This window comes from Microbacterium sp. 77mftsu3.1, assembly GCF_900100525.1.
Classification (GTDB): Bacteria; Actinomycetota; Actinomycetes; order Actinomycetales; family Microbacteriaceae; genus Microbacterium; species Microbacterium aquilitoris.
The window spans coordinates 332473-444957 of record NZ_FNCR01000002.1 but is presented as its reverse complement, the minus strand read 5'-3'; the positions used below and the strand labels follow the sequence as shown (position 1 = coordinate 444957).

Annotated in this window: 104 protein-coding genes and 1 tRNA gene (2 of these 105 cut by a window edge); 57 read left to right on the top strand and 48 right to left on the bottom strand. The window is 71.0% G+C overall.

What is annotated here, in order from left to right:
* The 3 genes from BLR68_RS07125 to BLR68_RS07115 all read right to left on the bottom strand — a co-directional run.
* Positions 1-248, bottom strand: partial view of an HNH endonuclease signature motif containing protein gene (locus BLR68_RS07125; RefSeq protein ID WP_018187522.1) — the start only. The gene continues 1069 nt to the left of window position 1, outside the view; 248 of the gene's 1317 nt are visible here — the first part of the coding sequence; the start codon lies at positions 246-248; its stop codon lies beyond the left edge, outside the window.
* A 111-nt stretch (positions 249-359) separates the two neighbouring features.
* A complete protein-coding gene (locus tag BLR68_RS07120) occupies positions 360-671 on the bottom strand; it encodes a hypothetical protein (RefSeq protein WP_143015732.1) in 312 nt (103 codons plus the stop codon).
* Between the two features lie 331 nt (positions 672-1002).
* The gene (locus BLR68_RS07115) at positions 1003-1959 is read right to left on the bottom strand and encodes a M24 family metallopeptidase (protein ID WP_018187524.1); all 957 of its coding nucleotides are present in this window, start codon (positions 1957-1959) and stop codon (positions 1003-1005) included.
* Between the two features lie 177 nt (positions 1960-2136).
* On the opposite strand from BLR68_RS07115, the gene BLR68_RS07110 reads away from it, so the two are divergent.
* The 7 genes from BLR68_RS07110 to BLR68_RS07080 all read left to right on the top strand — a co-directional run bounded on the left by BLR68_RS07110 (position 2137) and on the right by BLR68_RS07080 (position 9929).
* Positions 2137-3129, top strand: a complete 993-nt coding sequence (locus BLR68_RS07110) for a LacI family DNA-binding transcriptional regulator (RefSeq protein ID WP_018187525.1) — start codon at positions 2137-2139, stop codon at positions 3127-3129.
* A gap of 133 nt (positions 3130-3262) precedes the next feature.
* The gene (locus tag BLR68_RS07105) at positions 3263-4609 is read left to right on the top strand and encodes a Gfo/Idh/MocA family protein (protein ID WP_018187526.1); all 1347 of its coding nucleotides are present in this window, start codon (positions 3263-3265) and stop codon (positions 4607-4609) included.
* On the top strand, positions 4606-5544 hold the full coding sequence (locus BLR68_RS07100; protein ID WP_018187527.1) for an NAD-dependent epimerase/dehydratase family protein: 939 nt from the start codon (positions 4606-4608) through the stop codon (positions 5542-5544). Before BLR68_RS07105 ends, BLR68_RS07100 begins: the two co-directional genes overlap by 4 nt.
* Positions 5541-6440 (top strand): 5-dehydro-4-deoxyglucarate dehydratase, encoded by a 900-nt coding sequence (locus BLR68_RS07095; protein WP_018187528.1) that lies wholly within the window; start codon positions 5541-5543, stop codon positions 6438-6440. The genes BLR68_RS07100 and BLR68_RS07095 overlap by 4 nt, the downstream gene beginning before the upstream one ends.
* Positions 6437-7528: a mandelate racemase/muconate lactonizing enzyme family protein gene (locus tag BLR68_RS07090; protein ID WP_018187529.1), complete on the top strand. Its 1092-nt coding sequence runs from the start codon at positions 6437-6439 to the stop codon at positions 7526-7528. The genes BLR68_RS07095 and BLR68_RS07090 overlap by 4 nt, the downstream gene beginning before the upstream one ends.
* Positions 7525-8973 carry an aldehyde dehydrogenase (NADP(+)) gene (locus BLR68_RS07085; RefSeq protein WP_018187530.1) on the top strand — a complete coding sequence of 483 codons (1449 nt, stop codon included), beginning with the start codon at positions 7525-7527 and terminating at the stop codon, positions 8971-8973. The genes BLR68_RS07090 and BLR68_RS07085 overlap by 4 nt, the downstream gene beginning before the upstream one ends.
* The gene (locus tag BLR68_RS07080) at positions 8970-9929 is read left to right on the top strand and encodes a serine hydrolase domain-containing protein (RefSeq protein WP_018187531.1); all 960 of its coding nucleotides are present in this window, start codon (positions 8970-8972) and stop codon (positions 9927-9929) included. The genes BLR68_RS07085 and BLR68_RS07080 overlap by 4 nt, the downstream gene beginning before the upstream one ends.
* Positions 9930-10199: 270 nt before the next feature.
* Here BLR68_RS07080 and BLR68_RS07075 read toward each other — a convergent pair whose 3' ends face one another.
* Positions 10200-12332 carry a beta-galactosidase gene (locus BLR68_RS07075; protein WP_018187532.1) on the bottom strand — a complete coding sequence of 711 codons (2133 nt, stop codon included), beginning with the start codon at positions 12330-12332 and terminating at the stop codon, positions 10200-10202.
* A 256-nt stretch (positions 12333-12588) separates the two neighbouring features.
* Between BLR68_RS07075 and BLR68_RS07070 the strand changes: the two genes are divergently transcribed.
* A complete protein-coding gene (locus tag BLR68_RS07070) occupies positions 12589-13371 on the top strand; it encodes an alpha/beta fold hydrolase (protein WP_018187533.1) in 783 nt (260 codons plus the stop codon).
* Positions 13372-13718: 347 nt separating this feature from the next.
* On the opposite strand, the gene BLR68_RS07065 is transcribed toward BLR68_RS07070, so the two are convergent.
* Entirely contained in the window at positions 13719-14582 is an 864-nt protein-coding gene (locus tag BLR68_RS07065; protein WP_018187535.1) for an AraC family transcriptional regulator, read from the bottom strand.
* A gap of 93 nt (positions 14583-14675) precedes the next feature.
* On the opposite strand from BLR68_RS07065, the gene BLR68_RS07060 reads away from it, so the two are divergent.
* The gene (locus BLR68_RS07060) at positions 14676-17906 is read left to right on the top strand and encodes a DUF5107 domain-containing protein (protein WP_018187536.1); all 3231 of its coding nucleotides are present in this window, start codon (positions 14676-14678) and stop codon (positions 17904-17906) included.
* A complete protein-coding gene (locus BLR68_RS07055; RefSeq protein ID WP_018187537.1) occupies positions 17903-19207 on the top strand; it encodes a cellulase-like family protein in 1305 nt (434 codons plus the stop codon). Before BLR68_RS07060 ends, BLR68_RS07055 begins: the two co-directional genes overlap by 4 nt.
* 10 nt (positions 19208-19217) lie before the next feature.
* On the opposite strand, the gene BLR68_RS07050 is transcribed toward BLR68_RS07055, so the two are convergent.
* On the bottom strand, positions 19218-20159 hold the full coding sequence (locus BLR68_RS07050; protein ID WP_018187538.1) for an NADP-dependent oxidoreductase: 942 nt from the start codon (positions 20157-20159) through the stop codon (positions 19218-19220).
* Positions 20160-20261: 102 nt separating this feature from the next.
* Here BLR68_RS07050 and BLR68_RS07045 point away from each other — a divergent pair, with 102 nt between their 5' ends.
* Entirely contained in the window at positions 20262-20750 is a 489-nt protein-coding gene (locus tag BLR68_RS07045) for a MarR family winged helix-turn-helix transcriptional regulator (RefSeq protein ID WP_018187539.1), read from the top strand.
* A 63-nt stretch (positions 20751-20813) separates the two neighbouring features.
* On the opposite strand, the gene BLR68_RS07040 is transcribed toward BLR68_RS07045, so the two are convergent.
* Complete coding sequence (locus tag BLR68_RS07040) at positions 20814-23108, bottom strand: rhamnogalacturonan lyase (RefSeq protein ID WP_371129992.1); 2295 nt, start codon at positions 23106-23108, stop codon at positions 20814-20816.
* A 175-nt stretch (positions 23109-23283) separates the two neighbouring features.
* Between BLR68_RS07040 and BLR68_RS07035 the strand changes: the two genes are divergently transcribed.
* Positions 23284-24228, top strand: coding sequence for a hypothetical protein (locus tag BLR68_RS07035; protein ID WP_018187541.1), 945 nt, complete (start codon positions 23284-23286; stop codon positions 24226-24228).
* Positions 24229-24246: 18 nt separating this feature from the next.
* On the opposite strand, the gene BLR68_RS07030 is transcribed toward BLR68_RS07035, so the two are convergent.
* Positions 24247-25248: a LacI family DNA-binding transcriptional regulator gene (locus tag BLR68_RS07030; protein WP_026302923.1), complete on the bottom strand. Its 1002-nt coding sequence runs from the start codon at positions 25246-25248 to the stop codon at positions 24247-24249.
* A gap of 105 nt (positions 25249-25353) precedes the next feature.
* Here BLR68_RS07030 and BLR68_RS07025 point away from each other — a divergent pair, with 105 nt between their 5' ends.
* The 6 genes from BLR68_RS07025 to BLR68_RS07000 all read left to right on the top strand — a co-directional run bounded on the left by BLR68_RS07025 (position 25354) and on the right by BLR68_RS07000 (position 32119).
* A complete protein-coding gene (locus BLR68_RS07025) occupies positions 25354-25719 on the top strand; it encodes an L-rhamnose mutarotase (protein ID WP_018187543.1) in 366 nt (121 codons plus the stop codon).
* Complete coding sequence (rhaI, locus tag BLR68_RS07020; protein WP_018187544.1) at positions 25716-26882, top strand: L-rhamnose isomerase; 1167 nt, start codon at positions 25716-25718, stop codon at positions 26880-26882. The genes BLR68_RS07025 and rhaI overlap by 4 nt, the downstream gene beginning before the upstream one ends.
* 7 nt (positions 26883-26889) lie before the next feature.
* Complete coding sequence (locus BLR68_RS07015; RefSeq protein ID WP_018187545.1) at positions 26890-27747, top strand: alpha/beta hydrolase; 858 nt, start codon at positions 26890-26892, stop codon at positions 27745-27747.
* Positions 27744-29162 (top strand): rhamnulokinase, encoded by a 1419-nt coding sequence (locus BLR68_RS07010; RefSeq protein ID WP_018187546.1) that lies wholly within the window; start codon positions 27744-27746, stop codon positions 29160-29162. Before BLR68_RS07015 ends, BLR68_RS07010 begins: the two co-directional genes overlap by 4 nt.
* 44 nt (positions 29163-29206) lie before the next feature.
* Entirely contained in the window at positions 29207-30526 is a 1320-nt protein-coding gene (locus BLR68_RS07005; protein ID WP_018187547.1) for an MATE family efflux transporter, read from the top strand.
* A 165-nt stretch (positions 30527-30691) separates the two neighbouring features.
* Complete coding sequence (locus tag BLR68_RS07000) at positions 30692-32119, top strand: AAA family ATPase (RefSeq protein ID WP_018187548.1); 1428 nt, start codon at positions 30692-30694, stop codon at positions 32117-32119.
* Between the two features lie 39 nt (positions 32120-32158).
* Here BLR68_RS07000 and BLR68_RS06995 read toward each other — a convergent pair whose 3' ends face one another.
* The gene (locus BLR68_RS06995; RefSeq protein WP_018187549.1) at positions 32159-33679 is read right to left on the bottom strand and encodes a CitMHS family transporter; all 1521 of its coding nucleotides are present in this window, start codon (positions 33677-33679) and stop codon (positions 32159-32161) included.
* A 170-nt stretch (positions 33680-33849) separates the two neighbouring features.
* Between BLR68_RS06995 and BLR68_RS06990 the strand changes: the two genes are divergently transcribed.
* Genes BLR68_RS06990 through BLR68_RS06980 form a run of 3 tightly spaced genes read left to right on the top strand, consistent with a single transcriptional unit; the run spans position 33850 to position 36610 of the window.
* On the top strand, positions 33850-35478 hold the full coding sequence (locus BLR68_RS06990) for a sensor histidine kinase (RefSeq protein ID WP_018187550.1): 1629 nt from the start codon (positions 33850-33852) through the stop codon (positions 35476-35478).
* Positions 35471-36130 carry a response regulator gene (locus BLR68_RS06985; protein ID WP_018187551.1) on the top strand — a complete coding sequence of 220 codons (660 nt, stop codon included), beginning with the start codon at positions 35471-35473 and terminating at the stop codon, positions 36128-36130. The genes BLR68_RS06990 and BLR68_RS06985 overlap by 8 nt, the downstream gene beginning before the upstream one ends.
* Before the next feature lie 60 nt (positions 36131-36190).
* Positions 36191-36610, top strand: coding sequence for a hypothetical protein (locus BLR68_RS06980; RefSeq protein WP_018187552.1), 420 nt, complete (start codon positions 36191-36193; stop codon positions 36608-36610).
* 10 nt (positions 36611-36620) lie between these two features.
* Here the strand turns inward: BLR68_RS06980 and BLR68_RS06975 are convergent, their stop codons facing one another.
* From BLR68_RS06975 to BLR68_RS06950, 6 genes are read right to left on the bottom strand one after another with little or no spacing between them, the layout of a single operon-like run.
* On the bottom strand, positions 36621-37250 hold the full coding sequence (locus tag BLR68_RS06975) for a TrmH family RNA methyltransferase (RefSeq protein ID WP_018187553.1): 630 nt from the start codon (positions 37248-37250) through the stop codon (positions 36621-36623).
* A gap of 9 nt (positions 37251-37259) precedes the next feature.
* Complete coding sequence (locus BLR68_RS06970; protein WP_018187554.1) at positions 37260-39047, bottom strand: sensor histidine kinase; 1788 nt, start codon at positions 39045-39047, stop codon at positions 37260-37262.
* A 47-nt stretch (positions 39048-39094) separates the two neighbouring features.
* Complete coding sequence (locus tag BLR68_RS06965; protein ID WP_018187555.1) at positions 39095-40282, bottom strand: ABC transporter permease; 1188 nt, start codon at positions 40280-40282, stop codon at positions 39095-39097.
* Positions 40275-40979: an ABC transporter ATP-binding protein gene (locus BLR68_RS06960; RefSeq protein ID WP_018187556.1), complete on the bottom strand. Its 705-nt coding sequence runs from the start codon at positions 40977-40979 to the stop codon at positions 40275-40277. The genes BLR68_RS06965 and BLR68_RS06960 overlap by 8 nt, the downstream gene beginning before the upstream one ends.
* Positions 40976-42028: a peptidoglycan-binding protein gene (locus BLR68_RS06955; RefSeq protein ID WP_018187557.1), complete on the bottom strand. Its 1053-nt coding sequence runs from the start codon at positions 42026-42028 to the stop codon at positions 40976-40978. Before BLR68_RS06955 ends, BLR68_RS06960 begins: the two co-directional genes overlap by 4 nt.
* Positions 42025-42648: a hypothetical protein gene (locus tag BLR68_RS06950; RefSeq protein WP_018187558.1), complete on the bottom strand. Its 624-nt coding sequence runs from the start codon at positions 42646-42648 to the stop codon at positions 42025-42027. Before BLR68_RS06950 ends, BLR68_RS06955 begins: the two co-directional genes overlap by 4 nt.
* Before the next feature lie 111 nt (positions 42649-42759).
* On the opposite strand from BLR68_RS06950, the gene BLR68_RS06945 reads away from it, so the two are divergent.
* Complete coding sequence (locus BLR68_RS06945) at positions 42760-43449, top strand: response regulator transcription factor (protein WP_018187559.1); 690 nt, start codon at positions 42760-42762, stop codon at positions 43447-43449.
* Positions 43450-43508: 59 nt separating this feature from the next.
* Positions 43509-44777 carry an Nramp family divalent metal transporter gene (locus BLR68_RS06940; RefSeq protein ID WP_018187560.1) on the top strand — a complete coding sequence of 423 codons (1269 nt, stop codon included), beginning with the start codon at positions 43509-43511 and terminating at the stop codon, positions 44775-44777.
* 18 nt (positions 44778-44795) lie between these two features.
* On the opposite strand, the gene BLR68_RS06935 is transcribed toward BLR68_RS06940, so the two are convergent.
* Positions 44796-45818, bottom strand: coding sequence for an amidohydrolase family protein (locus BLR68_RS06935; RefSeq protein WP_018187561.1), 1023 nt, complete (start codon positions 45816-45818; stop codon positions 44796-44798).
* A gap of 92 nt (positions 45819-45910) precedes the next feature.
* Between BLR68_RS06935 and BLR68_RS06930 the strand changes: the two genes are divergently transcribed.
* Together BLR68_RS06930 and BLR68_RS06925 are read left to right on the top strand one after the other, a co-directional pair.
* Entirely contained in the window at positions 45911-46681 is a 771-nt protein-coding gene (locus tag BLR68_RS06930) for a TetR/AcrR family transcriptional regulator (RefSeq protein WP_026302925.1), read from the top strand.
* Between the two features lie 10 nt (positions 46682-46691).
* Positions 46692-47330, top strand: a complete 639-nt coding sequence (locus BLR68_RS06925) for a metal-dependent transcriptional regulator (protein WP_018187563.1) — start codon at positions 46692-46694, stop codon at positions 47328-47330.
* A gap of 3 nt (positions 47331-47333) precedes the next feature.
* Here the strand turns inward: BLR68_RS06925 and BLR68_RS06920 are convergent, their stop codons facing one another.
* A complete protein-coding gene (locus BLR68_RS06920; protein ID WP_018187564.1) occupies positions 47334-48287 on the bottom strand; it encodes an SDR family NAD(P)-dependent oxidoreductase in 954 nt (317 codons plus the stop codon).
* Between the two features lie 59 nt (positions 48288-48346).
* Here BLR68_RS06920 and BLR68_RS17960 point away from each other — a divergent pair, with 59 nt between their 5' ends.
* Complete coding sequence (locus BLR68_RS17960; protein ID WP_018187565.1) at positions 48347-48493, top strand: hypothetical protein; 147 nt, start codon at positions 48347-48349, stop codon at positions 48491-48493.
* A gap of 5 nt (positions 48494-48498) precedes the next feature.
* Here the strand turns inward: BLR68_RS17960 and pyrE are convergent, their stop codons facing one another.
* Positions 48499-49077, bottom strand: a complete 579-nt coding sequence (pyrE, locus tag BLR68_RS06915) for an orotate phosphoribosyltransferase (protein WP_018187566.1) — start codon at positions 49075-49077, stop codon at positions 48499-48501.
* A 51-nt stretch (positions 49078-49128) separates the two neighbouring features.
* On the opposite strand from pyrE, the gene BLR68_RS06910 reads away from it, so the two are divergent.
* The 3 genes from BLR68_RS06910 to BLR68_RS06900 all read left to right on the top strand — a co-directional run bounded on the left by BLR68_RS06910 (position 49129) and on the right by BLR68_RS06900 (position 51950).
* Positions 49129-49968: an exodeoxyribonuclease III gene (locus BLR68_RS06910; RefSeq protein WP_018187567.1), complete on the top strand. Its 840-nt coding sequence runs from the start codon at positions 49129-49131 to the stop codon at positions 49966-49968.
* A gap of 66 nt (positions 49969-50034) precedes the next feature.
* Complete coding sequence (locus BLR68_RS06905) at positions 50035-51282, top strand: sensor histidine kinase (RefSeq protein ID WP_018187568.1); 1248 nt, start codon at positions 50035-50037, stop codon at positions 51280-51282.
* On the top strand, positions 51279-51950 hold the full coding sequence (locus tag BLR68_RS06900) for a response regulator (RefSeq protein ID WP_018187569.1): 672 nt from the start codon (positions 51279-51281) through the stop codon (positions 51948-51950). Before BLR68_RS06905 ends, BLR68_RS06900 begins: the two co-directional genes overlap by 4 nt.
* A 54-nt stretch (positions 51951-52004) precedes the next feature.
* Here BLR68_RS06900 and BLR68_RS06895 read toward each other — a convergent pair whose 3' ends face one another.
* Positions 52005-52574 (bottom strand): NADPH-dependent FMN reductase, encoded by a 570-nt coding sequence (locus BLR68_RS06895; RefSeq protein WP_018187570.1) that lies wholly within the window; start codon positions 52572-52574, stop codon positions 52005-52007.
* A 213-nt stretch (positions 52575-52787) separates the two neighbouring features.
* Between BLR68_RS06895 and BLR68_RS06890 the strand changes: the two genes are divergently transcribed.
* Together BLR68_RS06890 and BLR68_RS06885 are read left to right on the top strand one after the other, a co-directional pair.
* Complete coding sequence (locus tag BLR68_RS06890) at positions 52788-53672, top strand: ABC transporter ATP-binding protein (RefSeq protein WP_018187571.1); 885 nt, start codon at positions 52788-52790, stop codon at positions 53670-53672.
* Complete coding sequence (locus BLR68_RS06885) at positions 53669-54760, top strand: ABC transporter permease (RefSeq protein WP_018187572.1); 1092 nt, start codon at positions 53669-53671, stop codon at positions 54758-54760. Before BLR68_RS06890 ends, BLR68_RS06885 begins: the two co-directional genes overlap by 4 nt.
* 55 nt (positions 54761-54815) lie before the next feature.
* Here BLR68_RS06885 and BLR68_RS06880 read toward each other — a convergent pair whose 3' ends face one another.
* The gene (locus BLR68_RS06880; RefSeq protein WP_018187573.1) at positions 54816-56225 is read right to left on the bottom strand and encodes a serine/threonine-protein kinase; all 1410 of its coding nucleotides are present in this window, start codon (positions 56223-56225) and stop codon (positions 54816-54818) included.
* Positions 56226-56329: 104 nt separating this feature from the next.
* On the bottom strand, positions 56330-58132 hold the full coding sequence (locus BLR68_RS06875; RefSeq protein ID WP_018187574.1) for a glycoside hydrolase family 15 protein: 1803 nt from the start codon (positions 58130-58132) through the stop codon (positions 56330-56332).
* A 78-nt stretch (positions 58133-58210) separates the two neighbouring features.
* Between BLR68_RS06875 and BLR68_RS06870 the strand changes: the two genes are divergently transcribed.
* The 7 genes from BLR68_RS06870 to BLR68_RS06840 all read left to right on the top strand — a co-directional run bounded on the left by BLR68_RS06870 (position 58211) and on the right by BLR68_RS06840 (position 65679).
* Positions 58211-59617: a glucose-6-phosphate dehydrogenase gene (locus BLR68_RS06870; RefSeq protein ID WP_051082822.1), complete on the top strand. Its 1407-nt coding sequence runs from the start codon at positions 58211-58213 to the stop codon at positions 59615-59617.
* A 4-nt stretch (positions 59618-59621) separates the two neighbouring features.
* A complete protein-coding gene (locus BLR68_RS06865) occupies positions 59622-60194 on the top strand; it encodes a nitroreductase family protein (protein WP_018187576.1) in 573 nt (190 codons plus the stop codon).
* Between the two features lie 71 nt (positions 60195-60265).
* Entirely contained in the window at positions 60266-60985 is a 720-nt protein-coding gene (locus BLR68_RS06860; protein WP_018187577.1) for a hypothetical protein, read from the top strand.
* Between the two features lie 69 nt (positions 60986-61054).
* Positions 61055-62692 (top strand): sensor histidine kinase, encoded by a 1638-nt coding sequence (locus BLR68_RS06855; protein ID WP_018187578.1) that lies wholly within the window; start codon positions 61055-61057, stop codon positions 62690-62692.
* Between the two features lie 56 nt (positions 62693-62748).
* A complete protein-coding gene (locus BLR68_RS06850; protein WP_018187579.1) occupies positions 62749-63870 on the top strand; it encodes a type III polyketide synthase in 1122 nt (373 codons plus the stop codon).
* Positions 63867-64559, top strand: a complete 693-nt coding sequence (locus tag BLR68_RS06845; RefSeq protein ID WP_018187580.1) for a methyltransferase domain-containing protein — start codon at positions 63867-63869, stop codon at positions 64557-64559. Before BLR68_RS06850 ends, BLR68_RS06845 begins: the two co-directional genes overlap by 4 nt.
* Positions 64552-65679, top strand: a complete 1128-nt coding sequence (locus BLR68_RS06840) for an FAD-dependent oxidoreductase (RefSeq protein WP_018187581.1) — start codon at positions 64552-64554, stop codon at positions 65677-65679. The genes BLR68_RS06845 and BLR68_RS06840 overlap by 8 nt, the downstream gene beginning before the upstream one ends.
* Before the next feature lie 29 nt (positions 65680-65708).
* Here the strand turns inward: BLR68_RS06840 and BLR68_RS06835 are convergent, their stop codons facing one another.
* The gene (locus tag BLR68_RS06835; RefSeq protein WP_018187582.1) at positions 65709-66539 is read right to left on the bottom strand and encodes a UbiA family prenyltransferase; all 831 of its coding nucleotides are present in this window, start codon (positions 66537-66539) and stop codon (positions 65709-65711) included.
* 165 nt (positions 66540-66704) lie between these two features.
* Between BLR68_RS06835 and BLR68_RS06830 the strand changes: the two genes are divergently transcribed.
* Positions 66705-68021, top strand: coding sequence for an HNH endonuclease signature motif containing protein (locus tag BLR68_RS06830; RefSeq protein WP_018187583.1), 1317 nt, complete (start codon positions 66705-66707; stop codon positions 68019-68021).
* A 141-nt stretch (positions 68022-68162) separates the two neighbouring features.
* On the opposite strand, the gene BLR68_RS06825 is transcribed toward BLR68_RS06830, so the two are convergent.
* From BLR68_RS06825 to BLR68_RS06815, 3 genes are read right to left on the bottom strand one after another with little or no spacing between them, the layout of a single operon-like run.
* Positions 68163-68702 (bottom strand): GNAT family N-acetyltransferase, encoded by a 540-nt coding sequence (locus BLR68_RS06825; protein ID WP_018187584.1) that lies wholly within the window; start codon positions 68700-68702, stop codon positions 68163-68165.
* Positions 68702-70915 (bottom strand): ATP-dependent Clp protease ATP-binding subunit, encoded by a 2214-nt coding sequence (locus BLR68_RS06820; RefSeq protein WP_018187585.1) that lies wholly within the window; start codon positions 70913-70915, stop codon positions 68702-68704. The genes BLR68_RS06825 and BLR68_RS06820 overlap by 1 nt, the downstream gene beginning before the upstream one ends.
* Before the next feature lie 48 nt (positions 70916-70963).
* Complete coding sequence (locus BLR68_RS06815; RefSeq protein WP_018187586.1) at positions 70964-71932, bottom strand: GlxA family transcriptional regulator; 969 nt, start codon at positions 71930-71932, stop codon at positions 70964-70966.
* Between the two features lie 183 nt (positions 71933-72115).
* Between BLR68_RS06815 and BLR68_RS06810 the strand changes: the two genes are divergently transcribed.
* Positions 72116-72547, top strand: a complete 432-nt coding sequence (locus BLR68_RS06810) for a hypothetical protein (RefSeq protein ID WP_018187587.1) — start codon at positions 72116-72118, stop codon at positions 72545-72547.
* A gap of 43 nt (positions 72548-72590) precedes the next feature.
* Positions 72591-72803, top strand: coding sequence for a hypothetical protein (locus BLR68_RS06805; RefSeq protein ID WP_018187588.1), 213 nt, complete (start codon positions 72591-72593; stop codon positions 72801-72803).
* 19 nt (positions 72804-72822) lie between these two features.
* Here the strand turns inward: BLR68_RS06805 and BLR68_RS06800 are convergent, their stop codons facing one another.
* From BLR68_RS06800 to BLR68_RS06790, 3 genes are all read right to left on the bottom strand, one after another.
* The gene (locus tag BLR68_RS06800) at positions 72823-73917 is read right to left on the bottom strand and encodes a glycosyltransferase (RefSeq protein WP_018187589.1); all 1095 of its coding nucleotides are present in this window, start codon (positions 73915-73917) and stop codon (positions 72823-72825) included.
* A 1-nt stretch (position 73918) separates the two neighbouring features.
* Positions 73919-75118, bottom strand: a complete 1200-nt coding sequence (locus tag BLR68_RS06795) for a glycosyltransferase (protein ID WP_018187590.1) — start codon at positions 75116-75118, stop codon at positions 73919-73921.
* Between the two features lie 135 nt (positions 75119-75253).
* The gene (locus tag BLR68_RS06790; protein ID WP_018187591.1) at positions 75254-76468 is read right to left on the bottom strand and encodes a fibronectin type III domain-containing protein; all 1215 of its coding nucleotides are present in this window, start codon (positions 76466-76468) and stop codon (positions 75254-75256) included.
* A gap of 30 nt (positions 76469-76498) precedes the next feature.
* Here BLR68_RS06790 and BLR68_RS06785 point away from each other — a divergent pair, with 30 nt between their 5' ends.
* The gene (locus BLR68_RS06785) at positions 76499-77104 is read left to right on the top strand and encodes a hypothetical protein (RefSeq protein ID WP_018187592.1); all 606 of its coding nucleotides are present in this window, start codon (positions 76499-76501) and stop codon (positions 77102-77104) included.
* A 94-nt stretch (positions 77105-77198) separates the two neighbouring features.
* Here BLR68_RS06785 and BLR68_RS06780 read toward each other — a convergent pair whose 3' ends face one another.
* The 5 genes from BLR68_RS06780 to dnaK all read right to left on the bottom strand — a co-directional run bounded on the left by BLR68_RS06780 (position 77199) and on the right by dnaK (position 82167).
* Entirely contained in the window at positions 77199-78095 is an 897-nt protein-coding gene (locus BLR68_RS06780) for a DUF559 domain-containing protein (protein WP_256335339.1), read from the bottom strand.
* A 176-nt stretch (positions 78096-78271) separates the two neighbouring features.
* Positions 78272-78706: a heat shock protein transcriptional repressor HspR gene (locus BLR68_RS06775; RefSeq protein WP_018187594.1), complete on the bottom strand. Its 435-nt coding sequence runs from the start codon at positions 78704-78706 to the stop codon at positions 78272-78274.
* A gap of 10 nt (positions 78707-78716) precedes the next feature.
* Complete coding sequence (locus BLR68_RS06770; RefSeq protein ID WP_018187595.1) at positions 78717-79700, bottom strand: DnaJ C-terminal domain-containing protein; 984 nt, start codon at positions 79698-79700, stop codon at positions 78717-78719.
* An 11-nt stretch (positions 79701-79711) separates the two neighbouring features.
* Positions 79712-80302, bottom strand: a complete 591-nt coding sequence (locus BLR68_RS06765) for a nucleotide exchange factor GrpE (RefSeq protein WP_018187596.1) — start codon at positions 80300-80302, stop codon at positions 79712-79714.
* Between the two features lie 2 nt (positions 80303-80304).
* A complete protein-coding gene (gene dnaK, locus BLR68_RS06760) occupies positions 80305-82167 on the bottom strand; it encodes a molecular chaperone DnaK (RefSeq protein WP_018187597.1) in 1863 nt (620 codons plus the stop codon).
* A 178-nt stretch (positions 82168-82345) separates the two neighbouring features.
* Between dnaK and BLR68_RS06755 the strand changes: the two genes are divergently transcribed.
* On the top strand, positions 82346-82897 hold the full coding sequence (locus tag BLR68_RS06755; RefSeq protein WP_018187598.1) for a GNAT family N-acetyltransferase: 552 nt from the start codon (positions 82346-82348) through the stop codon (positions 82895-82897).
* A 47-nt stretch (positions 82898-82944) separates the two neighbouring features.
* On the top strand, positions 82945-84351 hold the full coding sequence (locus tag BLR68_RS06750) for an MFS transporter (protein ID WP_018187599.1): 1407 nt from the start codon (positions 82945-82947) through the stop codon (positions 84349-84351).
* Between the two features lie 98 nt (positions 84352-84449).
* Here BLR68_RS06750 and BLR68_RS06745 read toward each other — a convergent pair whose 3' ends face one another.
* The 3 genes from BLR68_RS06745 to BLR68_RS06735 are packed head-to-tail and all read right to left on the bottom strand — an operon-like array spanning position 84450 to position 88472.
* On the bottom strand, positions 84450-85085 hold the full coding sequence (locus BLR68_RS06745; protein WP_018187600.1) for an NADPH-dependent F420 reductase: 636 nt from the start codon (positions 85083-85085) through the stop codon (positions 84450-84452).
* A 58-nt stretch (positions 85086-85143) separates the two neighbouring features.
* Positions 85144-87489 carry a glycosyl hydrolase family 95 catalytic domain-containing protein gene (locus BLR68_RS06740; RefSeq protein ID WP_018187601.1) on the bottom strand — a complete coding sequence of 782 codons (2346 nt, stop codon included), beginning with the start codon at positions 87487-87489 and terminating at the stop codon, positions 85144-85146.
* Complete coding sequence (locus BLR68_RS06735) at positions 87486-88472, bottom strand: aldo/keto reductase (protein WP_018187602.1); 987 nt, start codon at positions 88470-88472, stop codon at positions 87486-87488. Before BLR68_RS06735 ends, BLR68_RS06740 begins: the two co-directional genes overlap by 4 nt.
* Positions 88473-88569: 97 nt before the next feature.
* On the opposite strand from BLR68_RS06735, the gene BLR68_RS06730 reads away from it, so the two are divergent.
* Genes BLR68_RS06730 through BLR68_RS06715 form a run of 4 tightly spaced genes read left to right on the top strand, consistent with a single transcriptional unit; the run spans position 88570 to position 94355 of the window.
* Positions 88570-89715 (top strand): ROK family transcriptional regulator, encoded by a 1146-nt coding sequence (locus tag BLR68_RS06730; protein ID WP_256335337.1) that lies wholly within the window; start codon positions 88570-88572, stop codon positions 89713-89715.
* The gene (locus BLR68_RS06725) at positions 89708-90655 is read left to right on the top strand and encodes an N-acetylglucosamine kinase (protein ID WP_018187604.1); all 948 of its coding nucleotides are present in this window, start codon (positions 89708-89710) and stop codon (positions 90653-90655) included. The genes BLR68_RS06730 and BLR68_RS06725 overlap by 8 nt, the downstream gene beginning before the upstream one ends.
* Positions 90652-91410, top strand: coding sequence for a glucosamine-6-phosphate deaminase (locus BLR68_RS06720; RefSeq protein ID WP_018187605.1), 759 nt, complete (start codon positions 90652-90654; stop codon positions 91408-91410). Before BLR68_RS06725 ends, BLR68_RS06720 begins: the two co-directional genes overlap by 4 nt.
* Complete coding sequence (locus tag BLR68_RS06715; RefSeq protein WP_018187606.1) at positions 91407-94355, top strand: glycoside hydrolase family 2 TIM barrel-domain containing protein; 2949 nt, start codon at positions 91407-91409, stop codon at positions 94353-94355. The genes BLR68_RS06720 and BLR68_RS06715 overlap by 4 nt, the downstream gene beginning before the upstream one ends.
* 16 nt (positions 94356-94371) lie before the next feature.
* On the opposite strand, the gene BLR68_RS06710 is transcribed toward BLR68_RS06715, so the two are convergent.
* A complete protein-coding gene (locus tag BLR68_RS06710) occupies positions 94372-96141 on the bottom strand; it encodes a BCCT family transporter (RefSeq protein WP_018187607.1) in 1770 nt (589 codons plus the stop codon).
* A gap of 67 nt (positions 96142-96208) precedes the next feature.
* Positions 96209-96724: a MarR family winged helix-turn-helix transcriptional regulator gene (locus BLR68_RS18165; protein WP_018187608.1), complete on the bottom strand. Its 516-nt coding sequence runs from the start codon at positions 96722-96724 to the stop codon at positions 96209-96211.
* A 142-nt stretch (positions 96725-96866) separates the two neighbouring features.
* Between BLR68_RS18165 and BLR68_RS06700 the strand changes: the two genes are divergently transcribed.
* Positions 96867-97328, top strand: a complete 462-nt coding sequence (locus BLR68_RS06700; protein WP_018187609.1) for a hypothetical protein — start codon at positions 96867-96869, stop codon at positions 97326-97328.
* A 6-nt stretch (positions 97329-97334) separates the two neighbouring features.
* Here the strand turns inward: BLR68_RS06700 and dcd are convergent, their stop codons facing one another.
* Together dcd and BLR68_RS06690 are read right to left on the bottom strand one after the other, a co-directional pair.
* Complete coding sequence (gene dcd / locus BLR68_RS06695) at positions 97335-97940, bottom strand: dCTP deaminase (RefSeq protein WP_018187610.1); 606 nt, start codon at positions 97938-97940, stop codon at positions 97335-97337.
* Between the two features lie 60 nt (positions 97941-98000).
* Positions 98001-100025, bottom strand: coding sequence for a beta-galactosidase (locus BLR68_RS06690; RefSeq protein ID WP_018187611.1), 2025 nt, complete (start codon positions 100023-100025; stop codon positions 98001-98003).
* A gap of 60 nt (positions 100026-100085) precedes the next feature.
* Between BLR68_RS06690 and BLR68_RS06685 the strand changes: the two genes are divergently transcribed.
* Positions 100086-100676, top strand: coding sequence for a TetR/AcrR family transcriptional regulator (locus BLR68_RS06685; protein WP_018187612.1), 591 nt, complete (start codon positions 100086-100088; stop codon positions 100674-100676).
* Here the strand turns inward: BLR68_RS06685 and BLR68_RS06680 are convergent.
* Both BLR68_RS06680 and BLR68_RS06675 read right to left on the bottom strand, forming a co-directional pair.
* Positions 100660-101709 (bottom strand): zinc-binding dehydrogenase, encoded by a 1050-nt coding sequence (locus BLR68_RS06680; protein ID WP_018187613.1) that lies wholly within the window; start codon positions 101707-101709, stop codon positions 100660-100662. The two genes, BLR68_RS06685 and BLR68_RS06680, sit on opposite strands and share 17 nt — an antisense overlap.
* 19 nt (positions 101710-101728) lie before the next feature.
* On the bottom strand, positions 101729-102613 hold the full coding sequence (locus BLR68_RS06675) for a LysR family transcriptional regulator (RefSeq protein WP_018187614.1): 885 nt from the start codon (positions 102611-102613) through the stop codon (positions 101729-101731).
* Between the two features lie 51 nt (positions 102614-102664).
* Here BLR68_RS06675 and BLR68_RS06670 point away from each other — a divergent pair, with 51 nt between their 5' ends.
* The 3 genes from BLR68_RS06670 (at position 102665) to BLR68_RS06660 (ending at position 104367) form a co-directional block, all read left to right on the top strand.
* The gene (locus BLR68_RS06670) at positions 102665-103855 is read left to right on the top strand and encodes an MFS transporter (RefSeq protein ID WP_256335336.1); all 1191 of its coding nucleotides are present in this window, start codon (positions 102665-102667) and stop codon (positions 103853-103855) included.
* Between the two features lie 28 nt (positions 103856-103883).
* Positions 103884-104231 carry a hypothetical protein gene (locus BLR68_RS06665; RefSeq protein WP_018187616.1) on the top strand — a complete coding sequence of 116 codons (348 nt, stop codon included), beginning with the start codon at positions 103884-103886 and terminating at the stop codon, positions 104229-104231.
* Between the two features lie 62 nt (positions 104232-104293).
* Positions 104294-104367 (top strand) — tRNA-Gly (locus BLR68_RS06660).
* Positions 104368-104495: 128 nt separating this feature from the next.
* Here the strand turns inward: BLR68_RS06660 and BLR68_RS06655 are convergent.
* Genes BLR68_RS06655 through BLR68_RS06645 form a run of 3 tightly spaced genes read right to left on the bottom strand, consistent with a single transcriptional unit; the run spans position 104496 to position 105531 of the window.
* The gene (locus tag BLR68_RS06655) at positions 104496-104717 is read right to left on the bottom strand and encodes a hypothetical protein (protein WP_018187617.1); all 222 of its coding nucleotides are present in this window, start codon (positions 104715-104717) and stop codon (positions 104496-104498) included.
* A gap of 44 nt (positions 104718-104761) precedes the next feature.
* Positions 104762-105046, bottom strand: coding sequence for a hypothetical protein (locus BLR68_RS06650; RefSeq protein WP_143015729.1), 285 nt, complete (start codon positions 105044-105046; stop codon positions 104762-104764).
* Positions 105043-105531 (bottom strand): hypothetical protein, encoded by a 489-nt coding sequence (locus BLR68_RS06645; protein WP_256335335.1) that lies wholly within the window; start codon positions 105529-105531, stop codon positions 105043-105045. Before BLR68_RS06645 ends, BLR68_RS06650 begins: the two co-directional genes overlap by 4 nt.
* A 97-nt stretch (positions 105532-105628) precedes the next feature.
* Here BLR68_RS06645 and zapE point away from each other — a divergent pair, with 97 nt between their 5' ends.
* Positions 105629-106621 carry a cell division protein ZapE gene (gene zapE / locus BLR68_RS06640; RefSeq protein WP_018187620.1) on the top strand — a complete coding sequence of 331 codons (993 nt, stop codon included), beginning with the start codon at positions 105629-105631 and terminating at the stop codon, positions 106619-106621.
* A gap of 75 nt (positions 106622-106696) precedes the next feature.
* Here the strand turns inward: zapE and BLR68_RS06635 are convergent, their stop codons facing one another.
* On the bottom strand, positions 106697-108541 hold the full coding sequence (locus tag BLR68_RS06635) for an alpha/beta hydrolase family protein (protein WP_256335334.1): 1845 nt from the start codon (positions 108539-108541) through the stop codon (positions 106697-106699).
* A gap of 330 nt (positions 108542-108871) precedes the next feature.
* Here BLR68_RS06635 and nhaA point away from each other — a divergent pair, with 330 nt between their 5' ends.
* The 3 genes from nhaA to BLR68_RS06620 all read left to right on the top strand — a co-directional run bounded on the left by nhaA (position 108872) and on the right by BLR68_RS06620 (position 111684).
* Positions 108872-110233: a Na+/H+ antiporter NhaA gene (gene nhaA / locus BLR68_RS06630; RefSeq protein WP_018187622.1), complete on the top strand. Its 1362-nt coding sequence runs from the start codon at positions 108872-108874 to the stop codon at positions 110231-110233.
* Positions 110234-110317: 84 nt separating this feature from the next.
* Positions 110318-110818, top strand: coding sequence for a hypothetical protein (locus tag BLR68_RS06625; RefSeq protein ID WP_256335333.1), 501 nt, complete (start codon positions 110318-110320; stop codon positions 110816-110818).
* A 113-nt stretch (positions 110819-110931) separates the two neighbouring features.
* Positions 110932-111684, top strand: coding sequence for an SDR family NAD(P)-dependent oxidoreductase (locus BLR68_RS06620; RefSeq protein ID WP_018187624.1), 753 nt, complete (start codon positions 110932-110934; stop codon positions 111682-111684).
* Positions 111685-111740: 56 nt separating this feature from the next.
* Here BLR68_RS06620 and BLR68_RS06615 read toward each other — a convergent pair whose 3' ends face one another.
* Both BLR68_RS06615 and BLR68_RS06610 read right to left on the bottom strand, forming a co-directional pair.
* Entirely contained in the window at positions 111741-112085 is a 345-nt protein-coding gene (locus BLR68_RS06615; RefSeq protein WP_018187625.1) for a hypothetical protein, read from the bottom strand.
* A gap of 110 nt (positions 112086-112195) precedes the next feature.
* Positions 112196-112485: the 3' portion of an NAD(P)-dependent alcohol dehydrogenase gene (locus BLR68_RS06610; protein ID WP_018187626.1), read on the bottom strand. Its footprint extends 757 nt past the window's final position; only the last 290 of its 1047 coding nucleotides appear in the window; its start codon lies beyond the right edge, outside the window — the gene reads right to left on this strand; the stop codon is at positions 112196-112198.

Sequence of the window (112485 nt, the reverse complement as noted above, 5' to 3'; positions counted from 1 at the left end):
CGGTCGGTCATCCGCATTGCCCCGGCGACTTCTGCAGCGATCGACCTCAGTGCCATGTCGTGCAGGAGGACGTTCGCGTCCGCGTGAGCGCTCTGCGCCTCCGCCAACCGTCCCGCCGCGGCGAGCACGCGAAGCTCCGCGATCTGCCCCGCAGCGATCTGCCGACCCACCGTCTCGACGTCCGCGACGATCCCCGCGATGGCAGCGATATATGCCTTGCCACCGGGGGTTTCCATCGCTTCCGTCATACCTGCACTCTGCCACCAACCTCCGACATCGTCCCCGGCAGAATCAGCCGAAAACGACCCCTATCCACATCCCGAGAATGAGAGTTCATTCATCTCGAGCGGGCCCTCACGTCAGCGCGTGGCGCGGGGCTTCTTGGTCGGGACCGCGATGCGGTGGACCCGCTCCGCTCCGTCGGGTGCGTCATGGAAATCACGAGCGACATGCACGGTCGCGTGGGGCGCGCCCGCCAGCACGGCCGGGACGCCTCGCACCGGCAGGTTCTCCGCCACGTGCAGCTCGCGCAGCGCAGTCGAGCCCCCGAAGGCGGAGATATCGATGGATCCCTGCGCCGTGTCGAGGGTGGAGTTGTACACCTGCACCGACGCGAGTCGAGGGCTGCGCGCGAGATCGTCGAGATCGCTCCACCGCAGGCTGTGTGTCATGAAGGTGGTGAGCTGCGCGGGCGGATGCGACCACACGATACGCGCCGTCTGCGACCTGCCCCGGAGCTTGAGGAACTCGAGCCGATCGCTGCCGTCGCCGATGCGCACATCCGTCGTGCAGGAACACGGTTCGAAGCGTCGGGATGTCTGCCACCCACCCCATGTCGACACCGGGACGGTCGAAGGATGCCGCGTCGAGCCGGAGCGTCGTCGCCCCGGCTTCCCGAGCCTGATCGACCTCGACGACGCGCGGGGACCCGCCACGATGCGGGCGCCCGTGCGGGAATGCAGGATCAACGCCATAGACGTCTCCGAATCCGAGCGCGCCGCGTCAGCCGAACGCCCGCGCCACCGGCCGGCGCACCCCGGCGAACTCCACGGTCGGCCACGCCGGGTCGACCGTCAGCGCCTCGATACCCGACTCCGTCACGAGCACGGTGTCCTCGACCTTCGCGCCCGGGGCGCTGGGGTTCCACGCAAACGCGTGCGGTGACGCGACGGCATCCGTCGTCAGCGACGTCGCGCGGGGGTCGCGCCCGGCGTACCCGGTCGGTCCGCCCTGGTGATGCTTCGTCCACTCGTCCGCGTCGAACCCGGATGCCGCGTACCCGGCGGTCCCGGCCGCGAAGACGTCGTTCAACCGGGCGCCCGGACGGGTCGCGGCGAAGAACGCCGCCTCGACCTCGAGGATGCGGTCATCGTCGGCCCCCGCCTCGCCGACCCACCGCGTCGCGTTCGCGATGAGGCCGTGACGCCGGCCGCAGACGACGAGCATCGCCCGACGTCCGAGCGACCCGTCGGTGGGGAGCGGATGCCGGTGCGGCAAGCGCTCCTCGCCCGCGACGAGGATCACGAGCGGATCGATGCCCCGCGCGGCGAGACCCGACGCGAGCGCCGCCGCAGCGGACCGCTCGGTCGACGACGCCTGCAGCCCGCGCGCGACAGCCGTCAGCACCTCCGCCGTCTCGCGCCCCAGCGCGCGGTAACGATCCGCCTCCGCCGGCAGCAGCGACGCGCGCGCCGCCCGCAGCGCGGCAGCGACCTCGGCCTCGCCCACCCCGGCACCCGCGGCCTCGAGCACGGGCTGGTGCCACGGCACACGGACGACGCGGTCGGCATCCTCCGGCAGCAGCTCCTCGGCGATCAGCCGCTCGGCCTCGTTCGCGCTGACGAACAGCGTGTCTCCCTCATCGTCGACGCGAACCGCCAACACCGGCGGCCCGGCGAGGGAGACATGCGTGCGGGCGCCCTCGAGGTACCAGGCGAGCGCTTCGTGCGACGAGAGCACGAATGGGCGACCCCCGGCATCCCGCCGCACACCGGCCACCCGCTCGCGTTTCGCGGCTCGGTCAGCAGCAGATCCGGACATCGTCGTCTCCCGTCATAAAACGTTTCCTCGCATAGTATGGCCACACTGGTGCGCGCATGGCGCATGGCGCACGCCGGAAGGCGCGAAGGGGAGCCGATGGCAGGGCAGAAGCAGACCACGATCACCGACGTGGCCAAGCACGCCGGCGTCTCGCTGGCGACCGTCTCCCGCGTGATGAACGGCAACGCGACCGTCGATCCGGCTCTCGCCGAACGGGTCCGCACGTCGGCCACCGAACTCGGCTATTCCGCCAACCCGCTCGCCCGCAGCCTCGTCCTCGGCAAGACCCAGACGATCTCGGTCGTCGTGCCCGACCTCTCGAACCCGACGTTCCAGGGCATGCTCCGCGGCCTCAGTCGCGCCGCCGTCGCAGACGGCTACCACGTGCTCGTCGCCGACTCCGACGAGCACGAAGACCAGGAGCGCCTGCTCGCCCTCGAGTCCCGCCGCCGCTCCGACGGTCTCGTGCTCTGCGCTCCCCGCATGTCGGATGCCGCCCTCGCCGAGGTCCTCGCCGAGGTGGCGCCCGTCGTGCTCGTGAACCGCGCCGGCGACGCCCCCAGCGTCGCGGCCGACTACCGCACCCCGCTCCGCGAGGTCATCGACCACCTCTACGGTCTCGGCCACCGCCGCATCGCCTACCTCGCCGGCGCCAAGCGGAGCGCCTCGAACGCGCAGCGCCTCGCCGCACTCGACGACGCCCGCGCGACCCTCGACGGGTGCGAGATCTTCGAGATCCCGGCGGGTGTCGACTTCGCGGCCGGCGCCGACTCGCTCGACGCCGTCCTCGACTCGGGCGCGACCGCCGTCCTCGCCTTCAACGACCTGTCCGCCATGGGCCTCCTCAGCGCCGCCACCGAGCGCGGTCTGACCGTACCCGGCGATCTGTCGATCGCGGGCTTCGACGACATCCCCTTCGCGCGCTACACCTCCCCCGGGCTGACGACCGCCGCCGTCCCGACGGCGGAGCTCGGCGCCCTCGCCTGGCGAGCACTCCGCGCCCTGCTGCAGGGCGAGACGCCCGACGCCACGCACACCGTCGTCCCCGAGGTCATCCTCCGCGGAACGACTGCCGCGCCCACGCGCTGAATCGCGCGACTGAAACGATCCACTTTCCCTCGAGAACATTCCTCGCGGAGCCGGCGGCATCCGTGCTACCGTCTGAGAAAACGTTTCCTGAGCCTGTTTCCCGGCTCGGAGGAGTCCGGCACGAAGGAGAGCCATGACCACCCGGTACGCCCTCGTCGGCGCAGGCCACCGCGCACAGATGTACGTGGACGCCATCGCCGACGACTACCGCGACCGCGCCGACCTCGTCGCGATCTGCGAGCCGAACCCGACCCGCGCACAGTTCTACGTCGACCGCCTCGTCGACCACGGCCTCGCCGCTCCGAGCACCTGGCAGCCCGACCAGCTCGAGGACATGATCCGCGCCGAGCGCATCGAGCGGGTCATCGTGACCGCGCGCGACGACCTGCACGCCGAGCTGATCGTCCGATCGATGGATGCCGGGGCCGACGTCGTCGTCGAGAAGCCCCTCACCATCGACGCGGCCAGCGCCGCCGCGATCGAGGCGGCCGCCGAGCGCACGGGGCGATCGGTCGTCCTGACCTTCAACTACCGGTACGCGCCGCGCAACACCGCCCTCCGCCAGGTCATCGCCGAGGGCCGGATCGGTCGCGTCACCTCCATCGATTTCTCCTGGATGCTCGACACGCAGCACGGCGCGGACTACTTCCGCCGCTGGCACCGCGAGAAGGAGCACTCCGGCGGCCTTCTCGTCCACAAGTCGAGCCACCACTTCGACCTCGTCAACTGGTGGATCGGGCAGCGTCCCCGCCGCGTCTTCGCCTCGGGCGCCCTCCGCTTCTACGGCGCCGAGAACGCCGCCGCCCGCGGCCTCGGCGACCGCCCCGACCGCGGCACTCACGACGGCGACCGCGACCCGTTCGAGCTCGACCTCCGCGGCGACGAGCGCCTGCGCGCGCTGTATCTCGACGCCGAGCAGCACGACGGCTACGTCCGCGACCGCGACGTCTTCGGACCGGGCATCACCATCGAGGACAACCTCGCCCTCGTCGTCGACTATTCGGAGGGCGCGACCCTGTCGTACTCCCTGAACGCGCATGCCCCCTGGGAGGGCTACCGCGTCGCGATCAACGGCACCGAGGGCCGCGCCGAGCTCGAGGTCGTCGAGCGGGGCGCCGTCCTCGTCGGCGACGGGCTGCACCCGGTGGTCGACCCGAGTGCGGTGCAGGATGCCGCCCACTCCAGCCTCCGCCCCATGGGCGAGCGTCTGCTGGTGCAGCGCCACTGGGAGGAAGCGGTCGAGGTCCCCATCGTGTCCGGCGAGTCCGCCCACGGCGGCGGCGACGCCCTGCTCCTGGCCGACGTCTTCGCCGGCCCCGTGGACGACCCGCTGGGGCGCCCGGCCGACTGGACCGACGGCGTCCGCTCGATCGCGGTCGGCATCGCCGGCAACCGCTCGCTCGAAACGGGCCTGCCCGTGCAGGTCGCCGACCTCGGCGTCGCGATCCTCCGCGACTCGACACCGCGGATTCCCCGATGAGCCGCATCGTCGTCACCGGCGGCTCCGGCCGGCTCGGGCGCAACCTCGTCGCCGGGCTCGCCGCATTCGGGCACGAGGTCGTCTCGCTCGATCGCGCACCGTCCGACGACCTCCGCATCGACGGCGTCGAGCAGATCTCGATCGACCTGCTCGACGCGGCGGCCACGGCCGAGACGCTCGTGCGCGCGAAGGCCGACTCGGTCGTCCACCTCGCCGCGATCGCCGTGCCGTTCAGCGCCCCCGAAGACGTGATCATGCGGACGAACACCGGCCTCGCCGTCTCGGTCCTCGGCGGAGCGGTGGATGCCGGCATCGGCCGCATCGTCGCGGCATCCAGCCCCACCGTGCTCGGTTACGGCAACCCGTCGGGCTGGCTGCCCGAGTCCCTGCCGCTCGACGAGACATCGACGCCGCGGCCGTGGAACGCGTACGCGCTCTCGAAGCTCATGATCGAGCAGACCGTGACGATGCTGCACCGGCGCACCGGCGACGACGTCCGCTACGCGACGTTCCGCCCCTGCTACGTCATCGCGCCCGAGGAATGGGCGGGGGCCCCGACCCAGCAGGGCCACACGGTCGCCGAGCGGATCACCGATCCCGCACTGTCGGCTCCGGCCCTCTTCAACTACGTCGACGCCCGCGACGTCGCATCGTTCACCGACCTGCTGCTGGGGGCGCTCCCCGACATCCCGAACGCCGAGGTGTTCTTCGTCGGCGCCGACGATGCGCTGGCCGACGCCCCCCTGGCCGAGCTCCTGCCGCGCTTCGTCCCCGGGACCGACGACCTCGCCCGCGCCCTCACCGGCACCTCGCCCGCGTTCTCGAACGCGAAGGCGGCGCGCGTGCTCGGCTGGCGGCCGCAGCACTCGTGGCGGACCGAACTCACCTCCTCCTCCCTGAACGCCGTCTCCGATCGAAAGGACGTGCCGGTATGAACTTCCGCGGCATCCTCTTCTTCCCCGTCACCCCGTTCGACTCGGCGGACCGCGTCGAGACCGACCTCCTGACCCAGCACGTCACCGCAGGCGTGGATGCCGGTGCCGGCGGCGTCTTCCCCGCGTGCGGCACGGGCGAGTTCCACGCCCTGTCCGCCGGCGAGTCGGCGCTCGTGGTCCGCACCGCGGTCGACGCGGTCGCCGGTCGCGTCCCCGTCATCGCCGGAGCCGGCGGCCCTCTGGGCCACGCGATCGAGGTCGCACGCTCCGCGGCCGATGCCGGCGCCGACGGCCTGCTCGTCCTGCCGCCGTACCTCGTGGGGGCCCCGCAGCGCGGGCTCATCGCCTACGTCGAGGCGATCGCCGCGGCATCCGATCTGCCCGTCATCATCTACCACCGCGGGTCGGCGGCGTTCACGGCCGAGTCGATCCGCACGCTCGCCGCGAACCCGAAGGTCGTCGGCTTCAAGGACGGCATCGGCGACATCGGCGCCACGCAACTGATCGTGCGGGCGGTCGCGGATGCCGGCCGTGAGGACTTCGCGTTCTTCAACGGCCTGCTGACCGCAGAGCTCACGCAGGGCGCGTACCGCGGGATCGGCGTGCCGCTGTACTCGTCGGCCGCCTTCGCGATGATCCCCGAGGTCGCGAACGCCTACTACCGCGCGTACGTCGACGGTGACGAGGCGCGTCGCATGGCGATCCTCGACGGCTTCTACGCGCCGCTCGTCGCGCTCCGCGACGAGACCCCCGGGTTCGGCGTCTCGCTCATCAAGGCGGGTCTGCGTCTCGAAGGGCTGCCGGTCGGCTCCGTCCGCGCTCCGCTGGTCGACCCGACCCCGGCGCAGGAGACCCGTCTGGCCGAGATCCTCGCCGCGGGCCGCGCACTGCTGTGACCACGATCGCCTCGTTCGGCGCCCGGCTGATCCGGGTGCCGCTGACGCGCCCGTGGGCCGCCGACGTCACGTCGGTCGGCGTCATCGCGACCCACGTCGTGCGGTCGGACGGCGCCGAGGGGTGGGGTTTCTCGTGGACTCCGCAGATCGGCGCCGAGGCGGTTCTCGCGCTGCTGCAGCACGACATCCCCACCTTCGCCGTCGGCCGCTCGGCCGAGCCGGCGGAGGTCTGGCCCGAGCTGTGGCGCCACCTGCACGAGGCGGGTGGCGGCGGCCTCACGACGATCGCGATCGCGGGTCTCGACCTCGCGCTGTGGGATGCCGCGGCCCGCGCGGCCGGCATCTCGGTGTCGACCTCGATCGGTCGCCGTCGCGACTCGGTGCGCTCCTACGGCAGCGGCATCAACCTGCACTACGAGCTCGACGACCTGCTCGCCCAGGCGCGGCGCTGGGTCGATGCCGGCTTCGGCGCCGTCAAGATGAAGGTCGGCAGCCCCGACCTCGCCCGCGACGTCGCGCGCGTCGCCGCGGTGCGTGACGTCATCGGACCCGACCGCGCACTCATGGTCGACGCGAACCAGCGGTGGGACCTCGACCGGGCGACGACCGCCGTCGAGGCACTCGCGGCATCCGACATCGCTTGGATCGAAGAGCCGCTGCGCGCCGACGACCTCGCCGGGCACATCGAGCTCGCGAGGCGCCTGCGGGCCGGATCGGGAGTGCCGATCGCCCTCGGCGAGAATGTGCACACCCGCTACCGCTTCGACGACTTCGTGCGCTCGGGCGCCGCGCAGGTCGTGCAGCCGAACATCGTCCGCGTCGGCGGGATCACTCCGTTCCTCGAGATCGCGGGCGACGCGCACGCTGCGGGCATAGACCTACACCCCCACCTGTTGCCCGAACTGTCGGGCCAGCTCGCGCTGGTCCTGCCCCAGGAGGTCCTCGTCGAGGACATCGAAGACGCCGCGTTCGGCGCCCTCGGTGCGCTCGAGACCCCCTCCCCCGTCGCCATCGCCGACGGAACGCTGACCGAGGTGCCCCACGAGGGTCTCGGCCTGCGCTTCACCGACCCGGAAGGACTCCGATGACCACGTCACCCGAAGAACTCGCCCGCCTCACCGACGCCGCCGCGGCCGCCGCGCCGATCTGGCGCACGTCGTCCGCCGACGATCGCGCCCGCTGGTTGAGCGCCGTCGCCGACGCGCTCGACGCCCACGCCGACGAACTGGTGGCGATCGCCGACCGCGAGACCCGCCTCGGCGCCGTCCGTCTGCGCGGCGAGGTCGGCCGCACGACGGGGCAGCTGCGCCTGTTCGCCGCGGTCGTCCGCGAGGGCTCGTACCTCGAGCTGACCGTCGACGACGCGGATGCCGCAGCCACCCCGCCTCGCCCGGAACTGCGTCGCCTGCTCGTCGGCGTCGGCCCGGTCGCCGTGTTCTCGGCATCCAACTTCCCGTTCGCGTTCTCGGTCTGCGGTGGCGACACCGCCTCGGCGTGGGCGGCGGGCAACCCCGTCATCGTGAAGGCGCACTCCGGCCACCCCGAGCTATCGGAGCGCACCGCCGCGATCGCGATCGAGGCGCTTCGCGCCGCGGGCGCGCCCGACGGATCGCTCGCCCTCATCGAGGGCCGCGAGGCCGGGAACGCGCTCGTGCAGCACCCCGTCATCCAGGCGGCCGGGTTCACCGGGTCGCTCTCGGGCGGTCGCGCGCTGTTCGACCTCGCGAACGGGCGGCCCGACCCGATCCCGTTCTACGGCGAGCTCGGCAGCGTGAACCCCGTCGTCGTCACGACCGGCGCGGCCGCCGCGCGCGGTGAGGCGCTTGCGACGGGCCTCGTCGGCTCGTTCACCCTCGGCGCCGGCCAGTTCTGCACGAAGCCGGGCGTCGTCTTCATCCCGCGGGATGCCGGCATCGAGCAGCTCGTCGCCGACGCCGTCGCCGGCGCGGCGGGTGGGCCGCTGCTGACCGAGCGCATCACGACCGCGTTCCCCGACGGCATCCGCGACCTCGAGGCCGACCCGTCGGTCGAGGTACTCGCCCAGGGCGCCGAGACGCCCGACGGCGCCCGCCCCGTGGTGTTGACGACGGATGCCGCGGCGGTCGCCGAGCGCCCCGAGACGCTGATCGCCGAGGTGTTCGGACCGGTCACGCTGCTCGTCCGCTACAGCGACCACGCCGAGCTGCTGCGGGCCCTGCGTGCCGTGCCGGGAAGCCTCACCGCGACGCTGCACAGCGAGGCGGGCGAGGATGTCGCCGAGGTGCTCGAGCTGCTGCAGCTGCGCGCCGGCCGCGTGCTGTTCGCAGGCTGGCCGACCGGTGTCGCCGTAACGTGGTCGCAGCAGCACGGCGGACCATGGCCCGCGACGACGTCGCTCCACACCTCCGTCGGCGCGACGGCGATCCGCCGGTTCCTGCGACCGGTCGCGTTCCAGGACGCACCCGACGCGCTGCTGCCCGAACCGCTCCGCGACGCGTCGCTGACTCGACTCCCGCACCGCCGCAACGGCGTGCTGCAGGTGCCGACCGCATGAGCGCGGCGTTCGACCTCGTCCGCGGGCACGTCGACGCGGGCCGGCTGCCGTCGGCCGTGCTCGGCGTGGCGACGGCCGACGGGACCGTCGCCCTGGAGGGGTTCGGGGCCGCGGCATCCGATCGGTACCCGCTCTTCTCGATCACGAAGCCCCTGCTGGGGATCGCCGCGGCGCGGGCGATCGAGCGCGGGCTGCTGACGACCGAGACGCCGCTTCGGGATGCTGCGCCGGAGTTCGGCGCGGGGCGCGACGACGTGGTGCTGCTGCGTCACCTCGCCTCGCACACCGCCGGCATCGCCGAGCCGCCGCTCGACCCCGTGACGCCGCTGCGTGAGGAGCTCGTCACCCGCGGTCGGGACTTCGCCGCGGGCAGCGCCTCGCGCTACTCGTCGCTCGCGTTCGAGGGGATCGCGGCGCTCGTCGAGCACGCGACCGGGCACGACTGGGCGGATGCCGTCGCCCAGTGGGCCGGCGAGATCGGCGCCGACGGGCTCAGCCTCGACCACGCCGGCTCGGTCGAGGTGGTCGACGCTGCGGCATCGGGCGTCGACATGGCCCGGTTCGCCGCGCTGCGGCATCCGGGTGCTGGACTCGTCGGCCGCGCCGAGGACCTGCTGCGACTGGGCTCGGAGCTGCTGCGCATCGAAGGCGGGGCGACCGGCGGCATCCTGCAGCCGGCAACGCTGGCGATGATGCGGCGTCCGCTGACGGGCGACATCCCCCGGCTCGAGCCGTACATCGCGGAGCGCGGGCAGGACTGGGGGTTCACGTGGAACCTCCGCACGCGCGCGCCCGGCCTCATCGACCAGGACGTCTACGGCCACGGCGGCTGGGCCGGCACCGAGTTCTGGGTGCACCCCGGTGCGGGGATCGCGTGGGTGCTGCTCACGAACGCCGTCACGCGGCCGGGGGTCGACCTCGACGCGATCGACAACGCGGTGGTGTCCGCGCGTTGAGGGGTGTGACTCAGCCCGCGAGAGCGTCCCGTTGTGCCGAGAGCGCCCTGACGTGCCCGGCATCCTGCAGCGCTCTCGGCAACAGGCGGCGCTCTCGCGACTGAGTCTCGCGACGCTACCCGCGCGCTCGATACTGGGGCTCCCGCGCGCGATCCTGCACCGGCCCGCGCCGCACACGCGCGAGAGCGCCCCCTCGTGCCCAGAGCGCCCCCCCTGTAAACCGGGCCGCCGGTGCGCTTTCGGCACCAGACAGCGCTGTCGAGGAACGCGTCAGATACGCACGCTCGCGCGCGGCTCGAGCTCCGCGCGCGTGATCCCCGCCCCGACGGGCGCCTGGCCGGGGAAGCGCACACGTGCGGACGGCGGCCCGGGCAGGATCTCGATCCGCAGTTCGGTCGCGTCGCCGCGGAGGTCGGCCGGGATGCGCCAGGGGCGCCCGGTCCACAGAGCGTCGGAGACGAGCCGGTCGGCGGCCCACGCGCGGGCGACATCGCCGATCCACTTCAGGCGCAACGTGCGCTCGTCGGCCGGGTCGACCGCGATCGTCACGATCGCGGCGGCATCCCACTCCGCCGGGATCGACGCGCGACCGCCCTGTTCGGCGCCGGCCGGGGGCGCCCCGGCGGACCGTTCGAGCGTCACCGCGACCTCCGCGGCTTGTCCGGGCTCGACCTCGACTGCCACCCACCCGCCGTCGTCGAGCACCTCGAGACGCGGGGACGCAGCGGCATTCCCCGTGATGGTCACCTCGCCATCGTCGGTCACGACCGCGCCGGGCGCCCAGACGACCCGCCCGCCGGCGAGAGCGATCGCTTCGGCATCCGCGTCATCGAGCACGAGCACCCGCGCGAGAACTCCGCCCTCGCGCGACAGCTCCCACATCCGTCCGCGGTCCGCACCGACCTCCGCCACGTCAGCGTCGGCCGAGAGCTGGGGCGGGATGCCGTCGGTCGCCGCCGCGACCAGCAGCGGCGCTCCCCGCCACAGCACCTCGGTCACCGGTTGCGCGGTGAGCCAGTGCACGGTCGCGTCGCCGAGCGGCATCCCGAACGGCCAGGCGAACACCGCGCCGGTCGGGATGTCGACCTCGGGGAAGACGGTATCGCCCACCTCGAACCGCACACCCTCGTGGGCGGGCAGGTCGACCCCGGGATGCCGGTTCACGACGAACACGAATCCGCGTCGCCCGTCCGAGCGGACCGACCAGCGCAGCCCGGTGAGGTCGGGCGAGTCGACGGCGTCCTCGGCGAAGAAGGCGGGCATGGCGGCGAGCGCCGCACCCCACCGCGCGAGCATGAGGTGCTGCCGGCGGAGCGCCGCCCAGCTCGGCCGCGTCGCGCCGTCGACCTGGACCGGCGCACCGAAGTCGTAGGCGATCTCGGGAAAGTCGTTCGGTCCGGCCGCGGCGTGCGACTCCTGCAGCCCGCGGCGCGGATTCCGGCCGTCGGCGTACATGTAGTACCCCTGCCAGACGCTGCCCGAGGCGAGCTTGGCCATCGCGAGGGCCGCGACATCAGCGGCCGGCACGTCGAGACGGCGGTGATATGCCGAGGTCATGCCCGAACCGACCTCGCAGGTCGTGAACGGATGCGGCGCCCGCACCGCTTCGGCCACCGGCTCGCCGGCGCGGTGGTCGGCGCCGATCGAATCGTCGTCGCGGCGCGGCGACGGGTAGAAGTTCGCGTGGCTGCGCAGGTCGGGCTCGACGTCCGCATCGAGCCAGAACGACTCGGGGTAGCCGCCGTAGACCGGGAGGAAACCGTCCGGCAGCTGGGCTCCGCCCCATCCGGTCGCCGTCCAGATCGGCGCGCGCAGGCCGAGCCCCTCCGCCATCTCGCGCAGCCGGGTGAGGTGGTCGGCGCCGTCGTACAGCTCGTTGTCGACCTGGATCGAGAACAGCGGCATGCCGCTGACCTGCTCGGCCAGCAGGGCGTACCACCGCTCGACTTCGGCGAGGTAGGCCGGGTCGTTGGTGCGCAGCGGCAGGCCCGAGCCCACGAGCCAGTCGGGTAGACCGCCGTGCCGCGCCTCGGCGTGGGCGTACGGGCCGATCCGCAGGATGAGCCCGAGACCGGCGTCGCGCGCTGTCTCGAGGAAGGCGCGCACGTCGAGTCCGCCGGTGAAGTCCGGCCGTCCGCGCTCCGGCTCGTGGTGGTTCCAGAGGACGTAGGTCGACACGTGGGTGAGTCCGCCGGCGCGGGCGGCGGTGAGCACCGGCATCCACTCCCCGCGAGGGATGCGGGAGTAGTGGATCTCGCCGGTGATCGGGAAGATCGGGATGCCGTCCTGCCGAACGGACTGCGCCGTCACCTCGACGCCGGAGTCGACACCTGCCGACGGGTGGATGTCCGCGAGCTCAGTCGTGGCGGGCGGGCGGACGGTGAGGGTGTGGACGCGCGTCATCGGGACTCCAACGGGGGCGGGGACGGGTCCGAGCCTAGGAGCGCGAGCCGACGTGGCGCGGCGAGGCCGTCGGATCGTCCAGGCATGCCGTCGGCAACGGTCGCCCTCGCTGCCACCGTGGACAGGACTCTCCGAAGCGGGCCGAACTCGCGACCATGGAAACGCGGATGCGGATCGAACGCACGCACACGCAGGGGCGATGGCTGCTTCTGGCGATCCGGCCCTCCCTAGACCCGCGCGGGATAGCGTTGCGTGGGTGACGCTGAACCACATTCGACGCGGGAACGGCAGCCCTCTGCTACTCGTACACGGCCTGGGTGCAGGGTGGCGGTCTTGGACCCCGATCCTCGACCAACTGGCGGAACATCGTGAGGTCATCGCCGTCGACTTACCCGGGTTCGGTGAGACTCCGGCCTTGGCCGGTGAGGTCTCGATCGCCACGTTGACCGACTCTGTCGCGGACTTCATCCGCGAGCAGGGGCTGGACGGGGTTTCGACCGCAGGCCAGTCGATGGGCGGCCGAATCGTGCTCGAGCTCGCGCGGCGAGGGGTCGGCGGTGACGCTGTGGCGTTGGACCCGGGCGGCTTCTGGAGCCACCGCGAGCTCGTCGTCTTCGGCGCCACGTTGCGGCCCTCGATCACTCTGGTCAGAGCGCTGCGAGGCGCGTTGCCGGCCCTGCTGGGCAACCCCGTCGGACGGACTCTGCTGCTGGCGCAGTTGTCGGCGCGGCCGTGGGCCCTCTCGCCCGAGACCGTACTGCCGGACGTGCGCGGACTGGCCGATTCGCCGTCGACCGGGGCCGCCATGAACGCCCTCACAAAAGGACCCAAGCAACAGGGCGCCCCGGCCGGTTCGGTACCTGGCCGGGTCACGATCGGGTGGGGGCGGCGTGATCTGGTGACGGTACCCCGTCAGGCCTCTCGAGCCACAGAACTGTTCCCGGACGCCGTGCTGCACTGGTTCGAGCGCTGCGGCCACTTTCCGCAATGGGATGCCGCGGGTGAAGCAACCCGACTCATTCTCGACGGCACCCACTAGTACCCGCGACGATGCCCCTATTTCGCGTTCCGCAGGAAGACGACCTGAGGAAGATGGAAGCGACGGGGATGGTGACTTCCCTGGCTCTCGGGACGCTCGGGCTCATTGCTGGCTTGATTCTTATCACGAACAACCTGACCTGGGGTTGGGCGATTCTGGTCTCAGCTGCGCTGTCGGAACTGATGGGGATCGCCCTTCTCGTGAGCGGTCGTCATCGACGAAGGTCTTGAGATCGTCCCGGTCGACTTCGCGGCGAGGCGGGGCGCGAGGCCGCTCTTAACCCCTTCGGCCGCGACACGATAACCACCGTTATGTCGCGCCCGCCGCGGGCCAATGACCGCCACGCCCTACCCCTTCCCCTGCCCGCGGTACGCCGTCGGGGACACTCCGTGGGCGACGCGGAACCTGCGCGAGAAGTAGAACGCATCGTCCATGCCGACGCGGCGCGCGACCTCCGCGACGGGCAGGTCGGTCGTATCGAGCAGGTGCCGGGCATGCGCCATCTTCAGTGCGAGGTGGTGCGCGATGACCCCGCCGCCGGTCGCATCGCGGAACAGGGCGGCGAGGTGCGAGGGCGACACCCCGACCATCGCCGCGAGCTCTCCCACGTGCACCGTGCCGTCGATGCGCTCCTCGAGGTAGCGCAGCGCCCGCTCGACGGGCGTCCCATGCTCCGGTAGCAGCCGGTCGACCGCGAGCTGCGTGAACAACCGCCACGCCATCCCGGATGCCGCGACCATCCGCGCGGGCGTCGTGTCTCGCGCCAGCGAGGTCGAGATCTCGTCGAGCAGGGCGGTCGCCCGCTCGACGGCGCGCAGCGGCAGCACCACGCGGTCCGCGGACACCCCCGCGGCCTCGACCAGCTCCGGCACGTCCGAACCGCGCACGTGGCACCACCAGATCGTCCAGGGATCCGCGGCATCCGCTCCGTAGGAATGGGGCACATCCCCAGGGATGGCGATCGCCGTCGCCGACCCGACGCGCGTCCGTTGACCGCCCGCCTCGACCCATCCGGCCCCCGACACGCAGACGATGACGATCGTCTCGGGAGCACCCATAGGGCGATGCCGGCCGTGGCCCGCCGCGCGTGGAAAGTACCCGGCATCCGTCACCACCATCCGCCGGGTCACCGGCTTGGCGAGGGCTGCCTCGACGACAGGACGCGGCACGACGCTCAGCCGCTGCCGCTCGAACCCGTCCGCGCGCTGCATCCCTTCATCCTGCCGCACCGCATCGTCGAATCGTCCATGTCGACCGCACGCGAACCCATGGCCCGAGCTCGCCGCCCCGCATAGATTCGCCCCATGCCCGACGCCGCGCCCAGCCGCATCCTGCTCCCCGATGCCCCCGCCGACCAGCAGGCTCTGCTCGCGGTCGGCGGGGTCGCGTGCTGGTCCGAAGACACCGTCATCGACACCTACGAGCCGGGCGACCCCGATCCGTACCCGGCGTTCCTCGACCGGCGCGTGTACCAGGGCTCGAGCGGGCGGGTGTATCCGCTGCCGATGATCGAATCCATCTCGCACGAGAAGCAGCCGCGGGCGTGGCGGGCGATCCACCTCGAGAACGCGTACGTCCGGCTGATGCTGCTGCCCGAGCTCGGCGGACGCATCCACATCGGGTACGACAAGGTCGCGGGCTACGACTTCTTCTACCGGAACAACGTCATCAAGCCCGCCCTCGTCGGCCTCGCCGGCCCGTGGATCTCGGGCGGCGTCGAGTTCAACTGGCCCCAGCACCATCGCCCCGCCACGTTCCTCCCCGTCGACAGCCGCATCGAGCGCGAGGACGACGGCAGCGCGATCGTCTGGCACAGCGACCTCGATCCCCTGCAGCGGATGCGGGGAGTCCACGGCGTGCGGCTGCGCCCCGGATCCTCACTCATCGAGCTCGACGTGCGCCTGCACAACCGCACCGACGTGCCGCAGACCTTCCTGTGGTGGGCGAACGTCGCCGCGCGATCCCACGAGCAGTACCAGTCGTTCTTTCCCGACGACGTCCGCTACGTCGCCGACCACGCCCGCCGCGCGATCACCGCGTTCCCGCACGCCGACCGGGCGTACTACGGCGTCGACTACCCCGCCCTCGCCGCCGAGCGCCCCGGCGCCGACCGCATCGACGTGTACAGCAACATCCCCGTACCGACCTCGTACATGATCACCGACACCGAGGACGGCTTCTTCGGCGGCTACGACCACGCCGCCGACGCCGGATTCGTCCACTGGGCCGACCCCGCGATCTCGCCCGGCAAGAAGCAGTGGACGTGGGGCGACGGCCCCATCGGACGCGCCTGGGACGACCAGCTCACCGACACCGACGGACCCTACGTCGAGCTCATGGCCGGGGTGTACACCGACAACCAACCCGACTTCGCGTGGCTCATGCCCGGCGAGACGAAGACGTTCTCGCAGCACTGGTTCCCCGTGCACGCCATCGGTCCGGCACGGCAGGCGACGACGGATGCCGCGGCCTCGGTCACGACCGAGGGCGGCCGGTCGCGCATCGGCGTCCTCACGACGCGTGCGCACGGAGCGGCGCGCGTCGAGGTCAGGGTCGACGGCGGTGACACGAGGATCACGGACGTCGCGATCGGCCCCGACTCCCCCGCCGTCGTCGGCATCGCCGGAACCGCGGTCGAGGTCACGGTCGTCGCCGACGATGCGATCCTCGTCCGGTGGGTGCGCCGGGACGCCGAGCCCGCGGAGCCCTGGGTCGCGACGGCGCCCGAGGCGCCCGAACGCATCGAGGGCACCGACGAGCTGCTGCTCACGGCGGCGCATCTGGTGCAGTACCGGCATCCCACCCGGTCACCGCTCCCCTACCTGCGCGAGGCGCAGCGGCGCGATCCCGACGATGCCCGCGCCCGCACGATGCTCGGCGCGTGGCACCTCGCCCGAGCCGAGTACGCCGCGGCGCGCGAACATCTTGACGCGGCCGTCGCCCGCGAGACCCGCCGCAACCTGAACCCCCGCGATGGCGAGGCGCACTACCTGCTCGGGCTCGCGCTCGAGCGCCTCGGCGAGCGCGACGCGGCCGATCGGCGGTTCGCGCGGGCGGCGTGGAACGCGGTGTGGGCGGCGCCGGCATCCCTCGCCCGTGCTCGCCTCGCGCTCGCGGGCGGGCGCGCGTCGGACGCGCTCCGACTCACGGACGCCGCCGACGCGATTCCCGAGGCGCGCCGTCTGCGCGTGTTGACGCTGCGCCGACTCGGGAGTCACGACGAGGCGACGGCGCTCGAAGATCTCGTCGCCGCCGACCCGCTCGACCCGATCACTGCGCTGCTCTCCGACGGGCCCGCACCGTCGGACCCGCGCGCCGCGCTCGACGCCGGCGCCGAGTTCGCCCGCGCCGGCGCGCTCGACGAGGCCCTCGCCGCGACCGAGCGCGAGGCGACCGGCGACGCCGGGTTCGGCAACCTCGAGCCGGTCCGCCTGATCCTCCGCGCCGCCTGGGCGGATGCCGCCGGGCGCCCCGATCTGGCCGCGACCGAGCGCGCCGCCGCCGACCTCCTCGACCTCGGCGGCGCCTTCCCCGCAGGGCTCGACCAGCTCGATGCCCTCGTCGCCGGCACCGCGGCCGGGTCCTCCGCCGCCGCGGCGATGCTCGGCGCCTGGCTGCTCGACGCCGGGCGCGACGACGACGCCCACGCGGCTTTCCAGCGCGCCCGGGACCTGGGCTGCGACGACCCGGTCCTGCTGCGCAACCTCGCCCTCGCGACGGTCCGCACCGGCGGCGACCCCGCCCGGGCAGCCGACCTCTACGAGACCGCGCTCGCCCACCGCCCCGACCCGCGTCTCGTCCTCGAACGCGACCTGCTCGCGCAGTTGATGGAAACGGATGCCTCCGCCCGCCTCGCGCTCATGGAACGCCACCCCGCCGCACTCGACGCCCGCGACGACCTCGCGGTCACCCATGTCGGACTTCTGCTCGACGCCGACCGCGTCGACGACGCGTGGCGGATCCTGACGACGCGCGTGTTCCGTCCGTTCGAAGGCGGCGAGGGAATCGTGCTGGCCGCCTACGACCGCGCGGCCTGCCTCATGGCGCGACGCTTCTGCGCCGCGGGCCGTGCGGATGCCGCCGTCGCCCTGCTCGAGGCGGGGATCGACGCCCCCGCGAATCTCGGCGAGGGCCGGCATCCCGCCGTCCCACAGGCGGAACGGTTCGTTGCCCTCGGCGACGCGCACCGCCTCGCGGGCGACGACGCGGCCGTCCGCGCCGCCTGGGAGCGGGCCTGTGCGGCGACGCGGCTCGCGGTCGCTCCGCGTCCCGCCGACGAAGCGACGTTCTGGATCGGCGTCGCGCACGCACGTCTGGGCGAGACCGCCGCCGCCGAGACGATCTGGGATGCGCTCGACGCGCGTGCCGCACAGATCGAGGCCGCACCCGACGAGGTCGACTACTTCGCGACCTCGCTGCCGGAGCTCCTGGTGTTCGATCTCGACACCGCCGACCGTCGCCGGACGCAGGCCGCCGCGCTGCGCGACCTGGCCGCCGACGGCCGCACCATCGCGAACGAGAGGATGAACGCATGACCGATCGCTACCTGGGGTCGGGCAACCTTCCCCAAAACCCGTACGGACCGACAGGACCCGTTCCCGCACATCTCCCGGACCGTCTCGCGATCACACTGTGGGACTTCTCCTGGTACACCCGCGCCGGCGAGGGAGACGTGTACGCCGACCTCGATGCCGCGTGCGCCGACGCCGCGTCGCTCGGCTACAACGCGATCCGCATCTGCGCCGCTCCCTTGCTGCTGTTCGGCGACCTGGGCCTCGACGACCTCTCCCGGGACCTCACGATCGAGGGGCTCGGAGCCGCGGCATCCGGCGGGTACTACGGGCAGCGCACGCGCTGGTACGACACCCCCGGCGGCTACGCGATCGACGTGCGCGCACACCTCGCCACGCTGCTCACCGCCGCGCGGCGGCACGGCCTCGTGCTGATCCTCTCGAGCTGGGAGTACCAGCAGTCCTGCGCGTTCGCCGCGTCACCCCGGTGGTTCGAGGCCGTCGAGGCCGTGCCGTTGGAGGACCGCTACCGGGTGCTCGCGGAGGCGTGGGACCGGATGCTCGCGTGGATCGACGAACAGGGCGCCCGCGACCTCATCGCCCTCGTCGAGATCCACAACGAGGTCGACTTCTCGATCCTGCCGGCGGTGACCGACGGCGGGGCGACCGCGTTGGAAGGGCTGCAGCAGCGGCATCCCGACCTGATCGTGACGGCGAGCATCGGCAAGCCGCCGCACCTGGCGATGCACCAGCTGCCCGCCACCCTCTCGGCCACGCAGTGCCACGTCTACAGCTACGGGGTGCTCGACGCCCTCCAGAAGCGCATCGACATCCGTTCCGAGGGGAGCGGGGACTTCCCGAACGCCGACCTGGGCGCCCTGCTGCGCGCCGATGCGCCCACGCCCGCCGAGTACGGCCGGCCCGCCGAGTGGAAGCTGCGCGCCACGGTCGTCACCGACCAGATGATCTACGGCTACGACTGGGTGGATGCCGCGGCCTGGGACGCCTGGCTCGACACCGAGTACCCGCGCTACGCCGAGGTGATGCACCGCGAGATCGAATCCCGCGTCATCGCGATCGCCGAGTGGGCGCGCTGGCAGGGCGTGCCGGCACTGATCGGCGAGGGCTGGGTCGGCTACACGCCGCTGCACGGCGGGTTCGAGGAGTCCGAGACCGGTCGCGAGCTGGCGGAACACGGCATCCGTACCGCCCTCGACCGCGGCGTGTGGGGCGTCGTCCTCTGCTCGAACGCCGCCCCGCACCACCCGATGTGGCAGCTGCGCGAGTGGCAGCAGCGTGTGAACGCGCTCGTCCGCGCGCGCTGACCCCGCTCGATCACGCGGTCGGCGTGACGACGATCTTTCCGTGCACCTGACCCGCCTCGAGCCGGGCGTGCACCTCGGGCAACGCGGCGAGCGGAATCCGCTCGGCGATGTCGACCCGCAACTCGCCGGAGTCGACCAGGCGGACGAGCTCGGCGAGCTGATCCCGGTCACTGCGGACGAATACGGTCACGCCTCGGACGCCCCGCGCCTCGTCCGAGGGAGTCGCCATCCATGCGGTCGTCGACACGACCACACCGCCGTCTCGGACCCTCGCGGCGAGCGCGACGAACTCCTCCGCGCTGATCGGGGCGAGGTTGAGGACGACGTCGACCGGTTCGTCGACGACGGATGCCGCCGAGGTCGTCGTGTGGTCGATCACCTGGTCGGCCCCGGCATCCGCCACAGCGGCGCGACTGCGCCCGGTCGCCGTCGCGATCACGTGGGCGCCGGCACGCTTCGCGAGACGGACGGCGTGCAGACCGACGACGCCCCCGGCGCCCGTGATCACGATGCGCTGGCCGGCGTGCAGGTCGGCGTACTCGAACAGGGCCTGCCAGGCGGTGAGGGCCACGGACGGAAGTCCCGCGGCATCCGCCAGCGCGATCGAGGTCGGAGCCGACACCAGCGCTTCTGCGGGGGCGATGACGTACTCCGCCGCGGCGCCGTCGTCGGTCATCGGCAGAAATCCCACCACCTCATCGCCGACGGCGACTTCGGTGACGCCGTCGCCTACCGAGATCACCGTTCCCGACGCGTCGTAGCCCGGGGTGTGCGGCAGGGTGATCGGGATCGGCAGCCGGCCGAAGCGGATGCCGTTGTCGGCCGGGTTCACGCCCGCCCCCGCCACGCGCAGCAGCACCTGGCCCGCAGCCGGAGTCGGCGTCTCGACGTCGTCGAGCATCAGCACGGACGGGTCGCCCGTCTCGAAGAATCGCATCGTCTTCATGATCATTCCTCTCTCATGTGCTTCGAATCTGAAGCATTGAGATGAACGTACATCTGTTTTGAATTCGAAGCAAGTAGTTCGAACTCGAAACATTGATAGTGTCGACCCATGAGCGAGATCAGCGATGCCGACCTGGGTGCGTACTTCGCCGTGACCGAGGTGGGCAACCTCCTGCGGCACGCCGTCGAACAGCAGCTGAAGGATGCCGGTGGCCTCAGCTACGTGCAGTTCCACGTCCTCGCGACGCTCGGCGATGCCCCCGATGGCAGCGCGCGCATGACCGACCTCGCCGACGGCGTCGTCTACAGCCGCAGCGGCCTGACCTATCAGGCGCAGCTGCTGGAATCGCGCGGCCTCGTCACGCGCGCCCCCTCCGTCGACGATGAGCGCAGCGTGACCGTGACGATCACGGATGCCGGTCGCGCGCTGCTCGCGAAGGTCTTCCCCGGACACCTGGAGATCCTCCGGGGCTACTTCCTGTCGCCACTCGCCGACGGCGAGGCCCGCATGCTCGCTGACGTCCTCGGGCGGATCCGCGACCACATGCGCGCTGCGCCGCCCCGCTCAGCCGGGCCGCGTCGCCGCAAGACCGACTGACGCCAGCCCGGCAACGAAGAGGGGGCGGATGCCACCGGCATCCGCCCCCTCTCACGTCACCGCTCAGCGCAGCGGCACCTTCGCGAACGACATGTCGGACGCGAGGTAGAAGTCCGTGTACGCGGGCTGGTTGTACGTCGTCTGCTGACGCGCGATCTCGGCCCGATACTGCGGGTCGTGCATGAGCGTGTAGAGCTTGTGCTCGGTCGGCTCGGTCGAGACGTACATGCGCAGCGCCGACGAGTCGGCCGTCCGCACGAGCAGTTCCTCACGCCAGTCGCCGAGGACGTCCGCCACCAGCGACGGGTTGCCCTTCGTGCCGTTGTTGGTGAGGGTGCCGGATGCCGTGAGCAGGGTCCCGCGCGTCCAGTCGTCGATCGTCGGGGTCACGGTCTGCGCGCCGTTCACGATCTGCGTCGTCAGGTCGCCGGCCCAGCGGATCGACATGTTCGTGCCGGGGTTGGTGGACTGCAGGACGTCGCCGTCCGCGGAGAGGAGGCCGGAGGCATCCGTTCCCGCCGGCATGCTCGACCACGCCTCGATGCCCGGGACGTCCGGGCGGACGTCACCGACCATCCCGCGGCCGGTGTCCTTGCCCGAATAGGCGCCGAAGAGCACCTCGCCCGTTGCGGCATCCCGCATCGCCGTCCCGTACGGGGCGTACGAGCCGCCCTCGTGGACGGTGAAGATCTCCTTGCCGGGGCGGCCCGGGTCGAAGTCGCCGACGTGCATCGCGTCACCGTGACCGAGGCGCACGTTCTCGCCGGGCGTCGCACTGCCGGGGGGCATCGTGTCGAACGAGGAGTAGAGCAGGCTGCCGTCGTCGTCGAGGGTCGCGGAGCCGTAGACGATCTCCTGCTTGCCGTCACCGTCGACATCGGCGGCGCTCAAGCTGTGGAAGCCCTGCGTCGTGAGCGTGCCGTACTCGGGATCGGTTCCGTCGCGGCCGTGCGGACCGTCGTTGAACGGGTTCGTCATCGGGACGTGACCACTGTCGACGAACCAGCGCTTCGTGAGGTGCTTCCCGTTCCAGTCGTACGTCGCGACGGTCGAGCGCGTGTAATAGCCGCGGGCGAATACCGCCGACGGACGCTTCCCGTCGAGGTAGGCGACGCCCGACAGGAAGCGATCGACGCGGTTGCCCGGCTCGATGCGCGACATCGCGTAGTCGCCCCAGAGCAGACCGTCGTCACCGCGACCCGGTTCGTAGCGGACCGTCTCGAGTTCCTTGCCGGTCTTGCCCTCGAACACCGTCAGGTACTCGGGGCCGTCGACGATGAAGCCCTCGAAGTTCCGCAGCACGTTGCGGGCGGATCGCGAGGGGGCATAGACGTCGATGAAGTAGTCGACGAGCTCCTCGGCGTCAGCACGGGACAGCGGGTAGTCGTGCGTCGGTTCGGTGCCGAGCGCCTCTTCGATCGTGGCGGGCCACTGACCCGAGACGACCTCGGGGCGATCCGACCAGCCCTGGAACACGCCAGCGAGGTGCGCGGCGTAGTCGTCGGCGCTCAACCGGTAGTCGTCGGAGTGCGAGTAGCCGGCCTTGCGGTCGGCCTTCGGCATCGTGACGTACTCGGCCTTCTTCGCCTTGCCCTTCTTGAACTCCGTGCTCTTCGTGCCCGGCGCCGTCTTCATCATGATCTCGGCCTTGCCGTTGCCGTCGAAGTCGTAGACGAGGAACTGCGTGTAGTGCGCGCCGGCGCGGATGTTCACACCGAGGTCGATGCGGTTCAGCAGCGTGCCGTCGAGCTCGTACGTGTCAATGTAGACCGGGCCCGTGTAGCCGACCTGCGAGACGTCTTTCGAGTTCGACGGGTCCCACTTCACGACGTACTCGTACGCGCCGTCGCCGTCCACGTCGCCCACCGAGACGTCGTTCGCCGAATACGTGTACGCCTCACCCGCGGGGGTCACGCCGTCAGCCGGCTTCGTGAGCGGGATGTCGAGGAACGGCGACCCCTGCACGGTCGCTTTCTCGGACGCCTTGCCCTCGCGCTTGCCCTGCAGCGGCGAGACCGTGTAGGTCGAACGGTCGGTGCCGTCCGGGTCGACGTAGGTTGTCGAGTCCGTCACGGTCGCGACGCGCTTGCCGTCGCGCTTCACGACGAAGTCGGTGCCGGTGAGGCCCGTCGCCGACGCGCCGGTCGCCTCGCTCTTGAACAGGCGCCACGTGAGGTGGACACCGTCCTCGCCCGGAAGAGCGACGAGGCCGCGGTCGAGCTTCTCGAGCTGTGGCGACGTGCCGGGCTTCGGCTTTCCCGGCCCATGGCCGGGGTGCGCCATCGCGGCCTGAGCCGGGATGAGGAGGGCCGCTGCGGCGAGCGCAGCGACGACGGATGTGCGGACGGGTCTTCTCATGCTGTTCACCCTTGAACTCGTGATGGAATGCGTTTTCCCCAGTCGTTCGCCGAGCCTATGTGCGGCGTTGAATCGTGTCAATGGGGGCACGGGAGCGCTCGCGCCCCCCCTTCCCGCGAAACCCCGGGACCGGCCACAATGGCCACGACATCCGGAACCGACGACGGGACGAGCCATGCCTGGGCCGAGCAACCTCACCGAGTACCTCCAGACCCTCAGCCCCGGCAGGCGGGAGCTGTTCGACCGCCTGATCGCCGAGGTGTCGGCGGTCGAGACGCCCGAGGCGATCAGCCGGCTGGTGTTCCGCGCCGGCCAGACCGACCACCCCGACTACGCCGACGCCGAAGCCGTGTTCTGGAAGGCGGTCGAGCAGATGTACCTGCGCGGAGCCGTCTCGGACGGAGATCTACCGGTCCTCTTCTGGGGCTTCCACACCTTCGATCTGCTCGGCCGGCGCCACTCCCGCGGTGTGCTCGTGACCGATCGCTCCCTCTACGTCGAGGGCGTCGACGACCTCGACGCGATCCCCCTCAGCCTCGCCTCACTGGGGACGTCCGAGATCCGGATCGAGGGGACCGCCCTGCGCGTGCGCGACACCCCGGTCGACCTCGCCCCGACCGAGCGGGTGCTGGCACCCGACGACCGTCCTGCGGTCGCGCGCTATTTGGCCGCCGTCGTCGACACGGTGCGCGGGACGGTCGCCGTGACCGACCCGCCGGCCGAGGCGCCCGCCACCGTCGAAGAGCTGGTGCTCGCCAGCAGGCTGTCCACCGACTTCTCGCTTCCCTCGCGACCCAAGGACGCGAAGCACCTCGCCAAGCTCTCCGCGAAGTGGAAACTCCCGGCATCCGACCGCCCCCTCGCTTCGCTGTCGAGCGCCACACTCGCCGGCGTCTACGGCATCGCGATCACCGACGCCGCGCTCTACTCGCGCGATCTGATGGAGGACGTGCACCGGACGCCGCTCGCCGACATCACGGAGATCACGTGGGATGCCGAGGCCAAAGGCTTCCGCATCGCGTCGGACCATCGCGCCCCGGCGGTGCCCGCCATCACCGCCGACAACCGCGAGTACGCGGCAGCGCTTCTGACCTCACTGGTGCGCTCAGCCGCGCGCTGACGCCCGGCCGCCCGCGCCTCAGCCCCCGGTCGACGCCCGGACGACGAGTTCGGGGCGGAAGCGGATGCGCTGCGGCTCGGCATCCGGATCCTCCAGCAGGGCGAACAGCGCGTCGACGGCCGCGGCGCCGATCTCGCGCGCGGGCTGACGGATCGAGCTGAGCGGAACGACCGTCGACTGCGCGAAATCGATGTCGTCATAGCCGATGAGGGCGAGGTCCTCGGGGACGCGCAGCGAACCGAGGATGCCGGCACCCTGCAGCACCCCGACGGCCAGCAGGTCGTTCGCGCAGAACACGCCGTCGGGCCGCTCGGCCGCGTCGCGTCGGGCGAGCTGCTCGCCGACGAGCCGCCCCGCGAGCACCGTGAGCTCGTCGGTCCCGGCGACCTCGAGCGACGCCTCGGGCACCTCGGCGAGCGCGCGCCGCGCCCCCTCGAGGCGGTCCGCCACCTGGCGGACGGATGCCGGTCCCCCGGCGAACAGGATGCGGCGACGCCCCTGCTGCAACAGGTGCTGGACGGCGAGGTATCCGCCCTCGACGTCGTCGACGGCCACGGAGGGCAGGTCGCCGTCCGCTTCGGCGTCCAGGAGGACGATCGGGACGCCGGCGGTCTCGAGCGTCTCGGCGCGTGCGTCGTCGAGGGCCAACGGGGTGAGGAGCACGCCGTTGACGCGCTGCTCGCGGAACAGGTCGAGGTAGGCGTTCTCGCGGGCGGCATCCTGCCCGCTGCTGCCGAGGAGGATCGTCACGCCGTGCGCGGCGGCGCGCTCTTCGGCGCCGCGGGCGACTTCGGCGAAGAACGGGTTGGCCGTATCGAGGACGACGAGCCCGACGGTGCGACTGCGTCCGGCGCGCAGTTGGCGCGCGGCGTCGTTACGGACGAACCCGAGCGCGGAGATGGCCGCGTGCACGCGTTCCACGGTCGCCGGGGATACCTTCGCCGGCCGGTTGAGGACGTTCGACACGGTCCCCACCGACACTCCTGCCGCGCGAGCGACGTCCTTCACACTGACTGCCACATGACCTGCCTTGACGGATGCTTCGGACCCACGTTACTGTTCTGAATCTTGAATCGTTTCATGAAACGCTTGCCCGACGATGCACCGGCCTCACGAAGGAGTGACATGATCCGCGTCGCCTTCCAGCTGCAGATCGACCCTGCCCTGGTCGACGAATACGTCGCGCGCCACACGCCCGTCTGGCCCGAAATGCTCGCCGAGATCGAGGCATCCGGTCGTCGCAACTACTCCCTGTTCCTCGGCGACGGCGGGCGCCTGTTCGGCTACTACGAGGTCGACGACGACACCGCGGCGCAGGCCTACCTCGCCGCCTCCCCCGTCGCCGCACGCTGGGAGGCCGAGATGGCCCGCTACTTCGTCGGCCTCGAGGGCCGCCCCGACCAGGCGGCGACCCCACTCGCCGAAGTCTTCAACCTGCACGACCAGTTGGCGGCCACCGCCGACGCCCCCTCAGAAAGCGACCCCTCATGACGACGCTGTCACACGACATCCTCACCCAGCTCGAGGGGCAGGCCATCGAACTGCCCAGCTGGGCGTTCGGCAACTCCGGCACCCGGTTCCGCGTCTTCGCGACGGCCGGCACGCCGCGCGATCCGTTCGAGAAGATCGCGGACGCCGCCGAGGTCAACCGCTACACCGCGCTGGCTCCGACCGTCGCGCTGCACATCCCGTGGGACAAGGTCGACGACTACGCCGCCCTCCGCCGCCATGCCGAAGACCTCGGCGTGCAGCTGGGCACCGTCAACTCGAACACGTTCCAGGACGAGGACTACAAGTTCGGCGCACTCACCCATCACGACGAGGCGATCCGCCGCAAGGCGATCGACCACCACCTCGAGTGCATCGACATCATGCACGAGACGGGGTCGCGCGACCTCAAGATCTGGCTCGCCGAGGGATCGAACTACCCCGGCCAGAACGACATGCGCGGACGCCAGGACCGCCTGCAGGACTCGCTGCAGCAGATCTACGCCCGCCTCGGCGACGCGCAGCGTCTCGTCCTCGAGTACAAGTTCTTCGAGCCGGCGTTCTACCACACCGACGTTCCCGACTGGGGCACGTCCTACGCCCAGGTCGCCGCCCTCGGCGACAAGGCGATGGTCTGCCTCGACACCGGCCACCACGCCCCCGGCACCAACATCGAGTTCATCGTCATGCAGCTCCTCCGTCTTGGAAAGCTCGGGTCCTTCGACTTCAACTCGCGCTTCTACGCCGACGACGACCTGATCGTGGGCTCGGCCGACCCGTTCCAGCTGTTCCGCATCCTCACCGAGGTCGTCCGCGGCGGTGGGCTCAACAACCCCGACGTCGCCTTCATGCTCGACCAGTGCCACAACATCGAGGACAAGATCCCCGGCCAGATCCGCTCGGTGCTCAACGTGCAGGAGATGACGGCGCGCGCCCTGCTCATCGACCGCGACGCCCTGGATGCCGCACAGCAGGCCAACGACGTGCTCGGCGCCAACGGCATCCTCATGGACGCCTTCTACACCGACGTCCGCCCCGCCCTCGCCGAGTGGCGCGAGTCCCGCGGGCTTCCCGCCGACCCGATGGCCGCGTTCGCGGCATCCGGTCACCTGCAGAAGATCGCCGACGAGCGCGTCGGCGGCACGCAAGCCGGCTGGGGTGCATGATCGACCGATGAGCGACATCCCCACCCCCTACGGCGCTGCCGGCGGCCTCGTCCGCGTCTACCCCGCCCGCGTCCTCGAGCGCCCGACCCCGGGACTGGTGTGGCTGCACGGCGGCGGGTTCGCCGCCGGCGACATCGACATGGCCGAGGCCGACCACGTCGCACGGACGTTGGCGGATGCCGGGACCACGGTCGTCTCCGTCGACTACCGCCTGGCGCCGCTGCCCGACGGGTGGGAGGCTCCCGCGACCGAACCCGGGCGCGAGCGCGCGGGGTTCCCCGCGGCATCCGACGACACCCTTGCGGCCTGGGACTGGCTGCTGACCGAGGGCGCGACGCTCGGAGTGGATCCGGCGCGGCTCGCGATCGGCGGCGCGAGCGCCGGCGCGAACATCGCGACCGGTGCAGTCCTCCGCCTCATCCAGAACGATCGACACCTGCCCGCGCTCGTCCTGCTCGCCTACCCGACGCTGCTGGCCGAGCAGCCCGCACCCGAGGGCGAGCTCCGCGCCGCGCTCGACGCCCGACCCGCGGCCGACCGGTTCGGGCCGGATGCCGTTCGCGGCATGTACGAGAACTATCTCGGCGGATCGGTCGTCGACGCGCCGCTGGCGGCCATTCCGGGGCTCGCAACTCACGAGGACCTCGCCGAATTCCCGTCGACGCTCATCGTCGCCGGCGACGTCGACGAGCTCCGCGTATCGAGCGAGCACTTCGCGCGGACCCTCACCGAAGCCGGCCGCGACGTCGAGCACGTGATCGAGCCCGGCACCGACCACGGCCACCTCAACCGTCCCGACGAGGGGGATGCCGCATCCCTCACGCTGGCCCGCTTCGCCGCGCGCCTGGCGGCCCTCACCCCGTGAGCATCGCGGGGGGCACCGTCGTCGCCGTCGACCTGGGCGCGACGAGCGGTCGGGTGATCGTCGGCAACGTCGGCTCCGACACGCTCGAGACGACGACGGTCGCGCGGTTCGCGAACGACCCCGTGCGGATCTCGGACGGCCTGCACTGGAACATCCTGGGCCTCTACGGCTCGGTACTCGACGGACTCCGCGAGGCGCTGCGCGACGACGTCGCGAGCATCGGCGTGGACTCCTGGGCCGTCGACTACGGCCTCATCGCGCGCTCGCGCCTGCTCGGCGAGCCGTTCCACTACCGCGACGAGCGCACGACGCGCGGCGTCGAGGCGGTGCACGCCTCTCACCCGCACGAGGCGCTGTTCGCCCGCAACGGCCTGCAGTTCCTGCCGTTCAACACGCTCTACCAGTTCGCCGCCGAGGACCGTTCCGTGCTGCGCCTCGCCGAGCACGCCCTGCTCATCCCCGACCTCATCGGGTATTGGCTCACCGGCCAGGCGCGCACCGAACGGACGAACGCGTCGACGACCGGTCTCCTGCGCGCCGACACGGGGGAATGGGATGCCGACCTGGCGGCCGCCCTCGGCATCCCCCAGCACCTGCTGACCCCGCTCATCTCCCCCGGCGAGACACTCGGATCCCTCACCGCCGAGGTCGCCGCGAGGCTCGGCGCCCCGCGGACCGCGGTGACCGCCGTCGGGTCGCACGACACGGCATCCGCCGTCGTCGCCGTACCGATGGCGTCGGGCGATGCCGCCTACATCTCGTGCGGCACGTGGGGACTCGTGGGCGTCGAGGTCGACCGCCCGGTGCTGACCGACGCGGCCCGCGAGGCGAAGTTCACGAACGAGGGCGGCGTCGACGGACGCACCCGACTGCTCCGCAACGTCATGGGTCTCTGGATCCTCAGCGAGACCGTCCGCGGCTGGCAGCGCGAGGGGCACGAGATCGAGCTCGCCGAACTGCTGGCTGCCGCGGCCGATGTGCCCGGCCCGGTCGCCGTGTTCGACGTCGACGACGCGCGGTTCCTGCCCCCGGGCGACATGCCGGCGCGCATCGCGGCGTGGTGCGAGGAGCACGGCGTCGCCGCCCCGCAGAGCCGGGCCGAGATCGCCCGGAGCATCATCGAATCGCTGGCGCAGGCCTTCGCCGACGCCGCGCACGAGGCCGGCCGGGTCGGCGGGGTCGACGTGCGCGTCATCCACATCGTCGGCGGCGGGTCGCTCAATGAGCTGCTGTGCCGGCGCACCGCCGATCGGGCGGGCGTCCCGGTGCTCGCGGGCCCGGTCGAGGCGACCGCGCTCGGCAACATCCTCGTGCAGGCGCGGGCCGCGGGTCTCGTCTCGGGCTCGCTCGAAGCCCTGCGGGACCTCGTCGCCCGCACGCACGAGCCCCGGCGATACGAGCCCGGTGCTCGCTGACCGCCGGGCGGGCTGAGCCACTCGTCACCCCTAGGCTGAAAATCATGCCTGCGCCGACCTTGAACCGCGAGATCCTGCGCCTCGCCGTGCCCGCGCTCGGCGCGCTGGTCGCCGAGCCGATGTTCCTGATCGTGGATGCCGCCCTGATCGGCCACCTCGGCGTCGTTCCGCTCGCGGGTCTCGGCATCGCCGGAGCCATCCTGCAGACGATCGTCGGGCTGATGGTCTTCCTCGCCTATTCGACGACGCCCGCCGTCGCTCGTCGCTTCGGAGCCGGCGACCGCAAGAGCGCCGTGAGCGTCGGCATCGACGGCCTGTGGCTCGCGCTCGGGCTCGGCGCACTGCTCGCCCTCGTCGGGTCGCTCGCGACGCCGTGGCTCGTGGGGCTCTTCGACGCCGGTCCCGATGTGACCGACCAGGCGATCGCCTACCTCGGCTTGTCGATGTGGGGACTGCCGGCGATGCTCATCGTCTTCGCCGCGACCGGCCTGCTGCGCGGGATGCAGGACACCGTCACCCCGCTCTGGATCGCCGGGCTCGGCTTCGGCGCCAACGCCCTGCTGAACTGGCTCTTCATCTACGGGTTCGGATGGGGCATCTCGGGCTCCGCCGCCGGCACCGTCGCGGCGCAGTGGGGCATGGTCGCCGCCTACGTCGTCGTCATCGGCCGGCTCGCGCGGCGGCACGCGGCATCCGTCCTGCCTCAGCGCGATGGAGTGCGCGGATCGGCGCGGTCGGGTGGGTGGCTGTTCCTGCGGACCGTGTCGCTGCGCGTCGCCCTGCTCGCGACGGTCGCGGTCGCGACGGGGCTCGGCACCGCCGAGCTCGCCGGGTGGCAGGTCGCCTTCACGATCTTCTCGACGGCGGCCTTCGCGCTCGACGCGCTCGCGATCGCGGCGCAGGCCCTGATCGGGCGCGGGCTCGGAGCCGGTGACGAACCGTTCGTCCGGCGCGTCCTCGGCCGGACGGTCGCGTGGGGCGCGTGGTTCGGGGTGATCGTCGGGGTGATCATCGTGGCACTGTCCGGCGTGATCGGGCTCGCCTTCACGGGCGATCCCGAACTCGCGGCCCTCATCGTGCCCGCCCTTCTCGTGCTGGCGATCGCACAGCCCGTGTGCGGAGTGGTGTTCGTCCTCGACGGCGTGCTCATGGGCGCCGGCGACGCCAAGTACCTCGCGATCGCCGGCGGCCTCAACCTCCTGCCGTACCTGCCCGCCCTCGCGATCGTGATCGCCCTGCACCCGGGCGGATCGGGCGGCCTCGCCTGGCTGGCGGCGTGCTTCTTCGGCGTCTACATGCTCGCGCGCCTCGGCACCCTGGGCTGGCGTGTGCGCCGCTCGGAGTGGATGACCGCCGCGGTCTGAGCGGTGGCGTCAGTCCTGCGGCAGGCGGCGCTTCCGCGGAGATCTGCCTTTCCGCGGACGGCTCTGGGGTGACGAGCCCGCTCGAACGCCGATCTCCGCTGCACGGCCGGGTTCGGCCTCCGGTGCCCGGTCTCTCGTGTCACCCCACTCCCCTATAGTGCGGGCATGGACTCCCGTGACGACGACTTCCTCCGCGACTTCCACCGCCTCATCCAGCGCGTGAATCGGATGCCGGAGGTCGAGACCGCCCCGCTGACCCCCCTCGGCGAGCGGGTGCGCGACCACCTGAGCGCTGACCCGGCCCAACTGCCGATGGTCACGGAAGCGGTCCCGCCGCATCGTCTCGTCGACCTGGATCTCGCGGTCGATGCGATCGGCGGAACGGATGCCGAGGTCGTCGGCATCCGCGGTGGGCAGCACCTGCAGCACGAGGAGTTCGCCGGCCTCCTCGCATCGCCCTACGCGCGCATCCAGCCGGGCCCGGTCGAGTACGTGACCGTCGCCACCGGTCCGACGACGACTCGGCAGACGAAGTCGACTGCAGTGCACCTCTTCCGCTTCGAGGGAGTGCCGGTCGCGGCGCTGCAACGGGCTGCCGACCCGCGGGCCGGCCGCAGCGAGGCGACACTCGACGTCATCACCGCGACGCCGGAGGTCGCGCCCAGGCTTCTGGCCGAGATCCGTCGGCTCATGAACGAGCTCAGCGTCGTCCGCGGCAACGTCGTGAGCTTCGCGCGGAGCGAGTACGGGGCGAGCGGCGTCGGGGGCATGACGTTCCTCGAGCGGCCGACGATCACCGCCGATCAGGTGATCCTGCCCGAGGGCCTGCTCGACCGCATCCGCGCTCACGTCGTCGAGATCGGGGATCGCGCCGACGAGCTGCGTGCCCGCGGCCAGCACCTCAAGCGGGGCGTGCTGCTGTACGGCCCTCCCGGAACCGGCAAGACCCTGACCATCCGCCACCTCATCCACGAGACGCCCGGAACGACGGTCGTGTTGCTGCAGGGCGCCGCACTCGGGCTGATCGGCGAGGCCGCCTCACTCGCACGTGCGATGAGCCCCGCTCTGGTCGTCCTCGAAGACGTCGACCTCGTGGCCGCCGATCGGGGCGACTTCGGACTGCAGCCGCTGCTGTTCGAGGTGCTCGACGCTCTCGACGGTCTGGACGGCGATGCCGACGTCGCCTTCGTCCTGACGACGAACCGCGCCGAGATCCTCGAGCCGGCCCTCGCCGCACGCCCCGGCCGGGTCGACCTCGCGCTCGAGATCCCGCTGCCCGAACTGTCCGCCCGTCAGCGACTGTTCCAGGTGTACGGGAGCGACCTGCCGTTCTCCGCCGAGGCGCTGGAGCGCGCCGCCGAGCGCGCCGAAGGCGTCACCGCATCCTTCGCGAAGGAGGTGATCCGACGCGCGGTGCTCCGGGCGGTGTCCGACGACCGAGACGTCACGGACGGCGACCTGGCCACCGCGCTCGACGCCATGATCGACGACACCCGGGGAATCTCCCGCGTGCTGTTCGGCGGTGAGGCCGCCGCCGACGCGGCAGGCCCGCACGGCGTCACCAGCAGCATCCGCTTCGGAGCGGACTACTGATGCGCCCCTCTCGCGTGTTCGCCTGACCCGCGCCAGGACTCAGGCCATCAGCGGGATGGACCCCACGAGCACGCCCACGGCGAGCATGACGAGCGAGACGATCACAGCGCGCCACAGGACCTTCTTGTGGTGGTCGCCGAGGTTGACGCCTGCGAGCGAGACGAGCAGCAGGATCGCGGGCACGAGCGGGCTCTGCAGGTGCACGGGCTGGCCGGTGATCGAGGCGCGCGCCATCTCGACGGGTTCGATGCCGTAGGTCGTCGCGCTCTCGGCGAGGATCGGCAGGATGCCGAAGTAGAAGGCGTCGTTCGACATGAAGAACGTGAACGGGATCGACAGGATGCCGGTGATCACGGCCATGAACGGTCCGAGCGACGGCGGGATCACCTCGGTCACCCAGCTGGCCATCGCCGACACCATGCCGGTGCCGTTCAGCACGCCGACCAGGACGCCGGCGGCGAGGACCATCGAGACGACGCCGACGATGCTGGGGGCGTGGGCGACGATCTCATCGGCCTGCGTCTTGAGCCGGGGGAAGTTCACGATCAGTGCGATGGCCGCACCGACCATGAACACGTAGGCCAGCGGGTAGATGTCGAGCACGAGCATCACCATGACGGCGAGGGTCAGCACGAGGTTGAACCAGATGAGCTTCGGCCGGAGCGAGGCACGGTTCGGGTCGAGCAGGGTATCGGCCATCGCGGTGTCGGCCGTGTCGACGAGCTTCGCGGCGTCGACCGCGTTGCGGGCGCCGCGAACGGTGACGATGTTGCCGGTGCGCAGGTGCGCGAGCGCGCCGGGCTTGTTCTCGGCGCCGCGGAACAGGCGGGGAGCGCCGAGGCGTCCGTCGCCGGCCGTGGCTTCGAGACGCGACGTGTCGACCGATCCGGCCAGGCGGCGACGCTCGGAGAGCCCCAGGAACCAGGCGAACAGCAGGGAGATCACGAGGCCGGTGGCCAGCGAGGGCAGCATGGGGACGAAGATGTCGGTCGGCTGCAGGCCGAGGGCCGAGGCAGCGCGCACCGTGGGGCCGCCCCACGGGACGATGTTCAGCGTGCCGTTCATGAGGCCCGCGACACAGGTCAGGACGACGGGGCTCATCCCGAGCCGCAGGTAGATGGGCAGCATCGCCGACGTCGTGATGATGAAGGTGGTCGAGCCGTCGCCGTCGAGCGAGACCGCACCGGCGAGGATCGCCGTGCCGAGCACGACCTTGGCGGGGTCGTCGCCCAGCAGGCGGGTGATGAGGCGGATGAGCGGGTCGAACAACCCGACGTCGATCATGATGCCGAAGTACATGATCGCGAACATGAGGAGCGCCGCAGTGGGGGCGAGGTCGCCGATCGCGTCGATGACCATGTCGCCGAGGCCGAGACCCGCGCCGGCGAAGAGGCCGAAGATCGTCGGCACGGTGATGAGCGCGACCATGGGGGTGAGGCGCCGGGTCATGATCAGCGCCATGAAGGTCAGCACCATCACGAACCCGAGGATGACGAGGATCGTGTCCGGTGGGGTGAACGCCACGGGGTACTCGACTGCCTCGGTATGCACGATGCTCATCGCGACTCCTTCGTCGTGAAGCGGCTCCGGCGGTTTCGGTGCCTGGTCCCGCGATCGTAGGGATGCCGTGCACCAGGGCGCGCGCTAAGGCTCATTCCCCTGCGTTGTGCGCGTAACGTGGCTTTCGCTCATTGTGCGCAGGAGGTGGTCGGGTGCGGTTCGGGAGCAGGATGCTGGTCCTCCAGCTCGTCACGCAGGTGTGCGTCGTGGCGGCGTGCGCCGGCGTCTTCCTCTTCCTCGGGGTGCAGCAGCTGCGCGCCGAAGCGGAGTCCTCGGCGCTGAACATCGCCCGGAGCGTCGCGGCGACCCCCGACGTCCGCGAGCTGGTCGCGGAATACTCCGCCGACCCCGGCACGCCGGATGCCGCGAAGCTTCGCGGCGGCCCTCTGCAGGGGTACGCCACCGCCGTCTCGGACCGTACGGACGTGCTGTTCGTCGTGATCACCGACGATCACGGCATCCGTCTCGCCCACCCCGACCCGGACCGGCTCGGTGACGTCGTGAGCACGAGCTTCGACGACGCCCTCGCCGGGCGCGAGGTCGTGACGTGGGAGTCCGGCACGCTCGGCGAATCCGCACGCGCCAAGGTGCCGGTGTACGCGCCCGGCGACGGCGACCGGCCGGTCGGAGAGGTGAGCGTCGGATTCGAGCGAGCCAGCGTGTTCCGCGATCTGCCCGCCCTCCTCACCGGCATCGCCGTCGCGGTCGTGCTGGCCCTCGCCCTCGGCGCGGTCGCGGCGCTGCTGATGCGCCGGCGGCTCGAGCGCGTGACGCTGGGGCTGCAGCCCGAAGAGCTCGCGGCGCTCGTGCAGACCCAGACCGCCGTGTTCGAGAGCGCGGACGAGGGTGTCGTCGCGGTGGACCCGGACGGCACCGTGCGCGTGTGGAGCGAGGCGACGACGCGGATGCTGGGCGTCGCCGCCGCGCCTGGGACCGCCCTTCGCGACGTCCCGGTCGACCCGTCGGTGTGCGATGCGCTCACGGGGGGCGCGCCGTCGGGACTCGCGGTCGGCGACCGCATCGTCTATGTCGACGTCCGCCCGGTGCGTCGCGGTTCCCGCGCACTCGGCACCGCGGCGATCCTCCGCGACCGGACCGATCTGCTCGCCCTCACCGAGCGTCTTGACGGCGTCCGCACCCTGACCGACGCGCTGCGCGCGCAGCGCCACGAGTTCGCGAACCGCCTGCACGCGGCATCCGGTCTGCTGGACGCGGGCCGCGGCGAGGAGGCCCGCGACTTCCTGCGCGAGGTCTCGGGTCGCGGCGCCGTCGACCTGCGGGTGGCCGGGCTGGATGCCGTGACTGACCCGGTCCTGCAGTCGTTCCTCGGCGCGATGGCCGAGAGCGCCCGCGAACGCGGCGTCGAGTTGCGCGTCGGGCCCGACACCCTGCTGCGCAGCACGCTGCGCGAGGTGGAGGACGCCCTCGCCGTGATCGGGAACCTCGTGGGGAACGCGGTGACGGCCGCGGCATCCTCGTCGGCGGACGCCTGGGTAGAGGTGACCCTCCTCGACGAGCTCGACGGGGGCGAGCTCGTCCTGACGGTGGCGGATTCGGGAGGCGGCGTGACGGAGCCCGGCGACGTGTTCGCCGCGCGCACGGTGTCGGAGACCGAGACGGCGGTGCACGGCCATGGCATCGGGCTGCCGCTGTCCCGTGAGCTCGCGAGGCGACGCGGGGGCGAGGTCTGGATCATCGACGCAGGCGGCCGCGACGGCGGCGCCGTCTTCGGGGCTCGTCTGCCCGCGGTGATGGGTCCGGCGGGACCGGGTGAGATCGAGGAGAGCGACGATGAGTGACATCCGTGTGCTGATCATCGACGACGACTTCCGCGTCGCCGGCGTGCACCGCGACATCGTGACGGGGGTGCGCGGATTCACCGCGCTCGAGCCGGTCCGCACCGCGGCCGAGGCGCTGGCGGCCGTGCGGGCCGACACCCCCGACCTGATCCTCGCCGACGTGTACCTGCCCGACGGGGACGGCATCGAGGTGGTGCGCTCGTGCGGCGTCGACGCGTTCGTGCTGAGTGCGGCGACGGACGCGCGGACGGTGCGGCGCGCCTTCCGCGCCGGCGCCCTCACCTACCTCGTGAAGCCGTTCGACGCGCGGACGCTGGCCGATCGCCTCGACCGGTACGCGCGCTACCGCAACCTGCTCTCCGACGCCGCCCCGCTCACGCAGGACCAGATCGACCGCGCGGCGACGGCGATGCGCGGCGCCCCCGACCAGGCGTCGGTGTCGCGGTCGGCGACGGAGCGGACCATCCTCGGCGCGCTCGCCGACGGCGAGGCATCGGCGAGCGAAGTCGCCGAGCGCAGCGGCATCTCACGCGCGACGGCCCAGCGCCACCTCACCGCGCTCGCTTCGCGCGGGCTCGTGGAGATCAGCCTGCGATACGGCACGACGGGCCGCCCTGAGCACCGCTTCCGCGTGGCGGATGCCGCGGGCTAAGGTGACACCACGCCACGACGGCCGTGTCGCGCAGGAACCGCTCGGGGAACGGACTCCACCATGACGAACACAAGCCGGATCACACTCGCGACCGCTCTGATGGCCGCATCGGGTCTCGCACTGACCATCGGAGCCACGGCACTCGCGACCTACCTGCTGACAGCGGACGGCACCTTCGCCGAGCTCGTCGTGGTCGCCGGCGCCGCCGGCACCGCCATCGTCACCGGCATCGTCGGCGTGTGGCTGCACCGGTTGAGCACCGTCGTCTCCGCCTTCGCGACGGTGGGATACCTGGTCGTGGGGGCGACGATTTTCCTCGGCGCCGTGACGACCCTCCAGGATGCTGCGGCGGGAGGATTCGCGAACATCGGAGCGGGACTGCTCCTGCTCGTCGGCTCGGTCCTCGCCGTGCCGGCAACCGCTCTCGCCGTGACGCTCGCCGCCTTCTACCTGCGGTCCCGCCGGTACGCCGTGGCCTGACGACGCGGGCTCACGCGTAGCGGCGGCACCATTCGTACATGACGACCGCCGCGGCGGCCGAGGCGTTGATCGACCGGGTCGACCCGTACTGGGTGATCTCGACGACGCCGGATGCCGCGGCGAGCGCCTCGGGCGACAGCCCCGGCCCCTCCTGCCCGAACAGCAGGACGCAGCGCTCGGGCAGGTCCGCCCGGTCGACCGGAACCGAGCCGTCGACGTTGTCGATCGCGAGGACCGGAAGGCCCGCGGCATCCGCCCATACCGTGAAGGCCGCGACGTCCTCGTGGTGGCGGACGTGCTGGTACCGGTCGGTGACCATCGCGCCGCGCCGGTTCCAGCGTCGCTTGCCGATGATGTGCACCTCGGCGGCGCCGAACGCGTTGGCGCTGCGGACGATCGAGCCGATGTTCATGTCGTGCTGCCAGTTCTCGATCGCCACGTGGAACGGATGCCGCTTCTCGTCGAGGTCCGCCACGATCGCCGCCATCGTCCAGTACCGGTAGCGGTCGACGACGTTGCGGCGGTCACCGTGCTCGAGCAGGTCGCGGTCGTAGTGCGGATCGTCGGGCCACTCGCCCGGCCACGGCCCGACCCCCACCGGAAGCTGCGGCTCGGCGTCGGGCTCGGTCGGGTCTGGCACCGGTCCAGGTTAGTCGGGGCATCCTGGCAGGAGGACGGTGAAGCGGGACCCGACGCCCACCTCGCTCGTGACCTCGACCGATCCACCCAGCGCCTGGCTGAGTCCCTGAACGATCGACAGCCCGAGTCCGGAGCTCTCGCCCGACCGCGTGCGCGCCGGGTCTCCCCGCCACAGCCGGTCGAACACGAACGGCAGGTCGTCGGCGGCGATGCCCTCGCCGTCATCGGTCACCTCGAAGCGGACGGTTCCGCCCGTCGCACCCGCGCCGACCCGCACGGACCCGCCCGCGGCGGTGTGGCGGAGAGCATTGCCCACCAGGTTGCTCAGGATCTGTCCGAGGCGCGCGGCATCGGTGCGCATCGGCAGAGGTCCCTCGACGTCGGCGGCCAGCGTGACGTCTGCGGCCGCGGCGCGAACGAGATGGGCCGCAACGACGCTGCGGACGACCTCGGCGGCATCCACCGGTGCGAGGTCGACGGCGAGGTCGCCCGTCTCGGCGAGCGCGAGCAACTGCAGGTCGCGCGTGATGGTCTCCATGCGTCCCGCTTCGGTGAGCACGAGGCTCCGCAATTCGGCATCGCTCATTCCGAGCCCGTCGTCAGCGGCCTCGACCCAGCCGCGGATGTTCGTCAGGGGGCTCCGCAGTTCGTGTGCCACGTCACCGAGAAGACGGCGGCGGGCGGTCTCGTGACTGGCGATCTCCGCCGACATCCGGTCGAACGCCGCACCCACGTGGGCGAGGTCGTCCGTCGCACCGACTCCGCTCCGACCCGCACGCTCTCCGGCGGCGAAGCGGTCGGCGGCGTCTTCGAGCTTGCGCGCGCTCCGAAGGGTCGGCGCGAGGATGATGGCGGCTGCGGCCGCGAGAAGAGCCAGGAGCACGACCACGACGATCGCGAGTCGTGCGATCGTCCCCGGGCTCGCGTCGAAGGGCCCGCGGACGTTCCCCCGGAGGTTCGTGAGGACGATCTGGACGGTCGGCGCCGTGACGGCGGAGGCCTGCTCGACCTGTGCGCTGAGGAGGCATCCCGCGGTGATCTCCGACCCGGGGGGATCGGTGCGGAACGCGAGTTCCGTTCTCGCCGCCGCGGCCGAGAGGTCGAGGTCGACACGGTCGATCGGAGGAGCACTGGCGTCGAGCAGGCACCGGTTCGTGAGTTCGCGCAGTTCGTCGAGAGCGTCCTGTTCGGACGGCAGCGGGGTGTCGAGTCGGGTCCGCCCGCAATCCGGGGCGTTGTCCGTGGCCCACACCACCGGGCGTCCCGTCGTCCAGACGGTCGAGCCGATGACCGCCGTTCCCAGGCAGGCGCGGACGTCAGCAGCGCGCGCGGTCAGCGCCGTCCGCTGATCCTCGCTGAGACCAAAGGGGCCGACGATCCCCCGGTGCAGGCGCAGCTCGAGGGTGCCCGGCTCGGCGTACTCCTCGAGCGGATCGAACGTCATCGTCGACTCCTCGGGTCGCGGCAGAGTCGGCGCACTGTCGGCGATCAGCTCTCCGTCCCCCCCGACGAGCGCGATCCGCCGGCCGGTGTCGTGCGCGAGTTCGAGGAGCTCGGGTCCGACTCCGTCCCAGGTCGGATGCCGGCCGGCCCACAGACTCAGTTCGTCGAGGATCTGCTCGTTCCGGGCGAGGGCGGCATCCGATGACCGCTGGTCGAAGCGGTACTCCGCCGTCTGCGCGAGCCACAGCGTGCTGCCGACCGACGCGACGACCAGGAGGAGGCCTGCGGCGAGGTACCGCAGCAGCAGGCGCGGCGTCCGTCGCCGTGTCTGCTGCTCGTCCGATCGCACGCTCATCCCGTCGGCAATGCTCTCACCCGCCGCCCCCTCATCCGCTGCGCCCCTCATCCTGCGGCGAGGGCAGCGGTCGGCGACTGCCGTGCCGCATGGATCGACGGCGCGAGCCCGGCGAGCGCCCCCGTCACCAGGGATGCCGTCACGCCGAGGACGATCGTCGCGACCGGGATGACCACCGGCCACCCCTGCGTCGCACTCCACAGCACCGTGCCGAGCAGCCCGAGCGAGACTCCCAGGAGCCCACCCATCGAGCAGAGGACCACCGCTTCGACGAGGAACTGCGCGCGGATCTGCCCCCGATGCGCACCGAGCGCCCGGCGCAGCCCGATCTCGCTCCGGCGCTCGAGCACCGAGACGAACATCGTGTTCGCGATCCCGATCCCGCCGATGAGGAGGGCGATCCCCGCCAGTGTCAGGAACAGTCCATCGAAGTTCGCCTGGGCGGCATCCTTCGCGGCGAGCACGGCCGACGGGCGACTGAGCTGCACCATGCCGGCCGCCCCCGGCGAGAGCGTCGCGGCCACGATGGGCCGGAGCGCCTCGATCTGCGACTCGGTGCCGGTGAGGTAGGCCACGGTGGGGGCGCCGTCGAAGTCGAGCCATCGTCGGGCGGCCGCGTCGCTCACGAGCACGGCCGACTGCAGGTCGGGCGCGAGAGGGGTGTCCTCCAGAACGCCGATGACCTGGAACGGGATGCCGCCGAGGTCGATCGACACCGCACGATCGGGGAGCTGTGAGAGCCCGAGGCGGTCTGCGGCATCGGAACCGAGGACGACGACCGGCAACGGATCGTCGCCCACCCACCGGCCTTCGGCCAGCTCACCCCGGACCACACCGAGCAGGTCGCCCGTCACCGCGAGGGTCGTGATGCCGCTCTCGACGTAGTCGCGGAGTCCGTTGCTCCGGACTCCCGCATGGGCGTTTCCGACCGTCGCGGCATCCGTGACGGGACCGATGCGTTGCAGCATGCCGCGCGATTCGGGAGGGAGCGGGATCGGCTCACCGTCGACGCCGACCCTCGGATCGGCGCGCAGCAAGTTCGCTCCGAGCTTCGTGAGCTCCTGATCGAGCGCGGCCTGCGACGAGGCGGGCAGCGCGGTGACCGTCACGAGGGTGGCGATGCCGATGGCGACTCCGAGCGAGGCCAACACGGCGCGCAGCGGGCGGGTGAACAGCCCCACGGTGCCGAGGTTCAGCAGGTCCCGGATGCCGAGGCGAGGCCGACGTTCAGACATGAGCGACCTCTTCCCCTGCAGGAGCGGCCGTATCCGACACGATCCCGCCGTCGCGGAGCTCGACCCGGCGCGGCATCCGAGCGGCCAATCCGGTGTCGTGGGTGATGACCACGACGGTCGTGCTCTCCCGATTGAGTCGCTCGAGGAGGTCGACGATGCGTTCGCCGTTGGCACTGTCGAGCGCTCCGGTCGGCTCGTCGGCCAAGACGACCAGGGGTTCGGTGACGACGGCGCGGGCGATCGCGACACGCTGGCGCTCCCCGCCGGAGAGGTCCCGAGCCCGGTGCGCGAGGCGGTGCGCCAGCCCGACCCGCTCGAGCGCCGCTCGGGCGCGATCGCGACGGAGCCGGCGCGGGACGCCGCTGTACAGGAGCGCCGTCGCGACGTTGTCCTCGGCGCTCAGCCCGTCGGTCAGATGGAAGCTCTGGAAGACGAAACCGATCGTCCGCCCCCGCAGGGTCGAGAGCGCTCGGTCATCGAGGTCGTCGGTGTCGATGCCGCCGACCCGGACGGTTCCGCTGGTGGGCCGGTCGAGGGTGCCGAGGACGTTCAGGAGCGTCGATTTGCCGGCGCCGGACCGTCCGACGATCGCGATGATCTCGCCCGCATCGATCCGGAGCGACACGTCCTGCAGAGCCGCGACGCCGCCCGGGTGGATGCGGCCCACGTGATCGAGTTCGAGAGCAGGCGTGGTCATCGTGCGGTCACCACCGTCATGCCGGCGGTGATCCCGTCACCGGTCACTTCGACGCGGCCGTCCGCGATGAGCCCGATCGTGACGGCGCGCAGCCGCCCGGATTCGTCCTGCAGCGCGTAGCCCCCCTCGGCGAGCGCGATGAGCGCGGGCACGGGGGCGATGAGCACGTCGGCGACGGTCTTCGTCACGACGCGGACGACGACGGCCCCGGCATCCACCTCGGCGACGGCCTTCTGGTCCGCGATCTCGACCGTCGCCCGCACCTGGGACTGCGCCCCGTCGCCCGCCGTGCCGACGTCGCGGATCGTGCCTTCCAGCTTGCGGCCGTCGGGCAGCTCGATCTCCGCAGCCGCCCCCGCACCCACGAGCCCCGCGTCGCCAGCGGGAACGACCGCCTGGACGATCCTCGCGGTGGTCGAGGCGGTGAACGGCGTTCCGGTCGCGGTGTCGCCGAGCCGGGCCGTAACTTTCGCGATGCGACTCTCGGCGGTGAGGACGACGACATCCGTCGGTGCGAGGTCTCCCGTCCGTTCGAGGCCGAGCGCCTTCTGCCAAGAGCGCACGGCCGCGCGGAACGCACTGTTCGTCCGCGCATCCGCCGGGTCGGCCCGGCGGAGATACCCGAGCTCCATGAGGTTCGCCGCCACCATGCTCACGTCGGCACCGGTCATGCCCCACGAGGTCAAAGGCCGGTAGAGCGCGGTCGTCCCGATGAGCACCGGGATGGCGTGGTCATCGACACGGAGTGCCGTCGCGCCTCGCGCGAGGTCGGTACCCGGTGCCGGCAGCCAGGTGATCGTCCCTTTCGCCTTGACCGACACGGGCTCGGCGGCGCCGAACCCGATCGACCCGTCCAGAGTCGCGGTCAACGACAGGTCGCCCCGCTCGATCTCGGCTGTCGCACGTTCCACCTGCGATGACGGCGCGGGCTCCGGCGACTGCTCGGTCGCTTTAGTCACGGCTGCCACCCCACCCGCGGCGAGGAGGAGCGTCGCCCCCACGGCGGCTGCGGCGATGGCGAAGGTGCGTCGACGGCGGTCGCGGCTCATCGGGTTCCGCCCGAGACGCCGGCGACGCACCCGTCGACCTTCGCCATCCCCAGCGAGATCGACGCCGAGTCGTTCTGCTCACCACCGAAAGCGAAGTTGATCTGTCCGAACTCGTCTGCGGGGGTGATCTCGACGTAGCGGACGCCCTCGGCGTGGAGGCAGTCGACCACCTTCTGAGCGAATCGCAGCGCGTCCGGGTTCTGGGCGTCGAGCTCGTGCGGCGGGAGCGGCGCGAACCTCATGCAGAACGCCTCCGCCTCGGCAGCCGCCTCGGGGTCGTCGTTGGTCGCAACGCCCACGCCGCTGTCCTGGCCGCCCGTGATCGTCGCCTTGGGCATCCGATCCGCGAGGCATCGCTCTCGAGGCTGCCACGCCGCCTCGCCCTCCTCCTCGGTCATGTCGAGGCGCAGCCGGACCGGCTCACCGTATTCGGCGGTCAACGGGTCCTCCGTCGCCGTCTTCTCGGGCGCCGCCGTCTCGAGACTCGCGATCTGATCGTCCGGAACAGGGGCGGCATCCTGGCCCTGCGGCGCCGTACCGGCGGTGCAGCCGGTCGCGAGCAACACCGTGAGGGCGAGGCCGGCGAGTACGCCCAGGGGGCGGGTCGAATGGCGGAACATGGTTCTCCGATCTCTGTCGTTGCCCCCACAGTGATCGCCGGTTGTGAAGGGAATGTGAGCGTGCGGTGCCGAGACCGTCTTCGCTCCGGTCGCGCGCCTACAGTCGATGACGTGGCCCGCATCGTGATCGTCGAGGACGACGCCCTGCAGTCCGAGCTCATCCGCCGATACCTCGAGCGCGAACGGCACGATGTCGAGGTCATCGACGACGGAGCCGTCGCACTGACCTCGATCCGCGCCTCCTCCCCCGACCTGCTGATCCTCGACGTGATGCTCCCCGGACTCGACGGGCTCACCTTGTGCCGCACGCTTCGCGAAGAGATGCACGAGCTGCCGATCCTGATCCTCACGGCGCGGTCGACCGAGAACGATCTGCTTCTCGGTCTCGAGCTCGGTGCCGACGACTACGTCACGAAGCCCTACAGCCCTCGCGAACTCGTCGGTCGCGTCCGCGCCCTGCTGCGGCGGGCGCTGCCTGCCACGACGATCCGCACCGACGTCGTCGTGGGGGGCCTCGTCATCGATCCCGAGCGCCGAACGGTGACCGTCGATGCGCGACCCGTCGAGCTGACCCGGGCCGAGTTCGATCTGCTGCTCGAGTTCGCCACTCAGTCGGGCATCGTCCTCAGCCGGTCGCAGCTCCTCGACCGGCTGCACGGCTCCGCGCAGTGGATCGGCCCGCGCACCATCGACACCCACGTGAAGAACCTGCGACTGAAGATCGAGGACGACCCCCAGCGGCCGGCGAAACTCATCACCGTGCACGGCGTGGGGTACAAGCTCGAGTCCCCCACGGGCTGAGCTCGCCGGAGCCACGATGGTGCTTCCGGGCATCCGCTGGCCCTGTTAGATTTTTCGGTATGCCGAAAAATCCCGGGACCGCCCGTCCGCGCACCCGCGCGGCGTGGCTGCTCGGGCCCGCACTCGTCGCGGGAGTCGCCTATCTCGACCCGGGGAACGTCGCGAGCAACATGACCGCCGGCGCCCGCTACGGCTACCTGCTGGTGTGGGTCGTCGTACTCGGCAACGTCATGGCCTGGCTGATCCAGTACCTGTCGGCGAAGCTCGGCATCGTGACAGGGCGGAGCCTTCCCGAACTCCTCGGCGCCCGCTTCCGCACGCACACCGCTCGTCGCGCGTACTGGCTGCAGGCGGAGCTCGTCGCGATGGCGACCGACGTCGCCGAGATCATCGGCGGTGCGGTCGCCCTGTGGCTGCTGTTCGGCGTGCCGCTCGTGTGGGGCGGGCTCATCACGGGCGCCGTCTCTATCGCGCTGTTGCTGATCCAATCCCGCCGCGGCGCGCGCACCTTCGAGTTCGTCATCATCGGCCTGATGGTGATCATCGCCGTCGGTTTCACCTACGGCGTCTTCATCGGCCCGCCCGACGCGTCCGGCGTCGCCCAAGGCCTGCTCCCCCGATTCGAGGGGACCGGATCGGTGCTGCTGGCGGCATCCATCCTCGGCGCGACGATCATGCCGCATGCGATCTACGCGCACAGCTCGCTCGCCCGTGACCGCTTCCATCCGGCCGAGAGCCGGCGAGCGGATGCCGCGGCCACCGGCGCGGCCCTCGACACCCGCCGGGTGCTCCGCGCCACGCGCTGGGACGTCACGATCGCCCTGGCCGTCGCGGGGACGGTGAACCTCGGCATCCTGCTGCTGGCGGCGGCGAACCTCGCCGGGGTCCCCGGAACCGACAGTCTCGAGGGCGCCTACGCGGCGCTGCAGAACGGCATCGGTCCGGTCGTCGCGACGCTGTTCGCCGTCGGGCTCCTCGCGAGCGGCCTCGCCAGCAGCGCGGTCGGCGCGTATGCGGGAGCCGAGATCATGCACGGGCTGCTGCGCGTCCGCATCCCGCTCCTCGCGCGCCGCCTCGTGACGCTCGTGCCGGCGCTCGCGATCCTCGCGGTCGGCGTCGACCCGACGCTCGCGCTGATCATCAGCCAGGTCGTGCTGAGCTTCGGCATCCCGTTCGCCCTCATCCCCCTCGTCTCGCTCACCGCGAAGAGGGATGTGCTCGGCGCGTACCGCAACCGGGCGTGGACGACGGCCGCCGGAATCCTGGCGTCGGTCTTCCTCGTCGCGCTCAACGGGCTGCTGCTCTGGCTCACCCTGTTCGGCTCGTGACGACACGACCTTTGGCCGTCATCGCCGCCGGGCCCGCAGCGCCTCCCAGTTTCCGGATCCGATGGCGACCTTCTGTTCGTGGGTGAAGGGGGAGTCCTCGAGGAAGCTGCGCCCGACCCCGGCCGAGGTGTCGAGGAAAGGAAACCCGCCGGGCCGCGTGCCGAACGTATACGGGTAGTCGGTGGAGTAGACCATACGTTCCGTGCCGACGACCTCGGCGGTCCAGCGCAGGTAACGCTCCGACACGGTGCCGCTGCCGGCGATCCAGAAGTTCTGCGTCCAGTAATCGAGCAGCGGGCGCTCGAGGTCCGCATTGTGGGCCATGATGCCGGTGTGGTCGAGGTAGAACATCACCAACTCGCCCCAGTGCCCGGCAACGACCTGCAGGTCGGGGTGGCGGTCGAAGACGCCGCTGAAGATCATCCGCATGTACTGGATGCCGAGGTCGTAGTACCACCCGAGTCCGGCGGTGGCCAGTCCCATGCCAGCGGGGCCGAGACCCGAATAATAGGAGTCGATGACACCGGGAGTGGGCACCTGCGGGTGGAAGTGCAGGGGCACGCCGAGTTCGACGGCCTTCGCGTACAGCTCGTCGTACGCCGGCGAATCCGCCAGGACATCGCCGGTCCGGCCGTAGAGCATCGCGCCGACCATGCCGAGTCGGGTGACGGCCCGCTCGAGCTCCGTGGCTGCCGCGGTCGGATCGGCCGTGGGGATCGTGGCCCATGCCTGGAACCTGTCGGGACGTTCCGCGACGATCGCGGCAAGGTGATCGTTCGCGTCGCGGGCGACGACGGGCGCGTCCGCGGCAGACAGGTTCTGGACCCCGGGCGAGTTCAGTGAGAGAACGGCCATGTCGATCCCCTGATCGTCCATGTCGGCCAGGCGTTCCTCCCCGGTGCTGCGGAGTCGGCGCGCGAAGGGGGCATCGCCCCACCCGCCGTGCGGGTTGGGCTGGACGCCGGAGCGCTCCCAGGCGTCCAGCACGAGGGGAAGCGCGATGTGCTCTTCGAGTCCGACGATCGTGATCTTCTGCGACATGGTTGGCCATCCCTAAGCGTTTATCGACGATATCGGCGATGTGTTATCGCTGATAATATCGACAGTAACACCGGGAGGGTATCGTCGTAACCGTGGTCACTGAGGAAGAGGACACCCAACGGCATCGCGTGCGGGAGACAATCCTCCTGGCGGCCAGCGAGCTCATCGCGGAAGGGGGCGCCGCGGCGATGACCACGCGCGCCGTGGCGGTGCGCGCGGGCGTCCAAGCACCCACGATCTACCGCCTGTTCGAAGACAAACAGGGTCTGGTGCGAGCAGTCGCTGGCTACGTCCTCGAGACCTACGCTCGGTCCAAAGATGTCGCTGATGACGACGCCGATCCCGTCACTGCCTTGAGAGTCGCATGGCGAGCGCACATCGACTTCGGGCTCGCCAATCCGGGTCTGTATCTCCTCATGAACGACGCCACCCGGGCGAATCGAGGAGCCGAGGCCTCCCCGCCGTCGGACATCCCCGACGTCCTGACAGTGCGCGTCCGAGCAGTTGCGGCGGCGGGAGTCCTGCTGGTCACCGAGGAGAGAGCAGTAGACCTGATCCGCGCGGCGGGCGACGGGGTGATCCGCTCTCTGCTCGCCTCGCCGGCCGACGCGGAGCGCGTGTCGACCCTGTCCGACGACATGCTGAACGCCATCCTCGGCCGCATCGTCGAGGGCCGGGGTGAGACGTCCGCCCGCCCTGTCGATGCCCTTCTGATCCAACTCCGGGCCGTCGCGGACGAGTTGACGGATCTCAGTGCGGCCGAGAGGACGCTTCTCCGCGAGTGGGTCAGTCGTGGTGACGCTGGGCGGGGGTCGGTGGCTCGAGATGTCGCCGCGTTCGGTTCGCGATCGGCCGGCGGATAATCTGGGGCGCGTGCCCGCGTCCACCGTCGACGACTATCTGAAGACGATCTACCACCACACCGAGTGGCAGACCGATCCCGTCACTCCCTCGGTGCTGGCCGCCGAACTCGGACTCGCGCCCTCATCGGTGACCGAGATGATCAAGAAGCTCGCAGCTCAAGGCCTCGTGTCGCATCGTCCCTACGGCCCGATCTCGCTGACGGATGCCGGGACCCGCCGCGCGACCGCGGTGATCCGACGGCATCGCCTCATCGAGACGTGGCTCGTGCGCGAGTTCGACTACGCGTGGGACGAGGTGCACGACGAGGCCGAGGTCCTCGAACACACGATCAGCGACCGGCTGCTCGCGGGGATCGACGCGCGGCTGGGGCATCCGCGGTTCGACCCGCACGGCGACGCCATCCCGGCACCCGACGGCAGCGTGGAGCGCGAGCCGTTCGTCCTGCTCGCCGAGGCGACGATCGGGCACACCGGACGGGTGCTCCGGGTCTCGGATCGCGACCCCGCACTGCTGCGCTCGCTCGAGGAGGTCGGCCTCGACGTCGGCCACACGGTCACCGCCACGGGGCGCGACGCCGTGCAGGTCGACGGCGGCCCGACGATCGACCTGCCGCCCGCCGCCGCGCGCGCGGTGTGGCTCACCGCCTGAGCGTCAGCGCAGGCGCAGCTTGCGTCCCTTGAGGTAGGGCCATTCGGCCCGCGTCGCGTGCTCGGCGTAGTGCCACATGCGGGCGCCGACGTCGGGATCGATCGTGACCCGCGACGGGCGGACGAGCACGGGCGACCCCGTGTACGTGCGCGCCGGCCCCCAGTACTGCCCGCCTTCGGCGTCGGGGTCGATCAGCGCCCGGACGGGAGCCCACGCGCCGCTCTCCTTCGACTGCGAGACAGCGGCCTGCAGCCCGCCGAGAAACCGCTTGCGTCGCGACGGCACACTGACCCCCGCGATACGCCGGGTACGACCGCCGAGGGAGTACCCCGGGTGGGCGACGAGACTCGCGACGGGGACGGATGCCGCCCGCAGCCGCCGGTCGGCTTCGAAACCGAGCGCGGAGGTCGCGACCTTGGACTGCACGTAGGCACGCCACGGCGTGTAGGCGTCGACGAGTTCGGGGTCGATCGGATCCCACGGGAAGAGCTTCGTCGCGACCGAGCCGAGCCACACCATCCGGCCCCGCGCCGCCGCGAGCGCGGGCAGGAGGGCACCCGCAAGCGCGTAGTGGCCGAGGGCGTTCGTGGCGATGACGAGTTCGTGGCCGTCGCGGGTGACTTCACGGGTCTTCGGCGGGTGCACGATCCCGGCGTTGAACAACACGCCGTGCAGTCCCACGCGGCCGCGGACGGTCGCCGCGGCGGCGCGCACCGAGCCGAGGTTGCTGGTGTCGAGCGCGAGCGTCTCGAGGTCGGCATCCGGCACCTGCGCCAGGATCGCGGCGCGCGCACGTGACAGTTTCGACGGGTTCCGCGCCGTCATGACGACGTGGGCACCGGCGCCGGCGAGCTGCAGGCAGGAGAAGAATCCGAGGCCCGTGTTCGACCCGGTGACGAGGTAGCGACGGCCGCTCAGATCGGGGAGATCGTTGGGGTCCCAGTCGTTTCGCGCCACACCCTCGACCCTACGCTCGGGCGCCGCGTCGCGGCATCCCTTCGTGGGAGAGTTGAGGCATGAACGGACTCGAGCAGAATCTGCTGTTCGCCGTCGTCGGACTCTCGCTGGTCACGTCGCTCGTGGTCATCATCGTGGGTGCGGTGCGCCGACGCGGCGACCATCGCGACGACCGCAAACCCTGGGACGACCTCGAGCCCAAGTAGACCGATTACTGCGGCTGCAGTCCCAGGTCGTCGAGGTCGATCGCGGCGAGCCACGTGAGACCCTCCGCCTCGACGGCGGCCTGCGCTCCGGTCTTGCGGTCGACGATGACGGCGACGGCGACGGGTTCGGCACCCTCGCGGCGCAGCGCCTCGACGGCCTTCAGCGCCGACTGGCCGGTGGTCGAGGTGTCCTCGACGACGATGACGCGCTTGCCGACGACATCCGCTCCTTCGACCTGACGGCCGCGGCCGTGGTCCTTGGGCTCCTTGCGGACGACGAACGCGTCGAGCGGGGAATCGGTGCGCGCAGATTCGTGCATGACGGCGTTGGCGATGGGGTCGGCGCCGAGCGTCAGACCGCCGACCGCGACGATGCCGTCGACGTCGCGGATCAGGTCGAGCATGATCCGCCCGATGGCCGGCGCGGCGCGGTGGTCGAGCGTGAGCTTTCGCATGTCGACGTAGTACGACGCCTTCTTGCCGCTCGACAGGGTGAAGTCGCCGTGGAAGACGGCCTCCTCCTGGATGAGCGAGATGAGGCGCTGGCGGTCGGCTTCGAGTGCGGGCGTGGAGGCGACGGTCACGGGACGAGTCTAGGACCGACGGCGTCGGACGCCCGATCTAGGCTGGGAACCATGCGGCTTGCCACCTGGAACGTCAACTCGATCCGCGCGCGCATCGTGCGCACCGTCGACTTCGCCGTGCGCGAGAACATCGACGTGCTCGCGATGCAGGAGATCAAGTGCAAGCCCGAGCAGTTCCCTTACGAGGCGTTCGAAGAGGCCGGGTACCACGTCGAGGCGCACGGCCTGAATCAGTGGAACGGCGTCGCGATCGCGAGCCGCGAGCCGATCACCGACGTCGAGTACGCGTTCCCCGACATGCCGGGGTTCCTGAAGGGGCATGAGGGACCGGATGCCCCGCAGGAGGCCCGGGCGCTCGGCGCCACGATCGACGGGGTCAAGGTCTGGAGCCTCTACGTCCCCAACGGCCGCGGACTCGACGACCCCCACTTCGCGTACAAGCTGCACTGGCTCGAGGCCCTGCGCGCCTACACGCAGTCGACGCTCGCCGCTCACCCCGACCTTCCCCTCGCGCTCGTCGGCGACTTCAACATCGCCCCGACGGATGCCGACAACGGCGACCCGACGATCGTCCAGGGCGTGTCGACCCACGTCTCCCCCGAGGAGCGCGGCGCGTTCCAGGCACTGCTCGACGCCGGCCTCACCGACACCGTCCGCCCGCTCGTCCCCACCGGCTACACGTACTGGGACTACAAGCAGCTGCGCTTCCCGCGCAACGAGGGCCTGCGCATCGACTTCATCCTCGGCTCCCCGGCCTTCGCCGACGGCGTGGTCGGGGCATCCATCCACCGCGACGAGCGCAAGGGCGAGATCCCGAGCGACCACGTCCCGGTCGTGGTCGACCTGGATCTGAACGGCGAGGACGACGACGACCGTCCGATGATCTTCTGACGACGGCCCGGCGGCTCCCCCGCGCGACGGATGCCGGGACCCGCGACCCCCTCTAGCGTGGAGAGCATGCCCGAATCGATGCTCCGCCGCGCAGCGACCGCGGCCGAACGCCGTCAGGACGCCTGGCTCGCCGCCGGACTGTTCGTCGCCGCGATGATCAGCACGGCCCTGGGCTCGGTCTCGGGCATCTACAACGATGCGCAACCCGACCTCGTCTGGGGGCTCCTCTACTCCTTCGCCATGACCGCGCCTCTCGCGTTCCGGCGGCTTTATCCGATGACTTCCCTGATCGTCGTCTCGGTCGTGTTCTTCGTGGGCGTCTCGGCGCGCATCCCCGAGCTCTACGTCGGCAACGTCGCCCTGTTCGTCGGGATGTACACGGTCGGCTCCTGGGTGGCGGATCGTCGCCGCGCGGCGCTCGTGCGCATCCTGCTCATCGTCGCGATGTTCGTGTGGCTGATGATCACGATCTTCCAGAGCGCGGCCTCCTCCGAGGGCGGCCTGTCGCAGGAGGGGCCGTTCTCCCCGTTCGCGGCCTTCGCGATGATCCAGTTCCTCGTCAACGTGGCCTTCTTCGGCGGGGCGTACCTGTTCGGCGAGCGCGCCTACACGGGCGCGACGGAGCGCGCCGCCCTCGAAGAGCGCACCGCCGAGCTCGAGCGGGAACGCGAGCGGACGGCCGCCCAGGCGGTGGCCCTCGACCGGGTGCGCATCGCCCGCGAACTGCACGACGTGGTGGCGCACCACGTCTCGGCGATGGGCGTGCAGGCGGGAGCCGCGCGCACGGTGCTCGACCGGGATCCGGATGCCGCGCGCACCGCGCTGACCGGCGTCGAGTCCTCGGCGCGCCAGGCGCTGACCGAACTGCGCCAGCTGCTCGAGACGCTCCGGACACCCGAGACCGAGGCGCCCGGGGGGTCGACGGTCCGCCTCGACGCCCTGCCGGACCTCGTCGCCCATGCCAACGAGAACGGCCTGCCGACGACGCTCTCGGTCGTGGGCGCCCCCGTGCCGACACCCGAGCTCGTGCAGGTGAACCTGTACCGCATCGCGCAGGAGGCGCTCACGAACGCGCGCCGCCACGGCGGTCCGGGTGCGACCGCCGACGTGCGGCTGCGCTACGCCGACGACGCCGTGGAACTCGAGGTCTCGAACGAGGGCCGCGCGCCGATCTCCGGACGGGCGGGCCTCGGCCTCGTCGGGATGCGCGAACGTGCGACGTCCTCCGGAGGGGCGCTCGAGGCGCGGGCGCGCCCGCGCGGCGGGTTCCTCGTGCGCGTGCGCGTGCCGCTGTCGCAGGCGGTGCCGGCATGATCCGGGTGCTGCTGGTCGACGACCACGCCGTCATGCGCGCGGGGTTCCGCATGATCCTCGAGGCGGCGGGCGACATCGAGGTGGTCGGTGAGGCCGGTGACGGTCGCGCAGCGGTCGAAGCCGCCCGCACGCTCCAGCCCGACGTCATCTGCATGGACGTGCAGATGCCCGACCTGGACGGCCTCGAGGCGACGCGGCAGATCGTGGCGGATGCCGGGATCGCGGCATCCGTCGTCATCGTCACGACCTTCGACCGCGACGACTACCTGTTCCAGGCGCTGTCGGCCGGGGCGAGCGGGTTCCTCCTCAAGAACGCCGGCCCCGAGGAGTTGACGAGCGCCGTCCGCCTCGCGCACTCGGGCGAGGCGCTGCTGTCGCCGTCGGTGACCCGCCGGGTGATCGCGCGGTTCGCGTCGACCGCGACAGAACCGGCGGCATCCCTCCCCCGTGAGACGGATGCCGCGCCCCGCCTTCCGGTGGAGCTCACCGACCGCGAGGTCGAGGTGCTGCGGCTGCTCGCGCAGGCGATGAGCAACGGCGAGATCGCCCGCGAGCTCTACATCGGCGAGGCGACGGTGAAGACGCACGTGTCGAACGTCCTGCAGAAGCTCGGCGCCCGCGACCGCGTCGCCGCCGTCGTCTGGGCGCACCGCTACGGCCTCGCTTGACGAGAAACGGCCCCACCCGAATCGGGGTGGGGCCGTTTCTTCCGGCAGCGAGCGTCAGGCGCTCGCGGGGACCTTCGCGTAGCGGTCGACGAGGTCGTTGAACGCCTCGAGGTAGCCGGTCAGGAAGCCGGCGGTCGCGTCGTTCGTGACCTCGCCGTCCTCGGCGAACAGGCCGGGCGTTGTCTGGATGAAGCCCTCGGGCTGGCCGAGCGTCGGCGCGTTGAAGTGGCTGAGGATCGCCTTGAGGTGCTGCTGCGCGACAGCGGTCGCGACGCCGCTGCCCGACGTGCCGATGACGGCCGTGGGCTTGTTGTGGAACGCATTCTGGCCGTACGGACGGGCGGCCCAGTCGAGCGCGTTCTTGAGGACGCCGGGGATCGAGCGGCTGTACTCGGGGGTCACGATGATGACGCCATCGACGTCCGCGATCGCCTGCTTGAAGTCGACGGCCACCTGCGGGAAGTTCCCGTCGTGGTCGACCGAGTAGAAGGGCAGGTCCTTGATCGGGATCTCGACCAGCGTGGTGCCCTCGGGGGCGAGGCGCTCGAGGGCCTTGGCGAGGGTCCGGTTGATCGACGTCGACGAGATGCTGCCGACGATGTAGCCGATGGTGCGATTCGTCATGGGTCCTCCAAAGAGAGTGGATGGGGATGCCGGTGGGCATCGCAGAACCCAACGAGACTCCCGGCATCCCTATTCCTATGAATGCACCGACAACGTCCCTCCCCCGTGGGGAGGGGATGGGTTTCACCCGCCGGGGGGAGGTCCGCGACATCCGATCTTCCTAACGTGGGACACGTGCCGCCGCCGGTGGCGCACCGACCACAGGAGGAACGGATGCTGCAGCTACGCGGGATCACCAAGAGCTACGGGTCGAGGCGCGTCCTCGACGACGTCGCCTTCGACGTCGCGCCCGGCCGGCTGACCGGGTTCGTCGGCGGCAACGGCGCCGGCAAGACCACGACGATGCGCATCATGCTCGGCGTGCTCGGTCGCGACGCCGGCGAGGTCACCCTCAACGGCGCCCCCGTCACCGCCGCCGACCGGCGCCTGTTCGGCTACATGCCCGAGGAGCGCGGGCTGTACCCGAAGATGAAGGTGCTCGAGCACATCGTCTACCTCGCCCGTCTGCACGGCTTCTCGAAGACGGATGCCGCCACCCGCGCGACCGCCCTGCTCGAGGAGCTGGGGCTCGGCGAGCGCCTCGGCGACAACGTCGAGACCCTCTCGCTCGGCAACCAGCAGCGCGCGCAGATCGCGGCCGCCCTCGTGCACGACCCCGAGGTCCTCATCCTCGACGAGCCGTTCTCGGGGCTCGACCCGATCGCCGTCGACGTCGTCGCGAACGTCTTGCAGACCCGCGCGGCGCAGGGCGCCTCGGTGCTGTTCTCGTCGCACCAGCTCGACGTCGTCGAGCGCCTGTGCGACGACCTCGTCATCATCGCGGGCGGCACGATCCGCGCGGCCGGCACCCGTGAGGGGCTCCGTGCCGAGCACACGACCCGCCGCGTCGAACTCGTCTCGGGGACGGATGCCGGATGGCTCCGCGACGAGCCGGGCGTCGAGGTCATCGACTTCGACGGCGGCTACGCCCTCTTCGAGGCCGACTCCGACGAGACCGTCCAGCGCGTCCTGCAGCGCGCGGTCGCCGCGGGCGACGTGACCAGGTTCGCGCCGCGCCGCCCCACCCTCGCCCAGATCTTCACGGAGGTCATCCAGTGAACACGTCCGCCTCCCCCTCGTTCGGCCAGAGCGTCTGGCTCGTCACCGAGCGCGAGCTCGGCTCGAAGCTGCGCTCGAAGTCGTTCATCATCTCGACCGCCGTCATGTTCCTGATCGTGCTGGCCGGTGTCCTCTGGGCGGGCTTCTCGGCTCAGAGCGACAGCCGCACGCCGATCGCGGTCACCTCCGAGACGGCGTCGGCCATCACCGACCCGAAGGCGTTCGACGTGACCGATGCGGCCTCCGCCGAGGAGGCCCGCGATCTCGTCCGCGACGGCACGGTCGATGCAGCCGTCATCCCGGGCGGCGACGAGCCGCTCGGCTACACCGTGGTCTTCGACGAGTCGGTGTCGAACAGCCTGCTGCAGCAGTTGAGCATCGCCCCGAAGGTCGAGATCCTCGAGCCGGAGAGCAGCGACGGATTCCTCCGCTACATCATCGCGATCGCCTTCGGCGGCGTGTTCTTCGCCGCGGCGCTGACCTTCGGTACGACGATCGCGACGAGCGTCGTCGAGGAGAAGCAGACGCGTGTGGTCGAGCTGCTCATCTCGGCGATCCCGACCCGCGCACTCTTGGCGGGCAAGGTGCTCGGCAACACGATCCTCGCGATGGGGCAGATCGTCGGCATCGCCGCGGTCGCGATCATCGGGCTGACCGTGACGGGCCAGGACTTCCTGATCGCCGGTCTCGGCGGGCCGATCGCCTGGTTCGCGGTCTTCTTCCTCTTCGGGTTCGTGCTGCTCGCGGCGCTGTTCGCCGCGGCGGGTGCGCTGGTGTCGCGCCAGGAGGACATCGGCCCGACGATCACACCGCTCACCTACATCGTGATGGCGCCGTACTTCCTCGTGATCTTCTTCAACGACAACCCTGTCGTGCTGACGATCATGTCGTACGTCCCGTTCTCGGCTCCGGTCGGGATGCCGGTGCGGATCTTCGTCGGCGAGGCGCAGTGGTGGGAGCCGCTGCTCGCGCTGGCCGTCATGCTCGCCGCCTGCGTGGGAGCGATCCTCGTCGGCGCGAAGATCTACGAGAACTCGCTCCTGCGGATGGGTGCCCGCGTCAAGCTCCGCGACGCGCTCTCGCGCTGAGTCCCGCTCGATCGGAACCGTCCCGTCCGCAGCCGCGGCGGGGCGGTTTCGTCGTTCACGGCTTGTCCTTCGGCCCCTTGCGATCCTTGTTCGCTTCGCGCTCCGCCCGCTTCTGCTCGTCCTTGGCCGCCTTCTCGGCGTCCTTCGCCGCCTCGTCGGCCGCGTCGTCGTCGGGAGCGGGATCGACGTTCGTCGTCGTGACGGTCGGAGTCGGGGTCGGCGTGGGATCCGTCGAGACGACCTCTGCGGGGGCCGACTCCTGCGGCTCGGTCTGCGCGGGGTCGGTCGAGGCGGGCTGCGGCGAACCGGCGAGCGATCCCGCCCAGATGCTCCCCGCCGTGATCAGTGCGACCGCGGCTGCGGCGAGTCCGATCACGAGCGGGCGACGCGACCGTCGCTTCTCGGGCCGATCGGTCGAGACCCCGGATGCTGCCGAGGCTCCGGATGCCGCCGAGGCGCCGGCGAGCGCGACGGTCGCCGCCGTCGCTGAAGGGCGGGGGTAGCGGCGGGTCGGGGCATCCCCCGTGGTCTCCTCACCGGCCCGACGGGAATCGGCAGCGCCGGCGACGGGGATGCCGGCGGCCACCGCCGCACGCACCGGAGGCAGCGGCGGCGCGCCGTCGATCGGCTCGGTCCGCAGCCGCTCCGCGGCGTGGACGACCTCGAGGGCCGTGGGCCGCTCCTCGGGCGAGGTCGCCGTCATGCGTGAGAGGAGCGAACGCCACCCCTCGCTGAGAGTGTCGGGAACGGTCGGCGGCGTCGTCAGGCGCGCGAGGGCGGCGCCCACCCCGTCGGTGTTCGGATAGGCACGCTCACCCGTGAGCGCCTCGAGCAGGACGAGACCGAGGGCGTACACGTCGGACGCGGGCGAAGGGTCGCGGCCCTCGACCTGCTCGGGGGCGAGATAGGCGGCGGTGCCGATGATCGTGCCCGGCGTCGTCACCCGCGCACTGTCGAGGAGGAGCGCGATGCCGAAGTCGGCGAGCTTGGCGCGGGGCCGCCCACCGGGAAGGTGCGGTGAGGCGAGGAGCACGTTCGACGGCTTCACGTCCCGATGCACGACACCCGAGGAGTGGACCACGTGCAGGGCTTCGCCGAGCTCTGCGGCGAGGGCGGCGACGTCGGCGGTGGGCAGAGGGCCTTCCGCGATGCGCGCACTCAACGTGGGGCCGTCGACGAACTCCATCACGAGGTAGTCGGGCGAACCGGTGAGGTGCGCATCGAACAGTGTCACGAGCGAGGGGTGGTTGAGCGAGGCGAGCAGGGTGACCTCGCTCCGCGCCCGATCCGGCGCGCTGACCGCCCCCTCGACACCGGGGCGGAGCACCTTGACGGCGACGCGGCGCCCCAGTGCCGTGTCGTCGGCGCGGAAGACGCGCGCCATGCCGCCCTGTCCGATCTGCGCGACAAGGCGGTAGCGCTCTGCCAGCACGTCGCCGGGCAGGGGCTCGGATGTGTCCGTCATCGCGTCCTCCTCCGGGTTCCGACGCGGTGCCCTCGACGATAGTCAGCGCCGCGGCGCCGCGCACGGCCTTGACGGACGATCGGATGCCACGGTGTCGACCCCGGTCAGGTCCGATGCGCGGCGCGGCCGGTGTGCCCGGCGAGCGCGTCCGCGGCCCCGACGAGCGCGAGGTGGCTGAGGGCCTGCGGGGTGTTGCCGATGTGGCGTCCCACCCCGGGGTCGTACTCCTCCGAGAGCAGACCCACATCGTTCGCGACGGCGCAGAGCCGGTCCATGAGGCGCGTCGCATCCTCGATGCGTCCGGTCGCCGCGTACTGCTCGACGAGCCAGAAGGAGCACGCGAGGAAGGGGTGCTCGTCGCCGGGCAACCCGTCGGTCCCCGCCGCGGTGCGATACCTCATGACGAAACCGTCGCGCAGGAGGTCGCGCTCGATGCGGGCGACGGTGGCGAGCATCCGCGGGTCGTCGGCGGCGCAGAACCCGACGACGGGCAGGAGAAGCAGCGAGGCGTCGACCTCGTCGGTGCCGTCGTGTTGCGTGAAGTGGCCACCCGCGGCATCCACCCCGGTCGCATCGATCTCGGCGCGCACCTGATCGCGGAGCCGATCCCACGTGTCGGCGTCGCCGGGCAGACCGTGCTCGCGCACCGCGCGGATGCCGCGGTCGAGCGCGGCCCACACCATCGCGCGGGAATGCGTGAAGTGGTGCAGGTCGCCGCGCATCTCCCAGATGCCGTGGTCGGGGCGGTCGACCCACGCGACGACCTGCGCCAGCAGCGCGCGCTGCAACGACCACGACGACGGAGTCTCGGTCACCCCGGCGAGGCGGGCGGCCTCGAGGGCGACGAGGACCTCGCCGATCACGTCGCCCTGGTACTGGTCGACGGCGCCGTTGCCGACGCGGACGGGCGCGGATCCCTCGTAGCCCGGCAGGCTCGTCAGCTCGCGTTCGGGGAGGTCCCGTTCACCGCCGAGGCCGTACATGATCTGCACGTCGGCGGGGTCGCCGGCGATCGCGCGCAGCAGCCAATCGCGCCAGCGCTCCGGTGCCCGGGTGTAGCCGTGGGCGAGGTAGGCCTCGAGGGTGAGGGCGGCATCCCGCAACCAGACGAACCGGTAGTCCCAGTTGCGCGAGCCACCGGGGTCCTCGGGGAGCGAGGTCGTCGCAGCGGCGACGATCCCGCCGGTTTCGGTGTGGGTCAGGGCACGGAGCACGAGCATCGAGCGCACCACGTGGGCTCCCCAGGGTCCGCCGTCCTCGACGCCCGCCGCGAAGTCGCTCCACCACCTGCGGGTGTGCGCGATCGCGGCGTCGACGTCGATCCCGACGGGATGCCGGTGGTACGACCGGTCCCAGGTGAGCACCGAGTCGACGGTGTCGCCCGCCGCCACCGTGAACACGGCGCGGTGCATCGTGCCGTCCGGGTGCAGCCGGGGGCCGCGCACGGCGACGGCGTCGGGACCCGCGATCGCGAGCAACACCGGCGCGTCCGCGTGCCCGATCTGCCGCACCCAGGGGAGCGCCCGAGCGTAATCGAAACGCAGGCGCAGCTCGCTCGTGAAGGCGACGGTGCCTTCGATGCCGACGACGCGTCGGACAACGGCATCCGTGTCGTCGTGCATCGGCATGAACTCGATGACCTCGGCGCTGCCCGTCGGCGTCTGCCAGCGCGTGACGAGCACGAAGGTGTCGCCGTCGTAGCGGCGGGTAGACGTGGCGGCGGAGTCCGCGGGGCGGAGACTCCAACGACCGTGTTCGTCGTCGCCGAGGAGTGCTCCGAAGATCGACGCGTCGTCGTAGCGGGGAAGGCACAGCCAGTCGAGGCTCCCGGCATCCGACACGAGGGCTCCCGTCCGGCAGTTGCTGAGCAGGGCATAGGACTCGATCGGGGCAGGCATCGACGTCATTGTCGTTCGCGGCGGGCGGCGGGGCAAGAGACGAGGCGCGACGGGTGTCGTCATCGGGAGCGGGCTAGGGTGACGCCCATGACGGCCGACACGACCCTGCTCATCCTCGGCGCCTCGGGGGATCTCACCTCGCGGCTGCTGCTCCCCGCGCTCGGGCAGCTGCTCGCACGCGAGCCCGAACGCCGCGTGCGGCTGGCGGGGGCGGGTGTCGAGGAGTGGAGCGATGACGCGTGGCGCGAGACCGTGCAAAAGGCGTTCGCCACGACCGACTCGGAGTCCGCCTTCGAGCCCTTGTCGGACACGACTTACACGCGGGCCGACATCACCGACGCTGATCAACTGCAGAAGCTGTTGGATGCCGCCGAGGGCCGGCCCGCGCTCTACTTCGCCGTGCCGCCCGCCGTCGCCGCGAAGGCGTGCGATGCGCTCCGCTCGGTCACGATCCCCGAGGGCACGATCCTCGCACTCGAGAAGCCGTTCGGGTCGGATGCCGCATCTGCGGAGCACCTCAACGCGACGCTCGCCGAGCTGGTTCCCGAGTCGCAGGTGTTCCGCGTCGACCACTTCCTCGGCCGCTCCACCGTCCTGAACCTGCTCGGGGCGCGCTTCGCGAACCGGCTCATCGAACCGGCCTGGTCGGCCGACCACATCGCCTCGATGCTCGTGCAGTTCGACGAACCGCTGGGACTCGAAGGCCGGGCGGGCTACTACGACAAGGCCGGCGCGCTCACCGACATGATCCAGAGTCACCTGCTGCAGGTCATGGCGTTCGCGACGATGGAGCCCCCGGCATCCCTCGATCAGCGCGACCTTCGCGACGCGACGGGCGCCGCTCTTCGCGCGACGGCGGTGTGGGGCGACGACCCGGTCGCGGCGTCGCGCCGGGCGCGGTACACGGCCGGCACCGTGGAGGGGCGGGACTTCCCGTCGTACGTCGACGAGCCGGGGGTCGATCCGAGCCGCGAGACCGAGACGCTCGCCGAGATGACGGTCGAGGTGCGCAACGCCCGGTGGCAGGGCGTTCCGATCACGCTCCGCTCGGGCAAGGCCCTCGGGAACGCCGAGGCGAAGGTCGAGGTGCGCTTCCACCCCGTTCGGCACCTCCCTCGCGGGTTCACCGGCGACCCCGGCCCGACCGTGCTGCGCTTCTCGCTCGGGCCCGACTCCATCGCGCTCGACCTGAACGTCAACGGCGAGGCCGACCCGCTCGAACTCGAGAAGGTGACGCTCGAGGCGGAACTCGGCGCAGGGGCGCTGAAGGCGTATGCCGAAGTGCTGTCGGGCATCCTCGACGGCGATGCCATGCTGTCAGTGCGCGGCGACGCCGCCGTCGACTGCTGGCACATCGTCCAGCCCGTCATCGACGCCTGGCGGGACGGGCGCGTCCCTCTCGACGAGTACGTCGCCGGCACCTCCGGGCCGTCCGACTGGGCCACGTCCTCAGGGCTCGGCGAGGCCGAGGCATCGTCGGTGGTGATGGAATAGACGGATGCCGAATCGCACCGCATCCACCGACGCCCCCATCCTCGACGTTCTGACCGAGCGCTGGAGCACGCGGATCTTCGACGCGTCCGCGCCGATCGACGAGCAGGCGCTGGCGTCCGCTCTCGAGGCCGCACGGTGGTCGCCGTCCGCGTCGAACACGCAGCCGTGGCGCTTCATCGTCGTGCGACGGGGAACGGCATCCCACGCGAGCGTGGTGGACACCCTGATGGGGTTCAACCGGGCATGGGCGGCGGATGCGGCGGCTCTCGTCGTGTTCGTCGCGACGACCCAGCAGGACGGCAAAGAGTTGCGCTGGGCGGCGTACGACGTCGGCCAGGCTGCGGCGCACTTCACGATCCAGGCGCACGCGAACGGGCTGAGCACGCATCAGATGGGCGGGTTCCACGCCGACCGCGTCGCCGAGGCCTTCGGTCTGGCCGACGACCAGCGCGCGATCACCGTGATGGCCGTCGGCCCGCTCGGCGACATCGACGCGGCCGGCGACGACCTGCGCGCCCGTGAAGAAGCGCCCCGCGAACGTCGCCCCGTCGCCGAATCGGTGCTCGTCGACGACTGACCGGTCGCGGCGCCCGCCGCTTCTCGATCATTCCGCCCCGGTGGGGTCGCGTTGTTGGTTTAGTAGTCCCGATGGACGACGACGACGCCGCCGAGCTGGCCCGCCTGCGCGAACGCGCCTACGGGCGCACCGCTGACATCGCAGGGGATGCTGCAGCGCTGCAGCGCCTGCGCGAGCTCGAAACGCGCGCGGTGCGGGCGCCGAGCGTCGCGCCCGGCGCAGACGACGAGGACGAGAGCGCCCCGGACGCCCCCGGTCCGGCCGAGACGGACCCGCCCGGCGCGCTCACCGGCGGCGATGCCGAGCGCCCGTATCTGACCCCACGGCGCTGGCCGCGCTGGGTGAGACCCGCCGCCGTGGCCGTGGGGGCCGTCGGACTCGTCACGGCGACCGCGGCCGTCACCCTGTCGATCCCGCGCGACGTGCCGCGGTATCCGAATGCGACCGAGGTGACCCGACTGTCCGAGCTCGTGCCGTTGCGCCCGCAGAACGACTCCGACAGTCGCCGGTACGCGGACTTCCGGGGTTTCTCGGTGTTCACCAACACCGTCGGGACCCCCGCCGACCCGAATCCCGTGCGGTGCCTCAGCATCGTGAGCCCCGAGGAGGCCGCCGACCCGACCATCGGCGAGACCCTCTCGACGTGCGGGGCTGGCCCGTTCCCCGTCTCGGTGACGGCCGTCGTCAGTTCGCTGAGCCCGCCCGCCGCCCGGCAGGCGTACGCGCCCGGGACGGCGATCAACTTCACCCTGGGCGAATCGGGCGTCGAAGTATGGGTCGCCGATCGGTGATCGCGGATCGGCCGGAGTGGGATACCGTTCGGGTACCTGACGTTCGGTCGAAGGAAGGACGAGGCGACGGTGCCGCTGTTCGAGATGGAAGCCAGCCGATCCGGTCGGATGCGTGTCTTCCTGCGTGCGCAACTGCCCTTCGCGATCGGTGTCGTCTTCATCGCCCTGGTGGGAGCGATCGCGCACCCCGACAGCCTGCGGACGGTCGCGCTGCTCACGGGGCTCGCCGTCGCGGCCGTGGCGACGCTCGCCGCGGCGGTCGTCCCGTGGGAGAGGTTGCCGCGCGCGTGGATGATCCTGATCGCGGTGGCCGACCTCCTCACCGTCGCCCTGTTCCGGGCCGAACTGATGCCCTTCGTCCCCGCGGTGACGATCCTCGCGCTCTTCCCGATCCTCTGGCTCGCCTACGGCTTCCCGTGGTACGGCATCGCGGTGGCGGTCATGGGCGCCGTCTTCGTCATCGCCTTCCGTTACGTGTACACGGGGGTCTGGCCGACGACGGCCGCTGACTGGGCGAACGTCTTCGCCTTCCCGATCCTCATCGTCGGCATCGCCGTCGTCGTGTTCCTCGCCGCCCGCCAGCTCCACCGCAACAGCGTCCGCCTCGCGGAGGCGTCGCGGGCGCAGGACGAGGCGCTCCGCGAGGCGAAGGATGCCGAGGCGATCGCGCTCGGCATCCTGAACACGGTCAACGCGGGAGTGGCCTTCTACGACAACGAGGGACGCCTCGACATCGCCAATTCGCTCGCCCACCGCATGGTCGAGATGGTCGGGTTCCGTCTCGACGAACCGCCCTACGCCGGCGACGACGTGCTCGCCGCCGATCGGGTGAGCCAGATCCCGTACGACCAGCAGATCATCCCGCGGGCGCTGCGCGGAGAGGTCATCGACAACCACGTCGAGTGGCTGGGCCCGGCCGACTCGCAGGTTGCGATCCTTGCATCCTCGGGCCAGGTGCACAGGGAGGACGGACGCCTCCTGGGGACCGTCGTCGTCGCGTACGACGTCACCGAGCTGGCGGACGCGGTCGAGGTGCGTGAACAGTTCCTGCGCACCGTCTCGCACGAGCTGCGGACGCCGATCACGAGCATCACCGGCTTCCTCGACCTGCTCGCCGACGCCGCCGACCCGTCTGATGAGAAGCTGCAGCGCTACATCGAGATCGTCTCCCGCAAGACCGACGACCTCTTCCACCGCGTCGGCGACCTGCTGCACGCGACCGAGACGGTCAAGGAGCTCACGATCGCCCCCGTCGACGTCGCGGAGGTCGTGCGGCAGGCCGTCGGCGAGGCGCGGGTCGCCGCATCCGCCCGCGGAATGCGCATCGACATCGTCGGTCCGGGCACCGTCGTCGTCGAGGCGGACGCTCGGCAGCTGCTCGTCGCGGTCACCGAACTGGTGACGAACGCGGTCAAGTTCGGCCAGCCGGACGGCGTGGTGACGGTCGCCTGCCGCACCGACGGCGCAGTCGTCGAGATCGCCGTCACGAACCCGGGCGCGGGTCTCACCCACGCCGAGCAGCGGCGCGTGTTCGACCGCTTCTACCGCACGGCCGAGGCCCGAGCCCGTCAGGTGCAGGGATTCGGCCTGGGCCTGACGAACCTCCGGACCATCGCGGTCGCGCATTCCGGGAGCATCCGGGTCGACAGCGCCCCGGGCCGCGGGGCGACGTTCACCCTCCGCCTGCCTCTGCGACAGCCCACATAGGTCCGCCACGGTCAACCCGCGGCGCCACGCACGCCTCCGACGGTTACGGTGAGGCAATGACCACCCGGATCCTGTCGATCGGCACCGCCGTGCCCCGCGCCCGCCTGCGACAGGACCAGGTGCGCGATCTGTTCGCCGGGCAACCCGGCGCCGATCGCCTCACCAAGCGCCTCATCGGCGCCGCGTTCGACGCCTCGGCGATCGAGACCCGCCACACGGTGCTCGACGATCTCGCCGCAGCCGCCGCTGCGACGGCCGCGCCCGAAGGCGACGAGCGGATGCCGACGGTCACCGCGACGGGCGACCTGCTGTCGCCCTCGACCGGGGCGCGCAACGACGCGTACATCCGACTGGCCCCGCCACTGTTCGCCGAGGCGGCGCGGAAGGCTCTGGCTGCGGCATCCGTCGATGCGGCCGAGGTCACCCACGTGGTGACCGTGTCGTGCACGGGGATGTTCGCGCCGGGGCCGGACTACCGCCTCGTCCGCGACCTGGGGCTCCCGACGACCGTCGCGCGCTCGCATCTCGGGTTCATGGGGTGCGCGGCCGCCGTGCCCGCCCTCCGCACGGCATCGCAGATCTGCGCCGCCCACCCCGACGCCGTGGTGCTCGTCGTCTGCGCGGAGCTCTGCTCACTGCACGTACGGACTCCGGCGGATCACGACGAGATCGTCTCGGCATCCGTCTTCGCCGACGGGGCCGCCGCGGCGATCGTCAGCGCGGACGCGTCGCGCGCGACCGGGGTCTCGTTCGAGCTCGATCGGTTTGCGACCGTGCTGACCGACGAGGGCGAGAAAGACATGGCCTGGACGATCGGCGACACCGGATTCGAGATGATCCTCTCGGCGGAGGTGCCGCGCATCATCGGTCGCGAGATCCGCGGCGCGGTCGAGTCGTTCCTCGGCGACGACGGCGTCGACACCTGGGCGGTCCACCCCGGCGGGCGCAGCGTGCTGGATCGCGTCGAGACGGGTCTCGCCTTGCCCGCCGACGCGCTCACGGTGTCGCGCGACGTGCTGCGCGACTACGGAAACATGTCGAGCGCGACGATCCTGTTCATCCTCGGCGCGCTGCTCGCCGGCGAGCTCGACGACGGCGACCGGGTGGCGACGCTCGCGTTCGGACCCGGGCTCACCCTCGAGGCGGCACGGCTGACGTTCCGGCGGGCGGCGGCATGAACCTCGCCGAACGCGACGCGGCCCTCCGCGAACTGATGGACGACCCGGATTGCGATCCGGTCGCGCTCGCGGCGACCCTCGAGCGCTTCGACCTCGTGAACCGGGCGATCGGCGGGTGGGGCCGGGTCTGGCGGCTCGGCATCCGTCCCCGGCTGCAGCGCCTCGGGCGGCCCGCCCGCGTGCTCGACGTCGGCAGCGGCGGCGGAGACGTGATCGGGCGACTCGCGCAGTGGGCGGAGCGCGACGGGCTCGATGTGCATTGGCTCGGGATCGATCCCGACCCGCGGGCGCTCGAGGTGGCGCGGACGCGCGCGAGCGATCGGGTGAGCTTCGCCGCCACGGATGCCGCGAGCCTCCGCGCGGACGGTGAGACGTTCGACCTCGTCCTGTCGAACCACGTCCTGCATCACCTCGAGGCGGATGAGCTCACCGAGTTCGCCATCGACACCCGGGCGCTCTCCGCCGGGACCGTGATGCACGCCGACATCGAGCGCGGCGCTCTGGCGTATGCGCTCTACGGCATGGGGATCACAGCGCTCGAGCGCGGGACGTTCCTCCGCACCGACGGACTGCGGTCGATCCGCCGCAGCTATCGCGCAGGCGAACTCCAATCGGCCCTGGGTGAGCCGTGGCGAGTGGCTTCGCCGGCGCCGTTCCGGTTGCTCGCGGTGGCGGACGGCGATGGCTGAGATCCTCGTCGTCGGCGCCGGCCCGGTCGGCACGCTGCTCGCCGCCGAGCTGGCGCGGTTCGGCGTCGACGCCGCCGTGCTGGAGCGCCGCCCCACCGCCGGTGGCGGATCGCGGGCCATCGGTCTGCACGCCCCGACGCTCGCTGCACTCGAAGCCGGCGGGGCGACCGACCGCATCCTGACCCGGGCGGTCCGCGTGCGCCGCGGCGAGGCGCGCAGCGGCGGGCGCGCGATCGGCGTGGTCGACTTCGGGCGGCTGGACGCGCGGCATCCGTACGTCGCGACCCTTCCGCAGGTCGAGACCGAGGCGGCCCTGCGCGGCGACAGCCCGCATCCCGAACGCGGCGTGACGGTGACGCGCATGGCGCCCGACGGCGCTCGCGTGCGGGTCGAGACCGATCACGGGGAGCGGGTGGCGCCGATCGTCGTGGTCGCCGGGGGTGTCGGTGCGCGCGACCTGGTGTACCGCCCCGATGCGCTCCGGCGGACTGCATACGCGGATCGGTATCTGATGACGGATGCCGCCCTCCCACCACGTGAGGACGCCGAGACCGCCCTCGTGCACCTGGCCCCGGGAGGCGTGCTGGAGTCGTTCCCGCTGCCGGACGGGCGGCGCCGGTTCGTCGCGTGGGATGCCGGCGGATCGCTCGAGCCGCATGCGCTGGCTCGCCGGCTGAAGGACGCGATGCGTACGCGCGGCGAAGCCGAGGCCGCGGACGTCGTGAGTGAGGCGACCGCGTTCGGCGTGCGGCGCGTGCTCGCTCCGTCGATGCGTCGCGACCGATTGTTCGTCATCGGGGATGCGGCACACGAGATCAGCCCGATCGGCGGGCAGGGCCTCAATCTGGGTCTGCTGGATGCCGCGACCCTCGCGCCCCTTCTCGCGGCATGGGTGCGGCTCGGGTCGGCGCCCGAGGCGGATCTCGCCCAGTGGGAACGCGACCGCCTGCGCTCCTCCCGTGTCGCCGGCCGGATGGCGGCCGTGAACATGGGGCTCGGTCGACCGGTGTCACGCAGCGCCGACGCCGTCCGGTCGCGGGTTCTCGGTTCGCTGCTCGCCGCGACGGGGTCGCTTGTGCCGCACGCCTACGCGATGGGGCTCGACAGCGCCGCGCGGTGAGTGTCGGAGCTACTCCGCCAGTGCGCGGATCATGCGGCGCCCGACGCCACCACGAGCTGGAGGGCGAGGACGAGCGCGGCGAGCATCACGAGACGGAAACCGGTGCGGTCGGGGCCGCGACGCCGCATCCGGATCATCACCGCTGCTGCGATTCCCGTGACGAGCAGAGCGAACGCGATCATCGCGAGCGGTGAGGCGCCCTCGACGAGACTGCCGATGAGGACGGCGATCGCGGCGACCACGATGCCGACGACCGCCAGCATGACGGATGCCGCGGGCCCGATCCGGTGCGGCAGACCGCGGACGCCGGTGCGCCGATCGTCGTCGAGGTCGGGCAGGACGTTGGTGAGATGCACCCCGGCGCCCAGCATGGCCCCCGCGAAGGCGGCCCACAGCGCAGCCGGCTGCGGGGCGGGCGCCGAGAGCGTCGCCAGCGAGGGGAAGATCCCGAAGCTGACGAGGAACGGCAGCAGTGATGCGGGCGTCGCCTTGAGTCCGGCGTTGTAGCTCCAGGCCGAGACGAGGGCGATGACGTGGGCGAACAGCATGCCCCAGCCGAGCACCGCCGAGAGCAGGACGGCCACCCCGAGTGCGATCCCCGCTGCGATCCACGCGGTGCGGACGCGGGTGTCGCCTCGGACGAGGGGCTTGTCGGAGCGACCGACGGTCGCGTCGCGGAACAGATCGATCGCGTCGTTGGAGAGACCGACCGAGACCTGACCGGCGAACACCGCGACGACGAGGACGATGAGCCGCCAGGGTTCCAGACCGGCGGCGATGCCGAGGGCGAGGGACAACACGGTGACGACGAGCGAGGGGCCCGGGTGAGTGGAACCCCAGAGGGCCCGTGCGGTTCGCATGCTCGATCCTTTCACGCTCCGGACGGGGCTTGGCTGGGGCCGACTCAGGTACGGAGGGTGGGTCCTTCGCAGATGAGACGTTTCTCACCTTCGGCCGTGTGCGGAGCGTGTGTTTTAAGCGGTTTTCGGGGTCTGGATGTCGGAGGTTGGTGGCAGGGTTCAGGTATGACGGAAGCGGCGGAAACCCCCGGTGGCGAGTCGTATCTCGCCGCCATCTCGGGGATCGTTGCGGACGTCGAGGACGTTGCTCTTGAGCTCGCTCGCGTGCAGATCCGGGAGTTGCGTGTGCTCGCTGCCGCGGGCCGATTGGCGGAGGAACAGGGCGCGCCCCCGAACGCGAAAGTCACCCTGCACGACATGGTGCTCCGGTCCATTTCGGCCGAGGTCGCCGGGGCGATGCGGACCACCGACCGGACCGTGCAACGCCGGATCGGGGAAGCCCGGGTGACGATCGAAGGGTTCCCGGCCGCGGTGGCGGCCTGGGAGGCCGGACGGATCGTCCGCGGGCACGTGAAGGCGATCGTCGAGACCGGGCTGAACCTACCCGCAGAGATGTGGGCTGAGTTCGAAGCCATTGCGATCGAGCGATGCGAAGGCGAGACCCCGAACCGAGTGCGGGGTGAGCTGGAGATCCTGGCGCACCGGATGCATCCGCGATCGTTCGCCGAGCGGCATGAGGAAGCTGCGGCGCGGCGGTGCGTGCGACTAACGCCAGGACGGGATGGGATGTCGGACGTGATCGCGACACTGCCGACGGTGATCGCGGAGGGCATCCACGACCGGCTGACACAGCAGGCACGAGCGATCATCGACACCCGGGGCGAACGCGCGACAGGTTCAGAAATCGTCGCGACCGATGCGCGCTCGACCGATCAGGTCCGCGCCGACGTGTTCGCCGATCTCCTCCTCGCCGGCACCCCGGCGCTCGACGACACGCGCGACACGACGGCGGGACCGCTCGGCGCGATCCGCGCACGCGTGCAAGTACTCATCCCCGCGGCGACCCTGACCGGTGTCGACGACGGGCCGTGCGACCTGACCGGCCGCTCGCCCATCGACCCGGCCACCGCTCGCACACTCGCCGGCGCGACGCACGTGTGGGAGCGCCTGTTTCACGACCCCACCACCGGAGTCACCGTCGCCACCGACTCGTACCGTGTCCCATCCGGGATGCGACGGTTCCTGCAAGCCCGGGATCAGCACTGCCGGTTCCCCGGATGCCGCGTCGCTGCGATCCGGTGTGAAGTCGACCACACCCACGACCACGCGCTCGGCGGGCGGACGGAACTCTCCAACCTCGCCCACCTGTGCCAACGGCACCATTCGATGAAGCAGTTCACCGCCTGGCGGGTCCGACAACTGTCGGGTGGCGTCCTCGAATGGACCTCACCCCTCGGCAGGACCTACAGAGAAGACGCACCCACCCCGGCCGTCGCCTTCACCCCTGCCACCACAACGCCCGGAGACCCCGCTCCGTTCTGAACCGCCGCTCCCCGACCCCGCACTGCGTGGACCGCGGGCGCCTACCCCAGCTCGCGCACGGGCCTCTCGCCCGCGAACCGGCACGTCCACGAACCGACACCGCTCAGAACCGACACAGCCACGAACCGACACGCGACCGGCTCAGCCCTCCAGGATCCGCTGGAACAGCAGATGGTCCTGCCACCGCCCCGCGATCCGCAGGTACCTCGGCGCGACGCCGATCTCCGCGAAGCCGCACCGGCGCAGCACCGACTGCGACGGCGCGTTGTGCAGCAGCGTCGCCGCCTGGATGCGGTGCAGGCCGAGACCTCCAGCGGCGACTCGAGCCACGGCATCCACCGCGGCGGTCATCACACCCCGTCCACCCAGCTCGCCGTCGATCCAGTACCCGAGGTTCGCGCTCTGGAACGGTCCGCGCACGATGCCCGAGAGGTTCACCCGCCCCACGATCCACTCTCCCGCCTTGAGCACGAACGGAACGCCGGTCCCCGCCTCACGTTCGCGCAGCATCACCTCGATCGCCGACTCCTGACCGGCATCCGTGAAGAAGCGCTCGGCTCGCTCCGGCTCCCATGGCGCCAGCCGCTCTCGATTGCGGCGGTACGCCTCGGCGAGGGCAGCCGCATCCGATCCGACGACCTCGCGCAGGACCACGCCATGCCCCAGCGCGACCGGCGTCATCAGTCGAGCAGCTCCGCCTCGATGGTGTCGTCGCCCGACTCCTCCGGCGGCGTGGGCCCGCTGCTCGTCAGCACCAGCTGCGAGCCGTCGACCGCGACATCCACCCGGACCACATCAGCGTCGTGCACGCCGCCCGACAGCAGCGCCATCGCCAACCTGTCCTGGATCTCGGACTGGATCAGCCGCCGCAGCGGTCGCGCCCCGAACAGCGGATCGTAGCCGCGCTCGGCGAGCCACGCCCGCGCGTCCGGCGTCACCGCGAGCGTCAACCGGCGAGCGTGCAGCCTCCGCTGCAGCGCATCGACCGCCAGCTCGACGATCTGAGCCAGATCCGACTCGGTCAGCGGTGTGAACATCACGACGTCGTCGAGGCGGTTCAGGAACTCCGGCCGGAACGCCTGCCGCACCATCGCCATGACCTGCTCGCGCTTCGTGTCGTCCGTCAGCGTCGGATCGATCAGCACCGGTGATCCGATGTTGCTCGTCAGGATCAGGATCGTGTTCGTGAAGTCCACCGTCCGCCCCTGGCCGTCGGTCAGCCGTCCGTCGTCGAGCACCTGCAACAGCACGTCGAACACCTCAGGGTGCGCCTTCTCGACCTCGTCGAGCAGCACCACCGAATACGGACGGCGCCGCACCGCCTCGGTCAGCTGACCGCCCTGCTCGTACCCGACGTACCCCGGAGGGGCACCGACGAGCCGCGCGACGGCGTGCTTCTCGCCGTACTCGCTCATGTCGATGCGCACCATGGCGCGCTCGTCGTCGAACAGGAACTCCGCGAGCGCCTTCGCGAGCTCGGTCTTGCCGACACCCGTCGGCCCCAGGAACAGGAATGACCCGGTCGGCCGGTTCGGGTCGCTGATCCCCGCACGCGAACGACGCACGGCATCCGCCACCGTCTTCACGGCCGGCTTCTGCCCGATCAGGCGCTTGCCGAGCTCCGACTCGAGGTGCACCAGTCGAGCGCTCTCGCTTTGCAGCAGCTTTCCGACCGGGATGCCGGTCCACACCGCGATGACCTCGGCGATGTCCTCCTCGGTCACCCGATCGCCCACCATCCGCTCGGCTCCATCGCCGACGGCCCCCTCCGCGATCTCCGCCTCGGCGAGCTTGCGTTCGAGCGCCGGGATCTCTGCGTACAGCAGCCGCGACGCACGTTCGAGGTCGCCCTCGCGCTGCGCGCGCTCCGCCTCGACGCGCAGCGCATCGAGCCGCGTCTTGTAATCGCCGACCGCGTTCAGCGACGCGCGCTCCCGCTCCCACCGCGCCTGCAGGTCGTCGAGCTGCTGCTGCACCTTCACGAGCTGGTCGCGCAGCGCCGCGAGACGCTCCTTCGACGCGTCGTCCTTCTCCTTCTTGAGCGCCAGCTCCTCGAGCTTGAGCCGATCCGCGTGCCGGCGCAGCTCGTCGATCTCGAGTGGCGCGGAGTCGATCTCCATGCGCAGGCGCGAGGCGGCCTCGTCGATCAGGTCGATCGCTTTGTCGGGCAGTTGCCGCGCCGGGATGTACCGGTTCGACAGCGCCGCCGCCGCCACCAGGGCGCCGTCCGAGATCGCGACCTTGTGGTGCGCCTCGTACCGCTCCTTGAGCCCGCGAAGGATCGCGATCGTGTCCTCGACGCTCGGCTCGCCGACGTACACCTGCTGAAAGCGCCGCTCCAGTGCGGCATCCTTCTCGATGAACTCGCGGTACTCGTCGAGGGTCGTCGCACCGATCAGGCGCAGCTCCCCGCGCGCCAGCATGGGCTTCAGCATGTTGGATGCCGCGACCGACCCCTCGCCGCCGCCGGCTCCCATCAGCGTGTGCAGCTCGTCGATGAACGTGATCACGCGCCCCTCGGACTCCGTGATCTCCTTGAGGACGCTCTTCAGCCGCTCCTCGAACTGACCGCGGTACATCGCCCCGGCCACGAGCGCGGAGATGTCGAGCGCGATGAGCTCCTTGCCCTTCAACGACTCCGCGACGTCTCCCGCGACGATGCGCTGGGCGAGCCCCTCGACGACGGCGGTCTTGCCGACGCCGGGCTCGCCGATGAGCACCGGGTTGTTCTTCGTGCGCCGCGTGAGCACCTGACTGACCCGGCGGATCTCGCCGTCCCGTCCGATGACCGGGTCGAGCTTGCCCTGCCGCGCACGGTCGGTGAGGTTGATGCCGAACTGCTCCAGGGCGCTGCCCTGATCGCCCTGGCCGGATGCCGGTTGTGCGTTCATCATCTGCTCCTGAAAGCTCTTAAAAAGTTGAGTCCGTCAGGCTCAACTTTATCACGACGCCATGACAGCGGCGCAGGCGAAGCGGGACCGGTATGCCGTCGGCGTCGTCCCGAGCACCCGCGCGAAGTTCTGCCTCAGCACGGCCGCCGAACCGAAGCCGCACTCGTACGCGATCGCGTCCAGTCCGAGGTCGGTCTGTTCGAGCAGGCGCTGCGCATGGAGGATCCGCTGCCGCCCCAACCACGCCGCCGGCGTCGTCCCGTAGTCGGCTTTGAACCGCCGCGCGAACGTCCGCGGCGACATGTGCGCCTTCGCCGCCAACTGGTCGACCGACAGGTCGCGCCGCAGGTTCTCCAGCATCCACTCGGTCACCGGCGTCAGCGAGAGCGAGGTCGACACCGGCAACGGCGACGCGATGAACTGCGCCTGACCGCCGTCGCGCTGCGGGGGCACCACCATGCGCCGCGCGATCGTGTTCGCCGCCTCGGCCCCGAGCTCGAGCCGCAGAAGATGCAGGCACGCGTCGAGCCCGGCCGCCGTCCCGGCGCTCGTGATGATCCGCCCCGACTGCACGTACAGCACGTTCGGGTCGACCTCGATGTCGGGGTACATGCTCGCCATGGTCTCGGCGTAGCGCCAGTGCGTCGTCGCGCGCTGCCCCGACAGGACACCGGATGCCGCGACCGCGAACGCCCCGCTGCACACCGTCAGCACCCACGCGCCTCGCGCGACCGCCCTGCGGATCACGTCGAGCACCCGTTCGTCCACGCAGCCCCATGCTTCCCGGGGGATCGGCGTGATGACGACGACGTCCGCCTCGTCCGCGAACGTCAGATCGTGATCGACGTTGATGGAGAACGCGAGGTTGCTGGGGATCGCGCCGGGATCAGGGGTCACGATCCGGAAGTCGAAGTTCGGGATGCCGTCGTCGCTGCGATCGAGCCCGAACGCCTCGCAGGCGAGCCCGAACTCGAAGGGCGCGAACCCGCTCTGGACGACGCAGGCGACGGTGCGGATCATGGCGTTCTCCCCGGATGGTGTTCGGCTGGCATTATTCCTACGAGCAGCGTCGATGCGACCATTGATGGCAGGATGCGTGCAAGCATAGCGTTTCTGCCATGACGGCCGCATGCCCCCCGGAGCACTCCCCTTCCGCCCCGCGGGACCACGCCCCTAGACTCGGGTCCCCGCGAGAGGACAGCCATGACCGACCCCGTCCCGCCGGACGCGCAGCAGCCGCCGCAGTACTCACCCCAGTACCCACCCCAGGGGCAGCCGTCCTACCCGTACGGCACTCCTCCTCCGGCGGCCGGCGCCGGAAGCGCCCGCGGCTTCGCCATCGCCGCACTGCTCGTGGCGGCGGCTCCCGTCCTCCTCGGCGGACTCTGGCCGGCCATCACGATCCAGCTGTATCGGTCGGTCTACGACCCGCAGTTGTACGGCATCGTCAACGCCGTGTTCTCGCTCTTCACCTGCGCCCTCGCCGTCGTCGCCCTCATCCTCGGGTTCATCGCGGTGCGCCGGGATGCCGGGGCCCGCCTCCTCGGCGGGATCGCGATCGGCCTCGCAGCCGCGACCCTCGTGGGGACGGTCCTGGGGTTCCTCTCCTCCACGGTCGGCGGACAGTTCCTCTGACCGCTTTTCCTCCAACCGCTGCGGTAACGGCTAGGTTGTGACCATGGAACTCGGATTCGCAGCCGTCGTCGTCGCGATCGTCGCCCTGAGCCTTGTCGTCGCACGTCGACGCGCGCGACTCGACCGCTCGGTGACCGATGAAGAGGGTCACGGCGCGGCTGCGCGTCGCGGTGCCGACTCCGAAGCGCGCATGGCGAAGGCCACGGCCGTCTACGTCGACAACCGCAGCAACGCGGGCGGCGCCGGCGGCATCTGACCCCGGCCCCTGACCCGGCTCAGCGCCGCGTCAGATCGGTCGCCGCGGCGAGCAGGATCTTCGCCGACCGAGCCCATTCGAACGAGCGGATGTGACGCGTCCCCGCCTCGACGAGTCGCCCCCGCATCCCGGGTTCATCGAGCGACCGCACGGCGCGGGCCACGGCTTCCGGATCGAGCGGATCGACGTAGAGCGCGCCGTCTCCGGCCACCTCGCGGAAGATCTCCATGTCGGTCACCACCGCGGGCACCCCGAGTTCGAGCGCTTCGGCCACCGGCAGCCCGTAGCCTTCGTCGAGACTCGTCGTGACGAGAGCGGCGTCGTCTGCCAGGAGCGCGGCGTAAGCGGCATCCGTCACCCCGTCGTGGAAGACGACCGACGCTCCGCCGGCCAGCGCCGTCAGCTCGGCGCGACGCTCGGGCGTGATGCGCGACAGCAGGTGGAGGGTGTGCTCCGGCAGCTCCCGCATGGCCGTGACGAGCGTCTCGACGTTCTTGTACGGCATGAACGAGCCCATGTAGACGAGGTTCCGAACGGGGCCGGAGCCCACGACGGCACCGTCGGGAAGCAGTTCGGCGAGGCGCTGCGGCGCGTTCGGGATCACGACGACCGGGCGCTTCGTCAGACGCACGCGCGCGAACTGGCGCGCGCTCGTCTCGCTGACGGTCGCGACGAGGTCGGCGGCGTTCAGCGTCCACCGCTGCGGCCAGTACGACAGGTGGAACAGCCGCCACCCGAGGCGCACGTACCAGGGCAGCGCCCGCGGCGGCGTCCGGTGCCGGTAGTAGATGGTGTCGTGCAGCGTCAGGATGAGCCGGAACCGCCGGCCGCCCGACCCGATCGTCTGCATCGGCGAGAACAGCACGTCCGGCCGGTGGCGGTTCAGCAGCAGCGACGAGAACGGTTCCTTCACCGACGTGGGCGCGTGGATCGTCAGAGTGATCGCATCGGCGGGCAGGAAGGCGCGCTGCCGCTCGTCGTGGATCAGGTAGGTGACCTCGGTGCGGTAGGCGGATGCGGCATCCGCCACCGCCTGCGCGAGCTCGGCGGAGTAGCGGCTGATGCCGTCGTGGAAGTCGGTGCGGATGTAGCGCGCGTCGAAGAACAGACGCATGTCAGCCGCCGAGCGGTTCGCCGCGGTAGAGCTTCTCGAAGGTGTCGAGGGTCCGCTCGATGTCGTGGATCTCGACGCCGTGGAGCGAGGCCTGCTGCATCCGCGAGTACTCGGTCTGGTCCGCCGTCAGCACGGTGCGGATCTTCTCGGCCAGCTCGTCGGCGTTGCCCGGCTCGAACAGGTAGCCGTTCTCGCCGTCGTGGACGAGGTGCGGCAGCGCGACGGCGTTCGCCGCGATGACGGGAAGACCCGAGGCCATGGCCTCCATCGTCGCGATGGACTGCAGCTCGGCGACCGAGGCGATGACGAAGACGTCGGCGCGGGTGTAAGCGGCGCGGAGCTCCTCTTCGGACACCCGCCCGAGGAAGGTCACACGGTCGGCCAGGCCGAGACGCTCGGTCACCTGACCGAGGCTCTTGCGCTGATCGCCGCCGCCGACGATCTCGAACTGGATGTCGAGATCGGGCAGCTTCGTGATCGCCTCGAGGGTGACCTCGACGTGCTTCTCCGTCGTCAGGCGGCCGACGAACAGCACCCGGCGGCGGTTCTCACGCGGCTCGAGGTTCGGCGTGTAGTTGCTCTGGCGGATGCCGCAGCTGATCGGCACGACGCCGGAGATGTCGATCGTGTTCTCGAGGAACTCCGCCGCCTTGCGGGTGGGGGTCGTCACCGCGCGCGACATCTTGAACGTGCGCTCCGCGTCGGCCCACGCGATCTTGAGGAAGATGTCGTACAGGAACTTCGGCAGCAGCGTGAAGTCCAGGATGTTGTCGGCCATGATGTGGTTCGTCGCGACGACGGGGATGCCACGCTGGTTCGCGATACGGGTCAGGGCGCGACCGATCACGATGTGCGACTGGCTGTGCACGACATCCGCGTCGACCTCGTCGAGCAGCCGGCGCGAGTAGTGCTTACCCATCCACGGCAGGACGAACCGCAGCCAGTCGTGCGGCCGGTAGCGCCACCCGGGAAGACGGTGCACCGTGAGCGGCTGACCCTCGATGTCCTCGGTGAAGACGCCGTGGTTGCGGTGCCCGACGCTCGGCGTCGCGACGTGAACGTTGTGACCGCGTGCGGCGAGGCCCGCGGCGAGGCGCTCGGTGAAGCGAGCCCCTCCGTTGACATCGGGCGCGAACGTGTCGGCCGCGATCACGATGGTGAGGGGTCCGCGCTCGGGGGCGGGTTCGTCCGGGGGCGTCATGGTCACGGGGTACGGGCCAATCTGTGCGTCGGAGGCAAGGGGCATTCTCGCCGATGGGGCGCAGGGGTGTGCGGGGCGCCGGGGCTCGATTCTAGCCCGGGACCGGGACGTCCTCCGGTGGAGGACCGGCGCGCCTCAGCGGAGGCCGACGCGGACGGCGAGCGGATGGTGGTCCGACCCGAGGGGTCCGATCCACTTGCCACCCGCGGTCTTCCCCGCGTTCCTCCACGAGTACACGACCGACCGCGAGGGCCGCACGAGCACCTTGTCGATGTGGTCGCCCCAGGTCACGCTCGTGAAGGGCGTCAGCGACATGGTCGGGTTCGCCGTGTTGTAGTGCTGCAGGCTGAGGGTGCGCGCCTGGTCGTACGCGTCGTGCCACCCGCGCTTCTCGAGTGCGGCCATGGTGCCGTCGCCCACGCGCGACTTGTGCGTGTTGAGGTCGCCCACGATCATGACGGGCGCCTTGGTCCAGTCGGTCAGGGACCGGTGCGTCTTGTTGAGCTTCGTGAGCGTCGCGGTCACGGCATCCGCCAGCTTGCCGGCCTCGTACTGGCGTTGACGGACGACGGATGCCGACGTCCCGACCACGAGGTGCGTGTCGACGACGAGGAGGTAGGCGCCGGAACTGTGCCGGACGGCGGCCCACGACATTCCCTTGCCCGCCGAGGCGTACTGCGACGGGAACAGCACGGCGCCCGAGGTGGCGCCGCCCGACTTGGCGGCGACGCGGGTGAACCGGCCGTTGCGGATGAGGATGTCGTTCTGCCCGTTGTACGCGAAGGTGTAGCCGCTGGGCGGCGTCGTGTACTTCGACGCTTCCTGCAGGGCGACGATGTCGGGGGCGAGTTCGGTGATGCGCTTGTTGATGACGTTCTTGCGCGTCGAGAAACCGGAGCAGACGTTCGAGCACACGTTCCAGCTGACCGCGAGGTAGCTCGGCGAGCCCGCGGGCAGCGTCGCCTGCGCCGTGATCGTCTCGTGGGCCACCGGCGATGACCGGGGCCCCATGCCCGCGGCCGAGACGCCGCGCACCTGGATGAAGTAGGCGACCCCCGGCTTCAGTCCGGTGACGGTCGCCTTCGAGGAAGTGACCTTCTGGTTGATCGGCTGCGCGGGCCGGGTGACCAGATCGTGGCTGGTGTTCGCGTAGACGTAATAGCTCGTCGCACCGGGGATGTCGGCCCAGTCGACCGTCAGCGACGTGAGCGAGGCGCCCACGTAGTTGACGAGCCCGGGCTTGGCGGGGACGCTGCCGGCGGCAGCCGCCGGCGAGACGGGGAGGGCGAGACTGAGCGCGATCGCGACGATCACTGCGACGGCGCTGCGGACGTGGGGGGCGCGCAGCATAGGCGGATCCTAGCAACCTACGCTGGAGCGATGACGCCTCTCACCGGCCTCCGCCTCTCCGCCCAGGTGGACCCCGCGCAGTGGGTCCCGATCACCGGTTCGTTCGGGTTCCGCGGGCGCCGCGCCCGCAAGAAGGCGATCGGGATGCTGCTCGCCCAGGCGAACGCCGCGTTCGGTCGCGAGCAGCCCGGCAGCAAGGTCGCCGCGTGGGCGATGAGCCAGGCGATCCCTGCCCTCATGCGCCGCGCCGACGGTCGCCTGCTCGCGTGGGTGTGGAAGGACGACCCCGAACTCCTCGTCGCGATGGCGCAGGTGCAGGAGCTCACGCCCCAGCTGCGGACCATGCGCGCGAGCATGCCGATCGAGTACGACGACACGGTCAGCTTCACCGGCTCCCCGCTCGGCGTGGCCGAGAAGCTCGAGATGCCCCTGCCGCCGAACCCGCGCCAGACGCCCTTCGCGTCGTACACGTGGGACACCGGCACCCACCTCGTCACCCTCACCGCCGTCATCTCCGACCGCGAGCGCTTCGGCACCGTCATCCCCGCCGTCGACGCCCTCGCCCGCTCGCTCCGCCTCGTGACCGACCTGACCGTCGGCGAGGGCCCCGGCACCCTCCGCATCGACCCCGCCTGACCCCCGGCATCCGCTCGGCCGTCGGCGAGGCGTCGAGCCGACGCAATCTGCACCTATCGCCAACGGATGAGCGCAGTTCGCGTCGGCTCGAGCATCAGGGACGATAGCCGCGCTCAAGGAGCGCGGCGTGCACGCGCGCGAGGATGCGGCGACGCTCGGGACCGCGGTGCGAGCGATTCACGCGGATCACGCGCCAGCCGGCGGCGGCCAGCGCGTCGAGGCGCTCGACGTCGCGCGCATACTGGCGATCGTCCAGCCGGTGCTGCTGCCCGTCGTACTCGAGCAGCACCTTCGTCGGCGCGTGCACGAGGTCGCCGTACGCCAGGAAGGTGCCCCGTGCGTCGCGGATGACCTCGTTGACGGCGAACTCGGGAAGGCCCACGTCCGCCGCGTCGAGGCGGAGAAGCGTCTCAGCCACGGAATCCGTCCGCTCACGAGCGCGGATGAGCGCACGTCGCAGCCTGCCGACATGGCGCGTTCGCTCGCGCTCCTCGACGGCCTGCGCGAGGTCGCCGATCGCGAGCACGGGCTGCTGCCTCCGCATGAGCGAGTCCGCCGCGACGACGAGTTCACGGTCATCGAGAAGGGATGCCGCCTTGCACCACGCGGCGGACGGTTCGACGCATGGCAACCCGCCGACCACGTGACGGACAGGCGCCGCCGCTTCGTGCCCCCGGACCGCTGTGCCGCGCGCACGTCCCGTCGGCCGGACAGCCGAGACATCCACCTCCGCCCTCAGACGGTCGGGGATCCACCCGCCTGCGAGCGCGATCGCCGTCGCGTGCGAGAAGTGCTCGCCAGGGCGGAGTTTTGGCACGTACGCGACCGCGCGGGCGACGGCGCCGGTCGGATCGTGCCGTGCGCGAACCCCGCGATACGGCCGCGACAGGTCCCGCCCCCGCAAGCGCGCGTACGTCACCCCGGCATCCTGCGCCTCAGCGAGGGCGAACGCGGGCGGAAGGTGTGCAGGCAACGGCGTCGGCGGTCTCACTCCCAGAGGCTCGCCCGCCCGCCACCCGAGCTCCCCCGGCATCCGCCCCTCTGTGGACGACTCCGCGCGCTCACCACCCGGGCAGAAGGCTCGACCCGACGCGAACTGTCGGCATCCGTCGGTCGTGAGTGCAGTTCGCGTCGGCTCGACGAGCCGGCCCCGGGCCGGCCCCCGCGTCAGTCGGTCGGCGGGTGGGGGCGGTACAGGACGACGTCGGTCGCGCGGCGCACGCGCGTGCCCTGGCGGAGCGTCACGACCGAGCCCGTCGCGCCGGCGGCGAACACGCGGGCACCGCGGCGTGCGGCGACCTCGTCGCGCAGGCGACCCTGCAGTCCCGAGACCTCGCGGCGCAGCATCCGCACCTGGTTCTCGAGCTCGATGATGCGCGAGATGGCCGGGAGGCTCACGCCGTCGGCCGACATCTGCGCCACCTCGCGCAGCTGCGCGACGTGCCGGAGGGAGTACCGGCGCGACCCGCCACGGGTGCGCGCCGGTACCACGAGTCCCAGCCGGTCGTACTGACGCAGCGTCTGCGGGTGCATGCCTGCGAGCTCAGCGGCCACCGCGATCGCGAGGATCGGGGCGTCTTCGTCGACCTGCTCGTTCGCCATGCGTCTCACCTCACTCGCGCGCCTTGGCCATGAGATCGGCGCGGGGGTTCTCCTTGGGTTCCAGCTCGTGGAAACGTTCCAGCGCTTCGCGCGCGGGTCCGTCGAGGTGGGTCGGGACAGCGACCTGGACCTCGGCGAGCAGGTCGCCGGTGCCCTTCGCCGTCTGCACCCCGCGGCCCTTCACGCGCAGCACGCGCCCGGACGGGGTCCCCGGCGCGACGCGCAGCTTGACGCTGTCGCCGCCGAGCGTCGGGACCTCGATGGTGGCACCCAGCGCCGCCTCGGTGAACGTGACGGGGACATGGATGCGGAGGTTCAGCCCTTCGCGCGTGAAGACGGGATGCGGGCGCACACCGACCGTGAGGACGATGTCACCCGCCTCGCCGCCGTCCGGCGAGGGGCGACCGCGACCGCGGAGCTTGATCTTCTGCCCGTCCGAGACCCCTGCGGGGATCTTCACCTTGATGGGCTTGCCGTCGTCGCCCTGGAGCGTGATGGTGTCGCCCTTCACGGCCGTCGTGAAGTCGAGCGTCGTGCGGGCGGTGACGTCGGCCCCGCGCTGCGGGCCGCCGAAGCCGCGGAATCCGCCGCTCGGCTGCCCGAAGCGACCGGAACCGAACCGTCCGCCGCTCTGCTGCCCGAACATCGCGAAGAGGTCATCGAAGTCGGCCTGCTGGCCGCCCGCGCCACCCGGCTGGAATCGGCTGAACACGTCTTCGAACCCGCCGCTCGCCCCGGGCTGGAAGCGGGCGCTCCCCGACCCCATGGCGCGCAACTGGTCGTACTCGGCGCGCTGCTCCTTGTCGCTGAGCACCGAGTACGCCTCGCTGACCTCTTTGAACTTCGCCTCGGCCGCGGGGTCCCCCGCGTTCGAGTCGGGGTGGTAGGTGCGCGCCAGCTTGCGGTACGTCTTCTTCAGGTCGGCGTCGGAGACGTCCTTGGACACCCCGAGCACCTTGTAGAAGTCCTTGTCGAACCAATCCTGACTGGCCATCAGCGCGCCCCTTACTCAGTCGGAACCGCGACCACGACCTTCGCCGGACGCAGCTCGAGGTCACCGAGGCGGTAACCGATCTCGACGACCTCGAGGATCGTCGGCTCGGTCGTGCCGGGCGTGGGCGCCTGGAAGATCGCCTCGTGCTGCTGCGGGTCGAACGCGTCGCCCGCAGCGCCGTAACGCTCCACTCCCAGGCGGGCCACGACGGCCCGCATCTTCTCGGCGATCGCCGCCAGCGCGCTGCCCTCGGCGAGGTCGCCGTGCTTCTCAGCGCGGTCGAGGTCGTCGAGCACGGGGAGCATCCCCTTCGCGACGGCGCCCTTGGCGCGCGCGAGCTCCACCTCGCGCTGCTCCTCGGTGCGACGACGGTAGTTGGCGTACTCCGCCTGCACGCGCTTCAGGTCGAGGAGCAGGTCGTGCTCCTCCTCCGGTGCATCCGCGACAGCAGCCTCGTCGGACTGGGCCGCGCCGAGGATGTCGTCGACCGTGAGCGCGTCCGGCTCCGTGTCGGCATCCCCGGAGGGCTCCACCGACTCCTCGGCCGGGGTCGCGGCGACGTCGTCGCCCTCGTCCGGCTTCTCGAAGTCCTTGTCCGCCATGCTTACTTCTTCTCGTCCTCGTCGTCGACGACCTCGGCGTCGACGACATCCTCATCGGAGGATGCCGGCTGCTCGCCGGCCGGAGCATCGGTCGGCGCCTGTGCGGCGTCGGCCTGGCTCGCGGCGTAGATCGCCTCGCCGATCTTGGTCTGCGACGCGTTCAGCTTGTCGTAGGCGTCCTTGACGGTGTCGTCGTTGTCGCCCGCGAGCGCCGTCTTGAGCGCGTCGACGTCGGCCTGGACCTCGGTCTTCACGTCGTCGGGCAACTTGTCGGCGTTCTCGCTGAGGAGCTTCTCGATCGAGTACGAGAGCGTCTCGGCCTGGTTGCGGACCTCGGCGGCCTCACGGCGCTTCTTGTCCTCGGCCGCGTGCTCCTCGGCCTCGCGCACCATGCGCTCGATGTCGTCCTTCGGCAGCGACGAGCCGCCGGTGATCGTCATCGACTGCTCCTTGCCGGTGCCCTTGTCCTTCGCCGACACGTGGACGATGCCGTTCGCGTCGATGTCGAACGTGACTTCGATCTGCGGGATCCCGCGGGGTGCCGGCGCGATGCCGGTGAGCTCGAACGTGCCGAGCGGCTTGTTGTCGCGGGTGAAGTCGCGCTCACCCTGGAAGACCTGGATGGCCACCGACGGCTGGTTGTCGTCGGCGGTCGTGAAGGTCTCGCTGCGCTTGGTCGGGATGGCCGTGTTGCGCTCGATGAGCTTCGTCATGATGCCGCCCTTGGTCTCGATGCCGAGGCTCAGGGGGGTGACGTCGATGAGCAGCACGTCCTTGCGCTCACCCTTGAGGACACCGGCCTGCAGGGCGGCGCCGACGGCGACGACCTCGTCCGGGTTGACGCCCTTGTTGGGCTCCTTGCCGGCTTCCTTCTTTACGAGCTCGCTCACGGCGGGCATACGCGTCGATCCACCGACGAGCACGACGTGGTCGATGTCGGCGACCTTGATGCCGGCCTCGCGGATGACGTCCTCGAACGGCTTCTTGGTGCGGTCGAGGAGGTCCTTGGTGAGGTCCTCGAACTTCGCGCGGCTCAGGGTCTCGGACAGCGACACGGGGCCCGAGTCGGTCAGCGAGAGGTAGGGCAGGTTGATCGAGGCCGACTGCGAGCTCGAGAGCTCCTTCTTGGCCTGCTCAGCGGCTTCCTTCAGACGCTGCAGGGCGATCTTGTCGCCCGAGACGTCGACACCGCTCGTGTCCTTGAACTGCTTGATCAGGTACTCGACGATGCGCTGATCCCAGTCGTCGCCACCGAGGCGGTTGTCACCGGCGGTGGAGCGCACCTGGATGGTCGAGAAGTCGTCGTCCTTGCCCACCTCGAGGAGGGAGACGTCGAAGGTTCCACCACCGAGGTCGAAGACGAGGATGAGCTCGTCCTCCTTGCCCTTGTCGAGGCCGTACGCGAGAGCGGCGGCGGTGGGCTCGTTGATGATGCGGAGCACGTTGAGGCCCGCGATCTCACCGGCCTCCTTCGTGGCCTGACGCTCGGCGTCGTTGAAGTAGGCGGGGACGGTGATGACGGCATCCGTCACCGTGTCACCGAGGTACTGCTCGGCGTCGCGCTTGAGCTTCTGGAGGATGCGGGCCGAGATCTCCTGCGGCGTGTAGTTCTTGCCGTCGATCGCCTGGGTCTTCCAGTCGGTGCCCATGTGGCGCTTGACGGAGGTCAGGGTGCGGTCGACGTTCGTGACGGCCTGGCGCTTGGCGGTCTCGCCGACGAGCACCTCGCCGTCCTTCGTGAACGCGACGACCGACGGGGTCGTGCGAAGACCCTCGGCGTTGGCGATGACCTTCGGCTCGCCACCTTCGAGGACGGCGACGACCGAGTTGGTCGTTCCGAGGTCGATTCCCACTGCACGTGCCATGTGATTCTCCTTCGTGTGGCGATTGCGTAGATCTGAAGTCTTCCGGCGGCTCTGGCCACAACCTGAGCCGCGATGACTCAAGGCTACTCCGGCCCTCGCCGACCGTCAAACCAACTTGAGCCGATACATATCAAGTTTGCAGGCTCGGCATGATCGCGATCGCCGTTAGCGTGGACGGATGCCGATCCGCCTGACGCCCCTCGATCCCACCGGCGCCGACCGCGAGGCGTTGATCTCGTTCATGACGTCGCAGTCGTTCCCGTTCCACGTGCGGACCGATCCCACGGCGGCGCAGATCGCAGAGGCGATCGACGACGGCGCGTACGCCGACGAGGACCATGCCTCGTTCTGGATCGACTCGGACGCGGACGGCCGGATCGGGTTCTTCCGGCTCGAGGACCTCAGCGACGACGCTCCCCTGTTCGACCTGCGGCTGAATGCCGCGCACCGCGGCCGCGGGCTCGCGGCGGACGTCCTGCGCGTGGCGACCGACCACGTCTTCACGACGATGCCCGAGGTCAACAGGTTCGAAGGGCAGACACGGGAGGACAACATCGCGATGCGGCGGGTGTTCGTCCGCTGCGGCTGGGTGCAGGAGGCCTATTACCGCGAGGGGTGGCCGACCGATGACGGGCGACTGCTGGCATCCGTCGCCTACATTGTCCTCCGCCGCGACTGGCGCGACGGCACCGTCACACCCGTGGTCTGGGATCCCCCGCGGGAAGCCTGACGCGCCACGTCACCGGCGCGCCGTGAACGCGCGGTAGGGTGCGGCTCATGACGCGTTCCACCGGCGGGACGCCCGAGATCCCCGCCACCGCCGACAGCGGCGCCCTCCCCGTGATGTTCCAGGACCTCGAGGAGCGTCCCGTCCCTCGCAGGAACGTCGCGTCCTGGGCGATGTGGGACTGGGCCACGCAGCCCTTCAACTCGGTCATCCTGACCTTCGTCTTCGTCTCGCTGTACCTCGTGTCCGACACGTTCCTGCCCGAGAACGTCGCCCGCCTCGCCGACGACGACCCGATCAAGGAGTCGGCTCTGGCGGACCTGTCGACCGGCTACGGACTCGTGTCGACGATCGCGGGACTGGCGATCCTGCTGCTCGCGCCGATCCTCGGACAGGTCGCCGACCGCAAGGGCCGCAAGAAGCGGTGGCTGCTCATCGCGACCGCCCTCCTCGCGCTGCTGCAGTTCAGCCTGTTCTTCGTCTTCGCCGACCCGTCGTACTTCTGGCTCGGCGCGATCCTCGTCTCGCTCGGTGCCGTCGCGTCCGAGATCGCCGGCGTCAACTACAACGCCCTGCTCGTGAGCGTCTCCACGCCTCGGACCGTCGGCAAGGTGTCGGGGCTCGGCTGGGGACTCGGCTACATCGGCGGCATCCTCGCCCTCGTCGCGGTCGTCGTCCTCAACGCCGTCGAGTGGTTCGGTCTCGACACGTCGGGCGGCCTCGCCTACCGCCTCATCGCGGCCGGCTGCGCGGTATGGACGATCGTCTTCGCGATCCCGCTCTTCCGGAACGTCCCCGAGCCGCCGGCTCCCCCGGGTGAGCCGCCGCTCGGATTCGCCGCCTGGTTCCGGGCGTTCTTCCGCTCGATCCGCGACCTGTTCCGCTCGCACCGACCGACGGCGTGGTTCCTGCTCGCGAGCGCCGTCTACCGTGACGGCCTCGGCGGCGTCTTCGCCTTCGGCGGTGTGCTCGCGGCCGTGGCATTCGGGTTCTCGCCGAACGAAGTCATCCTCTTCGGCATCGCCGCCAACCTCGTGGCTGGTATCTCGACGGTCCTCGCCGGCCGCCTCGACGATCGGTACGGCGCCCGCGCGATCATCCTCACGTCGCTCGTGGGGCTCGTCGTCTCGGCGCTGGGAGTGTTCCTGCTGCACGACGCGGGCAAGCTCCCGTTCTGGATCCTCGGGCTCGCGCTCTGCGCCTTCGTCGGCCCTGCACAGGCCTCGACGCGCTCGCTCCTCGCCCGCGTCACGCCGGAGCACATGCAGGGCGAGGTGTTCGGCCTCTACGCGACGACCGGACGCGTCGTCAGCTTCTTGGCTCCGGGCATGTGGACGCTGTTCATCGCCGTCTTCGGTGCGACCTACTGGGGCATCCTCGGCATCGCGATCGTGCTGGTCGTCGGCCTCGTACTCATGCTCTTCGTGAAGCTGCCGCGGCCGGCGCACATGCGCTGACCGCGACAGGTCCCGCGAACGCGTCGACCCGACGCATCCGGCATCCATCCACGGGGAATGGACGCAGGTCGCGTCGGGTCGACGAGGGATGCCGGGGCTCAGCGCTCCGCGCGGGCGAGGTTTTCGCGCAGCTCGTCGGCGGTCTGGCGCACGACGTAGGCCGGCTGGTCGCGCTCGACACGCCAGCTCTCGTCGAGACCGCCGACGTTGACGGTGTCGAAGCCGAAGTCGTCGTAGATCTTCGTGATGAAGGTGACGGCGTCGGCCGAGTCGCTCGAGGTCGCCAGCGCGCGGCGGCCGGGCGTGCCGGCGGGGGCGCCGTCGGTGAGGATGTCGGCGGCGGGAATGTGGTTGAAGCCCTTCACGACGGTCGACTGCGGCAGGCGCTCCTGCAGCATGCGCGACGTGGTGGTCTTCTTCTCGTCGAGCTCGGCGATGTGGCCGTCGCGCTCCCAGTAGTAGTTGTTCGTGTCGACGACGAACTTGCCGGCGAGCTCGTCGACGGGGAGTCCGTCGATCGCCTTCAGGGGGATCGTGACGACGACCCATTCGCCGAAGGCTGCGGCATCCTTCGCGGTCAGGGCCTGAGCGTTCTCACCGAGTTCGGCGACGAGATCGCTGAGCGTCTCGGGACCGCGCGAGTTGCTGATCGCGACCTGGTGCCCCTGCGCGACGAGACCGCGCGCGACAGCCGAACCGATGTGACCTGCTCCGATGATTCCTACGTGTGTCATACGTCGGGAGAACGCATGCGCCAGGCGCGCATTCCCGACACGCGCTGTGCGAACCCGATCACTCGCCGATGAGGACGCTCCACGCGTCGTCGAGCGTCGCCTCGATCTCGCGCTCGCCCGCTCGGAACGTGTGAGCGGCATGCGCCGAAGCGACGCGCGCACGGGCGCGGGCGGAGGTCACAGCCCCGGTGTCATCCCACGCGAGGTCGATCTCGACACCGGGACGGGCCACGAGACCGCGCATGGAACCGGCTCCGAGCGGTACCGGCCACGACGGCAGCAGCGTGATCGCGTCCCCGTGCGAGTGGACGAGGCACTCAGCGAGGCCGGCGACGTACCCGAGGTTGCCGTCGATCTGGAACGGCGGGTGCGCAGCGAGGAGATTGTCGTAGAGACCGCCGGACTGGTCGCCGCGGTCGATCGACATGTCGCGGAACACGAGCGCGAGCAGGTCCGCGACGCGATCCGGCTGCCCGAGCCGGGCGCGGAGGGCGATCTTCCAGGCGAGCGACCATCCGGTGGACTCGTCCTCGCGGAGATCGAGGAAGAGGGATGCCGCGGCCCCGAGCTCGGGCGTGAGGGCTTCGGTCCCCGGGTAGGCGAACACGAGCGGCGACAGGTGCCGGTGATGGGGGTCGACGGCCTCGCGGCCGCCGGGCCACTCGGCGATCGAGCCGTCCTCGATCGGGATCTCGGGGAGTCCGGCACGGGCGTCCTGCGCCTGGGCGACGAGCGGATCGTCCTCGTGGCCGAGGTGGTGCGCGAGGCGCAGGAACTCGTCGAGGTGCGCGCGCAGCAGCACGATGTCGAGGGTGGCGGACTCGGCGACGGCAGCCGAACCACCGTCGCGGGTGCGGAAGGTGTTCTCGGGCGACGTCGACAGCGCGGTGCCGCGCGCGCCCGACTCGGCCTGCGTCATCCAGGCGAGGGCGAAGGCGGTCGCCCCCCGCAGCAGACGGAACGCGCGGCGGCGCTCGGCCTCGTCGGCGACACCGAACGCGTCGCGCTCGGCGAGGTGCCGGCAGAGCCAGAAGCCCGCCATCGGCCAGAACGCCCAGGCGGCGTCGTGCACGCCGTCACCGACGGGTTGGGTGTAGCCCCAGGCATCCGTGTTGTGGTGGGCGACCCAGCCGGGGGCGTCGTACAGCCGTCGCGCCGTCTCGGCGCCACTGTCGGCGAGCGCCTCGATGAGGCCGAGGAGCGGCTCCTCCGTCTCGCTGAGGTTGGCGGTGTGGGCGCCCCAGTAGTTCATCTCGACGTTGATGTTCGTCGTGTAGTTCGAGCTCCAGTCGGGGCGGAGGTCCTCGTTCCAGATGCCCTGCAGGGTCGCGGGCAGCCCCCCGGGTCGCGAGGACGAGATCAGCAGGTACCGGCCGTAGTGGAACAGGAGGGCGGCGAGCCCCGGGTCGCGGCCGATGTCGACCGCGCCGTCCTCGGCGAGGTCGCGCAGGCGTTCGGCGGTGTCGCGCTCCGGGTCCGGCGCGACGCCGATCGCGAGTTCCGCCCGGGCGTACAACCTCGCGTGGTCGGCGAGCTGCGCCGCCCGCACCTGGTCGAGACCCGCGGCGATCGCGGTGTCGACGCGTTCGGTCGCGCGGCGGGCCGCGGCACGCTCGGTGCCTGCCGGCATCCGTCCCATACCGGTGAAGGTCGTCGCGGTCGCGAGGACGACGGTCACCCGGGTCGCGCGCAACACGCGTCCGCCGCGCACGGGAGTGCCGTCGGTGACGATGCGCGCGTGCAGGGCTCCCCGCACCGAGGCGACGTCGTCCTCGTACACGACGGGTTCGTCGACCTCATCGTGCGGGGGCGTCACGTCGGAGGGTGCCTGCACGAGCAGCGTGGTGGCGGTGTCGATCTCGACGCGGCCGAGTTCGCGCAGCTGCGTCTCGAGCTCGACGCGGACGTCGATCGGCTCGTCGCTCTCGAGCTCGTGGACGAGCACGCCGTGCGGGGCGCTGATCCACGTGCGGTGGCTCAGCCCCGCGCCGGCGCGGGTGCCGGCGGCGACGTGGGTCGCCGTCGCCAGGTCGAGCTCGCGACGGTAGTCCTCGACCTGGTCGGCGGTCGCGCCGTCGATGCGCAGGCGCAGGTCGGCGAACGGAAGGAACGACTGCGCGTGGCGGTGCTGCAGGCGGCGGACGTGACGGTCGGCATCCTCTTCACGGCCGTCGGCGACGGCGGCGCGGGCCTCGGCGAGCGCGTCGCGCGCCTCATCCGCCGTGACGACGGGCGCGACGAGCTCGCTCGCGGGGCTTCCCGACCAGAGCGTCTCGTCGTTCAGGCGCAGGAGGGCGTCGGTCGCACCTCCGAAGCACATCGCCCCCAGCGCACCGTTGCCGAGGGGCAGCGCCTCGTTCCAGGTCTCCGCGGGTCGGCGGTACCACAGGACGTGCTCTGTCATCGTTCTCCCTCGGGCACCAGGCCCTCCTCTGCGAGGCCGCGCCAGAAGTCCTCGGTCGGCGGCTCGTTCATGTATCCGGCTGTCTGCGCGACGTGCGATGCCTTGCCGAGCCCCACCGTCACGTTGACCACAGCAGGATGCCGCAACGGGAAGTGCAGGGCGGCGACGGGCAACGGCACTCCGCGCGCCGCGCACGCGTCCGCGAGCCGTACAGCTCGACGATAGACGGCTTCGGGCGCCGTGCCGTATTCATAGGGGGCGGCGCGATCGGGATGCGGGGTCGCGAGCAGCCCCGAGTTGTAGACGCCGACCGCGATCACCGCGACCCCGTGCGCGAGCGCCGCGGGCAGGACGTCGACGGCGGCGGGCTGCTCGAGCAGCGTGTACCGCCCCGCGACCATGGCGACGTCGACCATGCCGGTCTCGATGATGCGGGTGAGGGTGGCGGGGTCCTTCGACCCGACGCCGACGGCCGAGATGACGCCCGCGTCGCGGAGGGCGACGAGCGCGGGGAGCGCTCCGTCGATCGCCTCGTCGACGCGCCCTTCGGGATCGTGCAGATGCACGATGTCGACCCGGTCCATCCCGAGCCGCTCGAGCGAGGACTCGAGCGAGCGGCGCGCACCGTCGGCCGAGAAGTCCCACCTGCGCCGCGTCGTCGCCTCGACCACGAACCCCTCGTCGTCGAGGCGCCCCGCACCGCTCGGGTCGGGTTCGAGCAGCCGTCCGACCTTCGTCGAGAGGACGAACTCGTCGCGCGGTCGGTGGGCGAGCGCGGCGCCGAGGCGTCGTTCGCTGAGGCCGAGTCCGTAGTGGGGAGCGGTGTCGAAGACGCGGATGCCGCTGTCCCAGACGCCGTCGACGATCGCCGTGGCCTCGGCGTCGTCGATCTCCTGGAACAGGTTGCCAAGGGGCGCAGCACCGAGACCGAACCGTCCCGCCGCGCGGAGGGACTCGGTGGACGGGGAAAGGATGGGGGCCACGGCTGCTCCGATGTCGGGGACGGTGCCGGTGGTCTTGCGGGAGCGGCATCCGTCTGCTTTTATCTCAGAGTAAGACGAAAAGGGCGTCAGGGGAATGATGAGCGGCGAACGCGCAGCGAGCAGGGGAACGGCGACCAACGCCGACGTCACCCGCATCAACCGCACCGCGATCCTCGACGCCCTGCAGGCCGGCGGCTCCCTCACCCGCGCCGAACTCATCGAGGCGACCGGACTCGCCTCGGCGACGGTCCACCGCCTGTGCGCCCGGATGGTCGCCGACGGGCTCCTCGCCGTGGAGCGCGACGCGAGCGGCGTCGGTCGCCCGACGCACCGGTACCGCCCCCTCGGCGAGGCGCGCACCGTCGTCGCCCTCGACGTCACCGCGACCGTCGCCCGCGGGGCGCTCATCGACCTGAACGGCGACATCCGCCACGAGGCCCGCGAATCCCTTCGCGGCGAGGACGGGATGCCGTCGGCATCCTCTCGACTCGAGGGCATCGGCCGGCTCACGGACAGGCTCATCCGGACGGCCGCCGAGCTCGGGACGCCCGCGCAGGGCATCGGCGTGTCGGTGCCGGGTGTCGTCGGCACCGACGGCGCCGTCAGCGACTCGGTCGAGCTCGACTGGAACGGCGTCGCCGTCCGCGATCTGATGCACCGGCGCACGGGACTCCCCGTCGTCGTCGAGAACGACGCCAACGCCGTCACGATCGGCGAGTGGACCCGGGGCGCCGGGCAGGGCACCGGAGACCTCGCGGCTCTCGTCTTCGGGATCGGCGTCGGCGCCGGGATCGTCTCGGGCGACCGCCTCGTGCGCGGAGCGGGCTCCGCCGCGGGCGAGATCGGCTACCTCATCACCGACCCGACGGCGTTCGCGCAGGACCACGGCACGGGCGGCGATCTCGAGACGCGCGTGCTCGCACTCGGCGCCGCATCGGCCGACGACGCCTCGACGATGGCCGTCCTCGACCGGGGCGACGACGCCCGCGCCGAGCGGCTGCTTGACCACATCGCGATGTCGGTCGCCGCGCTCACCGTGATCCTCGACTGCCGAGTCGTGATCCTCGCCGGGCGTCTGCCGCGACGGACCGACCGACTCATCGAGGGCGTCGCGGCGAGACTGGCCGGCCGCATCCCCCGTCCTCCCGCGCTGGTCGTGGGGGCGCTCGGCGAGGACGCGGCCCTCGTCGGCATCGGCCAGCTCACCATCGACCATGTGAAAGGGGCGGTCTACCTTGCCTGAGATCCGGTACCCGACCCCCGACGCGATCGTCGGTGTCGACGTCGGTGGCACGAAGACGCAGCTGCGCGCCCTCGTGGACGGCGAGGTCGTCGACCGCATCGTCCCGAGCGAAATCTGGCGCGTCGGCGCGATCTTCGACGACGCCGAGAACTTCGACCGCCTCGCCCGGCTCGTGACCGACACGGTCGGCGCCGCGCCTGCCGTCACCGTCGTCGGCGCCCACGGCATCGACAGCACTCGGCAGCGTCACCAGGCCACGGCTCTGCTCGGCGAGCGGATGCCGGGGGTCGTGGCGGTCGTCAACGACGCCGTGCTTCTCGCCCCGGCCATGGGGCTCGAGGCGGCCGTCTGCGTCATCGCGGGGACGGGTTCGGCGATCGTCGGCTTCGACGTCGACGGGGAGCCCGTGACGGCCGACGGCTACGGCTGGCTCATCGCCGACGACGCGAGCGCGCCCGGGATCTCGCGGCGCGCTGCCGTCGCCCTGCTCCGCGCCGTCGACCGCGACGGTGCGAGCGCGATGAGCGACCCGCTCGCGGCGCGCTTCCTCGCCGCCTTCGACGCCCTCGATCACGTCGACCTCGCGCTGCGCTTCCAGGCGAGCGCGAGCGAGGCCTCGTGGGGCGGCTTCGCTCCGCAGGTCTTCGACGCGGCTGCCGCCGGATCGACGATCGCGCACGGAGTGATCGCGGCATCCGCCACCCATCTCGCCGACGCTGTCACGGCGGTCCGCGGCCGTGGCGCGCAGGGCACCGACGTCATCGCCGCGGGCGGCGTCATGACCGCGCAACCCCTGCTCGCCGAGCTGCTGCGGGCCGACCTGCAGCGCCACGACGAGGCCCTGCGTCTGCACGTCCTCGACGAACCCCCCGTCGCGGGCGCGCTCGCGCTCGCGCTCGCCCACTCCGACGCCCCCTCCCCCCGAAAGGTGCTCTCGTGAGGATCCTGCTCTCCCCCGATGCCGCCGGCGCCGGCGAGATCGCCGCCGCGATCATCGCCTCGTCCGTCGGCGACCGACCCGCTCCCGTCCTCGGCGTCGCGACCGGGTCGAGCCCGCAGCCGCTCTACCGCGCGCTCGCCGACCGCGTGCAGGCGGGTCTCGACCTCTCGCGGGCGGCGGCGTTCGCGCTCGACGAGTACGTCGGCCTGCCGGTCGACCACCCCGAGAGCTACCACGCCGTCATCGCGCGCGAGGTGACCGGGCCGCTCGGCCTCGATCCCGCCCGCGTGCACGTCCCCGAAGGCGCCGCGGCCGATCCCGCCGCGGCCGCCGCACGGTACGAGGCGGCGATCGCAGGCGCCGCCGGCGTCGACCTGCAGATCCTCGGCATCGGCGCGAACGGCCACATCGGGTTCAACGAGCCTGGCTCCGCCGTCGACTCCCGCACACGGGTCGTCGACCTGGCTCCGCGCACCGTCGCCGACAACAGCCGCTTCTTCGACGGCGACGCCGGGCTCGTCCCGACGCGAGCGCTGACGCAAGGCATCGGCACGATCCTCGACGCGCGCGAGATCGTCCTGATCGCATGGGGCGAGTCGAAGGCCGATGCCGTGGCGCGGGCCGTCGAGGGGCCGCAGACCGCGGAGCTCCCGGCATCCTTCCTGCAACGCCACGGTCGCGTGACGCTGGTCCTCGACGCCGCAGCAGCCTCGCGCCTCAGCCCCGCATCGCTCCCCGTCGAGGCCGCCCGATGAGCGCGCCCGTCTTCGACGTCGCCCGCATCGGGCCCGGTGAGGGATCGATCGCTCCCCGCACGCGCCTGACGTCCGACGCTCCGACCCAGTCGCTCGACGGCCGCTGGCGGTTCCGTCTCTCGCCGTCCCCCGCGCTCGCACCGCACGACGACTGGACCGCCGGTGACACGGACGGGTGGGACGAGATCGCCGTCCCCGCACACTGGAACATGAGCGGGTTCGGCACCCCGGCCTACTCGAACGTGCAGTTCCCCTTCCCGATCGACCCGCCCTACCCGCCCGACGAGAACCCGGTCGGCGACTACGTGCGCCGCATCGACGTCGACGACGCGATCCGACAGGTGACGGATGCCGGGGGCCGCGTGCTCCTGCGCTTCGACGGGATCGAGTCGGCCGCCGACGTCTTCGTGAACGGCACGCGCCTCGGCTCGACCCGGGGCAGCCGCCTGACGCACGAGTTCGACGTCACCGACCACCTCACCGGCACCGGGGACGTCGTCGCGGTGCGCGTCGCGCAGTTCTCCGACGGGACCTACCTCGAGAACCAGGACATGTGGTGGCTGCCGGGCATCTTCCGGAGCGTCACCCTGCTCGCCCGCCCCGTCGGCGGCATCGACGACGCGGTCGTCACGGGCGACTTCGACTACGAGACCGGGCGGGGTGCGGTCGAGGTCACCACGTCGGCCGACGCCGTTCTCGAGATCCGCGAGCTCGGCCTCCGCGCCGAGGTCCGCGCCGGGCGCAGCACGGTCGACGCAGGCGAGGTCGAGCCCTGGTCCGCCGAGACGCCGCGCCTCTACACCGCGACCCTCGCCACGGCATCCGAGACCGTGTCGGTGCGCATCGGCTTCCGCCGCGTCCGCGCCGACGATGGCGTGCTGACACTGAACGGACGTCCGATCATGCTCCGCGGCGTCAACCGCCACGAGCACGATCCCGACCGCGGACGGGTGCACACGACCGAGCTGGCGCGCCGCGACCTCGTCCTGATGAAGCAGCACAACATCAACGCGGTCCGAACGTCCCACTACCCGCCGCACGCGGAGCTGCTCGACCTCGCCGACGAGCTGGGCCTGTACGTCATCGACGAGTGCGACCTCGAGACGCACGAGTACGAGTACGTGTCGTGGCGCGGCAACCCGAGCGACGACCCGGCGTGGGAGGCATCCTTCGTCGACCGCATCCGTCGCACGGTCACGCGCGACCGCACCCACCCGAGCGTGATCATGTGGTCGCTCGGCAACGAGTCGGGCGCCGGCTGCAACATCCGCGCGATGGCGCGGTGGGTGCGCCAGAACGACGACACCCGTCTCATCCACTACGAAGGCGACCACTCGAGCCGCGACACCGACGTGTACTCGCGCATGTACGCCTCGCACGACGAGGTCCGGCAGATCGGCGAGGAGGCGGACGAGATCGCGCCTGCCGACATCGGCGCCGCCGAGCTGCGGCGCAGGTCGCTGCCGTTCGTGCACTGCGAGTTCGGCCACGCGATGGGCAACAGCCCCGGCGGGGTGAAGGAGTACTGGGAGCTCTACGAGCGCTTCCCGCGCCTCGCGGGCGGCTTCATCTGGGAGTGGATCGAGCACGCCATCGCCGTCGAGGACGAGCACGGCCGCCGGGCCTTCCGCTACGGCGGCGACTTCGGCGAATCGGTCCACGACCACAACTTCGTGATCGACGGCCTCATCAGCGCCGACCGGGAGGTCCGCCCCGGGCTCGTCGACTACGCCGCGATCATCGCCCCCGTCGTGATCGAGGTGGATGCCGCGCGTCGCCGCATCCGGCTGCAGAACCGCTACGACCACGTCGACACGAACCACCTCGCCTTCCGGTGGCGGCGCGAGGTGGACGGCGAGACGGTCGCGCACGGCGAGCTGACCGTTCCTGCCGTCGGACCGCGCCAGCGAGCCGAGGTGCCCCTCCCCGATGAGGCCCGCGTCGTGTCGGGCTCGACCGTGGCCGACGTCCTCACCGTCGACGCCGTGCTGCGCGATGGGACGAGCTGGGCGTCGGTCGGGCACGTCGTCGCGACCGGTCAGCACGTCGCCGCCGGCACTCCCCGCGTGGGGCAGGCGTCGGCGCCCGAGCCCGATGAGTTCGATCGCCGCGGCCGTCCCCTGCGTCTCGGCTCGCTCGGCGTCGTCGACGGACCGGGCATCGGGATCTGGCGCGCACCGACCGACAACGACCTCTTCCCCGGGTGGGACGAGCCGACGCTCCCGCCGATGGCGGAGCGCTGGGCCCTTGCGCGCATCGACCGGATGCAGACCCGCGTCCGGAGCGTCGATTCGGATGCCGCGGCCCTCGTCGCCGACACCCGCGTCGGCGCGCCCTCGTTCGACAGCGGCGTCGACGCGCTGTGGCGCTGGTCGACCGTTCCCGAAGGGCTGCTGCTGGAGCTGGACCTGCGCAGCATCGGCTCGTGGGACAACTCCTGGATCGAGAAGGCGCCCTTCTCGTGGACCGTCGACTGGGCCCGACTCGGCATCGACGTGACGTTCGCGGGGGCGCCCGTCGGCATGGAGTTCGCCGGGTACGGCCCTGGTCCGAGCTACCCCGACACCGCGTCGGGCGTGCAGTTCGGCTGGTTCGAGGCCGACGCGGACGACCTCGTCACCCCGCACGTGCGGCCGCAGGAGAGCGGATCGCGACGCGGTGTGCGGACCGCCGTCATCCGCACCACCGAGGGAGGCGTGCGCGTGAGCGTCGTGGGCGGCGAGGCCATCGACGCGGGCGTCGCCCTGACCGTGTCACCGTGGGACCGGATGACCCTCAGCACGACGTCGCACGCGTCGCTCCTGCCGACGCCGACCGCGACTCACGTGTCGATCGACATCGCGCAGTCCGGCGTCGGGACGGCGACGTGCGGCCCCGGCGTGCTGCCGCGTCACCGCCTGCCGGCCCGCGACGCGTCGTTCGCACTCCTGTTCGAGACCGCCTGAGGTCCGCCGGGGCGGGTCAGTCGGCCCGCTCCGGCGGCTTCTCAGAACCGCCCCGGGGTGCCCGCGTGGGGATCGCACGCCGCACGAAGGCGGGGAGGCTCAGTCCGCGCTCGTTGGGCTCCTCGACCTCGAGACCGTAGTGGTCGCCGATGTCGGCGACGAACCGTCGCCGTTCCGCGCGCGCATACGCCGCTCGCTCCCGCTGGAAGGCAAGGACGGTCGACCAGCACATCAGCAGCATGACGACCGAGAACGGCAGGGCGATGAGGATCGCGGCCGTCTGCAGCGCCTCGAGGCCGCCCGCGAGCAGGAGCGCACTGGCCAGGACCGCGGTCAGGGCGACGAAGAACACGCGCACCCAGCGCTTCGGTTCGGGGTTGCCGCCGGAGGCGATCATGCCCATGACGAGCGCACCCGAGTCAGCCGAGGTCACGAAGAAGACGGCGATGAGGACGATGGCTCCGATGGTGAGGACGGCGCCACCGGGCAGGTACGAGAACAGCTGGAACAGCGCGCCCTGCAGGTCGACCTTGCCGTCGGCGCCGAGCATCGAACCGGGGTCCGTCGTCTCCTTCAGGATCGCGGAACCGCCGAGGACGGCGAACCAGATCACACCGACCAGCGTCGGGACGAGCAGGACGCCGGCGACGAACTGACGGACCGTGCGCCCCTTACTCACGCGAGCGATGAAGATGCCCACGAAGGGGGCCCACGAGATCCACCAGCCCCAGTAGAACGAGGTCCACGCCGCCTGCCATTCCTCGCCTTCCGTTCCCTGGAAGGCGCTGACGGTGAACGAGAGCCCGACGAAGTTCTGGATGTAGGCGCCGATCGACTGCACCCATTCGCGCAGCAGGTACTCGGTGCTGCCGAAGAACAGCAGGAAGAGCAGGAGGAGGCCCGCGAGGATGAGGTTGAGGCTCGAGAGCCACTTCATGCCCTTGGTGACACCCGAGATGACGGACATGAGGACGAAGAGCGAGATGACGAAGATGAGGATGATCTCGGTGAACTCGTTGAGCTCCGGCATCCCTGCCGCCGTCAACCCGGATCCGATCTGCGTCACACCCAGCCCGAGGGAGGTGGCGACGCCGAAGAGGGTCCCGACGAGGGCGACCGCGTCGATGACGTTGCCGGCGGCGCCGTGGACCCGCTTGCCGAGCAGCGGCTCGAGCGCCCAGCGGATCGAGATGGGGCGCTTGCGGCGGTGGATCGCGTAGGCGAGCGCCACGCCGACCACGACGTACATCGCCCATGCCTGCACGCCCCAGTGGAGGTAGGTCTGGGTGAGTGCCGCGCTCGCGAGCTGGGCGCTGTTGCCCTCGACCCCGGGGCGCGGAGTGACGAAGTGGCTGAGCGGCTCGCTCACGCCGTAGAAGACCAGACCGATGCCCATGCCCGCGGCGAAGAGGAGGGAGAACCATGCCCCGGTTGAGAACTCGGGTTCGTCGTCGTCGCGGCCGAGCTTGATGTCACCGAACCGGCTGAAGCCGATGAAGATGGCGAAGGCGACGAAGAACGCGGCGATGAGCACGTAGTACCAGTTGAACGCGTTGACGATCGTCGTCTGCACCCCGCCGAAGAACGCCTCGGCCTGCGCGGGAAGCAGAATGGCGAACAGGCTGAAGCCGACGATCAGGACCGCGGCCGGCCAGAACACCCATGGGGCGATCGCCCGGGTGAAGGCTGCGGGGCTCGTCCCCTTGCCGTTCTCGTTGGGGACGACCAGGGCTGCGCCCGACTCGGCATCGGCGCTCGGGGAGGACTGCTGCTCGGTACTCACCACTCCAGGGTGGCATCCGACGCGGATCCGTTCATCTCCTTGCGCGGGCGAGGCGCGCCGGGTTAGCGCCTCATTCGCGGGGCCAGGATGCCGCGAGCTTGCCGAGTAGGCGGACGAGCTCCGCGCGCTCCTCGGCCGTGAAGTCGGCCAGCGCCCGCGACAGCCGCTCGCGGCGCTCACCCCGGAAATCGCCCGCGCGGCGCCGCCCCTCGGCGGTCAGCGCGATGCGGGTGCGCCGAGCGTCGTCGGGATCGGCCTCGCGCGCGGCGAAGCCGAGCTCGACCGCCTGCTGCACGAGCCGCGACGCCCGTGGCTGGTCGACGCCGATCGCCTCGGCGATCTCGCTCACCGAGAGGGGGTTCTCCGCGTGCACCAGGGCGTCGAGCAACCGGATGCGGGCAGGGGCGCCGGCGAGGCGCGCACCGGGACCGAACCCGCGCTCCCCCCGCATCCAGGGCGGGCCGCCGCCGTCGGAGTGCGGGCCGTGCGCGTGGGGTCCGCCGGGGTGGTGGCGGTGCGGACCGCGGCCGCGCATCTGCGCGAAGGCGGCGAGGAGCGCGTCGAGGTCGCCGGTGGGATCGGTCACCCCTCGACGATACCGCTCGGCGCGGCATCCATGTCACTTGACATGCAACCCGATACATGTCACACTGCATGTACTTGCACAGTGACATGCAATGGTCATCGCGGACAGTCCGCCGATGACAGGACGTCTCGGAAGGACAACCATGAACACCTCGATCAACGGCACCCTCGGATTCCGACTCAAGCTCGTCCACCGCCTGCTGGCGCGCGAGCTCCACGACGAAACGGCGTCGGACGGAGCGGACCTCCAGGCCCGCATCTCGACCGCCGTCCCCGAGGACGACTACGACACTCTGCTGCGTTCGCTCGACGCGATCGCGCGGGAACTCGGCTGGGACGAATCGCAGCCGATGCCGCCCCGCCCCGGGCGCGGCCACCGGCACGGCGGCTTCGGCCCGCGCGGCGGGTTCGGCCCGCGGCACGGGTTCGGGCACGGACACGGGTTCGGCCCGCGGCACAGCCATGGCGGGCACGGGCACGGCGAACACGGTCGCGACTGCGGCCACGGCCACGGCGAGCGCCGCGGTTTCGCGCCGCACCCCGCCGTCGCCGAGGCCTTCGAGCGCGGCTTCAGCCGCGGCTACGAGCAGGCGCAGCGCGACTGAACGCGATCAGTTCCCCTTCGCACCGGCGTCGGTCGTCCCGACGTCGGTGCGGTGGAAGTTCTGGAACGAGCGGGATGCCGTCGGCCCCCGCTGCCCCTGATAACGGTTCTTGTACGAACCGGTGCCGTAGGGGTTCTCGGCCGGTGAGCTCAGGCGGAAGAAGCAGAACTGCCCGATCTTCATACCCGGCCACAGCTTGATCGGCAGCGTCGCGACGTTGGCGAGCTCGAGCGTCACGTGACCCGAGAAGCCAGGATCGATGAAGCCCGCCGTCGAATGAGTGATGAGACCCAGGCGACCGAGGGAGCTCTTGCCCTCGAGGCGCGCGGCGACGTCATCGGGCAGCGTGATCTGCTCGAACGTCGCGCCGAGCGCGAACTCACCCGGGTGCAGGATGAACGGCTCGTCGGGCGCGACCTCGATGAGGCGCGTCAGCTCGGGCTGATCCTCGGACGGATCGATGAACGGGTACTTGTGGTTGTCGAACAGCCGGAAGTACCGGTCGAGCCGCACGTCGACACTCGATGGCTGGACCATCGCCGGGTCCCACGGGTCGAGGCCGATGCGGCCTCCGTCGATCTCGCCTCGGATGTCGCGGTCGCTGAGCAGCACGCGGCCAGCCTACTGGCCGCCGAAGGCAGCACGCGGCCAGCCACCCGGCGCATCGCACCCTCAGCGCGCGACGCGGACGACCACCACACCCCGCGGCGGCACCGTAACGACACCGGATGCCGCCTCCACACCGACGAGCACGTCGCCGGCCACCGGCGCCGAGACCTCGTCGTCGGTGCGGTTCGAGAGGAAGACGTACCGAGCCTCGCCGTCGCCGCGCTCGATGACGTCGAGCCGGCCGTCCGCCGACCGCGGGTCGCCGGCGAGGGCGTCCAGCCCCAGCCCTGCGAGCACCGCGCGGACGCCGTCGCGGCCGATGTCGGCCGACACGTACGTCGCCGACCCGCCCGCGCGCAGGCTCCGCCGGGTCACCGCGGGCTCACCGGCGAGGTCGCCGTCGGCGTAGGTGTCGAGCACCTCGACGTCGTCGCCGACGTGCACGATCCGCTCGGTCCAGCCGTGCGCGACGGCTCCCGAGGCGAGGGCGATGCGCTCGTCGGGCAGCAGCGGCACGAACTCCTCGACCATGACGCCGAGCAGCTCGCGCAGTGCGCCGGGGTAGCCGCCGAGCCAGACGCGGTCGTTCTCGTCGACGATGCCCGAGAAGTACGTCGTGATGAGGTGGCCACCGGCATCCGTGTACGCCTCGAGACGCGACCGCAGGGCGTCGGGCACGACGTGCAGCATCGGGGCGATAAGGACCTCGTACCCGTCGAAGGCCGCACCGACGGGGATGACGTCGGCGCGGACGCCGAGGTCGAGCAGCGCGCGGTACCAGGCGAGGGTCTCGTCGTCGTAGGCGGGCGAGTCCGACGGGTGCGCGTCGCGCCCGCTCACCCACCACGACTCGTAGTCGACGACGATCGCGACGCGCGCCTTCTCGCGACGCGATCCGGTGACGGGCGACAGGTCGCGGAGCGCCCCGCCGAGAGTGACGACGTCGCGGAACACGCGGCTGTTCTCGCCCGCGTGGGGCACCATGCCGGAGTGGTAGCGCTCGCCGCCGGCGCGCGACTGTCGCCACTGGAAGTAGCAGACCGCGTCGGCGCCGTGGCCGACGTGCGTGAGGGCGTCGCGCACGAGCTCGCCGGAGCGCTTGGGCGTGTTGACCTCGCGCCAGTTCACGGCGCTCGTCGCGTGCTCCATGAGGAACCAGGGGCGCCCGCCGGCGATGTTGCCGGTCAGGTTCGCCCAGAACGAGAGGTCGTCGCGGCCGAACTCGCCGGGGCGCAGGTAGTGGTCGTTCGAGACGAAGTCGACGTCGTCCACCCACGACGGGTAGTCGATGTCGCGGACGTTCTGGGCGACCATGAAGTTCGTCGTCCGCGGGATGCCGGGGGTCACCTCGTCGAGCACGGCCGCCTCGGCGCGCAGGTGGTCGCGGACGGCATCCGACGAGAACCGCTCGAAGTCGAGCTGCTGCCCGGGGTTGCGGATCGTGGGCGCCGATCGCGGCGGCAGGATCTCGTCCCACTCCTCGTAGTGCTGCGACCAGAACGCCGTGCCCCACGCGTCGTTGAGGGCCTCGATCGTTCCGTAGCGGGCCTCGAGCCACACGCGGAACGCCTGCGCCGCGTCATCGGAGTAGTCGTAGAGGTTGTGGCATCCGAGCTCATTGGAGATGTGCCACGCGACGACGGCGGGGTGGTCGCCGTACCGCTCGGCGAGCGCGCGCACGAGACGCAGGGCGTACTCGCGGAAGATCGGCGACGTCGGCCGCCAGTGCTGGCGGGCGCCGGGCCAGAGGATCGTGCCGTCGACGGTCTGCGGCAGGATCTCGGGATGCCGCCGGGCCATCCACGACGGCGGCGACGCGGTCGCGGTGGCCAGGTCGACGTCGATGCCGTTCGCGTGCAGCAGCTCGATGATCTCGTCGAGCCACGCGAAGTCGAACTCGCCGGGACGCGGTTCGAGCAGGCCCCACGAGAAGATGCCGAGCGAGACGATGTTGACGCCCGCCTCGCGCATGAGACGGATGTCGTCGTCCCACACCTCGCGAGGCCACTGCTCGGGGTTGTAGTCGGCGCCGTAGCGCATGGTCCCGGGCTCCTGCGAGCCGTCCTTCACCCAGCGATAGTTCTGCACGCGACCACGCTAGCCCAAAAACGTGCAGGTGCACGGTTTCACGTGATCTACTGTTCGACTATGACCGATGCACCGGCCCGCGGACCGTACGCGAAGTCCGCCGCGCGGCGCAGCGAGATCATCGCGACCGCGACGGCCGTCTTCGGCACGCACGGGTACCGGGGCGGGTCGCTGCGCCAGATCGCGAAGCAGCTGGACCTCGGCCTCACGACCGTCATGCACCACTTCCCCACGAAGGTGTCGCTGCTCGCGGCCGTCCTCTCGCAGGAGGATGCCGCCGACACGGACTTCCTCGAGCGCTCCGCGCGGGACGGCTTCATCCCGACGGTGCTCGCGATCGTCGAGCGGAACATCGCCCGACGCGAGCTCGTGCGCATGTTCACGGTCGTCCAGGCCGAGGCGACGCACGCCGACCACGAGGCGCACGAGTGGCTGCGGCAGCGCTACGCGTCGGTCATCCCCGACTACCGCGACGCGATCGAGCACGACCGCGCGGCCGGACGCCTGACCACGACGGCCGACGCGACGATGCTCGCCGACCTCGTGATCGGCACGTGGGAGGGCATCCAGGTGCGGTGGCTCGCCGACGGCACGGACCCCGTCGCCGCGATGCGCGTCGCACTGGGCGCTCTGCTCAAGCCGAAGGCGTGAGCCGCGGGTCGATCATCGTCATCCCCGCCGGCGAGGCCAAGTCCATGACCGGCAGCAGCTCGGCGGCCTGCTCGAGCGACACGGTCCGCTCGATGAGGTCCTGCGGGCGGAGCGTGCCGCGGGCGATGAGCTCCAGCATCCCGGGGTAGTCCTCGGCCGCCATGCCGTGACTGCCGAGCAGGTCGAGCTCCCACGCGATGGCCCGTGCCAGCGGTGCAGGGGTGAGGCCGGATGCCGAGGGCAGCAGCCCGACCTGCACGTGCCGCCCCCGGCGGCGCAGGCTGTGGATGGCATCCGCGCAGGTCTGTTCGCTGCCGACGGCGTCGACCGAGACGTGGGCCCCGCCGCCCGTGACCGCGTGGACGGCCTCGGGCACGTCACGCCCGTCCGCGACGATGGCCTCGTCCGCGCCGAGCGTGCGGGCGACGTCGAGCGCCGCGGTCGACCGGTCGACCGCGATGACCTTCGCGCCGAGCGCCTTCGCGATCATGACGGCGCTGAGGCCGACCCCGCCGGCACCGACGATCACGACCCACTCCCCGGCGGTCAGCCGCGCTCGGGCGGTGAGCGCGCGGTAGGCGGTGGCGAAGCGGCATCCGAGTGCGGCGGCAGCGGAGAACGAGATCGACTCCGGCACGGCGACGAGGTTACGGTCGGCGGCGTGGAGGGCGACCCGCTCGGCGAACGATCCCCAGTGGGTGAAGCCGGGCTGCTGCTGGTCGGGGCAGACCTGCGCGTTGCCACTGCGGCACCACTCGCACCGGCCGCATCCGCAGACGAACGGCACCGTCACCCGGTCGCCGACCGCCCACTTCTCGACGCCCGCGCCGACCTCGACGACGACGCCCGCCAGTTCGTGCCCGGGAATGTGGGGCAGGGCGATGTCGTCGTGTCCGACCCAGGCGTGCCAGTCGCTGCGGCAAAGCCCCGTCGCGTGGACCTCGATGACAGCGCCGCCCGCGGGCGCGACCGGATCGGGGACCTCGGTGACGACGAGGGGTCCTGCGATCTGTTCCATCACCATCGCGCGCATGCCTCGATTCTGCCGGGCATCAGAACCGCGTGAGCTCCCGGAGCACGGCGATGACGTCGTCGACCGCAGGCGGGCGGGGGCCCGCCCGGAAGACCACGCCCATGTCGCGCGCCGCGCGCGGATCGTCGATCGGCCGCTGGACGCACCCGTCGAGCGGATGCGGCACCTCGGGGCCGATCGCGATGCCGAGCCCGGCGGCGACGAGGCCGTGCAGGGTGCGCAGATCGTCGCCCTCGAAGGCGATGTCGAGCGGCACGCCCTCGGCGGCGAAGAGCTGCTCGAGCGTGCGGCGCAGTCCGTACCCCGGCTTGAGCGTGACGTGCGTCTCGCCGACGACGTCCGCGAGCGTGACCCGCGCGGCCGTCGCGAGCCGGTGTCCCTCGGGGATGACGACCACGAGCGGCTCGTCGTAGAGGTGGAGCGTTTCTCCGGAGGGATGCGTCGCGGCGGCCCCCGAGACGATCGCGAGGTCGGTCCGTCCGGAGTCGAGTTCGGCCAGGCACCCGTCGCGCGCGCCCTGCCAGAGCTGGACCCGGATGTCGGGGCGCTCCTCGCGCAGCCGCCGGACGAGCCGGGGGACGAGGTTCTCACCGAGCGAGTTCTGGAATGCGAGCCCGACGGTCGACCGGGCGTCGTCGAGGGAGTCGAGCGCATCCTGCGCGGCGCGGAGGGCGACGCGCACGCCGGGCAGCATCCGACGCGCGGCGTCGGTGAGTCGGATGCCGCGGCCATCCCGCGCGACCAGGGCGACGCCGAGCCGCGACTCGAGCTGGCGGAGCGCACGGCTCACGGTCGGCTGCGGCACCCCGAGGGCCTCGGCCGCGCGGGTGACGTGCTCGTCGTCTCCCAGCGCGTCGAGCAGCGGAAGATGCGGCAGCAGCTCGGCCAGGCGATCACGACTCATGCAGGAACGCTATCGCTCCACGCGTACGGGTATTGGATTCGCATGCGACACATGCCTACCGTGGAGCGGGTGACGACCGTCGGCATCCCTCCCCTCACCGCGTCGCCCCGCCGGCTCGGCGCCGCGATGTGGACGACGGGGATCGCCACCTTCGGGGTGCTCTACGCGCCGCAGGGCCTGCTGACGGGCATCGCCGAGACGTACCGGCTCACCGCCGCCGACGCGTCGTGGGTCGTGTCGGCCGCGACCCTCGGGCTCGCGCTCTCGATCCTGCCGTGGGCGCTGGTCGCCGACCGGTTCGGACGCAGGCGGATGCTGCGCGTCGCCGCCGTGGCCGCGGCGGTCATCGCCGTCGCATCGCCTCTGCTGCCGGGGTTCGCCGGGCTGCTCGCGGGACGGTTCCTGCTCGGCGTCGCGCTCGGCGGCATCCCGGCTCTCGCGGTCGCCTACGTTCACGAGGCCGCCGGCCCGCAGCGCGCGGGGGTCGCGGCAGGAGCGTACGTCGCCGCGACGAGCGTGGGCGGTCTCGCGGGACGCCTCGTCGCCGCCCCGGTCGGCGAGCTCGTCGGGTGGCGGCTGTCGCTGGAGCTGCTCGGCATCCTCGCGGCGGCGCTGACCGTACTGTTCGCGGTGCTGCTGCCGCCGACCGAGGAGCATCGGCCGGTGCCGTTCGGCCGCAGCCTGCGCATCCTCGGACGGCAGGCCGTCAACGTGCGCGCACTGCCGCTGTACGCGATCGGCGCGATGGTGGTGGGGGCGATGGTCGCCGTCTTCAACGCGCTGGGCTTCCGCCTCGAGGCGGCGCCGTACTTCCTGTCGGCGACGGCCGTCTCTCTCGTGTTCCTGACGTACCTGTCGGGCACGGTGACCTCGCGGCTGTCGGGCGCGCTGGTCCAGCGCTTCGGAACCCGGATGCCGCTGGTCGCCGGCGGGGCCGCGATGACCGTCGGCGCCGCCGTCACGCTGGCGTCGCCGGTGGCCGTCATCGTGGTCGGCGTCCTCCTCATCACGGCCGGGATGTTCCTCGCCCACGCGACGGCCAACGCCGCGACGGCGCGGGCCGGCGGCTCTGGTCGGCAGCACGCCGTCGCGCTCTACAGCGTCGCGTATTACATCGGCTCGAGTGTGCTCGGCACCGTCGGCGCCGCCGCGTGGACCGCGGCGGGATGGGTGGCGTTGGCCGGGCTCGTCGCGGTGCTCGGCGTGCTGGTCGCTCTGGCCTCCGTCAAGGTGCGGGACTGACGACGCAGCCCTCGCTACAGTGCCGGGCATGGACAACTACGGAAGTTACGCGGGGCTCGGCGCCGGCCTGATCATCATGGCGGTCGTCCTCTACGTGGGAACGTTCGCCCTGGCGATCTGGGTGGGTTACCTGATCCAGCGCACCGCCGTGAAGAACGGGATGCTGCGCGCGATGCAGGAGAGCGGAATGACCTTCGCTCCCCGCCCCGGCGCGCCCTACCCCGGGGGTGGACAGCCTGGCGCTCAGCATCCGGGAGCTCAGCCGCCCTACCCCGGTCAGGCACCGCAGGCGGGTCAGCCGCCGCGCCCCACTCAGCCGCCGGTTCCGCCGCAGACGCCTCCGCAGGCTCCGCCGGCGCCTCCGACGAACCCCTGAGCACCGCGACGGGCGAGTGTCCCCGAGCCTTGCTAGGCTTACGGGGCGCCTCCGGGCGCACTGGGGCTGTAGTTCAATGGCAGAACATCTGCTTCCCAAGCAGATAGCGCGGGTTCGATTCCCGTCAGCCCCTCCACTGTCACTTTTCGTGCCGCGTCCTGTGTGGCTTCTGACCGTCCGGGCCGCTGCGTTCGGTGCGTGGCTCATCTGGAAGGGCGTCGCCATCTGGCCCGCCGATAAGCGCTGTCAGACGTAGACCGGAGTTCAGCCCGCGTCGGCGTCAGGCTCGTCCCGCGGCATCCGCGGCTGGCTCACCAGCCACATCGACCGCCAGAAGGCGACCTGGAATACGACGAACGCAACGATCCACAGCACCATCCAGAGCGAACGAAGCGGGCCCTCACCACTCGCGAAAAGGGCGACCGATCCGATCCACACGACCAGGCTGATGATCTGGACGAGCCGAAGCCTGCGGATGCTTCCCATGGCGTCACCATAGGGGTCGAATGGCGTCGTGACGAGACCGCCGCCTAGATGTTCGCGAGGACGGCGAGAGTGAACACCACGACCACGACCGAGAGCGTCAACACCGTCCAGCCCAACCGAGTCGACCCGGTGCTGAGCGGCGGTCGGGAGTCCTCGACGCCGAGCCGCTCTCGTATCTCTGCGGCCTCCCGCTCCAGCCGGTCGCGGTGCTCGAAGTTGGCGTAGTTGTACCCGAGGGACAGACGCGACACTTCGATGAGCTCCATTCGGATCTCTTCCAGCCGCTCGCGGTCCCGCTGAGGCCCGGGATCGGCGGATGCGGGGCTCATCGCCCCAAGGTAGCTGCCGGCCGCTCCGCGGCATCCACCTCGTCGACGGTCCCGACACTGTCGTACGCGTCGAATAGTTCCGGAGAACCCCACTCGGTCTTCGACACGGCCCCATCCGGCCACAGCACGATGACGTCTGCCGGCCCGAGCCAGACAGCAGTGATCTCGATCTTCCGCCCGTCCGTCAACACGAACCGAGTCGACTGCGTCTGCCCATCGGCGAGGTCGTTCAGATCAGACGGAGAGGCGTCGGTCACCGGCATGTCGGAGTACCCGCGCACGAACTCGCTCAGGACCTCAGGAACATCGAGAGTCAACCTGTCGATCGTGTCGGGTACGTCGCCCCACGGGTACTCGTAGTACTCGACGAAGGCGACGTCGTCCGCCGTGATCCCGAGCGACTTCTCCGCGACGGGCGCGCATCCGGCGAGCAGAGTCACGCAGACCGCGGTCAGGACCGTCGCCACACCCCATGGAGCTCTCATGTGCGTCGAAGCTATCGGCCTCCGCGGCGGCGGCACCACCCGAGTGGGTAACGATCGGGACGCAGAAGAGATGCTCGCAGCGTGACACGCTGGAACCGTGCTGAGCAGAGACGAACTCGTCCACGCGGTCGAGGCCGCGGCATCCGCTCAGGGGTTCGCGCTCGACCCGCGGCAGCGGGCGGTCCTGGATCGGCTGGCGGTGCTCGGGGGCGAGCTGGCGACCGGAGAAGCCCGCAGCCTCTATCTGTGGGGCGACGCCGGCCGCGGCAAGTCCTGGTTGGCGGATGCCGCGTACGCCGCCATCCCGCTGCGCGAGAAGCGTCGTGTCCACTTCCACGGCTTCTTCCACGAACTGCACCGCAGTATCCAGCGGCACCGCACTGAGCCCGACGCGGCGGAGCGGGCGATCGACGATGCCGTCGGCGACAGCAGACTGCTCTTCTTCGACGAGCTGCACGTGCACGATCCGGGAGACGCGCGGCTTCTGACCCGGCTGCTCGATCACGCCTTCACCCGCAAGGTCACGGTGCTCGCGACCTCCAACTACGCGCCCGAGGACCTCCTCCCCGACCCGGACTGGCACCACATCTTCGTCCCCGGCATCGCCCTCATCGAGACGAACATGGACGTGATGCCGCTCCAAGGACCGACGGACTACCGGACGATCACCGACAACCACACACGAGGATTCGCGTCGGGAACCTGGTCGACGCGTACCCCGCCGCGCGCGACGACTCCGCCGCAACACCTCACTCTGAACGGCCGGGTCTTCCCGGTGACGTCAGCGGATGCCGGCGAGCTGACGCTGACATTCGATCAGCTCTGCCGCACCCCGACATCGACGATCGAGTACCTGCGATGGGCGCAGGATTTCGACCGGTGGACCGTAACGGGTGTGCCCCGCTTCGACGCGGTCGACCCGCCGGCGCAGCAGCGATTCATCAACCTCATCGACGTGCTCGTCGCCGAGGACCTGCCCGTCGACTTCTACGCCGACGTCGACCTGAACGACTTCCTCGCGGCAGCCTCGCGTCGTCCCGACGCGTTCCGCATGGCAAGTCGCCTGCGCCTCCTCGCGACGGCGGGCTAGCCGCCCGCCGCATCGTCAGCGGCTCGACATTGACTCGGTGCCCGGAACGGCCTCGCCGTCCCGGGCACCGGTTCGTCAGCTCATCACGAGGGAGTTCGTGACGCTGATAACGGTCACGACGGCTGCATTGAGGAAGCCGGCGATGTACGGGTTGTTCGTCTCGCGGTAGATCTTCCGGCTGATGACCGCGGCGACGGCGAGGATGACGACCACCGGGAACAGCCAGATGCTGAAGATGCCACCGAAGCCATCGATCGTCTCCCCTGTGATGAAGAACGTCGTGTACTGCGCGACGACCAGCACGATCGGTCCGAGCGAGTTGAACAGCGCGAGCAGTGCGGTGTTCACCCATTCGCGTCCCCGCAGCGTGAAGCGGTTGAACGAGTTGATCGCCACTGAGTTCGCGATGAAGTAGACGAGGAACAGCGGCAGGACGATCAGGGAGTACCCGATCATTTCGGGGTTGAAGGCCTTGACGGCGATCACCCAGAACCGGAAGTCGGTTTTGAAGAAGTAGTCCAGCACGAACACGATGCCGAAGGCGGCGACGGTCGTCGTCAGCGCAAGCGCCACGCCGAGACCGAAGCGCCGCCAGCCCGGGATGACACCGACGGCCCGCAGGTCCTGACCGCTGCGGCGACCGAACAGCAGGTACGACACGATCATGATGACGAGACCGGCGACACCGTTGATCGCGGCCCAGATGCCGATGAACCACGGCACACCGGGGGCGATGAGGTTCACCGAACCGAACGCGATCGCACCGGCCCACTCGGCCTGGCTGAGCAGCACGTAGCTGAGGATCGAGAAGACGGCCGTGACGACCAGTCCGCCCCAGAACCACACCAGACCGCGGCGCGTGTTCGCCACCGCCGCGATCGGCTCCGAGACGCGCAGCCCCGCGAAGGCACGGGTCGACAGCAGCGCCCGTGTGAACGCGACGAGGAAGATGCCGAAGCCGATCAGACCGAACGTCGTCAGGATCTCCTTGAGCTGCCAGTTCTGGTCTCCTGCCGGCAGCGGGTTCGGTGCGCCGAGGGACTCGTCGAAGAAGTCGACGAGGTGCCCGACGGCCGTGCTCGAGATCGTCGACCACGGGTGCGTCTGCGGCAGCGACCAGACGACGCGCATCGCCTCGGCGCCGTCGACGTCCTGGGTGTAGACCTGCCCGGCCTCGCGCACATCCGACGCCTCGGACGGGTCCTGCCCGAAGTGGAGGAACGACTGGGCGTTGGGGGTGGTGAGGTATTCGCGCGGCGGCGTGAGTGCGTTGCCCTCGGCGTCATAGCTGCGGAAGAAGAACTCGTCGTACTGCGCCTGGATGACGCCGGTGTCACGGCTTCCGTAGATGTTCGTGAACGCGCCGGTGTCGTCGACGTACACCGGGTCGTTGTCGACGAGGAGGACCGAGGCGATGAGCGGCGTCTCGGCCTCGTTGTCGAGCGCGACCGAGAAGTTCGCCGCACGCGCGCCGTTCGAGTGGCCGGTCACGCCGATCCGGCTCGGGTCGACGTAGGGCAGGTCGGCGATGAGCTTCACGGCGTCGTACATGCCGGTGCCGCCGACGGCTTCCTGGCCGGCGGGGAGCGGGTCGGAGTTGCCGTGCCCGTACATGTCGATCGACAGCACGACATAGCCGCGCCGGGCGAGCTCCACGTAATTGGCGTCCTGCATCTCGCGGTTGTTCCACCACCCGTGGCTGACCACGATCGCCGGGCGCGGATCCTCCGCCGAGACCGCAGCCGGCTTGAACAGCAGGGCGCTCATCTGGCGACCAGAGGCGGCCTCCCACCGCAGGTCCTCGACGGCGACGCTCCCGCCGACGGTTTGCACGAGCGACGCGCCGACGCTGGAGACCAGCATCAGCACAAGTGAGATGGCCAACCAGAAGGTGTTGCGCCGGAAAGTTCGATGCCTCATCGAAAGGTGCTCCTTCACACGCGGACCCCACATCGGGCCCGATATCCACGCCGGGCTCATTCCCGTCGCGCGACCGCCAATCTATGGAGATTCCTATGAACCCGTTGCGGAATGCACACGTGTGCAGGACTTTCCCCGACCCGCCTCGCACCGTCGCGACTTTTTTGCGAGCCGACCGAACAAAAGTGCAACGAAGGATGCCGCGGCTCGGCGCGCCACCGAGGAAGATGCCACCCCCGGCCCACAGGCGGTCGGACGGTAAACTGGTCGCGGCGCGTCGGGAAGTCTGGTCGACATTTCTGTCTGTCGACCCTTCCGGAGGACCGCCCCGTGAACACGCCGAGCACTGACCGTACCGACCTGCGCGCGCCACGCTGGCGCGGTCACACCGAGGCCGCCCGCGTGTCGGCGATCCTCCGCAAAGAGGCCGTCGGAGGAGCGCTGCTCGTGATCGCCGCCGTCGCAGCCATCGTGTGGGCGAACTCACCGGCATCCGACAGCTACTTCGCCCTGCGCGACTTCCGCGTCGGCCATGAACCGTGGCATCTCGAGCTCTCCCTCGGCGCATGGGCGGCCGACGGCCTGCTCGCGATCTTCTTCTTCCTCGTGGGACTCGAACTCAAACGCGAGCTCGTCGTCGGCGATCTACGGCGGTTCAGCACGGCGGTCGTCCCGGTGACGGCGGCGATCGGCGGCGTGGCCGTGCCGGCTCTGATCTACGTCGCCGTGGTGCGCGGGCAGGAGGGGCTGGTCCAGGGGTGGGCGATCCCCACGGCGACCGACATCGCGTTCGCCGTCGCCGTCCTCGCTCTCGTCGGGTCGCACCTGCCGAGCCCGCTGCGCATCTTCCTGCTCACCCTCGCCGTGGTGGACGACCTGATCGCGATCGGCATCATCGCGGTCTTCTACACCGAGGACATCGCGGTCGTCCCGCTCGCGGTGGCTGTTGCGGTCGTCGCACTCTACGGCTTCATCGCGCAGCGCTACCGGTCGCTGTTCGCCGGCCGCCCGTTGGCGGCCTGGCTGGTTCTCCTGCCGATCGGGTTCGTCGCCTGGGCGTTCCTGCACGCGTCGGGCGTGCACGCCACCATCGCCGGCGTCGCCCTCGCCTTCACGATCCCGGTCAAGGCTGCGCGTGGCGCGACCGACGGCCCCCGCGCGACCGACCTCGCCCACGAGTTCGAGCACCGCTTCCGCCCGCTGTCGGCCGGCTTCGCCGTACCCGTCTTCGCCTTCTTCGCCGCCGGAGTCGCCGTGGGCGGCACCGACGGCATCCTCCGCGCGGCCACCGATCCGATCGCCCTCGGCATCGTCGCGGGACTCGTGCTCGGCAAGCCGATCGGCATCCTGCTCGCCGTCCGCGCGCTGACACTCGTGACGAAGATCCGGCTGCACCCGGCGCTGCGGTGGGTCGACCTCCTGGGCGTCGCGCTGCTGGCCGGCATCGGATTCACCGTCTCGCTGTTGATCGCCGAGCTCAGCTTCCCCGCCGGCTCGACCGAGGGTGACGACGCGAAGATCGCCATCATGATCGCGTCCGTACTCGCGGCGCTGATCGCCTCCGGCATCCTCATCGCCCGCAACCGCCGCTACCGCCGGATCGCAGCCGAAGAGACCGTGGACGAGGATGCCGACGGCACGCCCGACATCTATCAGGAAGCGCCTGCGCCCACATCGCCGCACCAGGGGTAACGTCGCCTGCGCACGAGAAATGGTGAGCCGGGAAGTCTGGTCGGCAGCGGTCGCTCGACCGTTCCCTTCGAACGAAAGCCAGTGATGGAACACCCCGTAGTGACACTCGGCGACACGGACACCGCTGTCGCCCGCGGGATCACCGCCCGCCGACCCCTCGACGGCGAGGAGGTGAGCCGCCCGCGCGCGGTCGTCGCCTTCGCCGATCTGCGCGACTACTCCCGCGTGACGGGCAAGGATCGTCTGCGTGCGCTCGCGACCTTGGCGGCTGTCGAGACGAAGCGGCATGTCGGGGTGCGACAGCTCGTGTTCGCGGTGACTCTCGCGCCACGACATGCACTGGCGTTCGACCGGGTCGCGTCCGCGCTGGGTGCGCGTGTCCACGCGGAACTGGAGCGCGACAATGCGCGGGACGTCGAGGTCACGTTCCTGGATGTCAGCGAGTGCGGGGACGTCCCGGCGCTGACGGAGCGCCTTCTCGACCGTTGCGCGGACCCCGTGGGCCAGCACGGCGTCGTGGTGCTCGACTGGGATGACATCCGCGATCACTCGATCCGGCGAGCCGCGCGGGACCAGTACCTCTGATACCCACTTTTCCGCGCTGGGCAGGAATGCCAACGCCGGGCATCCGTTGTATTCAGATGCATGGCACCGGCCGCGAGAGTCACGGCGTCAGGCCTGCGAAAAGAGGTAACGCAATGGCACGGTTCGACGGCAAGACGGCACTGGTCACCGGCGGCGGCAGCGGCATCGGCGCGGAGATCGCCCGCAAGCTCGCGGCCGAAGGCGCGTCGGTGGTGGTCACCGACATCAAGCTCGACGCGGCCGAGAAGGTCGTGACGCAGATCACGGATGCCGGGGGCACCGCATCCGCGTTCGCTCAGAACACGGCGAAATGGCAGGACTCCGAGACGGCCGTCCGCTACGCGCAGGACACTTACGGCGCCCTGCACCTCGCGGTCAACAACGCCGGCATCGGCGCCGCCCCGCAGAACATCGGCGACTACGACATCGAGGCGTGGGACCGAGTTCGCGCAGTCGACCTCGATGGCGTCTTCTACGGGCTGCGGTTCCAGCTGCCCGCGATCGTGGCTGCCGGCGGCGGCGCGGTCGTCAACATGGCGTCGGTGCTCGGCTCGGTCGGCCTCGCGCAGAACGCGGCCTATGTCGCCAGCAAGCACGCCCTCGTCGGCCTCACAAAGGTGGCGGCCCTCGAGTACACGGCTCAGGGTGTGCGCACGAACGCGGTCGGCCCGGGCTTCATCGACACCCCGCTCGTGCGCGCGAGCCTCTCGGGTGACGCACTGTCGGCCCTCGAGAAGGAGCACGCCACCGGCCGACTCGGAACGGATGCCGAGGTCGCAGCGCTCACGCTCTTCCTGCTGAGCGACGAGGCATCCTTCATCTCGGGCAGCTACCACCTCGTCGACGGCGGCTACTCCGCCCACTGACGACACTGCTCCGCCCCCGCGAGGACGCTCGTGCGGGGCGGAGCCGCCCCTGCGTGTCAGGCGGTCGGCGACGCCTCGATGTGGGCGACCGAGCGCACCTCGAGGTAGCCGCACAGATCCGCGGCGGTCCCGAGTTCCGCGACGAGCGCGGCGGTCTCCTCCGCCGACAGCGCGACCTCGTCGAGCTGAGGCTCGAAGACGACGCGCCAGCGCGCATCCTCATTCATCGGAGGGCGGACGTAGACCGTCGTCGACGCGTTCCGCAGCGGAACGACGACGAGACCCCCGTCATCCCCCCACGAGTCGTCTTGGATGACGACCTTGATGAGGTCCCCGTCCTGCCGCGCGGCGACGAACTCGTCCAACCAGAGCTGCAAGGTTTCGCGACTGCGGTACGGCATGTGTTCGTCTTCCTGGCGCGACGGCGTGCCGGTGCCCCCGGCGGGACGACGTCGTGCTCTGTCGCGAGGGTAACACCCCCGGACGACGCCGTCCCGTCGGGTATCCGAACTCAGTCCTTCAGCGTCTCGATGTCGATCACGAAGCGGTAGCGGACGTCGGAGCGCAGCACGCGCTCGTAAGCGTCGTTGATCTCGTCCGCACCGATCAGCTCGGTCTCGGGAGCGATGCCGTGCGCGGCGCAGAAGTCGAGCATCTCCTGGGTCTCGGCGATCGATCCGATGTTCGAGCCGGCGAACGAGCGGCGGTTGCCGAACAGGGTGAATACGCGCAGCGACAGGGGCTCGGACGGTGCGCCGACGTTGACCATCGTGCCGTCCAGGCGCAGCAGACGCAGGTAGT

What these genes read in the sequence shown, in the direction of transcription:
- BLR68_RS06935 (WP_018187561.1), bottom strand. Translation starts at nt 45,818, where the DNA reads ATGTCGCAGAAGATCACGATCGTCGGACTCGAAGAGCACATCGCGCTT.
- BLR68_RS06795 (WP_018187590.1), bottom strand. Translation starts at nt 75,118, where the DNA reads ATGACGCCCCCGGACGAACCCGCCCCCGAGCGCGGACCCCTCACCATC.
- BLR68_RS06785 (WP_018187592.1), top strand. Translation starts at nt 76,499, where the DNA reads ATGACGCCTCTCACCGGCCTCCGCCTCTCCGCCCAGGTGGACCCCGCG.
- BLR68_RS06840 (WP_018187581.1), top strand. Translation starts at nt 64,552, where the DNA reads ATGGCTGAGATCCTCGTCGTCGGCGCCGGCCCGGTCGGCACGCTGCTC.
- BLR68_RS06730 (WP_256335337.1), top strand. Translation starts at nt 88,570, where the DNA reads ATGAGCGGCGAACGCGCAGCGAGCAGGGGAACGGCGACCAACGCCGAC.
- BLR68_RS06765 (WP_018187596.1), bottom strand. Translation starts at nt 80,302, where the DNA reads ATGGCGGACAAGGACTTCGAGAAGCCGGACGAGGGCGACGACGTCGCC.
- rhaI (WP_018187544.1), top strand. Translation starts at nt 25,716, where the DNA reads ATGACGACGCTGTCACACGACATCCTCACCCAGCTCGAGGGGCAGGCC.
- BLR68_RS07045 (WP_018187539.1), top strand. Translation starts at nt 20,262, where the DNA reads ATGAGCGAGATCAGCGATGCCGACCTGGGTGCGTACTTCGCCGTGACC.
- BLR68_RS06880 (WP_018187573.1), bottom strand. Translation starts at nt 56,225, where the DNA reads ATGACGGACACATCCGAGCCCCTGCCCGGCGACGTGCTGGCAGAGCGC.
- BLR68_RS07065 (WP_018187535.1), bottom strand. Translation starts at nt 14,582, where the DNA reads ATGCAGCGCGCGGACGGGTTCGAGCGGCAGCGGCTGAGCGTCGTGCCG.
- BLR68_RS06865 (WP_018187576.1), top strand. Translation starts at nt 59,622, where the DNA reads ATGCCGAATCGCACCGCATCCACCGACGCCCCCATCCTCGACGTTCTG.
- BLR68_RS06875 (WP_018187574.1), bottom strand. Translation starts at nt 58,132, where the DNA reads ATGACGTCGATGCCTGCCCCGATCGAGTCCTATGCCCTGCTCAGCAAC.
- BLR68_RS07040 (WP_371129992.1), bottom strand. Translation starts at nt 23,108, where the DNA reads ATGAGAAGACCCGTCCGCACATCCGTCGTCGCTGCGCTCGCCGCAGCG.
- BLR68_RS07080 (WP_018187531.1), top strand. Translation starts at nt 8,970, where the DNA reads ATGAGCGCGGCGTTCGACCTCGTCCGCGGGCACGTCGACGCGGGCCGG.
- BLR68_RS06900 (WP_018187569.1), top strand. Translation starts at nt 51,279, where the DNA reads ATGATCCGGGTGCTGCTGGTCGACGACCACGCCGTCATGCGCGCGGGG.
- BLR68_RS06965 (WP_018187555.1), bottom strand. Translation starts at nt 40,282, where the DNA reads ATGTCTGAACGTCGGCCTCGCCTCGGCATCCGGGACCTGCTGAACCTC.
- BLR68_RS06830 (WP_018187583.1), top strand. Translation starts at nt 66,705, where the DNA reads ATGACGGAAGCGGCGGAAACCCCCGGTGGCGAGTCGTATCTCGCCGCC.
- BLR68_RS06950 (WP_018187558.1), bottom strand. Translation starts at nt 42,648, where the DNA reads ATGTTCCGCCATTCGACCCGCCCCCTGGGCGTACTCGCCGGCCTCGCC.
- BLR68_RS06645 (WP_256335335.1), bottom strand. Translation starts at nt 105,531, where the DNA reads ATGAGAGCTCCATGGGGTGTGGCGACGGTCCTGACCGCGGTCTGCGTG.
- BLR68_RS07095 (WP_018187528.1), top strand. Translation starts at nt 5,541, where the DNA reads ATGAACTTCCGCGGCATCCTCTTCTTCCCCGTCACCCCGTTCGACTCG.
- BLR68_RS06625 (WP_256335333.1), top strand. Translation starts at nt 110,318, where the DNA reads ATGGAACACCCCGTAGTGACACTCGGCGACACGGACACCGCTGTCGCC.
- BLR68_RS07105 (WP_018187526.1), top strand. Translation starts at nt 3,263, where the DNA reads ATGACCACCCGGTACGCCCTCGTCGGCGCAGGCCACCGCGCACAGATG.
- BLR68_RS07015 (WP_018187545.1), top strand. Translation starts at nt 26,890, where the DNA reads ATGAGCGACATCCCCACCCCCTACGGCGCTGCCGGCGGCCTCGTCCGC.
- BLR68_RS06850 (WP_018187579.1), top strand. Translation starts at nt 62,749, where the DNA reads ATGACCACCCGGATCCTGTCGATCGGCACCGCCGTGCCCCGCGCCCGC.
- BLR68_RS06820 (WP_018187585.1), bottom strand. Translation starts at nt 70,915, where the DNA reads ATGATGAACGCACAACCGGCATCCGGCCAGGGCGATCAGGGCAGCGCC.
- BLR68_RS06615 (WP_018187625.1), bottom strand. Translation starts at nt 112,085, where the DNA reads ATGCCGTACCGCAGTCGCGAAACCTTGCAGCTCTGGTTGGACGAGTTC.
- BLR68_RS06685 (WP_018187612.1), top strand. Translation starts at nt 100,086, where the DNA reads ATGACCGATGCACCGGCCCGCGGACCGTACGCGAAGTCCGCCGCGCGG.
- BLR68_RS06910 (WP_018187567.1), top strand. Translation starts at nt 49,129, where the DNA reads ATGCGGCTTGCCACCTGGAACGTCAACTCGATCCGCGCGCGCATCGTG.
- BLR68_RS06845 (WP_018187580.1), top strand. Translation starts at nt 63,867, where the DNA reads ATGAACCTCGCCGAACGCGACGCGGCCCTCCGCGAACTGATGGACGAC.
- BLR68_RS06680 (WP_018187613.1), bottom strand. Translation starts at nt 101,709, where the DNA reads ATGCGCGCGATGGTGATGGAACAGATCGCAGGACCCCTCGTCGTCACC.
- BLR68_RS06745 (WP_018187600.1), bottom strand. Translation starts at nt 85,085, where the DNA reads ATGACACACGTAGGAATCATCGGAGCAGGTCACATCGGTTCGGCTGTC.
- BLR68_RS06740 (WP_018187601.1), bottom strand. Translation starts at nt 87,489, where the DNA reads ATGACAGAGCACGTCCTGTGGTACCGCCGACCCGCGGAGACCTGGAAC.
- BLR68_RS06995 (WP_018187549.1), bottom strand. Translation starts at nt 33,679, where the DNA reads ATGAGCATCGTGCATACCGAGGCAGTCGAGTACCCCGTGGCGTTCACC.
- BLR68_RS06810 (WP_018187587.1), top strand. Translation starts at nt 72,116, where the DNA reads ATGACCGACCCCGTCCCGCCGGACGCGCAGCAGCCGCCGCAGTACTCA.
- dnaK (WP_018187597.1), bottom strand. Translation starts at nt 82,167, where the DNA reads ATGGCACGTGCAGTGGGAATCGACCTCGGAACGACCAACTCGGTCGTC.
- BLR68_RS06905 (WP_018187568.1), top strand. Translation starts at nt 50,035, where the DNA reads ATGCCCGAATCGATGCTCCGCCGCGCAGCGACCGCGGCCGAACGCCGT.
- BLR68_RS06620 (WP_018187624.1), top strand. Translation starts at nt 110,932, where the DNA reads ATGGCACGGTTCGACGGCAAGACGGCACTGGTCACCGGCGGCGGCAGC.
- BLR68_RS06990 (WP_018187550.1), top strand. Translation starts at nt 33,850, where the DNA reads ATGCTGGTCCTCCAGCTCGTCACGCAGGTGTGCGTCGTGGCGGCGTGC.
- BLR68_RS07100 (WP_018187527.1), top strand. Translation starts at nt 4,606, where the DNA reads ATGAGCCGCATCGTCGTCACCGGCGGCTCCGGCCGGCTCGGGCGCAAC.
- BLR68_RS06750 (WP_018187599.1), top strand. Translation starts at nt 82,945, where the DNA reads ATGACGCGTTCCACCGGCGGGACGCCCGAGATCCCCGCCACCGCCGAC.
- BLR68_RS06895 (WP_018187570.1), bottom strand. Translation starts at nt 52,574, where the DNA reads ATGACGAATCGCACCATCGGCTACATCGTCGGCAGCATCTCGTCGACG.
- BLR68_RS06835 (WP_018187582.1), bottom strand. Translation starts at nt 66,539, where the DNA reads ATGCGAACCGCACGGGCCCTCTGGGGTTCCACTCACCCGGGCCCCTCG.
- BLR68_RS06770 (WP_018187595.1), bottom strand. Translation starts at nt 79,700, where the DNA reads ATGGCCAGTCAGGATTGGTTCGACAAGGACTTCTACAAGGTGCTCGGG.
- BLR68_RS06805 (WP_018187588.1), top strand. Translation starts at nt 72,591, where the DNA reads ATGGAACTCGGATTCGCAGCCGTCGTCGTCGCGATCGTCGCCCTGAGC.
- BLR68_RS07055 (WP_018187537.1), top strand. Translation starts at nt 17,903, where the DNA reads ATGACCGATCGCTACCTGGGGTCGGGCAACCTTCCCCAAAACCCGTAC.
- BLR68_RS06815 (WP_018187586.1), bottom strand. Translation starts at nt 71,932, where the DNA reads ATGATCCGCACCGTCGCCTGCGTCGTCCAGAGCGGGTTCGCGCCCTTC.
- BLR68_RS06860 (WP_018187577.1), top strand. Translation starts at nt 60,266, where the DNA reads ATGGACGACGACGACGCCGCCGAGCTGGCCCGCCTGCGCGAACGCGCC.
- BLR68_RS06825 (WP_018187584.1), bottom strand. Translation starts at nt 68,702, where the DNA reads ATGACGCCGGTCGCGCTGGGGCATGGCGTGGTCCTGCGCGAGGTCGTC.
- BLR68_RS07085 (WP_018187530.1), top strand. Translation starts at nt 7,525, where the DNA reads ATGACCACGTCACCCGAAGAACTCGCCCGCCTCACCGACGCCGCCGCG.
- BLR68_RS06985 (WP_018187551.1), top strand. Translation starts at nt 35,471, where the DNA reads ATGAGTGACATCCGTGTGCTGATCATCGACGACGACTTCCGCGTCGCC.
- BLR68_RS07060 (WP_018187536.1), top strand. Translation starts at nt 14,676, where the DNA reads ATGCCCGACGCCGCGCCCAGCCGCATCCTGCTCCCCGATGCCCCCGCC.
- BLR68_RS07120 (WP_143015732.1), bottom strand. Translation starts at nt 671, where the DNA reads ATGACACACAGCCTGCGGTGGAGCGATCTCGACGATCTCGCGCGCAGC.
- BLR68_RS06715 (WP_018187606.1), top strand. Translation starts at nt 91,407, where the DNA reads ATGAGCGCGCCCGTCTTCGACGTCGCCCGCATCGGGCCCGGTGAGGGA.
- BLR68_RS07005 (WP_018187547.1), top strand. Translation starts at nt 29,207, where the DNA reads ATGCCTGCGCCGACCTTGAACCGCGAGATCCTGCGCCTCGCCGTGCCC.
- BLR68_RS06800 (WP_018187589.1), bottom strand. Translation starts at nt 73,917, where the DNA reads ATGCGTCTGTTCTTCGACGCGCGCTACATCCGCACCGACTTCCACGAC.
- BLR68_RS06970 (WP_018187554.1), bottom strand. Translation starts at nt 39,047, where the DNA reads ATGAGCGTGCGATCGGACGAGCAGCAGACACGGCGACGGACGCCGCGC.
- BLR68_RS06790 (WP_018187591.1), bottom strand. Translation starts at nt 76,468, where the DNA reads ATGCTGCGCGCCCCCCACGTCCGCAGCGCCGTCGCAGTGATCGTCGCG.
- BLR68_RS07025 (WP_018187543.1), top strand. Translation starts at nt 25,354, where the DNA reads ATGATCCGCGTCGCCTTCCAGCTGCAGATCGACCCTGCCCTGGTCGAC.
- BLR68_RS07035 (WP_018187541.1), top strand. Translation starts at nt 23,284, where the DNA reads ATGCCTGGGCCGAGCAACCTCACCGAGTACCTCCAGACCCTCAGCCCC.
- BLR68_RS06655 (WP_018187617.1), bottom strand. Translation starts at nt 104,717, where the DNA reads ATGGGAAGCATCCGCAGGCTTCGGCTCGTCCAGATCATCAGCCTGGTC.
- BLR68_RS06665 (WP_018187616.1), top strand. Translation starts at nt 103,884, where the DNA reads ATGGACAACTACGGAAGTTACGCGGGGCTCGGCGCCGGCCTGATCATC.
- BLR68_RS06980 (WP_018187552.1), top strand. Translation starts at nt 36,191, where the DNA reads ATGACGAACACAAGCCGGATCACACTCGCGACCGCTCTGATGGCCGCA.
- BLR68_RS06700 (WP_018187609.1), top strand. Translation starts at nt 96,867, where the DNA reads ATGAACACCTCGATCAACGGCACCCTCGGATTCCGACTCAAGCTCGTC.
- BLR68_RS06890 (WP_018187571.1), top strand. Translation starts at nt 52,788, where the DNA reads ATGCTGCAGCTACGCGGGATCACCAAGAGCTACGGGTCGAGGCGCGTC.
- BLR68_RS06755 (WP_018187598.1), top strand. Translation starts at nt 82,346, where the DNA reads ATGCCGATCCGCCTGACGCCCCTCGATCCCACCGGCGCCGACCGCGAG.
- BLR68_RS17960 (WP_018187565.1), top strand. Translation starts at nt 48,347, where the DNA reads ATGAACGGACTCGAGCAGAATCTGCTGTTCGCCGTCGTCGGACTCTCG.
- BLR68_RS07110 (WP_018187525.1), top strand. Translation starts at nt 2,137, where the DNA reads ATGGCAGGGCAGAAGCAGACCACGATCACCGACGTGGCCAAGCACGCC.
- BLR68_RS06955 (WP_018187557.1), bottom strand. Translation starts at nt 42,028, where the DNA reads ATGAGCCGCGACCGCCGTCGACGCACCTTCGCCATCGCCGCAGCCGCC.
- BLR68_RS06960 (WP_018187556.1), bottom strand. Translation starts at nt 40,979, where the DNA reads ATGACCACGCCTGCTCTCGAACTCGATCACGTGGGCCGCATCCACCCG.
- BLR68_RS06675 (WP_018187614.1), bottom strand. Translation starts at nt 102,613, where the DNA reads ATGAGTCGTGATCGCCTGGCCGAGCTGCTGCCGCATCTTCCGCTGCTC.
- BLR68_RS07000 (WP_018187548.1), top strand. Translation starts at nt 30,692, where the DNA reads ATGGACTCCCGTGACGACGACTTCCTCCGCGACTTCCACCGCCTCATC.
- BLR68_RS06635 (WP_256335334.1), bottom strand. Translation starts at nt 108,541, where the DNA reads ATGAGGCATCGAACTTTCCGGCGCAACACCTTCTGGTTGGCCATCTCA.
- BLR68_RS06940 (WP_018187560.1), top strand. Translation starts at nt 43,509, where the DNA reads ATGCCGAAAAATCCCGGGACCGCCCGTCCGCGCACCCGCGCGGCGTGG.
- BLR68_RS07050 (WP_018187538.1), bottom strand. Translation starts at nt 20,159, where the DNA reads ATGATCATGAAGACGATGCGATTCTTCGAGACGGGCGACCCGTCCGTG.
- BLR68_RS06870 (WP_051082822.1), top strand. Translation starts at nt 58,211, where the DNA reads ATGACGGCCGACACGACCCTGCTCATCCTCGGCGCCTCGGGGGATCTC.
- BLR68_RS06775 (WP_018187594.1), bottom strand. Translation starts at nt 78,706, where the DNA reads ATGGCGAACGAGCAGGTCGACGAAGACGCCCCGATCCTCGCGATCGCG.
- BLR68_RS07075 (WP_018187532.1), bottom strand. Translation starts at nt 12,332, where the DNA reads ATGACGCGCGTCCACACCCTCACCGTCCGCCCGCCCGCCACGACTGAG.
- BLR68_RS06650 (WP_143015729.1), bottom strand. Translation starts at nt 105,046, where the DNA reads ATGAGCCCCGCATCCGCCGATCCCGGGCCTCAGCGGGACCGCGAGCGG.
- BLR68_RS06670 (WP_256335336.1), top strand. Translation starts at nt 102,665, where the DNA reads ATGCCTACCGTGGAGCGGGTGACGACCGTCGGCATCCCTCCCCTCACC.